Consider the following 115,343-nt stretch of genomic DNA (forward strand, 5'->3'; position numbering starts at 1 on the left):
CGCTGATGGTAGTGTGGGGTTTCCCATGTGAGAGTAAGTCATCGCCAGCTCATTATTCTAAACACCCTCAACTTTACAGTTGAGGGTGTTTTTTTATGTTTGGAAAAGGGGAGTAATGCTTTAGGAAGTAAAGAAAAAGTGAAATAAAAATATAGGAATATTATGAGAGAGCTGTGCTATAAATAATAAGAAAATTATCTATTTAAGCATAAATAATAAGAGAGAAGTACATATGAAAATCTATGGTGATATGGGTTCGGGTAATTGCTATAAAATCAAACTTTTACTTTCCTTATTAAATATTAATCATAGATGGATTCATATTGATATTTTAAAAAAAGATACTCAAACCCAAGAGTTTTTATCCCTAAACCCTAATGGAAAAATACCTGTATTAGTTCTGGAAGACGGTCGTGTTTTAAGTGAATCGAATGCTATTTTAGGTTACTTAGCTGAGGGAACAAAATTTATTTCTATAGATCTTTTTATTAAAGCAAAAATGTACCAATGGATGTTCTTTGAACAATATAGCCATGAACCTTTTATTGCAGTTGCACGTTTTATTAATAAATATTTAGGTTTACCAGAAGATAGAAGAAACGAATATTATAATTTACAGCCAAAAGGGCATAAAGCATTATCTATTATGGATAAAGTATTAGCAGAGCACGACTATCTTACAGGACCACAACTCACCATTGCTGATATTGCGCTATATGCTTATACACATGTGGCTGATGAAGGTGGCTTCGATTTAAAGTTATACCCAAATATTCAAGCATGGTGTCAGAGAATTCAAGAATATCCCAGATATGTGAGTATGATTGAATAAAAAAGAACTCTTATAGAGTTCTTTTTTATATATGGGGGAAATTTTGAGCTCATTCTGATTTAGAAATGTGCTTCTAAACCAACATACGGACCTTTAAATTCAAATTTAAGGTCATTGTTATCGTAGTCATCTAAATCGATATTGAGTATGCGATAGCCTGCTGTTAAACCAAGATCAATTAGTAGGTTATCTGCAAACTTATATTTTACTTCTGCTAGCGCATCTGTAATTCGTGCATCGTCAAAGTTTGTATAGGTTGCTTCACCTTTAGCACTTAAACCTGTAAATGGAAGTTTTACTTCGCCTGATAAATAAGCAATAGGGTACGTTTTATCAATATCCAAGCGCTTACCTGTATACGCAGTGATATCACCATTTAGTACAGTTGCACCAAGTCCAGCATCTACACTCACAATATTATCTAGTAATTCGTAATAGAGAATAAAATCGCTATGATCTAAATCAACTTTATAGTTAGCTTGACCTAGAGTTTCTGATTTAGTTTGAGTATCTAAATTTACATAACGAATTTTTGCATTTGGAATAAATGGGATTGGGTGTTCTACTGACAATGAGAGTTGAGCACTACCTTTTTGATCTAGATCCTGATCCTCAGGGAATTGAGAAGACATATTAGCTTTACCGTCATAAAACCAGTAGCCTACTTCTCCTTTGACTCCAACAAAGTCTGCTTGAGCAAAGCCACTTAAGCCCATCCCGAGCGCTAATAAAGACATTTTTAATATTTTCATTTTAACATCCGAATAAAAGAAATCTTCGAGCGCATGATATAGACATCTTGCTACAGATGCATTGATAAAAAATAAGCCTATCGAGTATATATCTATAAGATTTTTTGAGACTGAATAAAAATTCATGTATTTCAAACAACTAATATTTATTTATTAATTTTGATGACACTAAGCGTATAAAAATTTTAGTATAAATTTTGTCATCTAACAGTACTGTGACATTTAAATCTTAATTGAAAACTGAAGAGTTAAGAATAAATTACTGGATAAGTCGAGTAATTGAAGAGCTCTTTCAATGAATTGGAATAAAATATCATTGAACAATAATGTCTGAACCTAAGCTTTAGGGCGTAAAGATAAGCTGAAAAATAACCAATTGTGAAAAAAACTCAGAAAATTCGTAAAATTTCTGACGGAAATTACAGTAAAAAGAAATAAAAACAGGTATTGTTCAGCTATATAGGAGCAAAAAATGGACAAAAATCTTTAAGGAAGAATTTTCTATTTTTGCTTGTTTGTTAAGGGAATAAAAATACTCAAAAGGTTCTTTTTATTTTCTACAAACACAAAAGTATTTTTTGGTTCTTTTTTTGCATGCGGAATAACAATCAACAATAGCAGTAAAAATAAGTAATCTTTTAACATTAGGTGTTTTATGGCAGATTCTCGTGAAAACTGGACGTCACGATCTGGTTTTATTATTGCAGCCGTTGGCTCGGCTGTAGGTTTAGGTAATATTTGGCGCTTTCCATACGTTGCTTATGAAAATGGTGGTGGTGCGTTTCTTATTCCTTATCTATTAGCACTCATTACTGCTGGTTTACCGTTACTATTTTTAGATTATGCGGTAGGCCATCGTAGTACTGGTTCGCCTCCAAAAGCATATCGTGCTTTATTTAAAGGCGGAGAAACTTTAGGGTGGTGGCAGGTTTGTGTCTGCATTATCATCGGTTTGTATTATGCAAGCGTCCTGACTTGGGCAGGTAGTTACGTTTACTTCTCTATTGGTCAAATGTGGGGAAGTGATCCAGAAGGTTTCTTCTTTAATACTTACCTACAAACCTCAAAAGCGACTGGTTTTGATCTACAGTTTGTAAGTCATTTATTCTGGCCGATTGTTGGAATTTGGGCACTTACTTTAATCATTCTTTATGGTGGCGTGAAAAAGGGTGTGGAATTATCTAATAAGATTTTCATGCCATTATTATTCGTTCTATTCACTATTTTGGTGATTCAGTCATTGCGTTTGCCGGGTGCAGTTCAAGGTTTGAATGCATTCTTTACGCCAAACTGGTCAGCAATGATGGATTATAAAGTTTGGTTAGCCGCTTATGGTCATACCTTCTTCTCTCTCTCTGTTGGCTTCGGGATCATGGTGACGTATGCATCATATTTGAAACCAAAAACTAATTTAACTGGTTCTGGCTTAATCGTTGGTTTTGCAAATGCATCAACAGAGATTTTAGCGGGTATTGGTATTTTTGCAGCGCTAGGTTTTATGGCACATGCTGCTGGTACAGAAGTTAAAGATGTGGTGAGTGGCGGGATTGGATTGGCATTTATTGCATTCCCTAAAATTATTTCAAGTTTAGGTACAGGTGCCGATTTATTTGGTCTCTTATTCTTCTCTTCACTTTTCGTCGCAGGTATTTCTTCGATGGTCAGTATTTTGGAAGTGCCTATTGCAGCAATGCAAGATAAATTGAAATGGGGCCGTAAAAAAGCTGTAACCATTATTGGTGGTGGTAGTGCGCTCGTATCAATTATTCTATTCTCAAGTGTAAATGCAATTAAACTGGTTGATATTGTCGATCACTTTATTAATAACATCGGGATTATTGGTGGCGCATTAATATCAATTATTAGCGTAGCTTGGTTTAAACGTTCAGCTCTTAAAGAACTTAGTGACCATATAAATCGTATCTCAACCATCCAAGTTGGTAAGGGGTGGGATTTCACTTTAACGGTTATTACATCTTTAATCTTGTTAACTACACTCTGTTTGACTGTTTTTAATTTGATCAAAAATGGCTATGATACTTATAGTATGAGCTTACAAGGTGTATTCGGCTGGGGCAGTGTGATTTTCTGTGCGGTCGTTGCAATCGTGTTAAGCAAAATGAAAGATCGCTAGGAGGATAAAATAATGAATACTTCGGCAATCGTGATGATGGTGATTTCGATGGTGTTTTTATGGGGTGGATTGATTTTATCCATTCTACATTTGTCGAAACATCCTGAAGAGTTAGATGATGTTTTAGAAGATGTAAAAGATCAACATACGCTTTGAAGCTGATCTAGTAAAAAGCAGGCTCGAAGCCTGCTTTTTTTATGCAATTTTTTGAATTTTACAATAATAAAATCCATCGCCAGATTGTGCTTCTGGCAGCAATTGTCGGCCATGAATTTGCTCAATACCCCAATCCGCTTCAATTTTAATTTCTTTCGCATCATTATGTTCTGCAAAGAAATCTACCATTTGCTGTTCATTCTCAGCTTTTAAAACTGAACATGTGATGTAGAGCAGTGTGCCGCCAGCTTTGAGCTGTTGCCACATGTGCTGCAAGATCTGCTTTTGTAGCTCAATCGTTTGGCCTATATCGCTAGATTGGCGTAATAAACGTATGTCAGGATGACGTCGAATAACCCCTGTTGCAGAGCAAGGCGCATCTAGCACAATACAATCTACAGGCTGCGCTGGAACCCATTGGGTTGCATCAGCTGCCAAAATTTCTGTATGAGTTTGATCGAGTGCTAAACGGTTTAAATTTTCAGTCACACGGACTAAACGGTTAGAATCTTGGTCAATGGCAATGAGCTTAGCCGGTTTAAACTTTTCGAGTAAATGAGCCGTTTTTCCACCGGGTGCTGCACAGGCATCAATCACTGTTTTATTATTTAAATCTGGTAATAATGTTGCACAAAGCTGAGCGTGTTCGTCTTGTACAGAAAACCATCCCTCTTCAAAACCAGGTAGCTGGGTAATTTGAACAGATTGCTCAAGGACGATGCCTGCTTCAGATAAAATACACGCACGTGCTTTAATTTCTAAACTTTGTAATTTTGCTAAATAAGCGTCTCGGCCAATGTGGCGTTGATTAACCCTTAAGGTTAAAGGTGCGACTTGCTTTAATGATTGGCATAGAGATTCGGTTTGTTCACCCCAATCTTTTTTCACACGCTTATAAAGCCAACTTGGTAAGCCATGCGCCTGTTGTAAACCTTGTTGAAATTCATCAGTTTCACGCGTCGCTCGGCGCAAAATAGCATTCACAATGCCGCTGAGTGCTGGGAACCCAAGTTGTTTAGTGGCATCTACTGTTTCAGAGATCGCAGCATGTGCGGCAATACGCGTGCATAAAACTTGATAAAGACCGACGTAAAGACAGGTTTCAACAGTTTCATTATTTAAGGGTTTGCTGAGCAAAGGTAAGCTAATTGATTTAAGTGCAAACCATTGACGCAATGTACCCAGAACAAGTTCATGAAATAGTGCACGGTCACGTTCTGCAACTTGATTCAGCTGTGTATTTAAAATACTAGCGAGTGATTGGCCTTGCTGAACTTTTAATAACGTCTGGACGACTTGAGCACGTAAGTTAAATCGTGACGAATTTGATGAAACCTGACTCATGGCAGAATTTGTCCTACGTGAAGTTTTTGAGTTTGGGCAATTTGTTGGGCATTCATTGCTTTGCCGCCCGGCCATTGCACACTGGTCAAACAAATAAAGGAAACTTGCCCACAAGCAACATGTACGCCTTGCTTATCAATCGCGATAATTTCACCAGCTTGGGCATTCGCTTTGTTTTGACTAGAAATTATTGAGCTCCAAACACGCAGCGCATTATTTTCATCTAACTGAACGAAGGCAACTGGCCAAGGGTTGAAGGCACGAATATTTCGGTCAAGTTGAATAGCATCAGTTGACCAGTCAATTCGAGCTTCTGATTTCACGAGCTTGTGTGCATAGACAGTTAGGCTTTCATCTTGAACTTCACGTTCTGCCAAATATTTTTGTAATGTTGTTTCTGACTCGAGTACGGTACAAATCGCTTCTGCACCTTGAACAGCTAATTTGTCATGCAAGCTGGCAGAGGTCTCTTCGGCGGTGATTGGGCAGTAGGTTTTATACATCATATCGCCTGTATCTAAACCAGCAGCCATCTGCATAATCGTAATGCCTGTTTCATCATCACCTGTTGCGATTGCGCGCTGAATTGGTGCTGCACCGCGCCATCGTGGTAATAATGAGCCATGAATATTTAAACAGCCATATTTAGGTGTATCGAGTACAGCTTGTGGAAGAATCAAACCATAGGCAGCAACCACCATCACATCAGCACCTAAAGCAGCGAGTTCTTGTTGCGCGGCCAAGCCTTCTTCAGTTGAAGCTTTAAAGTGAAGCGGTTGATAAACAGGGATATTATGTTCAAGGGCAAGCTGTTTTACAGGAGATGGCGTTAATTTTTGTCCGCGACCAGCTTTACGATCTGGTTGAGTATAAACTGCGATAATTTCATGGGAAGTTTTTAATAAAGCCGCCAATGCTGTTGCAGCAAATTCGGGGGTGCCAGCAAAAATAATTTTCACAAATGCAATCCAAAAAGAGTTTGTGGATAGTATACGTGAAAAACGTTTGAAGCCCTAAACTCATGGCTATTGAGAGATTTGGTTTTTAAATAGTGAACAAAAAATTATTGAAAAAAATTTTATTGATAAAAAAAGGTTATGAAAAAATAAAAAATTATTCATGTAAGTTTTGCTAAATATTGACTGACTATTACTGTTCTTGGCTTTCCGAATATTATTTGCTTCTATAGAATGGAGAATGATCAAATTATGATGATGAGTCAATATTCCGACTGATCTAACGCTATATCAGTATCATTCAGCCAGAGTGGGAGAAATTTCGCTCAAGCACAACTTGTTGGAAACACTAATGCCTGACTATCGTTCAAAAACATCGACACACGGAAGAAATATGGCTGGCGCACGTGGCTTATGGCGTGCAACAGGAATGAAAGATGAGGATTTCGGCAAACCGATTATTGCGGTGGTCAATTCATTTACTCAATTTGTTCCGGGCCATGTACATCTTAAAGATCTAGGGCAGCTTGTTGCAGCAGAAATTCAGGCATCAGGTGGTGTTGCTAAAGAGTTCAATACAATCGCAGTAGACGACGGGATCGCAATGGGGCATGACGGCATGCTTTATTCTTTACCATCACGTGATTTGATTGCTGACTCAGTAGAGTACATGGTGAATGCGCATTGTGCTGATGCTATGGTCTGTATTTCTAACTGTGACAAGATTACTCCGGGAATGCTCATGGCTGCGATGCGCCTGAATATTCCTGTGGTTTTTGTGTCTGGTGGACCAATGGAAGCAGGTAAGGTCAAATTCCGCGGTAATGAAAAAGCGATTGATCTTGTTGATGCAATGGTTGTTGCAGCTGATGAAAGTTATACAGACGAAGAAGTTGAAGAATTTGAACGTTCAGCATGTCCAACCTGTGGTTCATGTTCAGGTATGTTCACTGCAAACTCAATGAACTGTTTAACCGAAGCGTTAGGTTTATCTTTACCGGGTAATGGTTCGATTGTCGCGACACATGCTAATCGTAAAAAATTATTCTTAAAAGCAGGTCAGCTTATTGTTGAATTGGCTAAGCGCTATTACGAACAAGAAGATGCAAGCATTTTACCTCGTTCAATTGCAACTAAGGCTGCATTTAAAAATGCCATGACGCTTGATATTGCAATGGGTGGTTCAACCAATACCGTTCTACACTTATTGGCTGCGGCAAGTGAAGCGGAAGTTGACTTTACCATGGACGATATTGACGAACTATCACGTCGAGTGCCTGTATTATCTAAAGTAGCGCCTGCAAAACAAGATGTTCATATGGAAGATGTACACCGTGCAGGTGGCATCATGGCCATTTTAGGTGAACTTGATCGTGCGAATTTACTTGATGTATCACTACCAACCGTACATGAGAAAACTTTAAAAGATGCATTGGATAAGTGGGATATTATTCGCACTGAAGATGCAGACGTATATGAGTTCTATCGCTCATCTCCGGGTGGTGTACCAACACAAGTTGCATTCTCTCAAAATCGTTACTATGCAACTTTAGATGGCGATCGTGAAAAAGGCGTTATCCGCAATGCAGAACATGCATTTTCTAAAGATGGTGGTTTAGCTGTGCTATACGGCAACATCGCTCTTGACGGCTGTATTGTAAAAACTGCGGGTGTAGATGAATCTATCCTAAAATTTACTGGCACAGCGCGCGTGTTTGAGAGTCAAGATGCTGCTGTAGATGCAATCTTGGGTCATGATATTAAAGCTGGTGATGTCGTTGTTATTCGTTACGAAGGTCCACGTGGTGGTCCGGGTATGCAAGAAATGCTTTACCCAACCAGCTATCTTAAATCAAAAGGTTTAGGAAAAGACTGTGCATTAGTTACAGATGGTCGTTTCTCTGGTGGTTCATCAGGTCTTTCGATTGGACATGTTTCACCAGAAGCTGCTGAAGGCGGTGCCATTGGTTTGGTCGAAGATGGTGATACCATTGAAATTGATATTCCAAACCGTACCATTCACTTGAACGTTGATGATGCGACTATGGCGCACCGTCGTACCGTTCAAGAAGCGAAAGGCTGGCATCCGAAAGAAGAACGTAAACGTAAAGTATCAAAAGCGTTAAAAGTTTATGCAATGCATACAACAAGTGCGGCGAAAGGAGCTGTACGCGTTCTATAAAATATTCAATTTTAATAATTGAGTAGAAATTATGCACTCTTCAATACGATGAATTATTATCTGTTGAGGGTGCATTTTTTTCGCCTGATGAAAAAAATAGACTTGTAGATGAGGGTGTTGCAAGTCATTCTATGGGTTTGTCATAAAATGATGATAAAATCTTCACCGATGCAGGAACACGTGCAATAACATGATATTTGTTCTGCATAAGCAGAGCCCGTCAGTGTTTTGTATATTAAACTTCTGCGGCACTTTGTACTGCGATCAAAGCAGTTTTTTGGTCTAGCTTAGGATTTTATTTTTTAGAGGCACTATTCATGTCACTGCTACGCCGTTGGTTTGACCCTATCCGATCGAGTTGGTTTTACCAAAAACCCTCTCGTCAAGCGGTGTTACCCACGGAAAATGGTTTAAGTATTTATTTACGACTTGATGATGTGTATAGCTATTTGGCTGTTCAGCAATTGTCTCAGCTCGATGAGATTTTAAGTGATGAACTTAAGCCTTTAAAAATTATTATTTCCCATACGGCTTCTGAGCCTCCGAATGGTATGTCACATGAAGAGTGGCAAAATTATTGTCTAAATGATGCCAAAATATTAGCCAAGCAACACCGTTTTGCTTTTGATGAATTTCCAGAAATCCCAAGCCAAGAATCTTTAAAACAAGCCGCTGTCATATTAAAAAGAACTCCATTACAAGGTCAGAATTTCTTACATTTACTAGAAGATATTTTTCACATGCTTTGGCAGCAGCAATATGGAAAGCTGCGTACTTTACATGCCATGGCAGTTAAACATCAGCTTCCTCAACATTTTTCAGAACGTATTTTTACGGATGAGCCTGTACCGGCGGCGTACTTTGAATTTGGTGGACGTAAGTATCATGCAGTAGATGATTTATTACGTTTAACCCGTCGTCTAAAACAGCAAAAGTTACTTACTGGTAATCCGATCTTTTTAATTAATCATATCGAATGGCGTGAACATTTGATTAATGATGCTGAGGCACTTACCGAAATTCAGACACTTCGTCCTGAACTCGATATATATATTGCCTTAGAAGATCCAATGAGTTGGCTGTTACTTGCTTATATTAAGGAAGAGCTGGCCGATTATTATGACATTCAATTAAAAGTTTACCCTTTAAGCTATCAAGGCCGAGATTGGTTTGACTGGAGTTTGGCAACCCGTGTTTCTAAACGAACAGATGTAGCTTTTACCCCTTTTTGCCGTCCTACAGAAGAAAGTACGCTTGAAATGGCAAAGCTTTTCTATAGTGTGCCTGAAAATCAGCAAATCGATACGGTTTTTACGATTTTGCAGGCTGTTTGGACAAAAGGCAAAGATTTATCTTTCAAAAAGCATTTCCAAGAATTACAGCAACAGTTGGGAATTGAGCAGTTAACCGAACAGGATGTGCCAGCTGTTCTGGCGCAAAATGACGCATTTTGCAGAGATAAGCATCAGCCTGATTTACCAGTTTTAGAGTTGCGTATTGATGGGCAAAGCTATGTATTTAATAGTTTGTATCGTGTTTGGATGATTGAAAGTATTTTTAGCAATGTATTAGAAGAAAAATATAAAACAGCCTCAACTTTTAATTGAGGCCTTCTCCTAAAAACAAGAATAGGGCAAAACCTGTTTTTTCCGTAGCATAACCATGTAGGGAATCGGAGATAAACAGTGACATTTCTAGCAATTATTATGATGGTGTTTGCCTTTGCTGGCATGATTAAAGGCATGATTGGTCTAGGGTTGCCCGCAGTATCGATGGGCTTACTCACCATCGCAATGAGTCCTTTTCAAGCAGCCTCTTTACTCATTGTTCCTTCAATGGTCACTAATGTTTGGCAGCTTTTCGCTGAAGGACATGTCTGGGCTTTTATTCGCCGTTTCTGGACTTTGCTTGTAGGCATTGTAGTGGGCTCAATATGGAGCTTTCTGCCCACCTTGAGCCAAAGTCATGGGCATAGTAGTGAAATTTTATTAGGCTGTATGCTGGCTTTATATGGACTCTACGGTCTATGTGTGAAGAAGCTTCCACACTTAGGCAAGCATGAACGTTGGTTATCGCCCATCATTGGTTATATTGGTGGGGCAGTGACGGTAGCAACAGGTGTGATTATTATTCCAGTAGTGCCTTACTTGCAGTCATTGCATTTAAAACGTGATGAGTTGGTACAGGCTTTGGGGCTGACTTTTACTGTCTCTACCATTTGCCTTGCAGTCTTTTTACACCACAACCCTATGTCAGGAATAACGCTAGACTATCGTTTATCTTTTGCGGCTTTATTCGCTGCATTAGTTGGAATGTGGTTAGGTAAAAAAATCCGTTATCGACTCAATGAACAAAAATTTCGTCGTATATTTTTTATTGGTTTGGTGTCATTAGGGATTTATATGATTTTGCACTAAGCCAAGTATTTAAGGGCGATGTTGCAGTAAAAAATCTGCAAATTGCTGATAATTGTTAGGAAGCTGACTGAAATCTTGTGTAGCTAAAAGCAATTTACGGTTTGCCCACGCACCGAGTAATTGAATCGAATGGAAATCATAGTCCGATTGCAAACGCTGTGCAGCGCGGGCGGGCATAATTGCAATTCCAACACCTTTCGCCACAACCTCAGCAATTGCGCCAAAATTAGGTAAACGTAAACGATACTGTATGTTAAAGCCTAGTAATTTAGCTTGAGTTTCGATGGACTGCTGCAAAGAGTGATGGGGTTTAAGGCCAATAAAGCCATAGCTTAAAGCATCTACCAAATTCAGCTCTTGGTATTGAGCTAAATTGTGGGTAGTAGGGCAAATCAGAACTAAAGGGTCGCGGGCAAATTCTTTTGTTTGCAAATGCCTTGTATCAAAAAAACTTGAGACGAGTCCTAAATTGGCAATTCCCTGCGTTAATGCATCTACAATTTCAGAGCTTTCGGCTTCATGTAAATCAATATTCATTTCGGGATGCAGTACAAGATATTGCGGTAAGAGAGGCGGTAGATATTCGCTTTGAGCAGAAGAGTTACACCAAAGGATCAAAGATTCTGTGGTCTTTTGCCTAAAACGCTGCATTTCTTGTTCGAGTTGATCTTTTTGTGCCAGAAGCTGACGAGCATGCTCAATAAAAGCATGTCCTGCCGTTGTTAGCTCTACTCCAGTGGTGTGGCGAATAAATAAAGGAGTTTCAAAATATTGTTCGAGTTTTTTTATACGTTCGCTGGCAGCCTGAAGTGAAATCGCGGAACGATCTGCACCTTTAGTTAGGCTACCTGTAGAAACAATATGGAGAACCAGTTGTAAATCAAAAAAATCAAAACGCATGACAGGGAACGTATTGAAGGGTAAGTGATCATCATACTAAAAAGTAATCAGGAAAGGGCGATGAAAAATAATAATAAAAAAGGCAGCTGATGCTGCCTTTTGGGACTTACGCTTTATCTTTTAAACTAAACAACCAGTTCAAAATAATGGCTGCAAACGTTGCGGTACCAATGCCGCCTAAATTGAAGTTACCAAACATCAATTCAAAGTTTCCGGCACCTAAAATAATCGTCACAGAAGCAACAATCAGGTTTTTATTGTTAGAAAAATCGACTTTATTTTCAATCCAGATTTTTGCACCAGCAATGGTAATTAAACCAAATACGACAATAGATGCACCTGTTAAAACAGCATTTGGGATGGTACTAATCACTGCACCAAATTTTGGAGATAAACCCAAGAAAATAGCGAAGACACCAGCAATAACAAAAACAATGGTTGAGTACACACGAGTTACCGCCATGACCCCAATGTTTTCACCATAGGTGGTCATACCTGGTGCGCCAACGCTACCAGACAGCGTTGTGGCCAAACCATCTGCGACAAATGCTTTACCTAATTGTGGAGTCAGGTTTTCACCAGTCATGGCGCCTACAGCTTTAATATGCCCTAGGTTTTCTGCTACTAAAATAAGCGCAACCGGAGCAATAATGAGCATAGCTCTGGTGTCAAAAGTAGGGTGTGAAAAACTTGGAATACCGAACCATGCGGCTTGAGAGATCTGGCTAAAATCGATTGGTTTTCCTAAACCTAGACCATTGGTGGTGATGGCATAAATCACATAAGCCAAGATTAAACCGACCAATAAAAGTAGACGTTGCAATAAGCCGCGAGTAAAGACCGCAATACTTCCCATACAAAGTACGGTAATGAGTGCCATCCACATTTCAAATGGTTGGCCTGCAACACCTTTAATCGTAACAGGTGCAAGGTTTAGACCAATAATCATTACAATCGCGCCAGTAACAACAGGCGGCATAAGTTTTTCAATCCAGCGTGTACCGGTGAGCATCACAATAAAACCGATGAGGGCATAAAACACACCACACGCAACGATTCCACCTAAAGCCATAGACAGATTTGGATTTGCACCTGAACCTGTAATATGCCCAGTTGCTGCTGCAACGACCCCAATAAAAGCAAAGCTTGAACCTAAATAACTTGGAACGCGACCACCTGTAATTAAGAAGAACAGGATGGTACAGATGCCAGACATTAAAATGGCAAGATTTGGATTAAAACCCATGAGTAATGGTGCTAAAACAGTTGCTCCAAACATGGCAAACGCATGTTGGATACCTAAAATAGCACTTTGAACAGGAGGGAGATATTCATTGGTAGAGACTGGCCGATGGTCAATATCACCTTGGTAAGGCTGCCATTTTGGAAACCAATTGGACATAAAATAAACTCGTTATTCTTTAATTGGTGCAATGATACTCTTTCTTGAGAATGCATTTAATCTCTAGAGAGAAGTATGTCAGTGAAAATTAATTATTTTTTAACGATTGGTATAATTTTTTAAATTCTAAATGTACGTATTTAGTTATTTTTTTCTTATAAAAATTAATTTTATGATTTTTAAAAAATATTTAAAAAAATAGAAAATCGGGGAAAATTTAAGAAAACTGGGGAACTTTGTAAGTAAAAAGCAGCGCATCGGTAATGCACTGCTTTGTTAAACAATCGGTAAAATCAGCTTAGCCAGTGTTACGTAAACCAGCAGCAATACCTGCAATACTCACCATTAGCGCATGATCAACAGGGGTGTTTTCTGCTTGACGCTCAGCGAGATAATCACGACGGCGTTTCATCAGTTCAGCCTGTAAAAGGTGTAAAGGCAGTAAATAAGGTTTGCGAACTTGCATAGACTGATCAAGAACTTCGTTATTACTCAAAAGTTTTGATTCATCTTTTAAAGCAAGTAGGGTTTCAACAGCGTCTTTTAATCGCTGACGTAATTGGTTGCCGAGTACTTTTAAATCTTCATCTTCAGTCAGATGTGATTCGTAATAGAGCGCAATGTTGGCATCGGCTTTTGATAATACCATTTCCAGCATATCGATGAGTGTCTGGAAATAAGGCCATTGCTGGAGCATTTCATCAAGGGTTGCTTTTTGCTGATCGGCAATCACTTCATTAATTGCTGCCCCAGTGCCTAACCATGCAGGCAACATCAAACGGATTTGTGTCCATGCAAACACCCATGGAATCGCACGTAAAGACTCGATACCGCCACTCACTTTACGTTTTGCCGGACGTGAGCCTAAAGGCAACATTTGTAACTCAAGCTCAGGGGTAACGGTACGTAGATATTTCACAAAATGTGGGTTTTCACGAACTGTTTGACGATAGACCTTCACCGAATGATCTGTCATACGGTTCATGAGTTCACGCCACTCAGCTTTAGGTTCTGGTGGTGGTAATAAGGTCGCTTCAAGTGTTGCTGCGGTATAGATTTCAAGGTTTTGCATGGCAATCCCTTCTAGACCGAATTTGAAGCGGATCATTTCACCTTGTTCAGTCACTCGGATTGCACCCGAGATCGAACCCGGTGGCTGTGAAAATAGAGCCTGTTGAGTTGGAGCACCGCCACGACTAATTGAACCACCACGACCGTGGAACAGAGTCAACTGTACGCCGTGTGTTTGAGCAATTGCAGTCAGCTCTTCTTGAGCACGATATTGCGCCCAGTTGGCAGACATAAATCCGGCATCTTTTGCAGAGTCGGAGTAACCGATCATAACTTCGTGTTTACCCTGAATGTGCTGTTTATACCAATGCATATTGAACAGCGTATTCATGGTAGTTGCAGCGCCATCTAAATCCTTTAAAGTTTCAAATAGAGGAACTACTCGTAAAGGATGCTGAATACCTGCTTCTTTTTGCAATAACAATACAGCTAAAACATCACTTGGATATTCAGCCATAGAAATAATATAAGCTCCTAAAGATTCAGGCGGTTGGTCTGCCAAAGTACGCATGGTTGCAAATACTTCTTGAACATCTGGGTGTCCAATCAAACTGCCTTCAGGTTCATTAATATATTTCGGTAAAAGTGGGCGTTTGCTTTGTAGTTCCTGAATCAGGAAGTTTTGGCGCGCTTGTTCAGTCCACGATTCAAAATTACCTAAACCTAAGTATTCGGTAATTGCTGAAATTGCTTGGCGGTGGCGACCTGATTCCTGACGAATGTCGAGTTTAAGTAGTTCAATACCAAAACAGTTCACTCGGTAGATAAAGTCGAGTAGTTGACCATTCGCAATCTCAGGCAGGTTACTGTCGATTAAAGAGCGATAGCACAGCAATAATGGTTGTAAGAGCTCATCTTTACTTTTAATCACATTCGTATCGTCTGCTTCGAGTCCTTGCAAACGTTGAGCTAACCAGTGACGAGTCGCTTTTAAGCGTTCTCGTGTTGCACGTAAATACTCACGATAAGGTTCTGCATGTTGGTTACCAATGGCCTGAATCATTTCTTCAGAACAGGTCTGGATTGAAAGTTCCCAACGCAAGTTTTCGATATCTCTTAAATAGAGATCGGCAGCTTGCCAGCGCGATAACCACAGAACTTCTTGTGTAATTTGATGGGTAACATTTGGGTTACCATCGCGGTCTCCACCCATCCAAGATGCAAAACGCACTGGTGCAATGTTGAGTGGTAAGTTTTGTTGGCAATTTTCTTGAACTAGCTCATTTAATTCACGAATAAATTTAGGGACAGCATTCCAAAGCGTTTGTTCAATCGTCGCAAAGCCCCATTTTGCTTCATCGACAGGAGTCGGACGATGTTGACGAATTTCATCGGTTTGCCATGCTGAACTAATTTGTTGCTTTAAGTTCGCAAGTGCACTTTGACGCTCTCGTGGAGTAAGTTTTTGCTGATCAAGCTGAGACAAGCACGCATTGATATCATCATATTTCTGAATGAGCGTACGACGGCTGACTTCGGTCGGATGTGCTGTAAGCACTAGCTCAATATCAAGATCACAAACTTGTTGGAATAGTTTTTCTGTTGAAATACTTTTATCTTTGAATTTTTCAAATAGGTGAACAAGTGGATTCGGAGAGTTGGCACCCGAATCGAATTCTGCCTGTCTGCGGCTACGGACCACATGATATTGCTCGGCAATATTGGCAAAATTTAGGAAATGAGAAAAAGCTCGGGTAAGGGGAAGTAGTTCATCGTCGGGTAGATTTAAAAATAATTGTTCTAGTTGCTTTTGGGCTTCAGCTTGGCCATCACGTGCACCTTTAGCAAGGGCACGAATTTGCTCGATCTGATTAAACAGCTCTTGTCCTGCATGTTGCTTTAGGGTTTCACCTAATAAATTACCAAGTAAGCGGACATCCTCGCGCAGTGGGGCATCGATTTGCTGAACCATGCTATTTTCTCCTGTTCTTATCCTTATCGAATATAGCGTGATTAACAAACATTCCAAGCTTTGAGCGTAAGAAAATGTGAATTTTTGCTTAAAAAATAACATTTAATTTGCATGCGATGCTGTTAACGATGACATGCACTCAGTACAACTTTTGGCAATGGTACTTTGGTTTAAGTCCGATATTTGAGCAGGAATAAAGCAATTGCATCTTGAATAATTTGCTCAAGCTCATGAGCATTTGGTACAGCAATGATCCCAAGTAAAACCTTCTGGTGGCGTACGCCAAGCAATAAGGACATAAGAAGCTCGGTTTGATAAGTAGGATTATCGGTTTGAATAAAACCTAATTGGGCCGCTTTTTGCAAAAACTCAGCTAATTGATTTTGCAGTCGGGTATGAGATGCATCAAAAAACTGTAGAGCGAGAGGACTTTGTTCTGCTGCAAGTTCAAATAAAACGTGCTCGAGTTTAAGCGCTTCAGGTGAGTAAATAATTTGCAAGGCGCGTGAACACACAATAAAGAGTGCTTGATAAAAGTCTGCCGATGCATCTAATTCAAATTGTTTAGTACAGAGAGACTCTTCACAGGTTTCTGTAATTGCGCAAATAAATAGATTGGCTTTGTCTTGAAAGTGATTATAAACCGTGAGCTTAGTGACACCTGCTTCCTGTGCAATCTGGTTCATGCTGGTACCGTGATAGCCAGATTTTAAAAAAATAGCTTTCGCGGCTTGTAAGATACGAGCACGTTTTTCTAGATCTTTGGGGCGCCCACTTTGATTAACTGTTTGCACAAAACCCTCTGTTAAAAATTTAAAAAATAGCGATTTATAAGTTTTTCTTTAATTAATGTACCCATGAGTATATTAATTAAAAAACAAACAATTTATGATGCAAGCATATTGTGCCTTAAAAAATCAGTTTGAATAAGAGCGATAAGATATGAATCTGTTAAAACCTCTCATCATGAGTATGGTGATTGTTTGTACGGTCACATTAATGGGGTGTAGTAAAGAAGCCCCAAAAACAGAAGAAATACCCTATGTGATGGTGGCTCAACCCTTGACCACACTCAATGAACAAAAAAGCTATGCAGGGGATGTGCAAGCCAGACAACAAACGGCTTTAGCGTTTCGAGTCGGTGGGCAAGTTACGGCACGTTACGTGGATGTCGGTGACCGAGTTAAGGTTGGACAAGTTTTAGCAAAGCTTGACGTGGCAGATGCTCAGCTACAGTTAAATGCTGCTAAAGCCCAACTGGACAATGCACAGGCAGCAGCAAAAACGGCATCAGATGAGTTGAAACGTTTTCAGCAATTACTGCCAATTAATGCGGTCAGTCGTTCGCAATATGACACAGTAAAAAATCAATATGACTCGGCACAAGCGGCTCTACAACAAGCTCGTTCTAACTATGAAGTTTCTGCTAATCAGACAGGTTATAACCAACTCATTTCTAATAAAAACGGAGTGATTACTGCGCGAAATATCGAAATTGGACAAGTGGTTGCAGCGGGTCAAGCCGCTTATCAACTGGCAATTGATGGAGAGCGTGAAGTTGTCATTGGCGTACCAGAACAAGCGGTTGCCGAGATCAAGGTTGGTCAGGCAGCTTGGGTCACTTTATGGTCTAAACCGAATGACCGATTTGCTGGTTACGTACGCGAAGTTTCCCCAGCAGCTGATCAGTCTCGTACCTTTACAGTCAAGGTTGCACTCAAAGAAGGTCAATCTGTTATTCAGCTTGGACAAAGTGCACGCGTATTTTTTAGCTCGACTCAAACCAATGTGATGAGTGTGCCACTTTCGAGTGTCTCAGCAACAGATAATCAACCTTACGTATGGGTCGTTAATGCGAATCAGACATTGCGTAAAGTACCTGTAACGATTGGTGTATATGGCAAAGACAGCGTACCTGTGTTATCAGGCTTGGCCCCAAATGATTGGGTTGTGATTGGCGGCGTACATTTGCTACGCGATAAACAGAAGATTCACCCGATTGACCGTGAAAACCGTGGGGTGAAAATTCAGGGAGCAACCCAGCCATGAAATTCAATCTCTCGGAATGGGCATTAAATAATAAAGGCATCGTCCTTTATTTTATGCTGTTGCTTGGCATTATCGGTGCGATTTCTTATTCAAAATTATCACAAAGTGAAGACCCACCCTTTACCTTTAAGGTAATGGTGGTACAGACCTACTGGCCTGGAGCGACTGCCAAAGAAGTTTCTACTTTAGTTACGGACCGTATCGAAAAGGAACTCATGACAACAGGGCAGTATGACAAGATTATGGCTTACTCCCGTCCAGGCGAGTCGTTGGTCACTTTTGTGGCCAAGGATTCACTTACTTCTGACAAGATTCCCGATGTTTGGTACAACGTTCGTAAGAAGGTCAATGACATTCGCCATGAACTGCCAAACGGTGTACAAGGTCCATTTTTCAATGACGAATTTGGAGACACTTACGGCAATATTTATGTACTGACAGGCAAAGACTTTGACTATGCACTTCTTAAGGAATATGCAGATCGTTTGCAATTACAGCTTCAACGCGTCAAGGATGTTAGTAAGGTTGAATTAATTGGTCTACAAGATCAAAAAATCTGGATTGAGATTTCTAACACTAAAGCGGTACAGCTTGGTATTCCAGTGACTGCGATTCAAGACGCCTTACAAAAGCAAAACAGTATGGCAAGTGCTGGCTTTTTTGAAACAGGTACAGACCGTATTCAGATTCGGGTAAGTGGTCACTTACAAAACATTGATGAAATTAAAAAAATGCCTTTACTGGTAGGTGATAAAACCATTCAGCTCGGAGATGTCGCTGATGTCTACCGTGGTTTTAGTCAACCTGCTCAGCCACGTATGCGTTTCATGGGTGAAAATGGGATTGGTATTGCTTTATCGATGCGTAAGGGCGGTGACATTATTGCCTTAGGTAAAAATCTAGACACAGAATTTGCCCAATTGCAAAAGACACTACCTTTAGGCATGAAACTCCAAAAAGTTTCTGACCAACCTGTAGCAGTGCAGCGCAGTATTCATGAGTTTATAAAGGTACTCGCTGAAGCAGTTATTATTGTCTTGTTAGTGAGTTTTTTCTCTTTAGGTTTCCGTACAGGATTGGTTGTCGCTTTTTCTATTCCTTTAGTTTTAGCAATGACCTTTGCGGGTATGAATTTATTCGATGTCGGCCTGCATAAGATTTCATTGGGTGCTTTGATTCTGGCGCTAGGTCTGTTAGTCGATGACGCCATTATTGCCGTTGAGATGATGGCAATTAAGATGGAGCAGGGTTATAGCCGGATTAAAGCCGCCGGATTTGCATGGAAAACAACAGCATTTCCGATGCTCACTGGAACACTGATTACCGCGGCTGGTTTCTTACCGATCGCGACAGCTCAGTCTGGTACTGGTGAATACACACGTTCTATCTTTCAGGTGGTGACGATTGCCTTATTGGTGTCTTGGGTTGCAGCAGTTTTATTCGTACCTTATTTAGGTGAAAAGCTATTACCCGATTTTACCAAAATAGGCCATCAGGCACCTTGGTATGTCCGTTTATGGGCAAGATTAACTAAAAAACCGCAACCGCAAACTGTGGTCATTTCACAGGACCATCACTACGATCCTTACCAATCTAGCTTCTATTTACGTTTTAGAAAGATGGTCGAGTTCTGTGTGACTTACCGTAAAACCGTAATTGCGACTACGGTGGGTATTTTTGTGCTATCTGTGCTGATGTTTAAGATCGTTCCTCAGCAGTTTTTCCCACCTTCGAATCGCGCAGAAATTTTAGTCGATTTAAAACTTGAAGAAGGCGCTTCTTTAACAGCGACAGAACAAGCTGTGAAAAAGGTTGAAAAGTTTCTGTCTAAACAAAAAGGTATTGATAACTATGTGGCCTATGTAGGTACAGGGTCACCACGTTTTTACTTACCTTTAGATCAGCAACTGCCACAAGCCAGCTTTGCGCAGTTTGTTGTACTCGCATCATCACTTGATGATCGTGATGAAATTCGTCGCTCGTTAGAAACACAAATTAAGCAATTACTTCCGCAAGTTCGTACTCGCGTGTCATTACTGGAAAATGGCCCACCTGTTGGTTATCCGTTGCAATATCGTGTGTCGGGCGAAGATCAAAATCTGGTACGTCAAGAGGCACAGAAAGTCGCTAAACTGATGAGCGAAAACCCGAATACGACCAATGTACATTTAGATTGGGGTGAGCCGAGTAAGATTATTTCAATTCAAATTGATCAAGATCGTGCTCGACAAATGGGTGTCTCTAGTCTGGATTTAGCGAACTTCATTAATGCATCAATTACAGGTAGTGCGATTGAGCAATATCGTGAAAAACGTGAACTCATTGAAATCCGTTTACGTGGTGATCAGGCAGAGCGAGTTGAAGTAGCTTCACTGGCAAGTTTAGCTGTCCCAACGACCAATGGAACGACTGTGCCTTTAGCCCAGATTGCTAAAATTGAGTATAAGTTTGAAGATGGTTTAATTTGGCATCGTAACCGCTTACCAACAATTACCGTACGTGCAGACGTTCGATCTCAACTACAGCCCGCTACAGTGGTGGGAGAGTTAGCAGAATCAATGGATAAGTTACGTGCTGAATTACCAAGTGGTTATCTTATTGAGGTGGGTGGAACCGTAGAAGAATCTGCGCGTGGACAAAATTCTGTGAATGCGGGTATGCCACTGTTTTTAGCGGTTGTCATGACATTACTGATGATTCAGCTCAAGAGCTTATCTCGAGCGACCATTGTGTTATTAACAGCTCCGCTGGGTTTAATTGGTGTGGTTTTATTTTTACTTCTATTTAACAAACCATTTGGTTTTGTAGCCATGTTGGGCACAATCGCACTCTCTGGCATGATCATGCGTAACTCGCTTATTTTGATTGATCAAATTGAACAAGACAGGCAGGCAGGGCATCCAACATGGGAAGCGATTATTGAGGCTACCGTACGTCGATTCCGTCCGATTATTTTGACTGCTTTGGCCGCGGTTCTGGCCATGATTCCACTTTCGCGGAGTATTTTCTTTGGTCCGATGGCAGTTGCGATCATGGGTGGATTGATTGTTGCCACTTTACTAACATTATTTTTCTTACCTGCGCTCTACGCAGCGTGGTTTAAGGTGAAAAAAACCGCATAAAATACATAAATTTTTTGTGAATAAAGGTGCGAAATATTGAAAACTCCAATATAGTAGCACCTGTCTTTACACAAAAAATACAGGAATATTTCGTTGCATAAAAAATAGGCAAAATGCAGCGAATTGAGGTGAAATACAGATGGGGCAAGACCATATCGAACAGCATCGCCGTTATATTGTAATTTCTTATACGTTTATGTTTCTTGCATTGTTTACGGTTATTTTTGCAGCCTTTGCTTATTTGGTTGCTCGTAAAGTAGCGGCTGTAGATAATGCAGAAGTTTGGATTCATGCGCATGCGCTATGGATTATGCGTAATGGAATTCTATTTCTTTTTATGGCAATTTTTGCTGTGGTCTGGTTTATTCCGCTATTCTTTTTTGCATGGGACAGTAACCTTTGGGTAACGGCCTCTACGGTTGCTGGTGTCGTTTTTAGCGCGATTGCGTGGTTATTTCTTTTAAATGCATGGTTAAAAGGCGTGTCTAAATATTTAAAAAATAAGGCAGTTTTTTAATATATCTATTTTTTGAACATTTCCCCCTTGTAAATTCGGCTAAAGCCCCCAATTTAGTCGGCAATAGAGTATTGATAAAATTCCGTGAGGAGCACCGCCAAAAATGGCTAAACGTGATTATTATGAGGTTTTAGGCGTTTCAAAAACCGCAAGTGATGATGAGATCAAAAAAGCCTACCGTAAATTGGCGATGAAATATCATCCTGACAGAAACCCTGACAATGCCGAAGCTGAAGAAAAATTTAAAGAAGCTTCAGAAGCTTATGAAGTTTTATCGGATAGCGAAAAGCGTAGCATGTACGATCGCATGGGTCATAATGCGTTCGAAGGTGGCTTTGGCGGCGGTGGTGGCGGCTTTGGCGGATTTAGTGCAGAAGATATTTTTAGCCAGTTCGGTGATATCTTCGGTGGTGCATTCGGTGGTGGTGGACGTCAACAGCGTCAACGTCGCGGATCAGATTTACGCTATGTAATGGAACTTACCCTTGAAGAAGCTGTAAAAGGGGTGAAAAAAACCATTACCTTTACTGCTCCGGCACCATGTGATGTGTGTGATGGTAAAGGTTCAAAAAATCCAAAAGATGTTGAAACTTGTAAAACTTGTCATGGTTCAGGACAAGTGCGTATGCAGCAAGGTTTCTTCTCTGTACAACAAACATGTGGTACTTGTCGTGGCCAAGGTAAAATTATTAAAAACCCTTGTCAGGCATGTCATGGTTCTGGTGTAGCTGATCGCCAGCAAACGTTGGAAGTTACAATTCCAGCGGGTGTGGATAATGGTGACCGCGTACGTTTGAGTGGCAAAGGCGAAGCAATTCGTGATGGCCAATCAGGTGATTTGTACGTTGAAGTCGTTGTTCGCGAACACGAAATTTTCCAACGTGATGGCGCCGACCTTTATATGGATGTACCTGTTAGCATTGCTGATGCTGCACTTGGTAAAGAAATTGAAATTCCAACTTTGGAAGGTCGTGTTAGCTTGAAGATTCCTGAGGGAACTCAAACAGGCAAATTATTCCGTTTACGTGGTAAAGGCGTTCGCCCAGTACGTAGCAGCATGGTGGGTGATTTACTCTGCCGTATTGTGATAGAAACACCGGTCAACTTAAATGCTCGTCAACGTGAATTACTTAAAGAATTGCAAGCTTCTTTTGATGGCGAAGACAGTGCTTCTTCACCAAAGAAAAAATCATTCTTTGATCGTTTGTTTGATTAATGCTTGATTAGATAAGAAATTAAAAAGAAGGCGGATATTGATAAAATATCCGCCTTTTTATTGCGCTGATTCATCTTATTATTTTTATTCTGCTTAAAAGAAAATTACTTCTGCTTACTCTGTAGGGTGAGCAACATCAATGTCGTCAACACTTACAGTCGGTTCGCTAGAAGCAAGAGTAGAAGCATTTTCGATAACTGGTGCGGCTACTGCTTCTGCCTGTACAGCTACTTTAGGCGTTTCTGTCGTTGTTTCGCCAATAATCGGGTCAATATCTTCAACTTTAACGGCGGTATTGGCATCGGTTACTACGCTAATTTGAGTTGTAGGCGTTGCTGTTTGAGTATTTACGTTAGTCGTAATGCGTGCTTTAGATAAGCTTTCTAATGTGTCTCCTGGCTGGATTGCAGGCTCTGCAAATGCCACTGAACTCATAATCCCCATCATCGCTGTGAAGCCAATAATTCTCGAATGCATGTTGAACTCCTTATAGTCATCTTTTTTTCATTCGTGGCTGAGTAGTGTGCAGATCAATTCTTTAACTTTTGTGAAAACAGATTAAATTTCAGCTGATCTTAAAAAATAATTTTTACTTTTTATCGTGAGCAAAGAGTTTTGATATAGTAGACAAATTACGTAAAACAGAAGATTGAGAAGGATTATGTCAGCAGCTCCACGCATTGGTATTTTAGGTGCAGGCGGTCGTATGGGCCGTACGCTTATTCAAGCAGTTCAACAGGCAGGCTATCAATTAGCTGCTGCGGTAGAGCGTCCGGAAAGTAGTTTGGTAGGCACTGACGCTGGTGAGCTTGCTGGAATTGGTTCAGTGGGTGTGAAGGTTTCAGGAAGTTTGGCAGATGTTCTGAAAGACTGCGATGTAATTATTGATTTTACCGCACCAGTTGCGACTGCTCAGCATTTGAAGCTTTGCCGTGAAGCTGGGGTTGCCATGGTCATTGGTACAACAGGTATGTCAGATGAGCAAAAAGCTGAGTTAGACGAAGTTGCCACTCATACACCTGTGGTTTACGCTGCGAACTATTCAGTTGGTGTAAATGTATCAATCAAGTTACTTGAGCTTGCAGCAAAAGTATTTGGCGATACAGTAGATATTGAAGTGATTGAAGCTCACCACCGTCATAAAGTAGATGCGCCGTCAGGTACAGCGTTAATGATGGGTGAAGCGATTGCAGATACTTTAGGCCGTAACTTAAAAGAAGTTGCTGTTTATGGACGTGAAGGACATACAGGCCCACGTGACCGTCAAACGATTGGTTTTGAAACTATCCGTGGTGGTGATATTGTTGGCGAACACACTGTTATGTTCATTGGTGAAGGTGAGCGCGTTGAAGTGACTCATAAAGCAACTAACCGTATGAACTTTGCTGCTGGTGCAGTGCGAGCTGCGGCATGGGTTGTGGGCCGTGAAGCGCGTAAATATGACATGAAAGATGTTTTAGGATTGAACGACGTACAGGTTTAAAACCCTGTACGTATTCCATGTGTAGCGAGAAAAAAAAGATAGAGCAGAACATGAATAAAAAACAAATTGCCCTGACCACTCTTCTTTGTTTAAGTAGCCTCTGGACGGGGGCTGCTTCTACAGAAAAAGCTAAACTAAGCTTAGACCGCAATAATATTAAAGTCTGGACCTATCAGAAGACTGATAATCCAGTCTTTCAATATAAAGCAGAAACGACATTTGATGTGCCACTCGAACGCGCTGTCGCCGTGATTTTAGATGTGAATCGTGCCGATCAGTGGGTGCCTTATATGGGCAAAGTTGAAATGTTGTCTCAAGATGAGAAAAAAGGTGAGTTCACACTGTATATGGTGTTGGATTTTCCATTTCCTTTGAAAGATCGTGATGTCGTTGTAAAAGGAAAAATGAGCAAGGCTGCAAATGGCGTTGTGACAATTAAAAATACTGCAATTAGCGGAAATTATCCGATACAACCCGATGTGGTGCGCTTAACACGCTATGAAGGGGACTGGACATTCCAGAAACTTGCAAATAATAAGGTGAAAGTAACCACCAGTGGTTATGCTGATCCTGCTGGTGCAATTCCATTAAGTTTTGTGAATATGTTTGTTCAACAGCAGCCTTACCAGATGTTGCTTAAAATGAAGCGCGAAGTGACCAGTCCGATTTATGAACAACCGAAATTACCAGATATTTTAAAATAAATAACTTAAAGAAAAGCGCCTGAAATCAGGCGCTTTTTTTATTAATCTGAACACTGCTGTAACGCTTGAGCTGGGCTGCTCTCGCGTTTGATTTGGAATAAAACCAATAACAACGCTAACCCAGCCAGTAATGCACCAGCAAATGATACTGCGCTATAACCCCAACCTAAATCGAGTACTAATGCGCCTGCTGCTGCTCCTACTGCGTTACCTAGGTTAAACGCACCGATATTTACTGAAGAGGCAAGGCCTGGTGCTTCGTGAGCGACGGACATTACACGCATTTGTAATGGAGGCACTAAAGCAAAGGTTGCTGCACCCCAGATCACTAAAGCAATGGCTGCACCAATCTGACTTTGTGCAAGAATCGGGAAAGTCACCATCATCACAATCAATAGAACCAAGAAACCAATCAGAGTTTTGTTGATGGACAAATCTGCAAAGCGACCGCCTAAATGGTTACCAATCGAGAAACCGACACCAATCAACATCAGCATAAATGTAATGAAGGTCGGTGAAGCATGGGTAAACTCAGTCAAACTTGGCGCAATATAGGTATAGAGCGTAAACATTGCACCCGCACCGAGTACGGTGGTGAGCAAGGCAAGTATTACAGGGGTGCGCGTTAACACTTTCAATTCAGCTTTCACATTTGGTTTTTTGGCAACCATACCTTGTGGGAGGGCTTTCCATAAAGCGAGCATGGTAATAACACCAAGCAATGAAATAGCAAGGAAAGACATACGCCAGCCAATGTTTTGCCCAACCCATGTTGCCAAAGGCACGCCACCGATATTGGCAATAGTTAGGCCCATAAACATGGTTGCTACAGCACTGGCCTGTTTATGTGCGGGCACAATACTTGCTGCTACAACTGAACCTATCCCGAAGAAAGCACCATGGTTAAGGCTGGTGATGAGACGCGCACCTAGTAAGCTCATATAGCTTGGTGAAAACGCTGCGATCAGGTTACCTACCGTAAAGATCGCCATGAGAAAAATAAGCGCATTACGTCGTGCAAAACCACCAAACCACAGGGTCATGAACGGGGCACCTAGCATGACGCCAAGTGCATAGCCCGTAATTAACATTCCGGCCGTTGGAATTGAAATCCCTAAATCATTAGCGATATTCGGCAATAATCCCATTGGTGAGAATTCAGTGGTGCCAATGGCAAAGGCACCAATAGCCAATGCCAATAACGAGAACGCCGTATTTGATTGAGTGTTCATGAGTTTAGTCCCAAACTGGTGCCCATGGCTCTGGGCTAACTTCACGACTGTTACGATCAAGTTCGGCAATCATTTGCATTTCAGCTGAAGTTAATTCGATATCCTGTGCTTTTAAATTGCTAATCAAGTTTTCACGTTTAGTCGAAGATGGAATAACCGCAAAACCACGTTGCAATGCCCATGCCAGTGCAATTTGCGCCGTTGTTGCTTGATGAGCTGCTGCAATTTTAGCTAGGACTGGGTCTTGAAGCACTTTGCCGTACGCAAGCGTCATATATGAAGTGACATCAATATTCTTCTCTTGTAAGAAGTTCACAAGTTTGTGGTTTTGAAGATAAGGGCTTAGCTCAATCTGATTAGTTGCAATATGCTCTGCACCAATTGTGTCAATTGCTTGTTGGGTAAGCTCAATATTGAAGTTTGAGATACCAATTTGTTTAGTAAGGCCTTGTTGCTTTGCCTCAAGTAAAAGCTGCATGATTTCAGGAATAGAAACGCCTAAGTCCGGTGCTGGCCAGTGAATCAGAGTTAAATCGACATAGTCAGTACGAAGCTTTTGTAAGCTCTCTTTTAAGCTTGGAATAAATTTATCTTGAGCAAAATTATCTACCCAGATTTTTGTGGTTAAGAATAAGTCCTGACGTGATATGCCGCTTTCGGCAATGGCTTGACCAATCGCTGCTTCATTGTCATAAATTTGAGCAGTATCAATTGCACGGTAACCTACATCTAAAGCATTTTTAACAGAATCAATCACCGCTTGTTCTTTTAGACGGAAAGTTCCTAGACCAAAACGTGGGATATTCATGTTTTCACCTGAATTTAAATAATTGTTTAACTTGAGGTGCATTTTGCTCGGATTATTGTTGCGAAAAAATAGATGAATAAGCAAAATATCTTTGATGATTAGTCAATAATAGAATAAGCCATGAAATCAACAATTGAAGAACTTGTTGCCTTTATCACAATTATTGATACAGGCTCATTTGTAGCCGCAGCAGAGCATTTAAAACAAACACCTTCAGGAGTAAGCCGCTCTTTAACACGCTTAGAGACTAAGTTAGATGTGACCTTGTTAGAGCGAACGACACGTAAGTTGAAACTGACTCAAGAAGGGCAACAGTTTCTGGTAAAGGCCCGTAAAATCTTAAATGAGCTGAATGCTGCTGAAGAAGAACTACAAAAATCCGATCAGGGTACGGCAGGACTCATTCGTATTGATTCGGCTACTCCGTTTGTTTTACACGTGATTGCACCATTAATGCATAAGTTTCGTGAGTGCTATCCAGATATTGAAATTGAGTTAAATAGTAATGATCAGGTGATTGACTTGCTGCAACATAAAACTGATGTGGCATTTCGATTTGGGGAGCTTAATGATTCGAGTCTTCATGCCAAACTAGTTTGTAAAAGTCGCTTATTTATTGTGGCGAGCCCGGAATATTTAGCGATTAAGGGCACTCCAACACAACCAGAAGAACTCGAACAACATGATCTGATTGGTTTTACCAGACCTGCCTATATTAATAGCTGGCCGATTAAAGTCGGCGATGAATATTTTTTCGCACAAGCAAAAATTAAAGCTTCCAGTGGAGAGACGGTACGTCAACTCGCCATTAGAGGTCATGGCATTGCACGGCTATCTGAATTTGAGGTTTGGAAAGATATTGAAGAAGGGCGATTGATTGCATTATTTGAAGATCAAATTGAACATCAATATCAAAGCATCCATGCTGTGTATTATCAACAAGAGCATCTACCAAAACGAATCCGTTTATTCATTGAGTTTTTGGCAGAACAGTTAAAAGATGGTTTTAAAAACGCTCTCTAAAAGTAGCATAGCCATCAGTTGGAAAATGAACTTCTAGAAGTGGAGTGGTTTGTCCTTCTGATGAATGCTGGGCCAGAAAATAGCTTTTTTGCTGTTGGCGGCAACTAAAATATAATTTGGAATAGGCCGAGTTCACCATCACAACTTCATTTGAGCTATTACGCTTATATTGATAATGAGAAATCGTACTGGCCTCATCATCAGTGCGCTGCTCCAATTTGTAGTCTTGTTGATTGGTCATTTTTAAATAACCCTCAATCAGACTTTGGCAAACTGTATGTCTGTACTGTTCATTTTTTGGTTGAGGTTGGCAACCTGCTAAAACAATAGTAAATAACCATATAGCTTTTAATTTCATGATCTTGCTACTCTTTGAGTTGATTTCTATAGCGTAAAGGTGTTCTATAAACCAGTACAGATACAGAAATTTTTAAAAAAGCAGCACAGAATGACTTTCCAATATCAGGTTCTTGCCAATCAATTAGCACATCGAATTTATCAAGATGAGCTTAAGCCTCATCAAAAGCTGATTTCTTTACGAGATTTTGCTCGTCAGCACACTATTAGCTTAAGCACGGCAAAAAGTTGTTATGAGTTACTTGAGGCAAGGGGACTCATTTATGTAAAGCCGAAATCGGGTTACTTTGTGGTTGCTCGTGCCCAATCTAGTCCTATTCCTGATAGCCCCGATTTTTTGTCTTTACCTCGGCAAGTCTCAAATCTGGAGTTGCATAACCAAATTCAAGAAGCCGCCTTACAAAGCCATCTGGTACCATTAGGCTCGATCCAGTTAACGCCACATTTTATTCCGGTGGAAGGCTTACGCCGTTCTATTCAACGTGCTTTAAAAAATTGTCAGCCACAAGACTTTCTCTACTGTAATAAACAAGGACATGAGCAATTAAGAAAAGCGCTTTCTGATCATTGGCGTGAAGACGGCATCTTCATCGCAGCAGAAGATATTTTCATTACCAATGGTTGTATACCTGCTTTGTCATTAGTCATTCAGCATCTAACAGATGTAGGCGATAGTATTTTGATCCCGACGCCTACTTTTAATGGGCAGCTACAGCTTTTAGCCAGTTTAAAACGGCAGATTATTGAAATTCCAGCGCATCATCGTGGCATTGATCTTGAGCGTTTAGAATCATTGATGCAGCAGGGTTTGGCTAAGGTTTGTCTCATGACTGCCAATTATCAAAACCCTTTAGGTTATTGTTTAAGTAATGCAGAAAAACAAAAGATTGCTGAATTAGCTGCAAAATATCAGTGCTTTATTATCGAAGACGATATTTTTGGTGAATGTGGTTACAGTAATGAACGCCCGCTACCGATTCGCTATTGGGACCGTGAGGGCTATGTCATTTGGTGTGGGTCGGTTTCTAAGTCACTGTCGAGCGCATATCGGGTAGGGTGGTTCTGTCTAAGTGCAAAGCTACAGCATTTAAGGCTTGAGCTGCTGGCAAGCAATATTGGCGTAAATACACCGCTACAATTAGGCTTAGCTGATTTTATTTATAGTCGTGGTTATCGAGAGCATTTAGAGCAGCTACGACCAAATCTAATGCGACAGGTCGAACAATATCGCAGTTGTATTTTAAGAGCCTTTGACGGCCTCTCCATTGCGTTAAGTCAGCCAGAAGGCGGCTATGCACTCTGGATACAGTTACCTAAGGGCGTCGATACCTTAGCGCTTTATTACACTGCGAAAGCCGAAGGAATTACTGTGGTACCGGGCCATGTTTTTGGTGAGGATGAACGTTATCGGCATTTCATTCGTTTAAATGCAGGTCACGAGTTAACAGCAGATGTCCGCCAAGCAATTAAAGACTTAGCGGACTGGTCACGGCAACAGATTAAAACAGCGAGTTAGTTTTATTCTGCAAAGTCTGCTTTAAGCACAATTCGATAACGGGCCTGACCTGAGTGTAAACGTTCAATTGCTTCATTAAGCTCTGACATTGGAAACAGCTCAATTTGAGGTGCAATTTTTTTGCGTGCAGCAAACTTTAAAAGTTGTCGCAGTGCAGCAGGTGAACCTGTAGGGGAGCCTGTTACTGACTTAGCACCACCAATAAGTGAACCTACAGAAACAGGAACGGGTTCAAGCGTAAGGCCTAAGAAATGTAAGGTTCCGTTTGGTGCCAGTGTTGCAATAAAAGCAGGCCAATTTAAGGTCACATTCACGGTACTCAGCAATAAATCAAATTTACCTTTTTGTGCTTTTACCGCGTCTGTGTCGCGGCTATTCACCACATGATCGGCGCCCATTGCTTTGAGCTCTTCCGTTTTGTCAGGATTGGAACTGAATGCCGTGATTTCACAGCCCCAAGCTTTAAGTAGCTTAATGGCTATATGGCCTAAACCGCCAATCCCAATCACACCTACATGGTGTGTTGCCTGAATTTTGTGTTTGAGTAGCGGATCAAAAACGGTAATCCCACCACATAGTAAAGGGCCTGCGCTTTCAGCATCTAAATCATCGGGAAGGGGAATAATCCACTGCCAACCTGCACGTACTTTATCGGCAAAACCACCAGCATGCCCGACGATGGTTGCAACATTTTCGCCGGTACAAAGGACTTGCTGACCACCAATACATTCATCACATGCTTGGCAGCTCTCAGCGGTCCAGCCAATGCCTACACGTTGCCCGATTTGTAAACCTTTGGCTTCTGAGCCTAAAGCAACAATTCGTCCAATAATTTCATGGCCTGCAACAACAGGGTACACAGTTGAACGCCATTCATTGTTTAGAACAGAAATATCAGAATGGCATAAACCACAGTATTCAACTTTTACTTCAACCTGATGCGGTTGTAACTCACCTGCATCAAATTGGTAAGGAACCAATTTTTCACCTGCCTGCATAGCGGCATAAGCTTGAATTGTATTATTGCTCATCGGAAACTCCTTAAGCGGGTTTGATCCGTTATGGTGGGTTATGAAGCTTTAAATTGACAACTGTTTTCATGATCATTGACCATGCCTACTGCTTGCATAAAAGCATAACAGGTGGTTGGGCCAACGAATTTGAAGCCATTCTTTTTAAGAGTTTTGGAAAGTTTTACGCTGAGTTCGGTTTGTGCTGGTGCCTGACGATAATCTACAACATCGTTTTGTTGTGGGGCCGCATCTACAAATTGCCAAAGCCATGTAGTGACATCACCGACTTGTGCTTTGAGTGCTTGCCAAGCAATTGCATTATCACGAATTGCTTTAAGTTTGCCTAAGTGGCGAATTAAACCCGCATCGGATAATTTTAGTTCTAAAAAGTCATCTGTGAATGAGGCAATATCTGCAATTGGGTGATTAAAGAAGTGCTCTCGGTAACTTTCTCTTTTTTTCAGTACGGTAATCCAAGATAAGCCAGCTTGCTGACCTTCCAGACAAAGCATTTCAAATAATCGTGCTTCATCATGTTCTGGTTTACCCCATTCTTCATCATGATAGGCAATATAGAGGGGATCATTGGAACACCATCCGCAGCGTTGAGTTTTCATGATGATGCTCCTTATATTTGTCTTAGAATTTTAAAGTTTAAATAACACCCATTCATTTGGGCGCGTATCCCAATAATACAGTTCAGCTTGAGTTAAGTCTTCAAACTTTAGCCAAAAGTCTTTGCCCACTTTATCTGAAAAACCAGTACTGATTAGCAGGGCATCGTCGCTGATTTCCATGATCCAGCCTTGATAGCTATTGCCATTTAAAATGATCTTTTGCTGATTGCCTGACTCGGCAAACTCTACTAAGCGATTGATCAGCGCTTCCGACATACAATGTTCCTAGCGTAAATAAGAATAAGGGTTAATAGCACCACGTCCTTTACCATCTAGATAAAGACCATAATGCAAATGAGGTGAAGTATAACGTGCATTGCCCGTGTTGCCGACATAGCCGATCAGATCCCCTTTTTTGACATAGTCACCGACATTTAGTCCACGTTTGTGACCATCAAGGTGAGCATAATAATGCCATGTTCCTGCTGGACCTAAAATCCAGATGACTTTACCACCGAGATTATTATTGCGCAGATCTGCAACAAGCCCTTCGGTTGCACTGTACACTTTGGTTCCACGTGGAGCCAAAATATCAATTCCTTCATGACTACGGCCCTGACTGCGTGCAGCTCCCCACGTATCTTTTAACTCATCTCGGTCGACACCTTTCACAGGCACAGGAAGTCGATTTGCGAGTTGCATACTTTTAAGCTTGCTGACTTGAGCTGGTGGGAGTGGGGCTGGTTTTTTAGGTGCACTGGCACAGGCAGCCAATAGAAGAATTAAAAAACCAAGTGAGAAATGAGAAACAAAACGTCGCACAAAATACTCCCTGTCACTGCCATATCAAAATTATTTTACTCAATATGTCATGAACGGCTTGTCGAGATCAATTTTTTCATCGCTGTTGGAACGCCCTTGGCAACAGCTTGTTCTGGACTGAGCCATTGTCCTTCGAGTTCAATCGCCAGATGTTCTTTTTGATCAGGTTCCACGTGGAACGTGTGAGCATTAAGTAACCATGTAAAATGAGTGAAACTATGACTGATCTGAAAGGTTTGCGTCTGAGGTTGCAATTTAAATTGCTGACTTAAGCTAAGACGTTCGTGTTCAATTTCTAAAATGGGTAAACAGAATAAACCACCCCATAAACCATGAGATTGTCGTTGTTGCCAGAACCATTCATCTTCACACTGGATGATAAGAACATCTGCTGTTCTAACGGGTGGTGTTTTTTTAGGTTTTTTAAATGGGAGTTCTTGTTCTAGGCCTTGTTGGTAAGCTTGGCAGTGGGCTTGCATTGGACAATATAAACAGAGTGGTTTTTTAGGCGTACAAATGGTCGCACCTAGGTCCATAATTGCTTGAGTGTAATCATGGTTACGTTGGGTTGGGCAAAGCGCTTCAGCTAGTTTCCACATTTCACGTTCATGTTGGGGTTTACTTAAATCATCCTCAATAGCAAAGAAACGGGCTAAGACACGTTTTACGTTGCCATCCATAATCACGCCATACTGACGTAAACCCAAAGACATGAGCGCACCTGCGGTAGAGCGGCCAATGCCGGGTAATGCAATCCATTCTTCTAGCGTTTCAGGAAATTTTCCCTGCTGAGTTACAAGACCTGCGGCCTTGTGCAAATTACGAGCACGAGCGTAATAACCCAGACCTGCCCAATAAGGTGCTACTTCATCCCAAGTTGCATGACCTAAAGCTTCTACAGTCGGGAAGCGCTCCATAAAGCGGTCGAAATATTGCAGAACTGTTTTAACTTGAGTCTGCTGCAACATAATTTCAGAAACCCAAACTTTGTATGGATCATCTGCGACTTGCCACGGCAAATCATGACGACCATGTTGATCGAACCAGTTTAAGAGGGCATCAGAAAAAGAAAAGTCGGGCATGAACAGCTAAAGAAGAAAAGTAAGAGTTAAATTATAGCTGAAATTTGTGGGGAGATTTTGTTTAAAGCAGGTGAAGTACAAGTACCAGTTAAAACAGAGATGACCTTAAAAAGCGTGATCTCTGTTTCAATAATAAAAAAGGATTAATCCTTTTGTACACCCCAACGCTGATCAAGTTTCAACGGCTGGTTTTTATAGTACGGAATGACATGAATGTGGAAATGATCTGAATTTTGTCCGAACACTTCACCATCATTGAAGCTAATATGGAAACCGTCTGGTTGATGGCGAAGCTGCGTTTCGTGGCGTGCAATTTCAAGAAGTGTAAGCAGGCCTTGATGCTCTTTAGACGTAATGTCAAAAAAAGAACGAACATGGCGTAGTGGTGTTACCACACAGTGGCCTTTAGATAGCGGATTAGAATCAGGTAAAATTACAGCAAATTCATTCTTATCAATGATGTCATATTCATCAAATTCGCAATACGGACATTTCTTGTCAGTCATTGTTGTATCCTCTCATGTTATTCCATTAAACCCGGAGTGCGGGAAATAAGACTAGGCTTTGCTCTAGCTCAACGGGAGTATAGTTATTGAAGTATGGTTTAAAAAATACAGTAAAAATATTGCAAAGTCATAAACATTTAAGGGAGCAAATGCAAATAAACAATTTGCTCCAAATTCGCTTCTTTTATTTTAAAGTACGTTCTAATAAAGCGTACATTTTAGCAAGGCCTTGTTTTTCCGCTTCGCTATTGTAGCCAAGGTCTACACCGTTCGCTTTAGCTCTTTCATCTGCAAGCGGGTTACTAAAGCCATGTTTAGCACCTTCTAAAACCACTACCTCGTGTTTCACCTCAGCAGCTTGCATCTCTTTTTCAAAATTAGCAACATCTTCTAAGGTGACCATACTGTCTAATTCACCATGAAGAACTAAAATTTCACCTTGAATGTTGCCTTTTTGAGCAGGTGCCTTAGGTGTTAGCGTGCCATGGAAGGTTGCAACTGCTTTTAGGGGAGCACCTGAGCGAGCAAGGTCTAATACCACTTTCCCGCCATAACAAAAGCCAACAGCTGCAAGTTTTTCACCGTTTACTTCTGGTTGGGCTGCAAGAGTTTGAAGTCCAGCATTTGCGCGAGTAGTGACAGTGTCTAATTCTTCAAATGTCTGCATCATCCATTCATAAGCTTGAGCTGCAGTAGTTGTGACTTTTTTATCACCATACATATCAATTGCAAGCGCAGCATAACCATGTTCAGCAAGCTCACGCGCACGTTGTTCGGTATATTCGTTACGACCCCACCACTCAGGACCAACAATCACACCCGCAACAGGTGTTTCACTATCTGGAGCAGCGAAGTAACCAATTAAATGGCTGCCATCTGGTGCAGTATATTGAATTTCACGGGTTTTAATTGCTGTACTCATAACCTTAATCCTGAAATTTAAAGAGATTTAAACACGCTTGATTAAAGCATAAAAAAATAAAGTAATATAAATAACTATGTAAGAATCTACATCAAAAGAAAAAGTTAGAAAATTTTTTGCAATAAAAAAAGAAGGAAACTGGTTCCTTCTTTTTTATATATGGTCATGATTAAATTAAGTCCTGCCTCGCGAAATGAACCCAATTACAGCAAGAATTACAGCTATAACTAATAAAATCACGGCAAAGTCTTTAGATAACCCTGCAACACCACCAAACCCTAATAGACTGGCAATGAGTGCAATCACTGCAAAAATTATTGCCCAACGGAACATATGCTGTCCTCCTACTTATTTTTCATTGTCCTTTAACTATATAGGGTGTTTTTTGCACCGAATGTGTCGTTTATGTGGTTGAAATGTATATTAAACAATCATTTTGTGATGTTAGGAATACAGCTTCTTTTTTCGTACAGATCACTTCAATGCTATACTTAGATACTGTTTTATCTCATCTGCTGCTAAAAAATTATGTCTATCGAGACCTCACTTCGTCCATTGTTTTGGAAAAATTACACGCTTGAGCAACTGACTCAAATTGAGTGGGAGGCTTTATGTGACGGGTGTGGTTTATGTTGTCTGGTAAAGCTAGAAGATGAAGATACCCATGAGGTGGCTTATACCAAAGTGGCTTGTAAGTTACTTGATTGCAGTACTGGTCGTTGCTCGGACTATTCTAATCGTCAGCAACAAGTACCTGACTGTTTGCAATTAACCCCAGAGTCTTTAAAAACAATTCATTGGCTACCATCGAGCTGTGCTTATAAACGTTTGAATGAAGGAAAAAATTTACCTTCTTGGCACTATTTAAATACGGGTTCTCGACAAAGCGTGATGAATGCGAAAAAGTCGGTTGCAGGACGTTGTATTTCTGAAGTTGATGTCCATGAAGATGATCTTGAAGATTACGTTGTACGTTGGGTACGTTAAGCAGATCTGCATAAGCATTTCTAATTACAGCGTATAATAAAGTAACACTTTTATCGTAAATTTTTTGCTCATCTCCGTTATATAACAATAAAAACAAAAGGAGATAAAAATGATGAGACGACTAGCAGCCCCCTTATTATGTAGTAGCTTTTTTTTATTAATGGCTTGTGGTTCTAATAATACCAATTCAAAAAATCTTGAACAAAAAACCTCTGCTAAAACAGAACAGTCCAATTCAGTCAAACAATCTTATCAGGTTGAAACTGTTGCACATTTTGATGAGCCTTGGGCAATAACAAGTTTGCCAGATCAGCGTTTATTAGTGACGGAGCGCCAAGGTAAATTAAAAATTTTTAATCCTAAAAATAAACAGATGTTGAATGTTTCAGGAATACCTCCAGTGAGTTATGGCGGACAAGGTGGTTTGGGTGATGTAGCTTTACATCCCAACTTTGCGAAGAACCACTGGATTTATCTGAGCTATGCAACCAAAGGACAAGGTGGGTATGGAGCAGTGATTTCACGTGCAAAATTAGATTTGTCCAACCCTAATCAACCTAAACTTACAGATGTGAAGCAGATTTGGCAGCAAGTACCCAAAGTTTCAGGTCAAGGCCATTACGGACATCGCATGGTTTTTGGGGCAGATGGGAAACTTTGGGTGAGTTCAGGTGAACGACAAAAGTTTGATCCTGCTCAAAACATGAAAAGTAACTTGGGTAAAATCTTGCGTCTAAATGATGACGGTTCAGCATCGATAGGCAATCCTTTTTATCAGCAAGGCGGAGTCACTGCTGAAATATGGTCGCTTGGACACCGTAATCCGTTAGGCATGGCGTTTGACCCTCAAGGTCAACTATGGGTCGTTGAAATGGGCCCTAAAGGTGGTGATGAGCTTAATATTATTACCAAAGGTGAAAATTATGGTTATCCAATCGTTTCAAATGGAGACCATTATTCGGGCCAACCTATTCCAGATCATCACACTCGCCCAGAATTTAAAGCACCTGAAATTGACTGGACTCCTGTAATTTCTCCGTCGAGTTTGATTATTTATCGCGGACAACAATTTCCTGCATGGCAAAACAAGGCTTTAATTGGAGGCTTATCTTCCGAAGCGATTATTGTTGTCGATTTACAGCATAAACCTGTGAAAGAAGTGCAAAGACTAGATATGAAGCAACGTATTCGTGGTTTGCATGAAGCACAAGATGGTTCGATTTGGGTCATTGAAGATGGTCCAAAGGCACGCTTACTTAAGCTGAGTAAGAAAGCATCTTAAGGCGATAAAACCGCCTGTAAATAAAGGCCGTGTCTCATAGATTCAAATTGTAGATTTCTGTGAGACACAATAGACTATAGATAAAAGACGATAAAGCTATTTGAAATGTCAGACACCCATATTCCACTTCCCGAACGCCTACGCCCGAGAGACTTGTCTGAAATTATAGGGCAAGATCATTTATTAGGTGAGAATGCACCACTGCGTCAAATGATTGATCAGGGTCATTTACCTTCTATTATTTTTTGGGGGCCACCGGGAGTTGGTAAAACCACAATTGCTTTGCTGTTAGCTCAGGCGATAGACCGCCCATTTGTGAGCTTATCTGCGCTGAATACGGGTGTAAAAGAATTACGTGAAGTCATTGCAGAAAGTGGTGATTTACTGACACCTGTGGTTTTTATTGATGAAATTCATCGTTTTAATAAATCGCAGCAAGATGCTTTATTGGGTGCAGTTGAAAAAGGTAAAATTACCTTAGTTGGAGCAACCACCGAAAACCCGTCTTTTGAGGTGAATAGTGCGCTTTTATCACGCTGTCAGGTTTATACCTTAAACAGTTTAGACAGTGAAGCGATCCAGACTCTCATTAATAATGCACTTCAAGCCGATAAATTCTTAAAAGAACGCTATATTCATATTGAAGAATATGATGCTCTCATTCAATTCGCTGCTGGTGATGCCCGTAAAGCGCTTAATTTACTTGATCTGATTGCCAGTACATTTGAAACAGAGATTGAAAATACCATTACTAATGCAGTTGTGGTGAAAGTAGCACAGCAAAATATTGCACGTTATGACAAATCTGGGGAACAGCATTACGATTTAGTTTCTGCCTTCATTAAATCGATTCGGGGCAGTGATCCAGATGCAACCCTGTATTGGATGGCACGTATGCTCAAAGGCGGAGAAGATCCTGTTTTTATTGCAAGACGTATGTTGATTGCAGCCTCGGAAGACATCGGAAACTCTAACCCAAATGCATTATTACTTGCTGGTGAGTGCTTTCGTTCTGTACAAGCGGTGGGTATGCCTGAGGCTCGAATTATTCTGGGCCAAACGGCGGTTTATTTAGCCACGAGTGCAAAAAGTAATAGTACCTATTTAGCGATTAATAAGGCCTTGGAACTTGCTGATAAGACTGCAAATTTACCTGTGCCTTTACACTTAAGAAATGCACCAACCAAGCTTATGAAACAGCAGGGTTATGGAATTAATTATCTCTATCCTCACGATTACCCTGAGCACTTTGTGCTGCAAGACTATTTGCCGCCTGAGTTAAAGGGAACCAAACTCTACGAGTCTGCGAGAAACAAGCGTGAAGTTGAAGGTGAGCGCTTGCAACAACGTAGATGGCAGCAAGAACAGTAATAACCTATTCGTTTTATCAAGCTGCACCTAACGATGATCATGCTGTTCCAGTTCTTCAGTCACCTGACCATAAATCAGTAGCGTAAACACGCCTGTACCACCAATAATATTGCCAATGGTGGTTGGGACTAGGAAAGTAAACAGATATTCATTAATGGAAGCCTCTCCTTGCCAGACGAGATAGGACATTTCGGTAGAGCCAACCACTACATGGGTAAAGTCACCTAGTCCTATCAGATAAGTCATGAAAAAGATGAGCAGGAATTTATTACTGACTGAAGGCAACATCCAGACCAATGCTGCAATTAACAGCCCTGACATAATACCTTTGAGCATATTCTGGGTCGCAGTAAAGGAAGCAACATGATGGGCTAGCTCATCGAGTGCTTGGTCAATACCGGGAGTAAACAGGTGAGTAGTTAGGAAAAATAAACTCGCTAAACCTGTTCCAATCACATTGCATAGAATCACAATCCCCCATAAGCGGCCTACTGCTCGTAATTTATCGAAGGTAAAGGGCTTGAATAAAGGTACAACTGTGGTGATGGTATTCTCGGTAAAGAGCTGCATGTGACCCAAAATTGCGATCAGGAACCCAATGGTATAACCGATATTGGTGATTAAATCGGTCCAGATCGCATCAGTCGGGAGATAAGAAGCAATAATCGCTTTAAATACAAATGAAAAACTGATGACCAAACCTGCGGCAATTCCTGAAAAGATCAGCGCAGCCGTCGGGCGATCCAGTTCCTCGGCGCCATCACGACGGATAATTTCATAGACCAGACGGGGTGACAGCTTCTCATGTTCTTCAACCGCTATTTTTTCACGCCAACTTAAGGTTTGATCGACTTTTTCTTCCTCTATTTTATGATCCATCAGGTTTACTCCTCACTGAATAAATATTTTATATTTCTAATTTTTATTTATTGTTAAGGCAGTGTTCAGGATAAATCCAGTCTATTCCTAACAGCTTTGTGTGTTTTTTTATAAATCGAATGATGCGGCGGTAGCAAAGAAGCAAAAATAATGCATGAACAAGAGCAATCAGCCCAGATACAAATGAAGATTGAGAGCACTTTGTGCTACAAGACGATTTGCCGTCTGAATTAAAGGGAAGCTATGAGTTTGCAAGAAATAAGCATGAGGTGGAAGGTGGGCGCTTGCAGCAAATTATGCAGCCATACTAGTTAGAATAAGGTGTAGGTTCTTAAGGTACGAATAAGCGCCATATAATCGCCTTGAGAAGCCTTGGAAATTACTGATTCAACTTCTGCCTGAGTCCAGCCTTGTTTTAAGGCTGAGCTGCTAAAGTTCGTTAATAACACCAACGGATTTTCACCAAAGTGGATTGGATGATTCATTAATCTCTTTTCAAGCTTAGATATTTCCATAGGTCTACCCTAGTTTTAAATTTAATTATTGTGAAGTACTTAATGTTTTTTTAGATTTTAGTGTTTAAATTTAGGTTTGTGCAAGTGCTAATTTATTTTAATAGACAAATCTGTCTACATTATTTATTTTCTAAAGTACCTAATGTAAAAAACCGGGCTAAGACCCGGTTTTTCATGAATTTTGAACGATTAGAGAGCAGATAAATCTACGCCTAAACGAGCAGCAACTTCTTCATAAGCTTCAACAACACCGCCTAAACCTTGACGGAAACGGTCTTTGTCGAGTTTCTTCTTAGAGTCTTTATCCCATAGACGGCAACCGTCTGGAGAGAACTCATCGCCAAGCACGATACGGTCATGGAAAACACCGAATTCAAGCTTGAAGTCCACCAAAATCATGTTGCCTTCAGCAAATAATGCTTTTAATACATCGTTTACTTGGTAAGTTAACACTTTCATTTGCTCTAATTGTTCAGCAGTCGCCCAACCTAAAGCAATTGCTTGAGATTCGTTAACCATTGGGTCGCCTAGACCGTCATCTTTATAGAACAATTCAAATGTAGGAGGAGTTAACTCTTTACCTTCTTCTACACCTAAACGACGGCATAGAGAACCAGCTGCGTAGTTACGAATTACACATTCAACAGGAATCATTTGAAGTTTTTTAACAAGCACTTCAGTTGGAGAAAGCAATTTTTCAAAATGCGTTTCAATACCCGCAGCAGCAAGTTTTTCCATGATGAAGGCGTTAAAAAGGTTGTTCACCTTGCCTTTACGATCTAGCTGTTCGATTTTTTCGCCGTTGAACGCAGAGGCATCATCACGAAAGACTAAAATCAGATGGTCGGCATTGTCTGTTTCATATACAGATTTTGCTTTACCAGTATAGAGCAAGGTTTGTTTTAACATGAGGGAACCTTTTTAAAAAAAATGCCTAGTAAACGACTAGGCTGGCCAATTTTGGTAAATCTGGTTTAACACTTCAGCAGCCACATCTGGGCTTGCAAAAGTGTTGTCTACATTAAATAGAGCAAGAGTATGACTTGAACCAACACCAGTGAGTTTAAGCACATAAGTATTGTCATTTACTTTAATCGTCGCCTGATTACTGCCTTGGGCGATGATGTTGTAATTTAAAGTGCTTAACGTTGCTTTGGCGTATTGCCAGATCTCGGTCGTATTCCCATCAATTTTTAACAATGGGTTTTTATTACCATCGGTCACAAGCTGAGGGCGTCCAAGCGCGCTACCAGTTTGAGCAGATGCATCTGCTGTTGCGTTGCCGCCCTGCGTTTCTTCAGGACGCGGCAATGCAAAACGGTTACCACGCTTGTTTTCAAATTTAGGCGCATGCTCAATAGCGAGCTGGTCTACAGTTGGGGCAGGATACAAAGGTGTCGCTGGTCGTACAGTTGCATCGGCAGGATACTCAAGCGGGGCAAGTTGCTTGGCATTTTTATAATCTAAAGAGTGATTATTAATTGCGAAGCGACCACAACCAACTAAACTTAAGGCTGAAACTGCAAGGACTAAACCAAGACGTAATTGCATCATAAATTGCTCTTATTAAATAATTCCCGCATCGTTTAGGGCATTGCGGAGAGGTTCGCGATATTGCTCAGCGAGAGGAGTGAGTGGTAAACGAATACCAGTATCAATCAGTCCCATCTCATGTAGTGCCCATTTCACAGGAATTGGGTTTGATTCGCAAAATAGAATATTGTGTAAATTTGCAATCTTATTGTTAATCGTCTTCGCTTGTTGTTCATCTTTGGCAATCGCAACAGCACATACTTCGCTCATGGCTTTAGGTGCAACATTTGCTGTAACAGAGATATTGCCGTCTGCACCAAGAAGCATAAGTTCCCATGCAGTTTCGTCGTCACCTGAATACACAGCCATCTTGCCGTCTAAAGCGTCAATTAAAGCTTTACCACGAGGTACGTCACCTGTTGCGTCTTTAATACCGACAATATTAGGGATCTCTGCTAAACGTACAGCTGTATCGTTTGCAAGATCTACACCCGTACGGCCAGGTACGTTATAAAGAATAAGTGGTAATTCTACGGCTTCAGCAATCGCTTTATAGTGTTGGTAGAGGCCTTCTTGAGTTGGCTTATTATAATATGGCGTAACAAGTAAGGCTGCATCTGCGCCAAGATCTTTAGCAGCTTTAGTTAATTCGATTGCTTCACGGGTTGAGTTTGCACCAGTACCGGCAATAATTGGAATACGTTTATTGGCTACACGAATAATTTCTTTAATAACCTGTGTGTGCTCTTCCATGCTCAATGTTGAGGCTTCGCCGGTAGTACCGACGGCTACAATACTGTTTGTACCTTGTTCTATGTGCCACTCAACCAGCTTCTCAAGACCCTTCCAATCTACACCACCATCTTTCAACATTGGTGTGACGATTGCGACGATTGAGCCTTGAATGGTCTGTGCTTGCTGAGTCATTTTTAAAAATATCCTATTTATCCATCCGAATCTGAGGTAAGAAAAACAAAATGTGGGATGGTTGCAGTATTTTGATTGTCCAGTTCTAACAATAACAGATTGTTGAATGACAATTATGCAAATTATGACTGATCAGACGCATAAGAACAATACGCCTAACGGATAATCGCTATGTAAACTTGAGGAAAAGATAGGATGTATTCGTATTGCAGGGGTGAGAAGGGTTCGTAAATATAACAATACAGCTTGATTCAACTGAGCCTTACTTAATATTGGCTTTTTTTATGGCAAGATAGAATGCAATTTTCCCTGTTGGGATTGAAGATGACATGAAAATGAATAAACAACCACAAAATGCGGCTTTAATCGTAGTTGATGTACAAAATGGTTTTACACCGGGTGGAAATTTAGCAGTTGCTGACGCCGACACAATTATTCCAACGATTAACCAACTTGCTGATTGTTTTGAAAATGTTGTTCTGACACAAGACTGGCACCCAGATAATCATATATCTTTTGCACAAAATCATTCGGGCAAGCAGCCATTTGAAACTATTGAACTCGCCTATGGACCTCAGGTACTTTGGCCTAAACATTGTGTACAAGGCACCAAAGATGCCGATTTCCATCCTGATTTAAATATTCCGAAAGCTCAACTCATTATTCGAAAAGGCTTTCATGCTCATATTGATAGTTATTCGGCTTTTATGGAAGCAGATCAGTCCACAATGACTGGTTTAACGGGTTACTTAAAAGAGCGTGGCATTGATACGGTGTATGTGGTTGGAATTGCGACCGACTTTTGTGTGGCATGGACTGCTTTAGATGCAATCAAACAAGGTTTTAAAACTTTAGTGGTTGAAGATGCTTGTAAAGGTATTGATTTAAATGGTTCTTTAGAACAGGCATGGCAAACCATGCAGCAACAAGGGGTTGTCCGTATTCAATCTAAGGATCTGTTGAGTGAGCGCTAAGTCTATTGCTCTAGTATTTTAATTTTTAGGGAACGAAAGTATGTCAGCATTACTGCGCTTTACCCAATTTATTCAAAAAACTTTTGCCTTATGGGTGATTGTTTTTGCAGCATTGGCGCTATGGCAGCCTGAATTTTTTGTCTGGCTAAAAGCTTATATTCCATGGATTCTGGGCATTATTATGCTTGGCATGGGAATGACCATGACCGTAGACGACTTTAAAGGAGTATTACAAAGTCCTAAAGCGGTGTTGATTGGGGTGGTTGCGCAGTTTGTGGTCATGCCGGGTTTAGCATTTGTCTTATGTAAATTATTTCAACTACCCCCTGAAATCGCGGTTGGAGTCATTTTAGTGGGGTGTTGCCCCGGTGGAACGGCTTCGAATGTCATTACCTATATGGCTAAAGGCAATGTGGCTTTATCGGTGGCCTGCACTTCAGTTTCAACGCTTTTAGCTCCCGTATTAACACCTGCGATTTTCTATTTACTTGCTAGTCAGTGGTTAAAAATTGATGCGGGCTCTATGTTCGTTTCAATTTTACAGGTGGTACTACTTCCTATTGTCGTTGGTCTAATTTTAAGAACATGGCTAAAACGTCAGGTCGAGTCCTATATTCAAGTCATGCCTTTAGTTTCAGTGATTGCAATTGTGGCCATTGTGGCAGCCATTATCGGTGGGAGCAAAGCGGCTATTCTACAGTCGGGTTTGCTTATTTTGGCTGTGGTGATATTACATAATGGGCTTGGATATTTATTAGGTTTTGCAGCAGCACGATTCTTTAAATTACCTTATGCCGATAGCAAAGCGATTGCTGTTGAAGTGGGAATGCAAAACTCAGGCTTAGGTGTTGCGCTCGCAGCAGTACATTTTGCTGCGTCTCCAATTACAGCTGTACCAAGTGCGATTTTCAGCCTTTGGCACAATATTTCTGGTCCTGCACTTGCGACTTATTGGGCAAGTAAACACAAACAAGAATAACTGTATAAACAGCATACATTACAAAAAAAGGCCAAACGAATAGTTTGGCCTTTTCATTTAAAGCATATTTTACGGGAGCTAAAGGTAGAGCTGGTATGTCTTTTGCTTTGGATTGATGCACTAAAAATAACGTGAATATGAGTATAAATCGCAAAGAAAAATAAGGTATTTCCTAGATGAATCAGATTTTTAAATTATTTATTCCCATGCTCTCAAGCAATTTAATTCTAGTTTTAAGTGGATTGATTGATCTTGCTTATGTAGGGCATTTTAGTAACGATCATGTGGCCGCATTATCGGTGACCTTATCTTTATATACAGTGATTTATGTCATTGGTATGGGGATTCTGCAAGGTGTGATCCTCAAGCTCTCGGAAGCTTATGGTTGCCACGACATACCACGCATTCGTCAGATTTTTATTCAAGGCATCTGGCTGATGTTATGTTCAGCATTGATTAGTATTGGCCTGCTTTACTTGTTCCGTGATTTACCAAAATTGTTTGGTGCATCTGAACATGTCATTTCAATTACTAAAAACTGTATTTGGGCTTTGGTATTTATTTTACCTGCGCATTTACTGATGCGTTTATTTACCGCTTTGTCTCAGGTCACTGAAAATGCGCATAAGGTTTTACTATCAGATAGCATTTTCTTCATTCTTAAAATTATTTTGTCCTATCTTTTAATTTATGGTGTCGCTTTATTTTCAATTCCGCCACTTGGTGCGATAGGGGCTTTGTTAGCCACTCTCATTGTACGATGGTTTATGTTGGCTGTTTATTACTTATTTTTTCTAGAGAAAAGCTACATCTTTATTGAGCATCCCGAACGTTCGGTTGAAGATAGCCGACAGAGTCTGCGGATGATTTTAAAAATAGGGATACCGACCGCGATCTTAGCGTTGATGGATGTCGTTGCATTTTGTTCGGTTGCTATTCTGATTTTGCCTTTTGGAAGCGTGGTGTCAGCAGCCCATCAAATTGTCGCAAGCACCAGCGGATTCATGTTTATTATCCCTTCATCAATTGCCTCGGCTTATAGCATTTTGGTATCGCGATCTATGGGCAGCGGGAACATGGAAGAAGCAAATAAAATTGCCACACAAAGTATATGGGTGATTATGGTAGTGAGTGGCAGTCTGTCTCTATGTTTATGGTTGGAGCGGGACTTAATTGTTACGTTGTATTCAGATGATTTGGCCGTGCAGATTTTGGCTGCATCCTTGTTGTTGATTGTCTGTATGTTTCATTTTCTAGATGGCTTAATGGCGTTATTGACCTCTTTGTTACGCTGTTGGGATGTGTCGATTTTACCGATGCTAATTTTCTTGGTCGTGGTGTTATTTTTTGGATTAGGCGGTGGTTGGTGGATGGCCTATAAAGGACTGCATTGGCAGAATATCTCGATTTCTGCGATGGGAGTTTATGGTTTTTGGTGGATGGCAGCTATAAGTTATTTAGTGGCTTGCCTATTGAGTGCCACCTGTTTCCGTTTTAGAAAACAATTAAGAGGATTTTGATTGAGTAGACCAACACAACCTTAAAGCGGATGTTCTGCTAACCAATCCTCAATCTCGTTTTCAGAAATCACCTCAAAACCATGGCGCTGCAATAGGGCTGTGGTGATCCCGACACCTGTAATTTTTTCGCCTTGAAAAGTCCCGTTATAAATTTTTTGACTACCACAAGAAGGGCTATTTTCTTTTAAAACCACACAGCTTGCTTTTATTTGCTGTGCAATTTCTAAAGTGCGGTAAGCGCCTTTTAAATATAAGTCTGTTACATCTAAACCAGATGAATCGGTAATTTTTGCCTTGCCATCAAGTACATCTTGACCTGTTCCGCCCACAATTTCTGCGGGTAAGCGCGGAGTGGTAAAACCACCTAATAATTCTGGACAAAGTGCATGAGCTTTTTGATTGAGTAACAGCTGCTTAAGTAAAATATTTAGGCAAGATTTACCGTCATAACGAACAGGTTCGCCAATTAAACATGCGCTGACTAAAAGCATAGGTTTCCAAACACAAAACAGGTGAGATTTTTGAAGATTAAGAATCATAAACAGAATATGGAATATGATAATTCATTTTAAAAACAGACAAATTAAAAGATTACCAAAATTATGCAATTCATAATTAAGTTATGTATTGCATAATTTAATTGTTTTTAGTAGCATCTGTTTTAAGGTAAATGGCCATTGGAGATCCAACAAGGATGTTGGTCTCCATAAATCTATAAATGATTTTAGGAAAAGACGATTTTTAAGGGTTTAGTGAAAAATCTCAATCGTACTTTTAGATAAGAAAGGACAGTGTGTATGGAAAACAAACACCAAATGGAACGGGAATTAATCATCAAAAGCTTCACGCTCATCATATCTTCGTTTTAGTGATTCGTTTTTTTCTCATAGGATGCGTTGGGTTAAGGCATTTTGACGGTTCAAAGACCTTGCCAATAAATACGTATTCTATAGAGAAAGGAGCTGAATTGATCAGCAATAGAGATAAACGGAACAGGTAATCACCAGAGGGAAACTAGATGGATATTTTAGAGAACCCATTAGAATTATGCGGTTTTGCATTTATTGAGTTTGTTTCAAAAGAAAATGAATTAGATCCAGTTTTTGAAACAATCGGCTTTTCAAAAGTAGCCAAGCATAAATCGAAAGAAGCGTACTTATGGCGTCAAGGAAATATCAATATTATCCTGAATTATCAGCCAGAATCTTATGCTTCATTCTTCTTTAATGAACATGGTCCATCTGCTTGTGCGATGGGCTTTAAAACACGTGATGCAGCAAAAGCTTTCCAGAAAGCAGTAGAGCTTGGTGCTGAACCGATGTATTCAAAAGTTGGGCCAATGGAGCTTAACATTCCTGCAATTAAAGGTATTGGTGGCATGCCAATCTTTTTAGTTGACCGCGATATTTATGAAAATGACTTTGTTTTCTTTGATGATGCTCAAAGACATCCAGTGGGTGCAGGCTTAAATGAAATTGACCATTTAACTCATAACGTCTACAAAGGCCGTATGGAGTATTGGGCAAACTTCTATGAAAAAATCTTTAACTTCCAAGAAATTCGTTACTTTGATATTAAAGGCGAATATACAGGCTTAACGTCTAAAGCATTAACAGCGCCAGACGGCATGATCCGTATTCCATTAAACGAAGATTCGGACAAAGGAAACGGCCAAATTGCAGAGTTCCTGTCTGACTTTAATGGCGAAGGTATTCAACATATCGCGTTTATTTGTGATGACTTAATTTCGACTTGGGATAAGTTAAAAGGCCTTGGTCTGAAATTTATGACACCACCGCCAAATACTTATTATGAAATGCTACCAGAGCGTTTACCTGAGCATGGTGAGCCGACTGACGAGTTAAAACAGCGTGGTATTTTGCTAGACGGCAATACCAAAGATGGTCAGAAGAAACTGTTATTGCAAATTTTCTCTGAAAATATGATTGGTCCAGTTTTCTTTGAATTTATTCAACGTAAAGATGATGATGGTTTTGGTGAAGGTAACTTCAAGGCATTATTTGAGTCAATTGAACGTGACCAGATTCGCCGTGGTGTTCTAGAAACTAAATAAGCTGAGCTTTGTTTCTGATCTAAAAAAACCAAGAGTTTGATCTCTTGGTTTTTTTATTGCTGTTGATTAGCGGCTTTTAATATATTGATTGATGAGCTTCACTTCATTTTTTAAGATTTCAATCGTTTTACTTTGAGGGTCGACTGGTAAAAACATTTCGCTATCCAGTGCGACAATACAAAACTCGATGCTTTGATTTGAGTTAAATACAGGTAAACCCACTGCATTAATTCCTGTTAGTAAATCACCTTTCGCTGCCGACATTTCTTGCTGGCGAATCGTTTCTTTAAGCTCTGTAAACGCTTGCCAGTTTTGTGGGGCGATGTGCAGACCAAGTTCTTGATGCTTTTGCCATTCTGCTTCCATTAATGGGCGAACAAAATGCTCAGGAAGATAAGAAGCAAATAAACGTCCCGCAGCAGAATTGACTAAAGGCATAATCGAGCCGACTTTAGTGACAATCGAAATAGGGTGGTTTGATTCAATCGATTGAACAACTACAGGGCCTTTAGGCGACCATTTACTAATTTGTATGCCGCAACCAATTTTGTTTTGTAGGTCGTAAATTAAATGCTGTACCAGTTGTAGGGTGTCGCTATGCTGAACACAGTTGAGACCTAAGCGCCATGCCTGATCGCCTAAAGCATATTGACCATCATCAAGCTGTTTTGCATATTCCATGCGAATAAGGCTGACCAGATAGCGGTGTACTTTGGCAGGATGCATTTCTAGCTTGCTAGACAGATCTTTGAGAATAATAGGTTGATTGTGCTCTAAAAGGGCATTTAGTACAGATAAACCGACTTCAAGTGATTGAACCCCCCCAGATACTTTTTCTTCAATCATTTAAATACCCTTAATAAAGTTACTTCAGTTGTTAAACAGTGATGTTCAAAACATAAATTGAAATTGCTGCGTTTTACATCATGCCTGAGCCTAGTGAGAAATAGAAATCACCTTTTTCTATTAGCGAAATTGGCATGTTTAATAATCAACAATTTTCTAAAATCACCATGCTCTCATTTATAGCGCGATTTTCTAGAAATTTAGCAGTTTTAAATAATATAAATCGGCATTGATATAGAGCTGTTTTTAACAATTCTAATCAATGCCGACTTTTTAGATCGATCTTTTAAAATTAGGTTCCTAACTCTTCTTCATGCAAGAAATGTGTGTGGTGAGGAGCACGTTTAGTTTTGCTCCATTCCTCCAGCATTTCTGCTTTCATTTCTTCAGTAATTTTTGCAATTTTTTCTTCAGCGCGCACATCGTTATAGGTAAGTTCTAAACGGTGGCCATTTGGGTCAAAGAAATAAATTGAGTGGAAAATACCATGATTGGTTACGCCCAAAACTTTCACATCATTTTCTTCTAAATGTTGCTTGGCAGCCATCAGGGCATTTACATCTTCAACTTCAAAAGCAATATGCTGTACCCATTGAGGCGTATTTTCGTCTCGGCCCATTTCTGGTTGAGTCGGCAATTCAAAAAATGCCAAAACGTTGCCTTGACCTGCATCTAAGAATAAATGCATATATGGGTCAAAAGCTTTAGTTGAAGGCACATGGTCTTCAGCAAAAGCTAAAATGAAGTCCATGTTGAGCATTTTTTTATACCACTCAACAGTCTCTTTCGCATCCTTACAACGATATGCAACGTGATGTATTTTTTTAATGGAAAATGTCATATTAAAACTCCTTTTTACTATTCCCAATCTGGTTGTTGTTCTGGCGCCGCGTTATAGAAGGCTGGGATAGACAAACAATGGTGATAAATCGATTCAATTTTTGGAAACGCAGATAAATCAATCTTGAAGCGTTTCGCGTTGTAAACCTGTGGAATCAGACAGCAATCGGCAATTGTTGCTTCGTGTCCAAAGCAAAATTGGCCATTCGAATTTTGTAGTTGCTGTTCCAGATTTTGAAAACCTTCAAGAATCCAGTGCTGATACCAATAATTTTTTTGCTCATCTGAAACATTTAACTCATTTTTTAAATATTTCAGAATGCGCAGGTTATTTAATGGGTGCATATCACAGGCAATAGCTTGTGCAAAAGCACGGACTTTGGCACGTTCTTGCACATCTCTTGGGAGTAATTTGGTTTCTGGATATTGTTCATCCAGATATTCCAAAATGCTTAAAGATTGTGACAAGGTTAAATCGCCGTCAATTAAAGTCGGGACCAGAGCACTAGGGTTTAACTTTAAATAGTCTTCGCTTTGCTGTTCATTTTTTACCAGATGAACTGGAACAGTCTCATAAGCTAAACCTTTAATGTTTAGACCAATCCGTACTCTATAGGCTGCAGAGCTACGAAAGTAACTATACAGCTTCATAGTCAGGCTCCGAAGTTTCTGCAAAATCGAACGTTAATGCAGGAAGAACTGTATTTTTCACTTCACCAAAGCCGACACGGATTCCATTTTTCTCACAGTGACCTTTCATGATGAGTGTATCGCCATCTTGTAAAAAACCACGAGTTTCACCGTTGGCAAGTGTTAACGGCTTGGTTGTATTCCAGGTAAGCTCAAGCAAACTGCCATACGAATCTGGTGTAGAACCAGAAATGGTACCTGAACCCATTAGGTCACCAACCTGAACATTACAACCAGCAATGGTGTGGTGGGTGAGCTGCTGAGACATAGACCAATACATATATTTGAAATTGGTTTTACAGATCACGTCAGTTTGTGTCGATTTGGGCGTTTGAATTTCAACACTCAAATTAATGTCGTAACTATTAGCGACATTTTCTTGTAAATAGCCCATTGGCTTCGGGTCTTGTTTCGGGCCTTCAACTTTAAATGGTTCAAGTGCTTCAAGCGTCACGACCCAAGGTGAAATCGAACTGGCAAAAGTTTTAGCGTTAAAAGGGCCGAGTGGAACATATTCCCATTGCTGGATATCGCGTGCTGACCAGTCATTCAGCAATACCATTCCAAAAATATGATCCCAAGCATCTTCAATAGCGATAGGCTGACCGAGCTGCGTTGGTTTACCCACAATAAACGCTGTTTCAAGTTCAAAATCGAGTTTACGCGTTGCAGAAAAAACTGGGCGCTCTTCATTTGGAAGTTTAATTTGACCAGATGGACGTACAACTTGAGTGCCACTGACTACAACAGAGCTAGCACGGCCATTATAACCAACAGGTAATTCGGTCCAGTTTGGAAGCAAGGCATTTTTTGGGTCGCGGAACATACAACCCACATTAGTCGCATGTTCTTTAGAAGAATAGAAATCGGTGTAACCAGGTACTTGAACAGGTAAATGCAAAGTAACGCTGTCTTGCTTAACCAGAACTTCCTGACGCAATGCTTCATTTTGTTGAAGCGTTAAATTATCAGCCGAGAGAAGAGACTGTAGTGTCTTACGCACTTTTGACCAGTTTGCTTTGCCAGACTCAATAAATTTATTCAGGGTCGGTTGATTAAAATAGGTGTCTTGTTCTGAAAGTTTTAAAAGACCATGCTTTTCAAGAGCAGCGAGATCAATCACCCAATCACCAATAGCGACACCCACCTGACGCTCGCTTTCGGCAGTTCTGCTAAAAATCCCATAAGGCAAATTATGAATAGTGAAATCTGATTGAGGTGAAACTTCAATAAAAGAATTTAGGTTTTGTTCCATTTTCGCGTCCTTGTCTTTATCTCGGGTCATATACAAATAAAAGTTCGGTCTAGGACTGAGCTACTCAATAAGTTTTTAACCTTTGCTGAGAGCATCTTTTGTCTTATGAGTTTGATATAGACCGAGCACAACCAATTGCTTCATGTCTCTATAATACTGAATTCATCAAATTACGCAATACATAATTTAATTACACATTTCATAATAATTGTCATTTCTTGTATTTTCTGTTTTCATTCGCGGTCATGAGAAAAGTCACGCAATTATTTTTTCATGAATCTCTATGAAAGTTTGATTAATTTATGATATACGTAATTTATTGGAAAAAAATTACGTGACAAGGATGAGAATAATCATATGTCAGCACAAGAGCAAGGAAACCTGAAACACGGTTTGAGTAATCGGCACATCCAACTTATTGCATTGGGTGGGGCGATTGGCACAGGGCTTTTTCTTGGTATATCACAATCGATTAAATTAGCAGGTCCATCAGTCATCCTTGGCTATGCAATTGCAGGATTTATTGCTTTTTTAATGATGCGTCAGCTTGGTGAGATGGTGGTCGAAGAGCCAGTAAGTGGGTCTTTTAGTCATTTTGCCTACAAATACTGGGGACCATTTGCTGGGTTCATGTCTGGGTGGAATTACTGGGTACTGAATGTCCTCGTCTGTATGGCAGAACTAAGCGCAATTGGTCTTTATATTCAATATTGGTGGCCGCAAATTCCAACGTGGGCATCTGCTTTAACCTTCTTTGTCTTAATCAACGGCATTAATTTGCTGCATGTTAAGTTTTTTGGCGAAATGGAATTCTGGTTTTCTATTGTCAAAATCTTGGCAATTCTGGCAATGATTGGTTTTGGTTCATATTTACTAGCAACTGGTACAGCTGGTCCGCAAGCCAGTATCAGCAACCTTTGGGCACTCGGTGGCTTTTTCCCATTTGGTGTTGAAGGCTTAGTGATGGCAATGGCGGTCATTATTTTTGCTTTTGGTGGTATCGAACTTTTTGGTATTACTGCGGCTGAAGCACGTGATCCGGATAAAACCTTACCTAAAGCTGTAAATCAAATTATCTACCGTATTTTGATTTTCTATATTGCAACACTTTTGGTTTTATTCTCGCTATTCCCATGGAATCAGATGGCTGAAGGCGGTAGTCCATTTGTGATGGTCTTTGCTTCTTTAGATAGCCAAGGCATTGCAACGTTGCTGAACTTTGTGATTTTGACTGCTGCGGTTTCAGTTTATAACGGTACGAGTTATTGCAGTAGCCGTATGCTATTGGGTCTTGCACAACAAGGAAATGCACCAAAAGCATTTGCACATATTAATAAACGCGGTATTCCAACCAATGCAGTGATTCTTTCTGCTGCGGTGACTATTTTATGTGTGTTGTTAAATTACATTTTCCCTGAAAAAGCATTTGGTTTGCTCATGATGTTGGTTGTAGCAGCCATTGTAATTAACTGGGTTGTGATTTCATGGACACATTTAAAATTCCGTAAATACACGCAAAGCCAAGGTCAAACTACAAAGTTCCCAAGCTTTATGTATCCATTTAGCAACTATCTTTGCATCGTGTTTATGTTGGGCATTTTAGTTGTAATGTCTTTAACACCAGACATGCGTATTGCAGTCATGATGATTCCCGGCTGGATTCTATGTTTAATGGTGGCTTATCAATTTAAACGTCGTAAGCTGAAAGCAGAGCAACCTGTGCCTGCACTTGAAGCTGATTTGTAAGATTGATTCAACCATAAAAGGACGTACCTCATACGTCCTTTTTTTATTTTTAAAATTTAGCAACAGAAAGTAAAAGATTTTATTATTGTTATAATATAACATTTCTTGAATTTAATGATGAGCATCTTTCCCTTTTTTGGTGAAGATAGAGCATATTTATGAAGCGTTATTTAGGTTTACTTTTATTATCTCTCACAGCGTGTAGTACTCAAACACCCAAGCCAACGATTCCTTTGCAACCGCAGTCCAAGTTGCCTCAACCTTCAAAGATAGTCGGCAAAATAAAGCCACAACCTGAGGATTATATTGCATGGTTAGCAACAGGGGAGCATCGACAATCTGTACAGGCTTACAAGCAATTTCTGCAAAAAAATGGCCTTGCTACTTTAATTCCAGACCATGAATTATTACGTTCAGCCCGAGATTGGCAAAAATGTGGAGTTGAACCCTATGCAGTGCCTCCACGCGAGATTTGGTCCAATATCGTTCCGACACTCAGCATCTTAAAAGCATTGGTTAACGATGGGGTAATAAACGATTTTGAAGTGACATCGGTTTATCGAGCTTTATCTCTAAACCGCTGTGCTGGTGGTGCGGATGCTTCTCGACATGTCTTTAATGCAGCGCTGGATTTTCGAATTGGGCCAGAACAGCCGAGTGACTTAGACCAGTTCAATATTCAACAAAGCAAAACCAAAATTTGTCAGTTCTGGGCAACCAAAGGGCAAGCACTCAAGATGGGATTGGGGGTGTATGCCTCGGGACAAATTCATATTGATAGCCAAGGTTTTAGAGCGTGGGGGCCTGATCACCACTATAAAACGTCAATGTGTCAGGGCTTTTAAAAGCCAATTTTTCAAAGACTAAGTGAATTGGTTTAAATAAAATTGGAATAAAAACTTGATCAATAGTTATGTTATAACATAACATTAATGTGGTTTAGAGTAGAAACACCTGCCATCTGACCATATTTAATGGTTAGTCATGATTAGTTTTAAATATTATTCAAAGAGAACAAGCCATGCACACTGCAATCGCCAACTCATTTGCCAAGCTTCCCGTCACTGTTTTATCGGGCTTTTTGGGTGCAGGAAAGACCACGTTACTTAACCATATTTTAAATAATCGCGAAGGTCGCCGTATTGCCGTGATTGTGAATGATATGTCTGAGGTGAATATTGATGCGGCATTAGTACGCGAAGGTGGGGCGGAGCTTTCAAGAACAGATGAAAAGCTGGTTGAAATGAGTAATGGCTGTATTTGTTGTACGCTACGAGAAGATTTACTGGTTGAGGTGAGACGTTTAGCCGACGAAGGCCGTTTTGACCAATTGGTGATTGAGTCAACAGGTATTTCAGAACCTTTACCTGTTGCAGAAACCTTTACTTTTGAAGACGAAAATGGAAATTCTTTAAATGAGTTTGCTCGACTCGACACCATGGTTACTGTAGTTGACGCTTTTAACTTCCTTAAAGATTACAGCTCTCTGGACTCACTACAGCAACGTGGAGAGTCGCTAGGCGAACAAGATGAACGAACTGTGGTTGACTTACTTATCGATCAGATCGAGTTTTGTGATGTGATTGTGCTGAATAAAATTGACCTGATTGATCAGGCTCAGCAAGAGCAGCTCACCGCAATTCTAAAGACATTAAACCCACGTGCCCGAATTGAAATTGCTCAATTTGGAAAAATTGCTTTAGATAAAATTTTAAATACACAGCTATTCGATTTTGATGAAGCAGCACAAGCGCCAGGATGGTTAAAAGAATTGCGTGGTGAGCATACACCAGAGACTGAAGAGTATGGAATCAGTAGCTTTGTTTACCGTGCGCGTCGACCTTTTCATCCAGAGCGTTTTTATGATTTGGTACAGGCTGAATGGCCGGGAGTCGTCCGTTCCAAAGGCTTTTTCTGGTTGGCTGCCGAACCAACATTGGCTTATTCATGGTCGCAAGCGGGTGCTATGGCACGACATGGCTTAGCAGGTTATTGGTGGGCCGCCGTTGCAGAAGAAGAATGGCCGAGTGACTTAGACAGCATCGAACAAATTAAAAAGGTTTGGGATGCAAAAACAGGTGATGCAAGGCAAGAGCTGGTTCTCATTGGTATGCAAATGAATGAGCAAGCCTTAATAGAACGCTTAGACCGTTGTTTATTAAGTGATGAAGAAATGGCTTTAGGACCACAAGCTTGGCAGAACTGGTCGAATCCTTTTAAACAAGAAGATGAAACTATGTTAATTGCTTAATTAAATAAGCCCCTATTTTAAAGGGGCTTATTTTTATGATTTGTCTTTAATGAAAACCTTTCGAATGTAGCTGTTAAGCGGGGTGGAATAATATTTTTCAATCGCTGCGCTAATGATGAAAGTTAGAATCAGATAGCCAATTAAAAGCATAATTTTGATGCTAGAGTCAGTTTGAGCTGGAATAAAAGCAACTTTCATGAGGCCCAGTACAACCAGATGAAACAAATAAGTTTCATAACTTCTCTGCCCCAACCAAACCATAACTTTTGTAAACAGATTATGTGCTTGCGTTGCGGAAGGGTGTTGGAAACACAAAATCAGTAAGCCTGTGGCTAAAGCAAATAAGCTGATACCCCAAGTACTAACTTCTTTAATTGGCGCATATAAATAAAGGGCTGTCATACTCAAAATAATTAACCACGAAAGAGGTTTTTTATAGGCCCAATCTGGCTGATATTTATGAGAGAAAATAGCAGTTAAACAACCAATGGCTATACCATCAAAACTTGAAAAATAATGATATAAATAGGCACCGCTTTCTTCTCCAAAATGTAGAGATCTAAAATAAGGTCCGTATAAAATTACCCCAACAAGTACAGCAATAAAGACTTTATTACTACGCGTGAGCAGGCACAATAATGGAAACACAAAGTAAAAAACTTCTTCTACAGAGAGTGACCACAACACGCCCAAAGCGTAGTTTACCCAACCAAATTTGATAATCAGGATATTCATCCAGAAGGTTAAAGCTGCAAATATGGTTAAGGGGTATGAGACCTCAATGCCATTGGGAGCTTGGTTTACAAAAGGTTTTAAGTCAAATGACCCAAGTAAACTTACGCCTAAAATGAGTAAAACCAGACATGGTAAAATGCGGGCTGCTCGTCGGATATAAAAATGTTTGAGGTTAATTGCGGAGAATTGTTTGTCTCTTTTTAAAGTGTGATGGGTAATTAAAAAACCCGAAATCACAAAAAACATGGTCACGCCATAATTTCCGTTTCTTGCGATGACTGTGCTAAATGCTTCACCTAAGAAATCAAAACCTAACCATGTATCTTTAAGTTTATAAGGAATATTAAAATGGTGTAAAAGAACCAAAAGGATAGAGATTCCTCGAAGAATATCTATTTTATAATTACGCATTCGATGTGCTTCCAGTTTTATTAATATACTGTGTGGCAGAAGAATACTATCGATCAGTTATTTTAAATAAAATTTTTAAGCATCATTTCGTAAACCCGAAAAGGCCACACTTTGAAGCCCTTGGATGGGGCAAAGGCATAGCAGAAATAATTATTAAATAAATATTGATAAAACCTTTATATATTTGAATTTATCTACATAAAACTTTAAATTAGCTCTTGTTGATCTATGTTTATTTTTTAAACTTTTTAAAATCTATTTAATTCATAAATTAACATATTGTATGTGGTTGTATATACATAGCATGTCAACTAAAATATGATTTTGCCTGCTGCCTTTTTGAGTATTTGTTATGCCCAGAACATCAAAACAAGAACATGCTGAGCTTTCGATTGAAGCTGATAGTCCAGTTCCTTTATATCAACGCGTAAAACAGCTGATTTCACAAAAGATTTATGAAGGATCTTGGGCTGTAAATAAAAAAATTCCTTCTGAAAGCGAGTTGGTCAATCAACTTGGTTGCAGTCGCATGACGGTAAACCGTGCGCTACGAGAGTTAACGACAGAAGGTCTATTGGTACGTATACAGGGGGTTGGTTCTTTCGTTGCTGAAGGGCAAGGCCGAACTGCGCTTTTTCAAATTAATAATATTGCCGAAGAAATTGTTGCACGAAACCATAAGCACCATGCTGAAGTTTTAATTTTAGAACAAATTTATGCAAATGCAGAGCAAAGTGTATTAATGCAGACTCGTGAAGGGCAAAAGCTGTTTCATTCAATTATTGTGCATTATGAAAATGATGTGCCAGTTCAAGTCGAAGATCGTTTGGTTGATGCAGCACTCATTCCAGATTATCTACAACAAGACTTTAAAACCATTACTCCAAATGCATACTTAATGGCAAAAGCACCTGTGACAGAAGGCGAGCATATTGTTGAAGCCGTTTTAGCATCTCCGCAAGAGTGTAAGTGGTTAAAAATCACTAAAACTGAACCATGTTTACTGATCCGTCGCCGTACGTGGTCAAACAAACAACTCATTTCTAGTGCCCGTCTGACTTATCCCGGCAGTCGTTATTATCTCGAAGGCAAATTTACGCAATGATTGAAGTACTCAAGGCAGACCAATATACAAAAATGCTTTGGAAAAATGGTGCGGGTTACACTTTGGAAATTGCGCGAAGCCAAGGTGAAATCGAGTTTGATTGGCGAATTTCGATGGCAAATGTGACAACTTCTGGACCATTTTCCTTGTTCCCAAATAAGCAGCGAATTATTACTGTACTTGATGGGCAAGGCATCGTATTACATGTCGATGATCTGCCTGCTAGGTCATTAAAGCTGGGCGAGATTTTTGCTTTCCATGGTGAAAGTCAGGTGCATAGTGAGTTAGTTGACGGTGCAATTCGAGATCTAAATTTAATTTATGATTCTGCAAAATTTCATGCCCGCTTTCAAAGAGTAGATGGTACAGAAGCACAGACTTTTTTAAGCTCGGCAGACCTGATTTTTATTTTTAATAGTGGTTCTGACATTGAAGTAGCGATTGAAGAAAAAGCCTTTTTACTTGCTGCCCACGAGACTCTAAAAATTGAGAAAACCACTGCGATTACATCAGTTCATTTCCCTCAAAATTGGGCAAAAAATTGTTATGTTATTGAGTTAATTCAACGTTAAAAGTCAATAAGTTATTTTTTAAAAGCACATATCTAGTGAAAGGATATGTGCTTTTTTTATGCAATTCATAAAAATAAATTATTTTAATTCATATGCTTATTAAGTCTTTGCAAAAAAATATGAGCAAGCCTCTTCACGCCGTAAAATATTTGTGTAGTATATGGATGTATATACAAGTTAATACATTACTATACAAATGCAGAAACAAGAGATGTTCTGCTGATGTAAGCTCAAAGGAAGGAGTCCGCCTGTGACAACAACAACGACAACAAAATTTCGTGATGTAGAAATTCGTGCGCCACGCGGCACTGAATTGACAGCTAAAAGTTGGTTAACTGAAGCGCCATTACGTATGTTGATGAATAACCTTGATCCGGACGTTGCAGAAAACCCGAAAGAGTTGGTTGTATACGGTGGTATTGGCCGTGCAGCACGAAACTGGGAATGTTTCGACAAAATTGTAGATACTTTAAAAAATCTTGAAACTGATGAAACTTTATTAGTTCAATCAGGCAAACCAGTAGGTGTGTTTAAAACTCATAAAGATGCACCACGCGTTTTAATTGCAAACTCAAACCTTGTGCCGCACTGGGCAAACTGGGAACACTTTAACGAGTTAGATGCAAAAGCTTTAGCAATGTACGGTCAAATGACAGCGGGTTCTTGGATCTACATTGGTAGCCAAGGCATTGTGCAAGGCACTTACGAAACTTTCGTTGAAGCAGGCCGCCAACACTACAACGGTGATTTAAACGGTCGTTGGGTACTAACTGCTGGTTTAGGTGGCATGGGTGGTGCTCAGCCTTTAGCTGCAACACTTGCAGGGGCTTGTTCTTTAAACATTGAATGCCAACAAGCAAGTATCGATTTCCGTTTACGTACGCGTTATGTAGATGAACAAGCAACTGATTTAGATGATGCTTTAGCGCGTATCGATCGTTACACGAAAGAAGGCAAGGTTATTTCAATTGCACTTCATGGTAACGCTGCTGAAATTTTACCTGAGCTTGTTCGCCGTGGTGTGCGTCCAGACATGGTGACAGACCAAACAAGTGCACATGATCCACTGAATGGTTACTTACCAGTAGGTTGGACTTGGGATGAATACCGTGAACGTGCGAAAACAGAACCAGAAGCTGTTGTAAAAGCTGCAAAACAGTCGATGGCGAAGCATGTACAAGCCATGCTCGATTTCCAAAAAATGGGTGTTCCAACATTTGACTATGGAAATAACATCCGTCAAATGGCGAAAGAAGAAGGCGTAGAAAACGCTTTTGATTTCCCTGGCTTCGTTCCTGCATATATTCGTCCATTGTTCTGCCGTGGTATTGGTCCATTCCGTTGGGCAGCGCTTTCTGGTGACCCAGAAGACATTTATAAAACAGATGCCAAAGTTAAAGAGTTAATTCCTGATGATGAACATTTACATCACTGGTTAGACATGGCACGTGAACGCATTAGCTTCCAAGGTTTACCAGCTCGTATTTGCTGGGTGGGTTTAGGCTTACGTGCAAAACTTGGTTTAGCTTTTAACGAAATGGTTCGTAGTGGTGAATTATCTGCACCAGTCGTAATTGGTCGTGACCACTTAGACTCAGGCTCAGTTGCGAGTCCAAACCGTGAAACTGAAGCAATGCAAGACGGATCAGACGCAGTATCAGACTGGCCTTTATTAAATGCATTGTTAAATACAGCAGGCGGGGCAACTTGGGTGTCTCTACACCATGGTGGCGGTGTAGGTATGGGCTTCTCTCAACATTCAGGCGTTGTGATTGTGTGTGATGGTACAGATGACGCTGCTGCACGTATTGCTCGCGTACTGACCAATGACCCTGCAACAGGTGTTATGCGTCATGCCGATGCAGGTTATGAAATTGCAATTAACTGTGCGAAAGAGCAAGGCTTAAACTTGCCAATGATCACTCAATAAAAACACATGGAAAAACTAGCGGTGCTTTTTGCAATTGTGAAAAGCACCGTCTCAGCAGAATATAGTGCCAAAAATTAGGAAGCCAACATGGAATTATTGATCCAACCGGGAAAATTAACCTTAGCTAATTTACGTCAAGCTTACCTCAACCCGATTAAAGTTAAATTAGATGACAGTGCTTCAGCTGCAATTAACGCAAGCGTGGCTTGTGTAGAACAGATTGTAAATGAAGGGCGTACAGCTTATGGCATTAACACAGGTTTTGGTTTACTTGCTTCAACCAAGATTGCTCCTGAAGATTTAGAACAATTACAGCGTTCATTAGTTCTTTCGCATGCAGCAGGTGTAGGTGAGCCACTTGATGATGCAATGGTTCGTTTAATTATTCTATTGAAAGCAAATAGCTTGGCACGTGGTTTCTCAGGTATTCGCCGTAAAGTCATTGATGCGTTGTTGGCTTTAATTAATGCAGAAGTTTATCCGCATATTCCTCTTAAAGGCTCAGTAGGTGCTTCGGGTGACTTGGCACCACTTGCACATATGTCATTGATTTTGTTGGGTGAAAGTAAGGCGCGTTATAAAGGTGAATGGATACCAGCAGTTGAAGCTTTAAAAATTGCAGGCTTAGAGCCAATTTCTTTAGCAGCTAAAGAAGGCTTGGCACTTCTAAACGGGACACAAGTTTCGACCGCTTATGCTTTACGTGGTTTGTTTGAAGCTGAAGATTTATTTGCTGCTGCAACTGTATGCGGTGGTTTAAGTGTTGAAGCAATGCTTGGTTCACGTTCACCGTTCGATGCACGTATTCATGAAGTACGTGGTCAACGTGGTCAAATTGATGTGGCTGCGGCTTATCGTGACCTCTTAACAGAATCAAGTGAAATTGCACATTCACACGAAGACTGTAGCAAAGTTCAAGATCCGTATTCTTTACGTTGTCAGCCACAGGTGATGGGTGCATGTCTAACTCAAATCCGTCAGGCTGCTGAAGTTTTAGCAATTGAAGCAAATGCAGTGTCTGATAACCCTCTCGTTTTTGCAGCAGAAGGTGATGTGATTTCTGGTGGTAACTTCCACGCAGAACCTGTTGCTATGGCAGCAGATAATTTAGCATTGGCAATTGCAGAAATTGGTTCACTTTCAGAACGTCGTATTTCAATGATGATGGACCGCCACATGTCACAGCTTCCACCGTTCTTGGTCGCAAATGGTGGCGTTAACTCAGGTTTCATGATTGCTCAAGTTACAGCAGCAGCGCTTGCGAGTGATAACAAAGCGCTTGCACATCCGGCGAGTGTTGATAGCTTACCGACTTCAGCGAATCAGGAAGACCATGTTTCGATGGCCCCGAATGCTGGTAAACGACTTTGGCCAATGGCTGATAACGTGCGCGGCATTCTAGCTGTTGAATGGTTAGGCGCTTGTCAGGGTTTAGATTTCCGTGAAGGCCTAAAAAGCTCGCCTAAACTTGAACAAGCCCGTAAAATCTTGCGCGCTCAAGTGCCGTACTACAGCGAAGACCGTTTCTTTGCTCCTGATATTGAACAGGCAAGTGAATTACTTTCGAGTGGTTGTCTAAACGAGTTAATTATTCCAAACCTACTCCCTAGTCTATCTGAAGTGTGATTAATAAAACGGTCACATGGAGTGGCCGAATCTAACTAAATATCCTCAAGGATTGGAGATTATAATGTCACAAAACTCCACACTACAGCGGGGGTTGAACACCCGTCACATTCGTTTCTTGGCATTGGGCTCAGCAATTGGAACTGGGCTTTTCTATGGTTCGGCAACTGCCATTAAAATGGCTGGGCCTTCAGTATTACTAGCGTATATCGTTGCAGGGATTGCAATTTATATTGTTATGCGCGCACTGGGTGAAATGGCTGTCCATAACCCTGTATCTGGTTCATTTAGCCACTATGCATCACAGTACATTAGTCCACTGGCAGGTTTTACCACAGGTTGGACATATGTATTTGAAATGGTGATTGTTGCACTTGCCGATGTCACTGCTTTTGGTATTTATATGGGATTCTGGTATCCCGATGTACCGAGGTGGATCTGGATTTTATCGTTAATTATGTTTTTAGGCGCTATTAACTTAATTCACGTTAAAGTTTTTGGCGAGCTCGAATTTTGGTTATCCATTATCAAAGTTACTGCCATTGTTGCCATGATTCTAGGTGGTTTAGGGCTTATGTTCTATGGCTTCCAGGCTGATCATAGCAATTTCGTACCAGGTATTTCAAACCTATGGATTTATGACGGTTTTATGCCGCATGGTATTGCAGGTTTGGTGGCATGTTTATCTGTAGTTGTATTTGCCTTTGGTGGTATTGAGATTATTGGCATTACAGCGGGTGAGTCTCAAGATCCGAAAACGACTTTGCCAAAAGCAATTAATGCTGTTCCAGTTCGTATTTTACTTTTTTATGTACTCACGATTTTTGTTTTGATGTCGATTTTCCCATGGAACCAAATTGGTAGCCAAGGTAGTCCATTTGTCCAGATTTTTGAAAATTTAGGCATTAAATCAGCAGCAAATATTTTAAATATTGTCGTGATTACAGCGGCTGTTTCAGCAATTAACAGTGATGTATTTGGCGCAGGCCGTATGCTTTATGGTATGGCAAACCGTGGTCAAGCACCTCGAGTTTTCCAAAAATTGTCACGTAATGGTGTGCCATGGATGACTGTTGTGGTGATGGCTGGTGTGCTATTGACGGGTGTGGTACTGAACTACCTTATTCCTGAAAATGTGTTCATGATCATTGCATCAATTGCGACTTTTGCAACCGTCTGGGTTTGGCTCATGATTTTGCTTTCGCAAGTGGCAATGCGCCGTAAATTATCTACTGCTGAAATTAAGGCGCTTGATTTCCCTGTATGGGGCTGGCCATATGCACCTGCATTCGCGATTGGTTTTATGGTGTTCATTTTAGTCATGATGGGTTATTTCCCTGATTCACGTCCTGCAATTTATGTAGGTATAACATGGCTTGTACTCTTAACTATTGCTTATCGTATATGGGTAAAACCAGAGCAAAATCTGGGAAAGGAAAGTAATCCTATCCAGCAAAATGTTGAGATAGAAAGCTAACAAATGAACTGCCCAATGGTTTAACTATTGGGCAGTTTTGAGGAAAGGCTCATGAAAAAACTTTGGCAAAATTGCCACATTGCGACCATGCAAAATGGGCAATACTCCTACATTGAAGATGCTGCAATTGTCACAGAAGGGCATCTCATTCAGTGGATTGGAAAACAACAACAACTTCCTACCGATACATATTCCGAAACAGTTGACTTAAAAGGCGCTTGGGTAACCCCAGGGTTTATTGACTGTCATACGCATAGTGTATTTGGTGGCAACCGTAGTGTTGAGTTTGAAAAACGCTTGCAAGGTGTAAGTTATGCTGAAATTGCAGCAAGCGGTGGTGGTATTGCTAGTACAGTACGTGCAACCCGTGAAGCCAGCGAAGAACAACTATTAAATTCAGCCCTTAAGCGTATTCGCTGTATGCAACAAGATGGTGTAACCACCATCGAGATTAAGTCTGGTTACGGACTCAATTACGAAAATGAGCGCAAAATGCTGCGTGTCATCCGTCAAATTGGTGAAGCTTTACCGATGACGGTAAAAAGCACCTGTCTGGCTGCGCATGCTTTACCACCAGAATACAAAGATCAAAGCGATGCTTATATCGAGCATATCTGTACAGAAATGTTACCGAAACTGCATGCTGAAGGTTTAGTCGATGCGGTTGATGCTTTTTGTGAGCATCTGGCATTTTCACCTGCTCAGGTTGAACGTGTTTTTAAAACAGCACAATCTTTGAATTTACCCGTTAAGCTTCACGCGGAACAGCTTTCATCACTAGGTGGTTCAAGCTTGGCAGCACGTTATCATGCTTTGTCAGCTGACCATTTAGAGTACATGACCGAAGATGATGTTAAAGCAATGGCAGAGTCGGGTACGGTTGCTGTGTTATTGCCGGGTGCTTTTTATTTGCTGCGTGAAACACAATATCCACCAGTTGAAAGCCTCATTAAACATGGTGTGCGTATTGCGCTATCGAGTGATTTAAACCCGGGCACATCTCCGGCACTTTCTTTACGTTTAATGCTGAATATGGGCAGTACATTATTCCGTTTAACGCCTGAGCAAGCATTAGCGGGTGTCACCATTCATGCTGCACAAGCACTCGGTTTAGAGCAAACGCACGGTAGTTTAGAGCAGGGTAAAGTCGCTGACTTTGTGGCTTGGGATATTGAGCATCCATCTGAAATTGTTTACTGGCTTGGCGGAGATTTGCCTAAGCGAGTCGTTCAGCATGGACAAGAAGTTATTTTTTAAACGGTGTCACATGAATCACACATTTAAATGGCAAGGCCGCCATGATGGCGAAGGTGAAGCACACCAACGCATTCATCATATTATCAACAAGACCCAACATGCCGAATTTGCGCTGATTGGTTTTAGCTCTGATGAAGGCGTGAAACGTAACAAAGGTCGAGTCGGTGCTGCTGATGCGCCAGACGCAATCCGTAATCAGCTTGCCAATTTACCTATTCATCGTCCAGTCAGTATTGTCGATTTGGGTACAGTGACCTGCGAATATGACAATTTAGAGCAAGCCCAAACTGAGTTGGCTGAGCAAGTCGCAAATAGCTTACAAAATGGTTTAAAACCGATTGTTCTTGGTGGTGGACATGAGGTTGCATTTGGCAGCTTTAGTGGTCTGTTCCAATATGTACAAGCCCACGCGCCAGATAAAAAAATAGGAATTATTAACTTCGATGCCCATTTTGATTTGCGTGAAGCAGAGCATGCAACCTCTGGTACACCTTTCTTACAGGCAGCTCGACTTTCAGAACAACATCAAAAACAATTTAATTATTTATGTATTGGGGTCGCTAACCATGCCAATACTAAAGTTTTGTTTGATACAGCCGATGCGTTGAATTGTTCATATTTACGCGACCATGAAGTTAATATTTTTAACCTGAATAACGTGCTTGCTGCGGTTGATGCTTTTATTGAAAAAGTAGACTGTTTGTACGTTACGATTGATTTAGATGTCTTCGCAGCTGCGGTTGCACCGGGAGTCAGTGCGCCTGCTGTAAAAGGAATTGATTTAGCCACTTTTGAAGCGATTTTTAAGCATATTCAAGAGACTGGAAAAATCAAACTTTTAGATATTGCTGAGTGCAATCCAAAATTTGATTTAGACAATAGAACAGCAAAACTGGCTGCCTATATTGTTTATCAATATTTGTTTTCTTGAGAAACAATTTTTAATGTAGAAATTAAAAAGTGCACTGAGATCGTTCATGTGCACTTTTTTAAGTTCTTAGTCTATTAAAGTCAGATGTGGAATATAGATAGCAACTATAAATAATATAATTAAAAAGAAAATTAATTTATAAAATCATTGAGTTAAAAAAATACTCGATTTTTACACCATTTTATATGCTGCTTGGCACGTAATTTGTTTTGTCTTTATTTTAACCTTTGTTAAATATTTCTGGATAATTAAATGAAAAACAGAACCTTACATTTTGCTTGTATCAGTGTTTTATTTTGGATGTCTCATTCTTCTGATGCTGCAACCCCTGAAATTAATACAAATACCATCGAAAAATTACAATCTAAACAAAACAGTAATGTCTCTGTTCTTGTGAAAGCTTTAAACCAGCTTTTACAAGAACAGTGGGAATACACTTTGAAAAATAGTCCTGAAACTGCAACTACTTTAGGAGATTTACGCTACAACAATCGATGGACTGAGCTTTCAAAAAATCAGATCGAGAAAGATAAAAAAAGTACGCAAAATTTTTTAAATCGTTTTGAAGCAATTGATAGCACAGGGTTTTCAGCAACTGATCAATTAAATAAAGATCTAATGATTTATCAGTTGAAAGAGACTCTTAAAAGTTATGATTTGAAATTGTATGAGATGCCTTTCAATCAAATGTGGGGACTGCATTTACAATTTCCGGGGTTTATTAGTTCGATTCCCTTTGATAATGCGAAGCAATATGAAGACTATATTGCTCGTTTAAAACAAATCCCTCTTATTCTTGATCAAGGTATTCAGTTAGCGAAACAAGGACAAAAAGATGGCTTGATGCCACCCAAATATTTAATTGAAAAGGTGGCAAAGCAGATTAATAGCATTGCAGCTCCCGTAGGGAAGGACAGTGTTTTTGCTTCTCCATTAAAGCAATTTCCAAAAAATATTTCGAAAGCAGAACAAGAGCGTTTAAGCCGTGAAATGCTACAGGCCATAGATCAGAATGTTCGGCCTGCCTATCAAAAACTCGGTACGTTTATTCAGAAAGATTACTTACCCTATGGACGACAACACGAGGGTATATGGAGCTTGCCAAAAGGTGACGAGCTCTATCGCTTTTATGTAGAAAATAATACGACCACGTTGGAAAGCCCTGAAACTATTCATCAGCTCGGATTAAAAGAAGTTGCTCGTATAGAAGCGGAAATGCTTAAAATTGCGAAAGCACAAGGTTTCAATGACTTAAAAAGTTTCCAACAATCCTTAAAAACAAATCCCGCTATTTTCCCAAAATCTCGTGAAGAAATTTTAGAGATTTATCGGGGGTATATTGCCCAAATGCAACCAGAGTTGCCGAAGCTCTTTGGTTTATTACCTAAAAATAAGGTCGAAGTTTTACCTGTAGAGCAATATCGAGAAAAAGAAGCGGCAGGTGCGGAGTATCACCAAGGCACGCCTGATGGTTCACGACCTGGGCAAGTGTATGTGAATACAGGGGACTTCTCTGAACGTTCAAAAATATCAATGGAAGCGACCGCTTACCATGAAGCAATTCCCGGCCACCATATGCAAATTGATATTGCCCAAAACCTGCCAAATTTGCCGATGTTCCGAAAGCAGCCGAATCACACTGCCTATATTGAAGGATGGGCACTTTACGCAGAGCAATTGGGTAAAGATGTGGGTTTTTATAAAGACCCGCTTTCAGACTATGGAAGACTATCGAGTGAGTTATTTCGTGCTTGTCGGTTAGTGGTTGACACTGGTGTGCATTATAAGAAGTGGACCCGTCAGCAAATGATTGATTTTATGCGAGAACATTCTGCTTTAGATGAACCTGATATTCAGGCAGAGACAGATCGATATATTGCTATTCCTGCACAAGCATTGGCATACAAGATGGGCCAATTAAAAATCTTAGAATTAAGAGAGTTAGCGAAACATGAGCTTGGAGATCGTTTTGATATAAAAGCATTCCATGACATGATCTTAAATGCAGGAACATTGCCTTTAAATATATTGGATGTCCGTATTAAAAATTGGATTAAGGAACAAAAAGCGGCAGCTTAAAATAAAATTCGAAATTTAGGTCAGGTCCTCGTTGGGCCTGATGTAAAAACCGATAGAAAACAGAATATAATAATGAAAAATATAGTTTCTTTTAGAATTTTAAATTGGAAAAATAATGAACCAGAAGAATAACCCGATTGGAATGATTGATTCTGGTTTAGGCGGGCTGTCTCTATTTAAGTACATTCGGCAGGCCCTTCCGAATGAAGATATTATCTATTTCGCTGACTCGAAATATGTCCCGTATGGAGATAAAGAAAGCGACTGGATTGTTTCAAGAACCACGCATCTAATTTCAAATCTAGTTGCACAGGGTAAATGTAAGGCGATCGTGATTGCTTGTAACACCATGACGGCTGTAGCGATTGAAACAATTAGAGCGCAAATTAGTGTTCCACTAATTGCCATAGAACCCGCGGTAAAACCTGCTGTAGCAATCACACAAAGTAAGCATATTGCTGTCTTGGCAACTGCAACGACGGTTAAGGGAAAAAATCTCAAGAATTTAATCGAAACTTACGCACAAAATATCAAAGTGTCTTTAGTACCTTGTATTGGCTTAGCCGAAAAAATTGAAACGGGCAAAGCGCATACAGCGGAAGTTAAAGATTATTTAAAAAATATCTTGGCGCCGCTGGTCGAGCAAAAAGTAGATACGATTATTTTAGGATGCACACACTATCCGTTTGTCTCAGATACGATTCAGGAAATTGTAGGCCGTGATATCCAAATTATTGAGCCTTCGGAAGCTGTAACAGCGCAATTAATTCGGCAGCTCAATCAATATGATTTAAGTTCTGAAAGTCCAAATGATGGAAATCATATTATTTGGACCAGTTCAGACCCGTTGGAAGTTGCGGATGTTACTTTTTCATTGTTAGGCACGCATTTACCCGTAAAAGCTATGGAAAAGTAAACTCTAGAAAAGATGATGAGAGGTGTATGCTTATCATCTTATATATTTATATAAACTATTAAATTAGAGTTAACGATCAATCTATTTTATTAACCAAATATATATAACTAAAGTTTATATTTTAAATTTAATTGAAAACCATAGGTATAATAAAGAGGATAATATTATTTAAATATTAATAAAATTATTATATTTAAACTTTTTTATTAAAATAAATTGACGTTCTTTATTATACCGATTATTATCTCGTTGCTGGCCTACATTGCCAGACGGTTTTGACAGACCGTAAGTCCCCATAGCGGATTATAGTTCTACTATAAGTCGTTAGACCCTTGCGTCCCCTTTCTTTGCGGTAGGACGGAAGGGGGACGCCCCGTGCGTGCTGGTCTCTATGGGCACCAGTCTGTCAACCCTCTTTCGTTCTACCACCATAAATTAATTCGCGGTGATCTGGTGGTAGGACTCCATTTTTAAGGAGTTGGCTATGCCACTATTCAAACTCATTTTCTCTCTTATTTAATTATTTTATTTATTTAAAATTTGGGTTTTTTGCGACCTGATTTTTTAAATTTATAAATTATTTTTATTTTAAAATTTTAATTATTTTATTTTCCTATATTTGTGGGAGGGTTAATTATTATTTAAAAAATTATTTTAATATTTAGGATAATCATATTTTTATTTTATTTAAAGATATAAATAATCATGAGAATAATATGAAACTTCATAAATTTATATTAGTTTTAAACCTTATGTTCGGTGCTTACAGTATTACAAATGATGATGCCAATGCTCAGCAGGAATTTAAAAGAATTTGTTCGTCAGGTGAACACAGGCAAGCCAGTTGCAATTGTATTTGCCAACAGCTTGCACAGGTGTATTCATCTCAAACCGTACAACGTTTAAAACACACCAGTTTGCAAAGTCCTGATCTCCCACAGGACTTTGCCCCTAACTTGTTCGGCATCATTCGACGCTGCGACAAAACTGAAATGGGCTAAGTTCGCTTAGCTCCTTTATCTCTGTGTCGCAATGATCTCTCAAACTTTAAATCAGCGCAAAAGTAAAAAGTCCGTTGTGACACAGGGTCCTAGGGGACTTCTCTATTATTAAACTCGATTTTCTTTCACGGGAAAGGGGCTGTGAGGCGTTATGAACGCAATAAAAAAGCCCGATATGCACTTACACATATCGGGCTTAATCAATCAGTTATTAAAGCAGGTGATACCTTAATAATGATCTCTTTTGAATTACTCTACAGTTACTGACTTCGCCAAGTTACGTGGCTGGTCAACATCTGTACCACGTAATACAGCAACGTGATAAGACAATAACTGTACTGGCACGCTATAAATAATTGGAGCTAACCATTCGTTTACCGCTGGAATTTGTACAACGTGCTGACGGTCTTTTTCACTGATTCCGCTATTTTCGTCAGCGAAAACAAATAATTCACCACCACGTGCTTGAACTTCTTCCATATTTGATTTGAGCTTATCAAGCATTTCATCATTTGGCGCAAGAATGACGATCGGCATTTCATTATCAACGAGTGCTAATGGACCGTGTTTTAACTCACCAGCTGCATAGCCTTCTGCATGAATATATGAAATTTCTTTGAGCTTTAATGCGCCTTCCAATGCGATTGGATAATTCGTACCACGGCCTAAGAATAAGCAGTGATTTTTTTCAACGAATAATTCAGACAAACGCAAAATTTCTGGGTCATTTTTGAGGGTATCAAGAATAACTTTCGGGCTGTGCCATAACTCACGTGTAATTTCTTCAAGAATAGCAGGGCTAATACGTTGTTTAACTTGTCCAATTTTAAGGATCAACAACATAAGCGCAGCGAGCTGAGTCGTGAACGCTTTAGTTGATGCAACACCAATTTCAGGACCAGCAAGCGTCAATAGGTGATGATCAGTTTCACGAACCATTGAAGACGTAGCAACGTTACAGATAGTCAAAGTCTGAATATCGATATTGTTTGCTTTCGCACGCTTTTGAGTTTCACGTAGTGCAGCTAAAGTATCAGCAGTTTCACCTGACTGTGAAATACAAATATAAAGTGTATTTTCAACAATTACAGGGGTGCGATAGCGGAATTCACTTGCAATTTCAACTTGGCAAGGCACACCAATCAGTTGTTCAAACCAATATTTCGCAATCATTCCTGAATGGTAACTTGTACCACAAGCGATGATTTGTACGCTTTGAATTTTATTGAAATCTGCTTCAGCATTTTTCAAGAAATCATCACGTAAGCTATTGCCATCAAGTGCTTGAGAAATTGTTTGCTTGATTGCTTCTGGCTGCTCATAAATTTCTTTGAGCATGTAGTGTTTGTATTCACCTTTTGATGCACTGCTTACGGTTGCATCAAGCTCTCTTACCGGACGTTCAACGCGTTCGCCATTTGCAAATACTTCAATTGAAGTACGTGTAAGACGGGCAATATCGCCTTCTTCTAGGTACATAAAGCGGTTTGTTACTGGTAAAAGGGCAAGTTGGTCTGAACTAATAAAGTTTTCACCAATACCTACACCAATGACTAAAGGTGAACCTTCACGTACAGTAATGAGTTCATCTGGATAATCGCTGTGGATAATACCTAGCGCGTAAGCACCTTTAAGCTGAGGTACAACAGTTTCAACAGCATCTAAAAGGCTATCTGTGCTTTTTAGAGCTTCAGCAACTAAGTGTGCAACAACTTCAGTATCTGTTTGAGAAGTAAAAACGTAACCTAAAGCTTGTAGGTCGTCTTTTAACTCTTGATAGTTCTCAATGATACCGTTATGTACAACAGCAACCTTACCAGACATATGCGGGTGAGCATTGTTTTCAGTTGGCTTACCATGGGTCGCCCAACGTGTATGCGCAATGCCGATAGCCCCTGTAAGTTGGTGTTCAGCAACTGCATCTGCAAGATTGATGACTTTACCTACACGGCGCTCACGTAAAATTTGTTGATTATTCAGTAAAGCAACACCCGCAGAATCATAACCACGGTATTCAAGACGTTTTAAACCTTCAATTAAAATCTCGGTTACACAACGCTCTGCAACGCCTCCGACGATACCACACATACTTCAATCCTCTTATTTTTTAACCTTTTGGGGACGTTGATAATTTGCTTTTGAAATTTGTTGCGCACGTTCAAAGGAGAGACTTTGTTCGGCTACATCTTTCGTAATCACAGAACCCGCACCAACTGTTGCGCCATTCCCAATGGTCACCGGAGCAACCAGCGAGCTATTAGAACCGATAAAAACGGCATCGCCAATAGTGGTTTTGTGTTTATTTGCACCGTCATAATTGCAAGTAATTGTACCTGCCCCAATATTTGATTCCGCACCGATTTCTGCATCACCTAAGTATGTGAAATGGTTAGCTTTACTACCTAGTCCAATCGATGTGTTTTTAACTTCAACAAAGTTGCCAATATGCACTTCATTTGCCAATTTAGCCCCTGGGCGTAAGCGTGCAAATGGTCCAATCTGAGCATTTTCGCCTACAACTGCGCCATCAAAAACGCTATAGGCCTGAACTTTAGTGCCTGCTGCAATTTTGGTGTTCTTTAAAATACAGCCAGCGCCGATTTCTACAAAATCACCAAGCTCACATTCACCTTCAATAATAACATTGATGTCAATACGAACGTCTTGTCCAACTTTTACAGAGCCACGTAAATCAAAACGTGCAGGGTCAAAGAACATTACACCTTGCTGCATTAACTTTTTGACTTGTTCTTGCTGGAACTGGCGTTCTAAAGCGGCAAGTTGTAAGCGGTCATTAACACCTTCAACTTCAAAAGCAAGCTCTGGTTCAACAGAGGCAACTTCTAAGCCATCTGCAATTGCCATTGCAACGATGTCAGTTAAGTAATATTCGCCCTGTGCATTTTCATTTGAAAGTTTAGGCAACCACTCATGAAGTTTTGCGTTGCTAACACAGTAAATGCCTGTATTAAATTCTTTAATTTGGCGTTGTTCTTCGTTTGCATCTTTATGTTCAACAATGGCTTGGATTTTGCCATTTTGGCGCACAATACGGCCATAACCTGTTGCATCATCTACAGTAAGCGTAACTAAGCCAATTCCTGTCTGAGTCGATGCATCTAATAATTTTTGCAACGTATTTGCATTAATGCATGGTACATCGCCTGATAAAATCAGTGAAACACCCTCTTTAGGGAGTACGGGTAAAGTCATTTGTACGGCATGACCTGTACCAAGTTGTTCAGCTTGCTCAACCCATTGAACATTTTCTTGGGCAAATGTTTGTTGTACGCGGTCACCACCATGACCATAAATAGTAATAATATTTTTAGCTTGTAATTGTTTTGCCGTTTGAATGACATGCCCTAATAGTGGGCGACCCGCTAAAGGTTGTAATACTTTAGGAAGCTGAGAACGCATACGCGTTCCTTTACCAGCAGCAAGAATAATGACGGTAGTTGACATGTATAACTCTAATGATTAAGTCAAATGGATAATAATTAGTGTACAAAGAGCAGCCCATACACCGGCAATAATATCGTCAAGCATAATACCAAAACCACCATGCACTTGACGATCAATAACACGGATAGGCCAAGGTTTCCAAACATCGAAAATTCGAAATAATATGAAGCCGACGATCACCCACATCCAGTTCATTTGTTGTAAATAAATGAGAGGAAGAAAGGTAATAGATTGCCCTGCAAATTCATCCCACACAATTCGACCATCATCGTGTACATTTATGACTTTTGCTGTTTGACCACAAATATAAATCCCGACCAAGGACATGATAATCATCGCGATTAAGCTTAAGTTAAATCCAAGCGATAACCAGATCGGAACGAAGAGTAGGGCAAAGGCAGAGCCAAAAGTACCAGGGGCTTTAGGTGCGAGACCAGATCCGAAACCAACTCCACAGAAAACGATGCAGCGGTTGAACCAAGACATGTCTTTAAAATGAATCGGCGGCTTATGCAAAGTGTTGGTATCCATGAATTTGCAATGGGTAATCTGAACCCAAATGCTCAAAAGTTAGTTGTGTTTGCTCAACGATCTGTCCGATCATTGTAATCTTAATGTCTAGTTGTTTTTGCAAAAGTTTTTCATAATTTTGCGGTGTTATTGTAAAACATAATTCGTAGTCATCACCACCAGCTAGCGCATATTGCCAGCGCTGCTGTTCTGGTAGTTTTTCTAGCGTTGAATCAATCGGTAACTTTTCTAAAAGTAATCGAGCACCGACCTTTGAAGCTTTTAAAATATGGCCTAAATCTTGGGCTAATCCATCAGAAATATCAATCATGCTAGAAGCAAGACCCTTTAACTGTTGTCCAAGCTGACAACGTGGTGTTGGGTAGTCTAGTCGTTGTTGTAAGGGATGACCTAGGTGTTGTAAACCATAGGCTGCATCTCCAACTTGACCACTCACACAAACATAGTCACCGACTTTTGCGCCTGAACGTAACACAGCTTGTCCAGTTTCAATCCAACCCATTGCCGTGACAGTAATGGTGAGATGTGGACCTTGGGTCGTATCTCCACCAATGAGAGCAACACCAAATTGATTACAGCAGTCATAGATTCCCTGACTGAATCCTTCAAGCCATTCATGGTCAATGGTAGGTAAGCTTAACGCAAGTAAAATACTATGAGGTTTAGCACCCATGGCAGCAATATCTGAAAGATTGACAGCCACACTTTTCCAGCCAATTGCATGGGGAGAGGTATCAAGAGGGAAGTGACGACCAGCAACTAGCGTATCTGCACAGATCACCAATTGTTGATTTTGGGGAGGGGTGATTAAGGCTGAGTCATCTCCAATACCTAAGGTGACATCTGTGTAAGATTGTCTGTTAAAGTATTGGTCAATAATAGAAAACTCAGCCATATCAACTTCAAACCTATTAGTTTGCTTGTTGTTTTTCAGCACTACGTAGTGTTGAACTTAAACGATCTAAAACGCCATTAATGTATTTATGGCTATCTGCTCCACCAAAGTGTTTGGCGAGTTCAATGGCTTCATCAAGAACTACACGATAAGGTACTTCTAAATGATCACGTAACTCGTAAGCACCTAAACGTAAGGTTGCGAGCTCTACACCATCAAGTGCACTAAGTTCACGGTCAAGTACCGGAATTAACAATGCATCAAGATCTTCGCGCTGTGCAATCACTTGCGTTAACAGTTCGTGATAGTAATTTAAGTCTACCTTGTGCATCGCATTTTCAGCACGTGTACGTGCTTCGATTTCATGTACAGGATTGTGACTCATTTGCCACTCATAAATACCTTGTACAGCAAAACGACGTGCTTTGCGTTTTGCTGCATAAGCGGCTTGCAGTGTTTGAGACATGCTTTAAATTGCCTTTAATAAATTAACCATTTCAATTGCAGTTAAAGCAGCTTCGCTACCTTTATTACCTGCTTTTGTACCTGAACGTTCGATGGCTTGCTCGATGCTATCAGTAGTTAATACACCATTGATGACAGGCAAGCTGCTTTCTAACGCGACTACACCTAAACCTTTTGCACATTCACCAGCAACGAAGTCAAAGTGTGGTGTGCTACCACGAATAACTGCGCCAAGTGCGATGATTGCATCAAACTGGTTTGATGTAGCTAATTTTTTAGCAACAATCGGGAGTTCCCATGCGCCAGGAGCATGAATAACAGTAATGTTATCTTCATTTACACCATGACGTTTTAATGTGTCGATTGCACCATCCAATAAGTGTTCAACAACAAAACTGTTGAAACGACCCACTAAAATCGCATAACGACCTTCGCTTGCGAGATGTAATAAACCTTCAATACGGCGAATTGCCATAGCAACCTCGATTATTTCGTTGTGATTTGATCAGCAGTGACATATTCCACTACTTCTAAATTAAAGCCAGATAAAGCATTGAAACGTAATGGTGAGCTAAGAAGCTTCATTTTTTCAACACCTAAGTCACGCAAAATTTGAGCGCCTACACCAATGGTTTGATATTGATGTGAAAGTGCTGCATTGGATTTCACCGGTTTTGGCTTATTTAAATCATCCAACGCTGGTCCCAAGTCTTGCAAATGATCTTGCCCGATCCAGACTAAAACACCGCGATCACTCGCTGCAATTGTCTGTAGTGCACGGTCTAGATTCCACGCAGGTTCACCGTCAGCTTTATTCAGCTTAAGTAAATCGCGAATTGGACTGAAACCATGTACACGTACTGTTGTAACACCTTCTTTTGGCTCGCCTTTGACTAAAGCCAAATGGATGTCCGGGTTACCAATCTCACGATAACGATAGAGTTCAAATGAACCATATTCTGTTTGAATGGTTTTTTGATCCAGACGTTCAACCGTTTGCTCATTGGTCATGCGGTAATGAATCAAGTCCGCAATTGTACCAATTTTTAAGCCATGCTTCTCGGCAAAAATTTCTAAATCTGCACGGCGTGCCATTGTGCCATCTTCATTGATGATTTCACAAATGACAGAAGCTGGTTCAAGACCTGCTAAGCGTGTTAAATCACAGCCCGCTTCAGTATGACCTGCACGATGTAGAACACCGCCTGGTTGTGCCATTAATGGGAAAATATGGCCCGGTTGTACAATATCACTTGGCTTTGCATGCGCTGCGACAGCAGCTTGAATTGTATGTGCACGCTCTGCTGCTGAAATACCAGTCGTAATACCTTCAGCGGCTTCGATTGATAGTGTAAAGTTTGTACTATGCTGAGCACCGTTTTGGTCAACCATCAAGGGAAGGTTTAACTGCTTACAGCGCTCACGGCTTAACGTTAGGCAAACTAGACCACGTGCATGGGTAATCATGAAGTTAATATCTTCAGGACGAACATGCGTTGCTGCAATGACAAGATCACCTTCATTTTCGCGATCTTCGTCATCCATCAAGATAACCATTTTGCCTGCACGAATATCGGCGACAAGATCTTCAACACGACTCAGCGGCATTCGCTTTCACCTTTTTTTGTCGTTAGACAATTTCTATTTAATAAATTTTGCATAGTTTACGCTGTTTAGAGAATTTTGCCTATGATTCTGATTTATCCAAATTTGCAACGAGATAGAATAGATCCAGCTTTATTTATACAAATAAATCATAAGAAAATGGAATAATTTAAAATAAAAACGATGAATTTAAATAAAAAAAACCTAGCCAAAAGGCTAGGTTCTGATATGCGCACTTATTTTTTATGAAGCTGCACTGCTTGGACTATCATTTTGTGGGATTGATTTTTTCCCCATCAAAATCTCAGTTCGGATATTTTGAGCAAGTTCAGCACATTCTGCATTCATGCCATTGATCATAAAGGCATGACGAGTCATGACATTACTTGGGTTTGGCATTGCAACAAGTTGATAGCTGTCTTGAATTGCCTTGAGTTGATCATTCTCAAGATATAAAGCAGATTCTTTCGCATGGAGATGCTGTGCTAAACGTTGAGCAGCTTCTTTCGCATCAATTTGCATCGCTTCCACAGCATTACAAGTTGCACTACGCGTTTGCAAAGCAAAGCGTTTATCTTCGCGGTAACGTTTATATAAAACGTCAGAGAGTAATTGGAATACGGTTCCAACCATAAGCAGACACTCTACAGCGTGAGTATGCGAAGTTGAAATCGCAAGTGTAGCGCCGTCAGCATTAAACTCATTTACGACTTCAATGTCCGCTAACTTTAACTGGTAATGCTTAACGCATAACTCAATACTCTTGTTTAAAAAGAGCTGACAGAGTTTAAAGTACGGCACAGATACCGATTGGTTGACACTGCTTAATAACTGTTTAGGGTCATAAAACTGAATATTGAGTGCCAACATATGTTGGTCAGCTGAATCTGTAGTTTTCTCTGGTTGTGGACGAACCGCCGGTTTACCTTTCGCTTGCTGTTGAGCTTGAGCAACTAACGTTACTGTATTTTGTTTTTCTAGAGCCAATGCCTGAGTTAACTGCTGAATTTCATGTTTTAAGCGGTTCTCTTCATTAATGCGTGCCAAATATTCGCTACGGGTCGGACGAGCAATGGCGCGATAGGCAAGCCATAATAAAACATGCAAAAACAGAGAAGCTAAGATTGCCAGCCATTGAGTGCGGAGAATTTCCCCAATACTTGGCTGAATAAGCGTAATCTCGATAGAACCCACTTTCTTTTCATTTTGCAGCGCATCGCGAGCAAAAATCTCACCTTGGCGAGTTTTCGAAATTCCGCTCGTTGCCAACACTTGTTTATTGGCATCAAGAATGCGAATAGACGCAACGCTTGGATTGGTCGCATAGCGATTGGCAATTAGAGCTAAAGATACCGTATTTGCCGGTTCAAGCTCAGATAAGCTGTCTGCAACGAGCTGACTGGTCATGAGCTGACCTTGACTCGCACGGTTTTCATTGAGCTGGTGTGTCGTTGCAATCACCAATAAAAAGGTATGCAATGCAAAACTAACGATCAGTAGGCTAGCAAATAGCCCTTGTCTAGGCGCAATCAAGTTAAACTTCCAAGGCAATTATATTGAAATTCGATTATGATTCTTACAATAGTTGTCACTCAGACTAGAGTCAATTCATGCGAGAAATCATTCTTATATCCTTTTTAGGACCAGACCAACCAAACCAGTTTACCCGATTAATGCAAGTACTATCCGTACATTCATTGCAAATACTGGATGTAGGTCAGGCTGTTATTCATAATCAACTCACATTGGGCATTGTAGTCGCGTCAGATAATGAAACTGCGACCGCATTGGCAATGAAAGAAATTCTGATTTTAGCACATGATATTGGCTTAACAGTGCGCTTTAAACCAATCACAGGCGCAGAATACGATCAATGGGTAAGTGAAGGTGGTCGTACTCGTTATATCGTCACGGCTTTAGCACCTGAACTCACTGCTGCCCACTTACAAGCAGTTACACAAATTGTGTCTAGCCAAGGCTTTAACATTGAAACTGTTACCCGTTTATCAGGCCGTGTCGACTTTGAAAAGGATAGCGCATTTCCACGTCGTGCATGTGTACAGTTTGGTTTAAGTAGTGGTCCAACTTTAGATGCACAAGCCATGCGTGCAGCATGTTTACGTCTTTCAAGTGAATTAAACATTGATGTGGCTGTTCAAGAAGACAATGCTTATCGACGCAATCGCCGTTTAGTGTGTTTCGATATGGACTCAACATTAATTGAACAAGAAGTTATTGATGAGTTGGCGATTGAAGCAGGGGTAGGCGCACAAGTTGCTGAAATCACTGAAAGAGCGATGCAAGGCGAACTTGATTTCCAGCAAAGCTTCCGTGCTCGTGTTGCATTATTAAAAGGGCTAGATGCTGCTGTTTTACCTAAAATTGCAGAGCGCTTAACCATTACTGAAGGTGCAGAACGTCTCATTTCAACATTGAAGGCGCTTGGCTACAAAACAGCAATTTTATCTGGTGGATTCCAGTATTTTGCTGAATATCTACAAGGCAAACTTGGTATTGATGAAGTTCATGCCAACATTTTAGATGTGCAAGACGGTTTCGTAACAGGTGAAGTGAAAGGCGCAATTGTTGATGGCGCACGTAAAGCTGAGCTATTACGCGAACTTGCAAATAAAATGGGTATTTCTCTAGAGCAAGCGATGGCAGTAGGCGATGGCGCAAACGATCTACCTATGCTTGCGATTGCGGGCCTAGGTGTTGCTTACCGTGCTAAACCTTTAGTTCGTCAAAATGCAAATCAGGCTATTTCAAGTGTTGGCTTGGATGGTGTGCTGTATTTGCTGGGCATGCATGACAAAGATTTAAACCGTGCTTAACCTATAAGGCTAAGCTTTAAGCGCTACTTCAGAGTAGCGCTTTTTTTATGCAGAATCGTCATAAAAACAAGCATGTTATGCTCAAATCGTGCACAGAAAAAAGGCAATAAAAAAATCTGAAAAAAACTTATTTTGGTCCTTAAAAACAGCATATTTTTTTGTAATGACACGCCAGAATTGATGCCATATAGGGAATCGAACTTTTTGAATTTTACAAAAATGTAATGACAAAAGAATGTTGCGACAAAGTGTGTCGCATTAAGAAATAACGGGTCTTTTTTTCTAAAAAAAAACATCCATAATGCATCCTAAGCTTCAACACAAATTATGAATTAAAGTTGTTTTTGGAATGAGGTCGGGTTTTTAAGACCGAATCTTTTTAGACGTTTTCATTAAGACGGAGGTTTCTATGGTAACAGCGAATTTTGCCGCTATCGCCGGATTCAGCTTGATCGCTGTCGCGCTTGTTGCTGTTTTCTTTTCTCCTTACCGTCGTTGGCTTGGTTTTATGCTTGCAGGGATGTTCTTTTGGGGGCTATTGGAAGTGGTCCGTTTTGGAGTTCAAGTCACTTTTGAAATGCCAGTCACATATAGTTATTTAACTGCACTAAGTCTAGCGATGGTAATGGTTACATTTATTTTGTTACGTGAGGATAAACAGGCACAAAAGGCTTTGGCAAATCGCCAATATATAGAACACACGCCAGTATATGAAGATGATCAGCAGCAATGTTCTAGCCGATAATTAAATTGTTATCTAACGGTAAAGAGGTATGCACAGCATGCCTTTTTTATTTACGAAACGTGATTTTTATTATACAAAGCATTTATTAAAAAATAGCCAGTTATGCTACGATACATGGGTCTGTTGACGTTTCATCTAGATTGCGTTGCCAGCTAAAAATTATCAGTTAATGCACAAAACACAGGCAATGGTATGTCCTTACTGAGTTTTGCTCTAAAGTTTTCATAAAAATACAATAGGCGTGAATGTTCATGAAACTTTCTTCTATACCTGTAGTCAAATTACCTCTCGTTGATGTCAGTACAGACCCGTTAGATTTATTGGTAGCAGGTTTAGTGCTGCGTATGAAGCAATTGGCACGTACTAGCCCTAAGTTTATTGAATTGATTCATGACCGCGCATTCCGTATTCAGATCGGTACGGATTTAGGTGTTGCACGTCAGATCATTATTAATAATGGACAGATTGACACTGTTGCAGGCGCACCTGAAAAAGCTGATTTTATCTTGCAGTTTGCAGATAGCGAACAGGGTGTAAAAACTTTGATTAAAGGTGACCCAACAGCATTCATGACAGGTATGCAAAACGGCAGCATTAAAATGGAAGGTGACTTCAGCCTATTGGTTTGGTTTAACCAAGTGGCTAGACTCATTCCACCTAAATTGCCAAAACCAGTTAAAGATAAAGTACGTCAGGCACGTGCTTTTATTAAAGAGAAAACTGGTCGTTAATCGCCAGATATAAAAAAACTCCCAAATGGGAGTTTTTTTATATCTATGCTTCGACTTCCAAGTTAAACGTCACCGGACCATCATTAATTAAATGAACTTTCATATCGGCTGCAAAAATGCCAGTTTGAACTTTTTCAAATTGTGAATGGGCATATTCAACCAGCTGTTCATATAACGCTTTGGCATCTGCTGGCGGCATGGCTGGACCAAAATCTGGACGTAAACCTTTTTGCGTTTGAGCCATCAGGGTAAATTGCGAAACAAGCAGGATTCCACCATTTGCTTGAGAGACATTCCAGCCCATCTTGCCCTGTTCGTCATCAAAGATACGATATTTCAAAATCTTATCAATAAGCTTTTGGCCAATCGCTAAAGTGTCATCACGGCCGATGCCTAAAAAAACCAATAAGCCTTGTTGGATTTCACCGGTAGTCTCACCGTCAACCACCACTTTAGCTTCAAGAACTCGTTGTATTAAAGCACGCATAGTTAAAGCAAATTTCTGCAATTGATTGAATTGGCGTAGTTTAGCAGAAATTAAATTAAATGATTTTTAAAAGGAAATTTCACGGAGCTGCAACAATGGTCTAAAAGCTCGCAATTCATTTATAAAAATATGCTTTAATGCTAAGAAGCAAGCGAATAATCACTGACTATGTCTCCAATTATCCATTCTTTACTAGATACAGACTTGTACAAATTTACGATGTTACAGGTGGTTTTGCATAAATTTCCGCAAACTCATAGCGTCTATCATTTCCGCTGTAGAAATTTAGAAGATACTGTCTATCCACTAGTAGATATTTTGGATGATTTAAACGAGCAACTCGACTATTTATGTAGCCTTAAATATAAAGAAGATGAGCTTCAATATTTGCGTAAATTACGCTTTATCAAAAGTGACTTTGTTGATTATTTGGAACTATTTCAACTGAAAAGGCGCTTTATTCAGGCCAGCATTGATGCGGAAGGTCGTTTGGATATTCGTATTGAAGGTCCGATGGTCCAAGCCATGATGTTTGAAATTTTTGTATTGGCAATTGTAAATGAACTCTATTTTAGCCGTATTAAAAACGATGAAGTATGGGCTGAGGGTGAACGCCGTTTACAAGCCAAGCTTGAATTGGTTCAGCAATATGAAAAAACTCAAAAACCGAATGACCCACCATTTTTAGTCTCTGATTTTGGTACACGTCGCCGTTATAGCTTCGTATGGCAAAAACATGTTGTGGCAGCTTTTCATAAAACCGTGCCAAATGTATTCCGTGGTACAAGTAATGTGTTACTTGCTAAAGAGTTAAACATTACGCCAATTGGAACCATGGCCCATGAATTCCTACAGGCTTTTCAGGCACTTGATGTCCGTCTACGTGATTTTCAGAAAGCTGCTTTAGAAACGTGGGTTCAAGAATATCGTGGCGATTTAGGAATTGCCCTAACTGACGTTGTTGGTATGGATGCGTTCCTCCGAGATTTTGACTTGTATTTTGCGAAACTATTTGATGGCTTACGCCATGACAGTGGTGACCCATATGAGTGGGGCGATAAGGCTTATGCGCATTATCGTAAATTAAAAATTGATACCAAAACCAAAATGCTGACTTTTAGCGATGGTCTTAATTTGCCAAAAGCATGGGAATTACATCAATACTTTAAAGATCGTTTTCAGGTGAGTTTTGGTATTGGAACTAATTTGACTAATGATATGGGGCAAAAGCCGCTCAATATTGTGTTGAAACTAGTTGAATGTAATGGTCAGTCGGTTGCGAAAATTTCTGATAGTCCCGGTAAAACCATGACTGATAACGATACTTTCTTGGCTTATTTACGTCAGGTTTTTGAAATTGAAGAACTTGAAGAAGTGGTTTAATTAAAAATTAGTCTCGCTATTTTGTATTTTTAAAAGTAAGAATGCTGATATCTGATTTTCTGCTAAAGAGTTGCAGAAAATCAGAGTTTGTTAGATATAAGCTTGTGCTAATATGAAATTAAGCTGGTATAAAAAGAAACCATGACGATGACACTCCCGGATTTTAAACTCGATTTATTAATAGAAGCAGAAGAATTAGTGCCTTATTTAGGCAATGAATATATTCGCATTATAGATTTGAGCCGTGCTTCTGTTTATGAGCAACTTCATATTCCGCATGCTATTCACTTACAACCTAAATGGTTAGTGTCTCAACACGAAGAAGCCACTGGCATTTTGCCAGATGAAGCAGGTTTACAAGCACTGATTGAGAAATTGAATATTTCACCTAATCATCATGTTGTGGTCTATGACGATGAAGGCGGAGCATGGGCGGGGCGTTTAATCTGGAATTTGCATTGCTTAGGATTCACTCGTACCAGTTTAATTAATGGTGGTATCCATGCATGGTTAGGAGCAGGGTTACCAACTACAGCAGAAGTCGAAGAAGTTTCTCCTGTTACTGACTTAATTCAGATTGATTTATCGCATGCCGCTCAGTTCCGTGTGAACTATGAAGAGCTACGCAAACAAGTAGAACAAGAAAATGTCCAATTGTGGGATTGCCGAACAAGTGATGAATATAGTGGGATCCGTTTAGCAGCGCGACGCGGCGGTCACATTCCAAATGCACTCCATTTTGAATGGAGTACTGCACTTAATCGTCAAAATCATCTAAAATTGCACCCGCTTGAACGCACGCGGCAGCGCCTTGAACAACTTGGGTTTGATTTACAGCAACCCGTAGTTGTGTACTGCCAGTCACATCACCGTTCCGGTTTGGCCTATATTTTGGCTAGGCTCTTGGGCTGGGAAGCAAAAGCCTATGATGGTGCGTGGAGTGAATGGGGCAATCGCCTCGATAGTCCTATTATTACTGGAGAATCACCGTCGTGAGTTTCACATCTCGATTAAAAAAAGAATTATTTATTAAGGCACAAAACCTTGTACCACAGCACCAATTGAGCCGTGTGGTAGGTAAAGTTGCTGCGAGTGAAAATCCAGTTGTGAAAACTGCTGTTATTCATGCATTTAAAACCAAATATGGGATTGATTTATCGATTGCTGAACAAGGCAATGCACTGAAATATAAATCTTTTAATGACTTTTTTACTCGTGCTTTGAAAGATGGCGTACGTTTAATCGATGACAAAGCAGATAGCATTGTGTCACCGGCAGATGGTGCGATTTCTCAAATCGGTAAAATTACTGCGGGTGAAGTATTTCAAGCAAAAGGACAAAGTTTTTCTGTAGAGAAACTCATTGGCGATCCGCAACTTGCTCAGCCTTTTCAAGATGGCGAATTTGCGACAGTTTATTTATCGCCACGCGATTACCATCGTGTACATATGCCATTTGCAGGCACATTAACTGAAACGTTGTATGTACCGGGTGAGCTATTTTCAGTAAATCAGGTGACTGCTGAAAATGTACCAGGACTATTTGCCCGTAATGAACGTATGGTGTGTTTGTTTGATACTGAACTTGGCCGTATGGCTGTTGTGTTAGTGGGTGCTATGATTGTTGCAGGTATTGAAACTGTGGCAACAGGCAAGGTAAAACCTTCAGGTCGTATCGAATTACAACATCATCAGTTGAAACTAGAAAAAGGTGCCGAGCTTGGACGTTTTTATTTAGGTTCTACTGCCGTTATTTTATTTGAAAAAGATAAGATCGAATGGGAACAACGTTTTAAAGCTGAGTCTGTAGTTGTAATGGGCGAGCGTATGGGACATACGGTTTAATTCGTAAATAAGATTTAAAAAAAGGGAGCTTATGCTCTCTTTTTTATTTAAAGATTTTATATATTAACTATATTATGATTTGATCACAGATGATTCCATAAATAACTTTTTGTCTAATAATAACCATTCAATAGGAAATAAAATGTATTCAAGTTCTATTATTCCCTTATATTTTGCCTCAGCTCTAACATTTCTTGCTGCATTACTTCATTTTGTTTGTGTATTCTGGGGAGCAAATGGTTTTAGGTTTTTAGGGGCGGGGAAAACTATTGTTAAAATGGTAGAAAGAGGACATTGGTATCCTAATTTTACAGCTATAGCTGTGGGGTTAATTCTAACTGTATGTGCTACATATGCCTTCTTTGCAGCAAAGGGAATACAGGTATTACCTTTTACCAAAATTATTTTGTCGCTTGTCGCACTTATATTTCTTATCCGTGGTTTTGCTTTTCCATGGTTAAAGTCAAAATTTGTTGGAAATAGTGATTTATTTTGGTATGCCAGCTCAGCTTTTTGTTTAATTCTGGGGGCTTTATATGCCGCAGGAGTATATTTAATTTGAAATGAATATATTTTAGGTTAAGTAGAATTAATAATTTTAAAAAATAAAAAGGGAGCTTAGCTCCCTTTTAAATTATTTAGTCCAACCATATTTTTTGAAAATAGTATTGCCTTGCTGAGACGATAAGAATTCTACAAAACGTTTAGCTTCAGCATCTTTTAAACTATGTTTGGTTAAGGCAACACCTGTATCGCGATAGACAACTAGTTCTTTCTCTATAGGTATAATTTGTCCAATATCAGGGTTACTGATTCCCCAAATATTAAAGACTAACCAAGCATCGTAGCTACTATTTTCTTCCCAGTTTTTCTTGGCAATACCTGTGTTGGCTGCATACATGGCAATATTTTTTCGGAAAGATTTGGTTAATTCAATATTCCCAGTTCTACCCGCAATATCCTCCCACATACCTACCTGACCTGCGCCATGCGTAACTAAAACCTTAATGTTGGATTTAGCGAGGTCTTTAAAACCTTTAATATTTTTAGGATTTCCTTTGCGTACTAAAATGGCTGCGGGGCGTAAATATAAAGGTTCCACCGAGTCTTTTATAATTTGCTCAGAAAAAGTATTTTCAAAATCAGACATCATGGCCTCTGAACCACTATATATAACATCGGCATCTAGTTTTGCTTTGTCAGACCATTGAGAAGTAGGCCCAGACGTTACATGGACAGCTATGCCCGTTTTATTGGTGAATTGTTTGGCGGCTTCTTTCATTGCTGGTGCTGGCCCACCAGGACCATACACTTGCACGTCTGCAAAGCTATGGATGGGTAGAGAACCGAGAATAAGACAAATCAGATACGGTATAAATTTATATTGTTTTGACATTTTAATCGCTATAGTAATTAAGAAAATATCAGCATATATTTTTTATTATTTAAATGGGATTAATTTTTGCAACCATATTTATAATACATTTTTTTAAAATATATTTTAATTAGATTTTAAGTGACTGTATAAATGTAAATTATTTTGAAGTAAATATAACTATAGAAGTTTTTATGGTAATTTATATTTTATAAATTGATTATTTGAATAGATATATTGTAAATAATAGAGGAGTAATCCCTTGATTAGAAAAAGTAATTCTTTTTTAAAAATTTTATTTAGCAGTGCTTGTTTGGTATCTGGTTCTGCTATAGCTGCTCCAATTGCAGATTTGAATAAGCAAATTGTGAGCGAAAAACCGGGTTCCATACTGTCTCTAGAACAGCAAGCTGTGACGGATTTATTTCCTCATGCAGATCAGCGCTTGTTGGTAAATTATCGTAGTCGAGGTATTCAGGGCGAACCTATTGTTGCGTCGGCTTTTATTTTATTACCGAAAGGCACCCCGCCAAAAAATGGCTGGCCTATACTCGCTTGGGCACATGGCACGACTGGAGTCGCCGATACTTGTGCACCTTCGGGTGATTATGAGGGTGGACCAGTTCATTCATATCAAGAAGTTGCTTCCAAAGCTTTAGATAATTGGCTTGCACGTGGCTATGCAGTTGTCGCACCTGATTATCAGGGTTTAGGTACATTAGGCGCGCATCCCTATATGAATGCAAAGAGCCAACTGCATACGGTGGTCGATGCAGTACGTGCATTACACGTGCTTAAGCCCAATAGCTTTAATAAACAGTGGTTGGTGATGGGGCATAGCCAAGGCGGGGCTGCGGCAATTGCAGTGTCTGCCTATGGTCAAAAAGATGCGCCCGAACTAGATTTAAAAGGGGCAATCGCTCTTGCTCCGGGTGGCTATCAATATGAAGGTATTGCAGAATATGTGCAGAGTCATCCAAACCCAGAACCTAGCGTAGCTGCTTTCTTCCCGATTGTGTTATTGGGTGCGCAAGCAGCAGAGCCGAGCATAGTTCCTGAGAATTTAGTCAGTCCAGAAATGAACGTGGTGCTGACTCAAGCGCGCAGCCGTTGTTTATCAGAACTTCAATCTGATTTAAAGAAATCTCCTTCTAGCATATTTCGATCTGATGCCGATTTAAAACCTCTCTTGGCTTATCTAAAACAACAGTCGATTGAAAATATGGTACCTACCGTACCATTAATGATTGTTCAGGGTTCTAAAGATCATTTAGTCGACCCGAGAGGGACATTTGCTTATTATCAGCAGCTATGTAAATTAAAAAAACCAACGGTATATCAAACGATTGATGGCGGAGATCATCGTGATGCACTACGCCAGAGCAATACTTTTGCTACTAACTTTTTAAATGTAATAGAGAAAAACCAAAGTAAAGCTTATTGCTCGACTTCTAAGTAAATTGGTTTAAATGCTAAAAAAGCCGACTTTTTATGAGCCGGCTTTTTATATTTAAAAGGAGGTGACTTTAGGTCAGGTTATACAGTCTTTCTTTAGGGAAAACTGCGGTAAAATCAGCCTTCATATTCACGTCCATTTTTGCGCCATTTTCCATCAGCACCTTTATACCAGTCTGGGGCTACAGCTGGGCCTCGTGCTCCTGAGCCTTCTCGTGACTCATCTATATAATCAATTTTATCAATGTACACGGTATCTTCTCGGCCTTCATAAACTCTGCTGCGCAACAGTATTGTGCGGTGCTTCCAATCAATACTTTTAAGTTCTCCCTGTTCACAAGTTTGATTTATTGAACCACCAAAATGTCCCCAAACCATCAAATACTTGCCCATAGGGATACGTTTTAATTGCTCATCAATAGTTTCTATATAAGGTTCTTCTTCAAGCGGTTCAAGCATCTCAATTTGATCAAAAGAGATTAACCGAGTTGATTCGTCTTCTATGGATACGTGAATGATTTTTTGAGTTTGATCAACCTGAAGAATTTCCACTTTTAATGCTTCTCCATCTTTCAAGACAAGAATAAAGAAATCACTTATTTCAGGGTTTTCCAATATTATTTCTACTGGATTAATAGTCATTTAAGCCTCGCTTAATTATTATGTTAGCTGTTCTTATGGATTAAGTTTTTTGTAGCGAGTTAATAATACTAATTTTATTTAAAAATGAAAGTGATTTTTAAAACTGTTAAATAATTAGTTTAACTGGTGTTTTTTATTTTCATCATTTTTTAAATTATCAATGACATTGGTTATATATATTGTATAAATTGAGTGGTTTTATTTTTTTAAAGTACAGTTAGTATATCTATTTCATAAATTCTAAACTATGAAATAGATATGAGAGAAAAAGAAGATTTATTAAATAACTTATATAGGCTGACTATAGATTGTATTTGATATTATCAATGACAAAAAATTAAAATCATGTCCATAATAACTTATATATACAAAATGGCTAAGTATCTTTCACTGCGTCTATTTAATATCCACCCTTTGTATGAAATGAATACTTTTTAAGCCATGTTATATAGTCTTTCTTTAGGAAAAACCACTGTAAAAGTTGAACCTTCATTTTCTTTAGACTGGACATCTAAATAAGCGCCATGTTGCATTAATACATGCTTCACAATGGCCAAACCTAAACCTGTACCGCCTGTTTGACGACTACGGTCGCTGTCAACACGATAGAAGCGTTCAGTCAGACGTGGTAAATGTTTCGGATTAATTCCAATGCCTGTGTCTTGTACACTAAAGTAGGCATGTTCACCGTCGTCATGCCAGCCAATGGTAATCGTTCCACCTTTTGGCGTGTATTTGATGGCATTGGTAATTAAGTTACTAAACGCGCTGGCGATTTCCATGTCAGAACCAATCAGGTCACAGTGACTATCAATATGTAAATTGAGTGTATGTCCATAATCGGCATTGTAGGCCTGAGCATCATCAAAGAGTTGATTCATTAAACTCGGCATTTCAATAATCTGATTTTTTGCAATTTTCTTATTATTTTCTAAATTCGATAACAGTAGTAAATCATTCACCAAAGCATTCATACGTTTGGTTTGTGACTGCATTTGATCAAACGCACGTTTCCAGCGTGGACTAATATCTTCTTGATCGGTAAATGTCTCGATATAACCACTCAGTACAGTTAATGGTGTACGAAGTTCATGAGAGATATTATCTACAAAGTCTTTACGCATTTGCTCAAGGTTGTGCATACGAGTAACGTCGTAAGCCACCAATAAACGACTTTCTCCACCAAATCGTGTGAGCTTGACCTGTACATATCGGTCATCGTCAAAACTCGACTGTAGTTTAATACCGTCGGGTGCTTGATCAATATTGTTAAAATATTCAATAAAGGTCGGCTGGCGTAAAATCGTTAATAAATTTCGACCACGGTCGAGAGGGCTGATACCCAACAAACGTTCAGCAGCAGGGTTCCACCATTCAATTTTATGTTGGTCATCAATTAAAACAACAGCTTCGGCAAGCGCCACTAAAGAAGACTGAGCGCGATCAATTAAACCGACCATTTCTGCTTGAACGATTCGTTCCTGACGCTGGGCACGGTAAACATTAAATAATAACGCTCCCCAAATCCCATTTAGGTTTGGAGGAACGTCATAAGGTTTATTTGCAATCCAGTCATTGACCAGATAAAGCGAACGCAACTGGAGTGTAAAAAATACCACAAAGGCAATAAAAATACAGCTCCAGAAATACCCAAGGCCTAAACCGACTAAACCGGCAATAATTATAAAAAATAATAAAAGCCGTAAATCTTGTTTGGCAAACGTCCATAAACTACTGTAGCGGGAAAGCTTTTGTTCACGTACCTGTTCGGGGACGGGGTAGGGTTCATACATAAATCTTGGTTAACCTGCGGCTAAATCTGCACGTGTTGAGAAGCGGTAGCCAGTTCCACGCACGGTCTGAACAAATCGGTCAACACCAAAAGGTTCTAAAACTTTACGCAAACGACGGATGTGCACATCGATAGTTCGATCTTCGATATATACATTACCGCCCCAGACCTGATCGAGCAACTGGGCACGTGTATATGCACGCTCTGGATGGGTCATAAAAAACGCAAGTAAGCGATATTCAGTTGGGCCCATATCTAAAATGCTGTCACCAAAGCTGACACGTTGGCTAACAGGATCAAGAATCAAGCCATTGGCGTCAATCATTTTTTCGCCACTTAATGCATTTGCACGACGCAGAACCGCTTTAATACGTGAAACCAGTTCACGTGTTGAGAAAGGCTTCGTCATGTAATCATCTGCGCCAGCATCCAGACCTTGTACTTTGTGGTCTTCTTCTCCGCGAGCGGTAAGCATAATTACTGGAATTTCTGCTAAGTTCTCATCACGTTTTAAGCGGCGACATAAATCGACACCACTTACGCCTCCAGGTAACATCCAATCGAGCAAGATAAGCGCCGGACGTTGGTCGACGATAATTTGATGAGCTTGTTTGGCATCTTCTGCCTGCAAACATTGAAAGCCTGCCATGTCCAAAGAAGTATGGATCATTTCACGAATAGGAAGCTCATCATCGACAATTAAAATATAGTCATCTTTCACAGCGCAATATCCTATAGATTTAACGGTGAACCGTTTTGTAGTTATGACAGGCTTATTACAAAGATTAATTATGACAATTTCATTGCAGAAAAGTCTATAAAATTGAATTTAGCAATAATTTGTGACAAAAGTAAGGCAAAGGTGTGACCGAATGATGACATGAAAGCTTAAATATTCTTAAAATCATTCAATAAGTTATCACCTTCAAAGCTGAACTGGTTTTGCACATTTTAGAGTGTCAAAAAACTTTAATATTATTTTGAAACCTTAGCCAATAAAGATAAGAAAACAATGCGGCATGCGGTTAAAACCTGTTCAAGAGACTGCTCAAAGCCTCCCATGACCCATCGAATTGCAATTTGAGTGACATATCCATTTAATCCAGTTGCGATTAAAGAGAGCTCATTTTCGTTGTGTTGGATTTGCGGCATGGTCAACATAACAAAGGCCTGAATCATTCGATCAAACTGTGCAAGAGTTTCTTGAATGGTGGCCTGATTATGTAATTCTTGTACCAAAACTGCGTCAACATAGACAATGCGAGCTAATCTCGGGTCGTCTTTTAATGTCGTCAGCAGTGCCCTTAAACCAGCATCGACCATTTTTTCTGGATCTGGTGTCGCTTTAATCACGGCTTGCATCAGGTTTTGCTGCAATTCTTCAATCATTTTTAAAAAGATGGTTTGAAATAAATCTTCACTCTTCTTAAATGATTCATAAAAATAACGTTCTGTGAGTTTTGCCTCTTGGCAGACATCCTTAACCGTCACGGAAAAAAAGCCGAGTGTTCCATAAGTCGCAATGCCAGCTTCAATCAGTTTTTCTCGGCGTGCCTCTTTACGTTCAGATAGAGATAACCCTTTGAACTGACGTTCTTTACTCACAGTTTTTGTTTTCTTTTTACTGGTTGAGTCGTTTGTCGCCATAAATAAGTCGTTTCCTAAAGAATGGTTTCCTAATTTATAGGTTTTAGCCAAATATGCTCACTATGATAAAGCTCTCAGCAGAATTGTGCCATTCTATCTGAAATTACAGTGTACTATATTGACAATGGATATTGTCAAAATTATATTAAAGATGTCTAAGCTGCACATGCAATGAACCGATTGTGCAAATATCGAAAAACAAAGGATGGACAATGAAAAATTTTAAAAACAAAGTCGCTGCAATTACGGGCGCAGGTTCTGGCATTGGGCAACAACTCGCAATTCTTTTGGCAAAACAAGGCTGCCATCTTTCGTTGAGTGATATTAATGAAAAAGGATTACAGCAAACCGTTGAGCTTTTAAAACCGTATAGCACGATTACTGTGACGACCAAAAAGCTTGATGTTTCTGACCGTGAAGCGGTAAAGCAGTGGGCCCAAGAAACTGTTCAAGATCACGGGTCAGTTAACCTGATTTTCAACAACGCTGGCGTCGCTCTAGGTTCAACTGTTGAAGGTGCGACCTACGAAGATTTAGAGTGGATTGTTGGGATTAACTTCTGGGGTGTAGTGTACGGAACGAAAGAGTTCTTACCGTTCATTAAGCAAACGCAAGATGGCCATATTATTAATATTTCAAGCCTATTTGGTTTAACCGCTCAACCGACCCAATCTGCTTATAACGCGACTAAATTTGCTGTTCGTGGTTTTACCGAGTCATTGCGTCAAGAGTTAGATATTGAAAAAAGTGGCGTAAGCTCTTTGTGTGTACATCCGGGTGGAATCCGCACCAATATTGCTAAATCTGCAAAAATGAGTGATAGCTTGAATAGTTTGGGTATGGATCCGACTAAATCGATTCAAAATTTTGACAAGTTATTACGTACTCCACCTGAAGAGGCGGCTCGTCAAATTTTACAAGCAGTATTAAAAAATAAACGTCGTTTATTGATTGGTAGTGATGCAAAAATTCTTGATGCATTCCAGCGTGTATTCCCAACTGGATATCAACGTGCTTCTACCATTGTGACCAAGTTAATGAAATAATTTTAAAGTTAAAAAAAGCCATCAAATGATGGCTTTTTTTATAAGAATTGATTGGTTCTAAATAAGAACTTTGATCTTCTTTTTCTTCCAGATAAATTGGTAATAGAGCCCTTGAATAATACATAAACTCACAAATGCCAAGGCATAGGCAACCCAGATTCCTTTAAGTCCCCACATTGAGCTAAACCAGTAAGCACATGGAATTTCAATAAACAAAATAGCGGAAATATTAAGTAGCATCGGGACGGTCACAGTTCCACTGGCACGCATGATCGATGCAAAAATGGCACCCGCACCAAAGAATAAAATTGCCCAAAGCACAATAAATAAAAGTTGTTGGCCCAGTACCACCACGGTTGGGTCGGTAATGAATAAAGCCATTAAATATTTTGAAAATAGATAGCCAAGTGCAATTAAGGTACCCGTAAATAAAAAGTTCATTCCCAAAGCTGTGCGGGTTACTCGTGCTAACAGATCTGATTTGCCAGCACCAATCGCTTGTGCTGCAAAAATTGAAGCTGCAATTGAGATTGATAAGGCAGGGAACTGGATGTAATTGAGCACCTGATTTACCGCACCATACGCTGCTGTTGCATGCGATCCGTAATGGTTAACCAACCCAACAATAACCAAGCCAGCCATTGAGGTGGTAATCATTTGAATACCAGTTGGGACACCTAAGCGTAAAATGATTTTGCTTAGTTCTGGATTGTGACGGATATGTTGCAGAAGCTGACGATTCGGTCTAAGCGGATGCTTTTTCTTGTTCAGATAAATCGCAAGAAAAATTAAGATAGCTACATATCCTGTTATGGTGGCAATTGCCGGAGCAATAATCCCTAGAGCGGGTAAGCCAAAATAACCTTTAAGCAATATCGGGGTAATTACCAAACCAATGACGCTAGTTAAAGCAAGGGCAAGTAAAGGCGTGGTACTGTCGCCTACACCACGTAAAATTGAAGTATAGATAATATAAACAAACAGAAGCGGGCTGCCTGCCAGCATCCATTGCACATAAGGCAAAGCAAGGTGCATCACCTTGGGGTCAGTCCCCAATAACTCTAAAATATCATGGGCAAAAAACACACCAATAATCGCGGTAATTACTCCACCAATCAGTGTCATAAAGAGGGTAGAACCCACCACACTTTGGACTTTTTCAATATTTTGCGCACCCCATGCTTGCCCTACTAAAACAGTCGTACCCGTTGAAATCCCGATAATAAAAGCGAGTAGCAAAAATAAAATAGGGAAAAAAACAGAGACGGCAGCAATTGCATCAACTCCCATCATTTGACCAACAAAGATGGTGTTAATAGTTCCGGACAAGTTCTGCAAAATATTGGTTGCAATTAAGGGCAGCAAGAAAACAAAAAATGTTTTCCATAGATTTTGCTGATGAATTAAAGACTGTCTTGGTGGCATGCATTCTCCATCGCCCATCTCTTTGATGAGCGGGGCAGATATCCAACTTAGCATAGTTAGAGCAAATGGCTTGTAGTGTTTTTACTATGCTAAGTGGCTAAATTTATTAACATTGATTCAGAATTTCTCCTGCTTTTTGCAATGTCTCATCATTTTTAGCAAAGCAGAAACGAATCAAACGCAAAGACTCCGGCGCTTGCTTGTAGAAAACCGAAACCGGAATAGCCACAATCTTATGTTGTTCTGCTAGAAACTGGCACATTTCAACATCGTTTAAGTCGGGTCTAATTTGACTGTAATCGAGATTTTGGAAATAAGTACCTTGAGACGGTTTTAGCAAGAAACGGCTATTATGGATCGCCTGATTAAAACGATCTCGCTTAGTTTGGTAGAACTGTGGCAGCTCTTGAATATGTTCTGGATGTTGCTCCATATAGTGCGCTAGGGCAATCTGACAAGGTGTCGTGCCACAGAAATTCGCATATTGGTAAATTTGGCGGAATAAACGCATTAACTCAGCTGAAGCGACGCAATAACCTGTTTTCCAGCCTGTTACATGAAAGGTTTTTCCAAAAGAACCGATCACAAAACTACGCTCTCTGAGCTCTGGAAAATGCAATGCACTAAAGTGTTGTTGACCGTCAAAGACCAGATGTTCATAGACTTCATCGGATAAAATCACAATGTTTTTATCTTGAATCAATTCAATGAGTTCTAACCAATCCTGTTTATCCCAGATTGTACCTGTTGGATTATGGGGAGTATTCACCACAATCATACGGGTTTTGTCGTTAATCAGATCTTTAACCTGTTGCCAGTTCACCTTAAAATCGGGTGCTTCAAGAGCGATGTGAATGGCTTTACCACCTGCTAACTGCACGGAAGGACCATAACTGTCGTAACTTGGGTCAAAAATAATGACTTCATCGCCCGCATTAATGCATGCCTGTATGGCACAAAAAATTGCAATGGTTGCGCCGGGCGTAATGGTAATTTGCGTTACAGGATCTAGTTGAAGTTGGTCACGTTGCTTAAATTGTAAAGCAAGCTGTTCACGTAAACCGAGAATACCATCGCCAGGTGGGTATTGATTATGCCCAGCCAAAGTCGCCTGAGATAAGGCTTCCAGTAAGGCTGGTGGGGCCGGAAAATCTGGAAAACCTTGTGACAGGTTAAGTGCACCTAGTCGATGTGCCATTGCCGTCATCGTACTGAAAATCGTCACGCCTTGAGTGGCCAATTTTGACTGAAGCTGTAGCATATTGTTCTCTTATAAAAATATTTAAAGTTATAAAATTGATTCAATCACTGCCCGAATTACACCGAGTGTTAAACCAATAAATGCCCCGACTACAACGCCGTTCACACGGATCATATGTAAGTCGCCACCGACTTCGTTTTCAATTTTTCCAATCATTTCGCGCGAATCCCATTCATGAATGCGTTCGCTGACATAGCGGATGATTTTATGGCTATATTGATCTGTAAAAGTCAGCGCAAGGCCTGTCATTTCTTTGTTCAACACTTCACGTACTTTGGCATTTTGAACAAGATTTTCACCCAGTTGCTGAATAGCAGCCCGAAGGTTCATTGCAATACCTGAGTCTTTTTTCATTAAATCTTCTTTAATGGCATCACATAAAATGGTCACGGCACCACTGATGAAATTTAGGACTTGAGGGCTGTCTAAAAGGGCATCTTTACCGCTGTTTAGGCGTTGGCTGGCAGCACTGTCTGGTTTTGCTAGCTCAAGCATGAGCGAATGGGCAATGGTTTCAATTTCCTGTCGCCATGGGTGTTCATGGTCTGCCAGCATCGATTCTACTTTTTCAACGAGTGAGTCGATGGTGCGTTGTTGAACATCAATACCAATCCAGCTTGCACCTTTTGCAAGTGACCATACACCCAGTGCTTTAAACATCTTTCGGGTCAATTCACGGGTTTTATCTGGGTTTTGTACCACCCACTCATGGGCGATATCGAGACCACGCTGTAAAACGTCTTGGTGGAAATCATTTTCCAATACCGCGCGGAGCATTTCACTTGCAAGTTTATTGACTTCGGTATTACGCACCCATTGCACACTATTGTTTTGCACAAAGTTGGCAATTTGATCTTGGCTAACAAACTCAAAAATTTTCGGAACAGTTTGCTGAATAAGCTGTACCACTTGTGTATTGTTTTGTGGACTTGCTAGCCATTGACCAATTGCGAGGCTTAAGTCAGTTTTTTCTAAGCTACGTTCGACCACTTGAGGCGAAAGAAAATTTTCCTGTACAAAACGGCCCATTGACTCTGCAATGCGTGCTTTGTTGCGTGGAATAATCTCGGTATGGTCGCGTAAAAACTTCGGAATTGGTAACTTACCAAATGGGTTCCGAAACAGAACTGTAATCGCGTACCAGTCGGCTAAACCACCGACTACACCGGCTTCTGCCCCTAACATCAAAATATGAATAAAACCTGTGTACTCTGGCAGAAAACGGTCGGCTACCATCAATGCAACCCACAGCACAACGACAATAATAAGCGCTAGAGTGGCAAAATATTTGCTACGTTTAAGACTGGGCACGTGGTGGACTTCTTCTGCCATGTTCATAAATTTATCCTATTCATTTTTGTTTTACTGGAGGCTCAGGCGGTGGCAACAGCTCTCCTGTCGGACTCAATCCATATTTTTGTCCGATTGATTTCAAGATCAAGGTTGCATCAAAAGCATCCTGAGGAGACTGCTTCTGATCCCGATAACATTCAATAGTATACGACACTTGAACAGGATCGATATTGACCACTTGTGGGTAATCATAGAACGGATCATGCCAGAAACCAGGGTAACGACGACCGTAACCATATGGGTAAAAACTTGGAGCAGATGGGTAAACCACGGCTTGACGTGGCGGTTTATGACTTTGATTACTTGGGTCATTTTGCACTTTAAAAAAGCGGAAGCCTTTTTGTACCGTCGTTTGTGCTGATTTTACCAAAGTGATTTCTTCAGCTGCGCCATAGCTCATATTCGGGTCGGCTTGAAAACTAATCCGAAAAGTTTGGGCATTTAAAGGATATGCTGAAAACTGACCAAGCTGATCAAAGGTTCTTGGTTTACTTGGCGTCGTTGCACAAGCAGTTAAAGTTAAGGCAGTGCCTAAGGCTAAACAAAGAGAGAGATATTTCATGATGAACTCCCAGCTGAGTATTAGAAAATAGATGACTCAGCGTTAAAAATTAAGAAGTTTTAAAAACTACTGTTCGGTTCTAATAAAAATTCAGTTTCCTCTGGAGTGGAGGCACGTCCAAGAATCGCATTGCGATGAGGATAACGACCAAAGCGATCAATAATGACTTTATGCTTTTTCTCAAAGCTTAAGTTAATTTCATTGCCGAGGCGTTGAAATAGTTTTAACGCAAACTCATGGATCAATTTTGATTCACTATGCATAAACGGCATATATAAAAAAGAGCGTTGCTCTGGATTAAGCTGTGCATCTAATTGCAAGCTAATGGCTTCTTGTGCCAAAGCTAAAGCAAGGCTGTCGTAAGCAAAAGATTGTGGTTGATCACGATAAATGTTGCGAGAAAACTGGTCTAGTACAATAATCTCTGCCAGACGGCCTTCAGCCGTTTTTCGCCAAGACCAGAGTTCTGCTTGAGTTGCCTGTCGATGAACATCAGAAAAATTTTCACGAATTTTTTGGTCAAAATCATCACTTTTTGCAAACCAAAGTGAACGGTGTTCAGGTGAAAACCAGAAGTTTAAAATGTCTTGATCGTTCATGATATTGACAACTCTTTAGCAATTATTCTTCAATAAAATCACAATTCTTTCGTGTCTTAAATAACAAGATTGTGATAAAAATTGCCAAACTGGAATGATGTGATTATATAAGTAACCGTATCATCTCACGATTTTGTATATAGTGATCTTTAATAAGCGAGCAAATGCATGAGTCAACCCACTACACCATCTCAATCAGTTATTCCTGCTTGGGTGGATTCGTCGCTACTACAAGGCATGTTACGTGGAATAGAGCGTGAAAGCCTACGTATGCAAAGTAATGGGTTCTTATCGCAAGAGTTACATCCAAAAGCATTAGGTTCAGCTTTAACACATCCGCAAATTACGACTGATTATTCAGAAGCATTGATGGAGTTTATTACTTCTCCAAAGCCAACGATTGGCGAAGCTTTACATGAGCTCACCGATATTCATGCGGTTGTGCATCGTCATTTAGAAAATGGTGAAAAACTTTGGCCGCTGTCTATGCCATGTATGTTAGATGACAATGAAGAACGAATTCGTCTAGCGCAGTATGGCACTTCTAATATTGGTCGCTTTAAAACACTATACCGTCGTGGGTTAGGAATTCGTTATGGTCGTCGTATGCAGACGATTTCAGGTGTGCATTACAATTTATCTTTTCCAGATACGCTTTTTGCAGAGTTGCAGGCTCATGAAACTGATGAGCAATTAAAATCATTAAGTTTGCAGGATTATCGTAGCCATCGTTATTTTGGTCTTATTCGTAATTTTATCCGTTTAACACCATTGGTTATGTTTTTGGTCGGTGCAAGCCCAACGGTATGTCGTTGTTTCTTAACTGGACATAAACATCAGTTGTTGCCTTTAATCAAAGGTTCATACTATTTACCGTATGCTACAGCTTTACGTATGGGGCGATTGGGCTATCAAAACTCAGCCCAAAAAAGCTTAGGTATTCATTATAACAATTTGACTGGCTATTTGGATGGTTTACAAAAAGCCGTTCATTCTCCTTACCCACCATTTAGCCGTTTAGGGTTAAATGATGCCGCTGGTGAGCCGTTGCAAATTAATGATCATGTTTTGCAGATCGAGAATGAATATTACAGTCTCGTACGTCCAAAACAGGTGCCTCAAGCGGGTGAAACGCCATCTCAAGCCTTGAAAAATCGAGGAGTGGGTTATGTTGAACTACGTGCTGTTGATGTAAACCCATATTCGTCAATTGGCGTTGATGAAACGACAGCTGGCTTCCTTGAAGTGTTAGCACTTTATTGCTTGTTAAGTGATAGCCCAGAGTTGTTAGGCCCTGAGCAAGATTTGATTGAAAAGAACCAGACTGAAGTGGTGAATCGTGGCCGAGCGCCGAATGCAACCATTACAGATTTAAACGGGTCTTATCACATCGAAGATTGGGCACGTTTGTATATTGCTCAAATGCAAGGTTGTGCGCAGTTACTCGATCAGACCTATGCAACAGAGCTGTATGGTTCTGCATTAGCGATCATGCAAGCACGAATTGATGAAGTTGATGATACTTTATCTGCCCATGTCATTGACGATACGTTAAAGCATGGTGGAACTTGGAGTTTTGGTAGCCACATGGCCCAGTTACATGCTGAAAGTTATGAGGAGCATGAGCTTAGTGTGGAAACCTTGAAACATTTTGAGCAATTGGCTGCACAATCTTTACAGCAGCAAGAACAACTTGAGCAAGATACTCAGGTCAGTTTTGACCAATATCTTGAACAATATCGATAATAAAATGAGGTTTTACATGCGATTAAGTTACCGTTTGGTGAGTGGACTACTTGTTTTAGCAAGTATTGTCGGCATGTCTTTTGCGTTGTATCTGGAACATGTAAAAGGTTTGGAGCCATGTCCGCTCTGTATTTTTCAACGTGTTGGCTTAATGGCAATGGGCCTTGTGGCACTGATTGCATTTTTGCATAACCCTGTTTCCAATGCAGTTAAACGCTTTTACGCATTTTTGGCTGGCATCGCAATTTTATGGTCAGTGGGTGTAGCAGGGCGTCATGTCTGGCTACAACATTTACCACCTGATCAAGTGCCAAGCTGTGGTCCAGGTTTAAACTATTTAGTTGATGCCTTACCAATGAAAACAGTTTTGCAAGAAGTATTGTCAGGTTCAGGTGAATGTGCAGCAATTGACTGGACCTTTTTAGGCCAGTCTTTACCAGTCTGGTCATTGGTTTATTTCATTTTGCTATTACTCGTATGTTTGTGGCAATTGTTCCGTTTTTATCCAGTGTTTAAGACTGCTAAAAAAAGAATTTAAACAGATTAAAAAAAGCCCAACATGAAGTTGGGCTTTTTTTATTGTTTTAGAATTAATCAAAATATAAAAAAACGAATTGAAAAAAAGCATAATATTGTAGACAGATAGTTCTGTTTTTTATAAAGTGCAGCCGTTTATATATCCTTATGATTATAAAAAAATGCTTTTTAATATCTTTAATGTTTTGGAAAAAATAGGATTAAGCGCACAGAAACGTGCGATCCACGTGCAATTTTCTAATGAATTGCTCAATCACCAAGTTTTTTTACAACGTATAGAAGGCCAACATCAGTTAAATGGGGGAATTGAAGCTGAGTTAATTTGCCTTTCGACGAGTGCCCAAATTGCATTAAAGCAGTTTATAGGCGTTCAGGTTGCTGTTGATCAGGTTACAGATTCTGGACAATTATTTCGAACTACAGGAATTGTGACTGAAGCCAGTTATGGCCAAAGTGATGGTGCTTTAACGCTTTATAAATTGACCTTAAAAGACGCGACAAATTTATGGCACAAACGCCGTAATAGTCGTGTTTTTATGAATAAAAGTATCGTAGAAATTACCGAAGTTCTATTCAAAGAGTGGCAAGAAAAAAGTCAGCTTTTTGCGACAAGTTTAAGTCTCGATCTTAGTGGGTTAAGCCAGAGTTATGATACTCGCCCATTTATCATGCAGCATAATGAATCCGACTATGACTTTCTTACGCGTTTATGGCGAAGTGAAGGTGTTAGTTGGCTAATTGATGAATCAGAGCTTTTTGTTCCTCATTTTACTGCCCCAGTACAAGCCCAAAAGCTTAGATTAATTGATGATAATAACCAGTACCAAGCTTTAGCACGCCGTAGCATTCGCTATCATCGAAGTAGCGCGACAGAATATCAAGATAGTATTACGGGTTTTGTTGCGGTGCGGAGTCTGCAACCGACTGCTGTGCATGTGCAACGCTGGCAGCCCGATGCCTTAGCACAAGAAGAAGGCGCTGGTTCCGTCATCACGACCCATACACATTCAGATAACTTTGATTCAGCGAGTTTAAGCCTTGAGCAAGCATGGCACATGAGTCCTGCTTGGATGCAAGATTTAAAAGGTGAGGATCAGGCTACTGCTTCAACCAGTAATCAGCTAGAGAAACTTAATCAGCAATTTAATGACATGTATGCAAGTCAGGCCAAATACTTTAAGGCTTATAGCAGTGTCAGAGATAGCCAAGTCGGCTATTGGTTTAATCTCCGAGAGCATCCTGAAGTTGATCAACATGAAGGGGTTGATCAAGAGTTCCTGATTATCGCTAAAAATTTCTACAATCAAAACAATTTACCAAAAGATCTACATCAGCAAGTTAGTCAGTTACTAACCCAAAGTCGTTGGGATAAACATGGTTATGACGATATTGAGCGTCAAGGTAATGAGCTGACTTTAATTCGCCGTCAAATCAAAACGACACCTGAATATAATCCAGAACAGCATCGTCCGATTGCCTACCCACAAAGAGCGAAAGTTGTTGGGCCAGAGGGAGAAACCATTCATGTCGATGAATGGGGGCGCATCAAGGTGCGTTTTCTGTTTACCCGCAGTGATGATCATGGCCATGATGGTGGCGCAGGCAGCAATGACAATGATACAGATTCAGCTTGGGTTGATGTACTGACTCCTTGGGCGGGTGAAGGCTATGGAGCACGATTCTTACCGCGTATTGGTGAAGTAGTGGTCATTGACTTCTTTGATGGCAATATTGACCGTCCATTTGTGACTGGGCGTATTCATGAAGCGCAGCGTTCACCAACCAAGTTTGATGTGAAAGGACAGCTTCCTGATACTAAAAAACTCAGCGGTATTCGTAGTCAGGAAGTTAGTGGCAGTGGGTTTAATCAATTGCGATTTGACGATACGACAGGGCAAATCAGTACCCAACTACAAAGTAGTCATGCAGCAACACAGCTGAATTTAGGTAATTTAAGCCATCCTAAAGAACAAGCAACCAGTCAGGGTCGTGGTGAAGGCTTTGAGTTGAGAACAGACGCTTGGGGAGCTGTGCGTGCAGGTAAAGGCATGCTCATTAGTACCTATGCGCAAGAGCAGGCAATTGCAGATCATTTAGAAGCTGCACAAGCACAATCCTTACTTTCACAAGGCTATGAAAGCATGAAAATGCTCAGTGAAGTTGCAGCCAAGCAACAAACTGATGCTTTGAACGTGATTAACAGGTTACCCAAATTCATCCAGTCACTTGAGCTAAAAACCACAGGGCAGGCTTTAAATAGCACGGTAAATCTATTTAAAGAAGGGATTAATAACGATCCTATTCATGCGTTAAAAGATTGTGGTGGTTTTATTGAAGATATTGGTGCACTAGGTGGCGATGCAAAAGGAGTTGTAGATGAATTTAATACTTTCTTTAACGATGCTAAAGATTCGGTGGAAAATTTAAAAGCGTTCATCGAAAACGTTGAAGAGCATGGTGCTGACATTGTTAAAGGCAAACTCGCAAGCATTAAAGATCGAATTCATCAAAATCCATTTGAAAGTCTTAAAGAGGTCAGCAAAGTCTTAGCCAATGTCGAGACTAAAGACTTTGACCTGATGAGTGTATGCGGAACTTTTAGTAAAGGTAGCAAATTGGAAGTGACACCTTCTAAAGCATTGGGTTCTTTACAAGGCTTTATGGAGGGTTATACCCAAGGTTTAGAAAGTAGTTCAGATGCTAAGCAGCAAGAACAAGGCAAAATCTTTAGACAAGCCCTTATGTTATTAGCATCGCCAAATGGTATTGCCTTGACTACACCTGAAAATATTATCTTACAGGCCTCACAAGATATTGCTGAAAGTGCCAGTGGGTCAATTAATTTGAGTGCACAGAAAAATATTATTGGGCATGCACAAGACAAAATCAGTTTGTTTGCCGCGCAAAAGGGTTTAAGTGCGTTTGCCGCTAAAGGACCAATCAAAGTACAAGCGCAAACAGAGGGTATTGAAATGCTCTCAAGAAAAAATATTAAAATTCTCTCTGTTGAAGATAAGATTGAAATAATTGGACAGAAAGAAATTGTATTAAATGCTGGTGGTAGTCAATTAACAATTTCAGATAAAGGAGTTTTTATTAATACACCTAGATTATTTCATGCTAAAGCAGGTCAGCATAAATTTGATGCAGGTGCTATTGTAAATTATTCTTTTCCAAATTTACCAAGTATGTATTATGGTAATTTTAATGTTAAGGATAAAAATAATAATCCTATAAGCGGTCAAAAATATAAGATGACTCTACCAAGTGGAAAAGAAATTCTAGGATTTACAGATGAAAATGGTAGTACAGTTACTGGATATTCTGGCGAAGATAATCAAAAATTAAAATTAGAAATTATTGAGGATCTACATCAAGATATCTGGTATCAACCGAAATCTACATATGAATATGAAACAATTGATGATTTAGAAATACCAGTAAATTTTGATAAAGAGGTTGATGAAAATGAATAAAATATATATTAGTTTATCGATGGTTTTTATTTTTAATATAAGTGGTTGTGCTACAGTAGCTCAAAGTGCTCCTATATATGAGAAATATGAATCTCAAAATTTAAAATGTGGTGAAGCTAATATTAAAGTAATCTCTTATTGTTATGATCCTGAAAAAGGGCTTGAAGATAGAGGTAGTGGTGGTATTGTCAGAGAGTGTAAAAGTAGTGTAATTAATATAAATAATAAAAAAGAAATAAATATACCAGTAATGGCAGAAAGCCAAAAACAATTATTAAAAAAACAAGGGTATGATTTTTCAGGAAATCTTGAAGAAGGAAAATGGAGCTTGGTTAGTTTTGCATGTATTGAAAATAATCAAAGTTCTTTTCTTTTATTAAATCAAGCAACTTCTAATAATATAAATATGATGGATCATAGTAAAGGATCATTGTGGGATAACCCAGTGCTATTAGATCTTAAAGGTAATATAATTAAAAATGGAAATAAGGAAATACTAAAAAATAGTAAAAAAGGAAAAGTAATTTCAGCTAATGCAGTTTATGGGAATGAATAATGGGCGATATTTATCAATTACTAAAGCCAAAAAAGGGATATGCATATACTAAGGAGCAAATAATTGACGCCTCATTAGTAAATTTACCTATACCTACAGGGAAAAAGTTAAAAGGTAATTCTAGAATCATTGGTGATGTAGATGAGGAAACCTTCAAAGTTATCGTTGATACAATTATTTCTTTATGTTCTAGATTCAATTTAGAATACCAAGAAATAGCTTATACACTATTAATTTGTTTAGCTGAATCTGGTTTCAATCCAGATGCGGCCGCTGGAACCACAAGTGCATCGGGTCTTGCTCAATATACAAGATCAACAGCAGATGCTTTTAAATCAAGATCAAAATCAATACTAGGTTTTGAAATAGACATGAGCGGAACAAATGTCTTTGATGCAAATATAGGTTGTCATGGTGTTTTAGTCGCTTTTATATTTAATAAAAATTTGGCCCTAAAATGGGGTTTTAAACCGGATGATGATAAATATTGGCAATTGATTTATATGCTTCATCATGATGGTCCTGGTTATTATGAAGATGACCGAGGAAAAGAACGAGCATTGAGATTTAAATGGCGAAAAGATGCTGTAGATACTTATGAGCGGGTTTTTAAGAAAAATTTACTTTTATTAACGACTTTATTAAAACAAAAAGTTGAAACAAAGTTAAAACTTACTGATCATGAGGGTAAAGCAATTGAAAATAAAAATTATGTTATAGCTACAGTTAAAAGCTCTGATAGAAAAAAACCTACTCATTTGTCAATGAATAGAAATGAAAAGAAAGAGGTAAATGTAGTATTTGGAAAAACCAATTCCAATGGTGAGTCATCCCCAGTTCATTCGAGAATTGGAGATGAGATTATTACTCTTTTATTACCAGATAATTTTAAGAATTTAATTAATACAAAATCAGCTGGCAATTATGTAGTTAAAAAGGGAGATACTTTAGAAAAGATTGCAAAAAGAAATGGTACTAGTGTCGAGCAGCTTGCCAAGGATAATAATTTAAAAGATAAAAATAAAATATCTATTGGGCAACAACTTAAAGTAAACTCTGATGTAAAATATATAGTAAAGCAAGGAGATACTTTAGAAAGTATTGCAAAAAGAAATGGTACTACTGTTGAGCAGCTTGCCAAAGATAATAATTTAAAAAATATTAATAGAATAGCCATTGGACAAGAACTTAGAGTACATAAATTCCTAAGACATAAACCATCTAATAGTGCTTTAAAGGATATTTTTGGTTCTTTAGGATTAGATAATATAAATTTAGATTTAATAACATTTTCCAAAAATCATACAGCTAAGCCTAAAGGTAGTTCTAGTAATACAACTAGTAAAAGTAAATCAAATTTAATAGAGTTGAGAACACCAGTAAGTGCTGAAGCGGTAAAGCCAAAAAAACAAACTAAACCTGTTATAGAACAAAATAAAACGCAATCAAGCGGGAATAATAAGACTGTAAAAGTAGATGTAACAGATGGCATGGCTGTTATTTATACATTTCAAGATACTGAATATGGACCACATGATGCACCGAAGGTCGGTTATACAGTTTTTTATGATCACTTAGGTAATAAATTATACAGTTTTAAAACTGGTAGTAGAGTATCAAGTAAATCTAAAAAAAATGCAGATGGCCCTTTTAGTGGTTTCTATACATATATTGCTGGAGGAAAGCGAAATAGTAAGTTGGGAGCTGCCTATGGAACTACAAAAATTATGACCACAGATAGCCGTGCAAGATGGGTACATGGCGGGGGAAGCGGTTTAAGTGATCCATATGCTGAGAAACAAGGTTGGAGAGTCACTATGGGTTGCACAAGAGCACAAAATATAGATGTTGAAAATTTGGCAAAAAAAATTACAGAATTTAAAAAGCAATATCCTAAAATAAAGATCAAATATATTCGAGATAGTAAAGGAACTTATCCTAAATGAAGAAACAACTTAAGTTTATAATTTTTACTTTTCTAATGATTGGTCCTATAGTATCTTCATACGCTGACTTTGGTTTTATTCAAGATAAGGATGGGTACGTTAATGTACGAGAAAATTCAAGTTTAAATTCTAAAGTTACGTCCAAATTAAATAATAATGAAATTGTTTCTTGTGTGATGGATGAAGGGACAAATAATTTTTGTTTAGTTAATGCAAGCAATGGTGTAACTGGATTTATCTATAAAAATAGAATAAATAATTTTAGTGGTTACACTTCTATTAAGCTATCTCAATATTCTAGAGAAAAAGCTGTTTATAATGATAAAAACATAATAGTAGAAGTGTATGCAAAAAAAGCCATTTTAGATCCTAAACTTTATAAAACTTTTAAAGGTGAATATAAGTATTTTAATAATAAACAATTCTTTGGTACTGATGGTACTTTACCTAATAATGATTTTTTACAACTTGATAAAATCATAATTAAGAATAAAGATAAGAAAATAGAAATTGGTAAAAATGATATAGAGCAATACTTTTTTCCTAAAAATGGTATAGATGGTGACAAGAATGAGCTTGCTGATTTTAAAATATATTATTTAAATAATAATATTTATATTTTAAATACTTTTAATAATGGTGGTGCAGCAGCTTACAATATTGTTTTAAATATAAAAAATGGAAAAGTAATTGCCAATAAAGCTTGGAAGGTTGAAATTTAAAATATTTTCTTTCTTCTACAAAAGCTAATTAATTAAAAAAGCCCAACAAAAGTTGGGCTTTTTTACGCCTCTAGAATCCCTTCCAAATCTTTGAGTGTATAGTTCCATTCATTAATTATGAGTTTGAATACGTTCTTGCACATAATCATGTACATGGGGAAACAACTAACAAGTATTTTTTTAGAAAAATTGAATGGTGCTGAATTTAAGAATACTTTAAACTAAAAAACATTGCTTTATATGAGTTCGTAACTATAAGCATAAATAAATAATTGTTTTAAATTCAATAATGTTGTGTTAATAAATTGAGTGTATTAGATGTATAGAATTAAATTGTTTTTGATATTAGCTTTATTAATACCAAACCTTTCGCAGGCAAAAAATATTATTTTATATGATGATTCAAATAGTTTTATTTCTCAAGGGTATAAAAGTATTAATAAACTTGGCCAATCTGTAAGAATAGATAAAGATTACGAAATTCTAACTAAAGAAAACTATTTGAATTCTAGTGATAAAGATACTCATTCTTATAGTATTCTTCTGAAGGAAGGAAATAGTTTATATACTTTGGATAATAATAAAATATATAGTTTGAATAAATATATTATTTCACCATATTTTTCAGATAATAATTTTATTGGTTTTGTGGAATATACGGAAAATGTATTAAGAGGTGATTTTTATATCATAAAGAAATTTTATATTTTTAATAAAAAAGCAAAAGAAATTGCTGTTGTTAAACTAATCAATACAAGTGTTTTACCAAATAAAAAAGGTCAATATAATTATAATTTTCTTGATCAAAACTATATAAAGAAAATTACTGTGGATGATTCTTTAAATATTTATGCTATAAATTCTATATATGTTCAAAACAATCCTGCTGTCTGGGTGGTGATGTCAAAAGAATTTAAATTAGGCTATAAAGTTAATGATGGTTTTAAATTTAGATTAACAAAAGATAATAAAATTAAATGTGAGAATTTAAAAGGTTCAACTTTAGAATGCAATGAAGGTTTTATGCAAATTCATCAAATAAAATAGAGCTTTAGTTTTTTGTTTAATTTTTAAACGTGTAATTATATTTAATTAAGAGTCAAATTAACCGGTAAAGATCACTTTTATAGGCACTTTTATTACTGAAAGTGCCTGTATAAGCTAATTTAATTGATCCTATAGCCTCTTTGGTTAATTAGTTGTTAGGTGGCTTCTAAAAATAATATTAATGTTCTAACTTTAAAACCCAATTTAATAATTTTAAATTGTTGATTTTAATATTTTTAATTTTGTTGTTGTCACCATTAATTAAATAGGGGAGTTTTGCGCCCATCAAAATAGGAAAGTCATCTTCAATATCATCACTGTATGTCGCGAACCAAGGTTGATTGACATTAAGTTTATTCAATCTTCTTACTTTTTCTTCAGATCTACAATGTATTCCACCTACCCATCCACCTAGCCTCTTTTGCAAAGGAGTACCAATAATTTGTACATCTAGATTGATAGACCCGAGTAAAATATTTGCTAACTTTTCTGGTGCAGCTGTGGCAATAAACACAATTCTTCCACTTGCTAAATGATCTTTAACTTCTGTTATACCTTGCTCAAACCAATATAATGAATCAGAAGTAGTATCTTTTATATTATTGGAAAAAATTTTAAAGCTGTATTCTAATTCTTCTTCATTCAGACCGCAGGTTGCAATCCACAAATACAATGAAGCACCTCTAGATTTATATTTCTTGAATTTCATAAGAGGTAAAGCAATGGGAGTAACAATAAGTGCACCGATGAATCTAAGAAGATTAGATTTCAATTTATCCGTTAACCATGCCTTTGTAGAGTCACCCGAAAGTAATGTCCCGTCCAAGTCAAAAACAACGATTTCCTTCATATATTTCTCTAAATTTGGTAATAGTGATAAGAATTAATTTTCAAAAAGAATATTTTTAATAGTTATTTTATAAATTAATAAAATATTTTATTGTATTGTAATTTGGTTATAATACCTTGATCTGATTATTTATAAATTAATTAAATGAAATTTTTATTATTATTGCTGGCTCTTTCTGCTACCACACTTGCAAATGCTGATAAGTGGAATGGTACTTATCATTATTATAGTTCAGAAGAACTACCAGATGGAAATGTTGCGACGATAGAATCAGTTTTAACATTAACACCAAAAAAGTGTGTGTACTCTATTGCTGGCTTTCAGGTTGATAAATCTTATATATGCAAAGTGACAGAGAAAAATAACGAACTATATTTCTTTAAAGTTCAAAGTGGTGAAAAGTTAGGAAAAGTAGTCTTTAAGAAAGGAAAATATTATCTTTATTCCGATGAAGTTTTAGATATCAAAGATAATCTATTTTATAAAGATTAATAATTGATATAGGCTTTTTATAACCTTTTCTATTTCTAATATTTGAAATAGAAAAGATTTAAAATTTTATAAAGAAGCTCAACATAAGTTCTCTTTTTCTATCTCTTTACAGCTCATTCTTAACATTCTAGCACATGGTTCGATATATCTAAGATGAAGATTTTAATCCCTAAGTGATGAAGATATTGATGGAAGCAGTTGTATGATAGAAAATGAACATGATTGAAATATTTAAACGGAAGATAACGGAAGTTACAGGATTTAATATGAAAAAGACTTTTATATCAATTTTATTATTAAGCGGAATTATTTTTAGTTTTAATATATATGCAAATGACGATAATTTTGTGGTTTCTGCAAAATGTAAGGATGAATATAGTTCTAATTGTGACATTGTGAGAACTATAAATAATAAGAATGAAATAGTTATAAAAGATGTCAAACTTTTAAATATTTCAAAAATAAATAAAAACTTATATAAAGTAAAAACATCTTGTGGGTCTCCATGTTTAGTTACGCTTTTCTATAGTCAAAATAAAGAGGATTCCACAGACGAATTTATTGCTATTGATAATAAAAATAATTGTTTAATTGAAAGTGATAGTCAGAAAAAAGTCATTTATGCAAGAAAATTATTTACAAATAACCCTAGAAAAATTGTCGATTTAAAAACTAAAGAGTTTAATGGTTTGTTACAAAGATTTGATTATTATAGTTATTTTAAGGAGAAAAGTTTTTTTTCACCTGATGGTAGTTTAAATTTAATTGCAAATGATTATGGCGAAATATTGGTTAAAAAGAAAATAAAAAATCCTTGTAGTGGTGATGGAAAATAATTTATTTAGTGCCTTTAATTGATAGAAATACTAATTTTCTTATTAAGTCTAGTATAAGTGTTAAAAAATTAGTATCAGAATTAATTTCTGGATGGAAAGTTGAGTCTTTTGATGATTAAGAGATTAGTGTTCATGGTTGTAGAGAAAAGTATAAACGTGCTTAAAGATTTAAAAAATAAAATTATAAAATTTTACCTTTTTAATATTAAGAAGCTAACTATATTGGCTCTTACATTTTTGGGATTTATTATTGCTTCGACTGTTTATGCAAAAGATACATTTAATGTTGAATTGAAATGTAAAGGGCATGATCAAGAGTATTGTGACATTGTAAAGAATGCTGATAATAAAACTAATTTTATTTTAAGAGACATGAGATACCCTGAGGTTGATCAAGTAAATGAAAATATTTTTCATGCTTATGGTAGTTGTGGCTCACCATGCCAATATCACTTTTTTATAAGTAAAACAAAGGAAGATCAGACAAAAGAGTTTATTGCTTTAGATAAAAATAATAATTGTCTAATTGAAAGTGACTCTAAACAGAATTTTATTTATGCTAGAAAATTGTTTAATAAAAATAAAAAAATGATCGTTGATTTGAAAAATAAAGAATTTAATAATGTTCCAATAGATGTTGCTATATATAACTCATTTCAAGAAAAATCATATTTTGATGATCAAGGATAATTACATTTAGTAGGCATTTTGGCAGATGTTGATAAAAATGGTGATAGCTTATACTTTAATAAAATAGTTAAGAAAGCTTGTGAATAATAAAATGAATGATTGCGGTGGTAAATATTTTTTAGTTAATTTGAGTGCAATCAAAAAAATATTATTGGATTTATAAAAGATAAGCTTGAATGTAAGATAGCGGTAGATTTTTTGAAAATTTTAGAATAAAGGTCTAAGTTAGTAATGAAACTATTAAAGATAGCAGTAGTGATATATCTTTTATTAAATAGCATAAATTTATATGCAGAAAGCGCTAAAGAATGTATGAAGTATTGGAGTAAACCTGCAGTACAAGTGAGTGTACTGCCAGATATTCAATGCCCTGATGTCTGGGATGATAGTTTTAGGACAGAAAATAAAAAATTAGTAAAACGAATAGGATTTAATCTAAAAGATAAAAATTGGATTTCTACTGGATCTTGTAGCCATGTCCAGTATAGAACTAAAGACTATTATATTTATTGGGCTGATATGAAAAATAATAAAACTGATCTTATTGTGATTTATAGTCCTAATAATTCATTTGCTTACTCAAGAGCATTAGATCAAACAAAAATTCAAGAAGGATTCAAAATAGAGGATTATGTCGACGTAAATTTGTCTTGCGGTAAAATAGGGGAAGATATAAATATTATATCTGTTTTAAATGGATATTTACTTAAGGAAACATCGATTAAGAATATTTCTAAATATAAACTTTATGACAGATTTAAATGATTGAAAACTAAAAAATCTAAAAAAGCCCAACATAAGTTGGGCTTTTTTTACGTCTCTACAATCCCTTCTAAATCTTCGAGGGTATAGTTCGGCATATCAATAATATGAGTTTGAATACCTTCTTGCACATAATCATTCGCATGAGGATATAACCAACGAGTGATCTGTTCGGCAACGCTCGAATGATACTGAATTTCAAAGTGGTTTAAGCCATAAAACACGGCTTTATGTGAATCAGGAACTTTGAGCTGAAAACGTGGATTAGGATGTTCACCCAGCGCGCTTTTCACACTCACCAAGTAATCACCAATCACAGTAAGCGCTTTATTGCGTACTTTTTCAAACTCGAGTGTTCCTGCCACTAAAAAAGTATTGATATGGGAAGGCAAAGGAGCAGGGGCACGATTATCATCCATCATACCAATTCGGGCATCCATATATTCCCAGTCATCATCACGAACGCTACCGTGGCGTAAGTCTAAAATACCGTTACTGCGAATATTAACCAATTGACCAAGTAAACCTACAAAAGGGAACGCGCCAAGTTTATCTTGTAGGGTAAAACCAAAGCGCTCCAAGACCGCACCATGATGTGGGGAACCAATACACACTAGGTTCTCGACCATATGAATCCATTGGTACATATTTTGTTTACCGTAGAACAATGCACTACGAGAAACCAGTCCACCCATACTGTGGCCAATCACATCAATGCTGGTAATTCTTGGATTATTTTTTACGAGATCTTCTAATAAGTTTGAGAAACTGCGTCCATTTGCTGAAATACGTCGACCTGTATTGTAATTTAAATACAGCATGGTGTTATGGTCACGCTGGGCTAATAGACGCTCTCCAATTCCACCGTAATGGGCGTTTGACCAAGTCAGATGATTCATACACAAACCGTGAACCATAATTACAATACGGCCCGCAAGCTCACCTTGCTGTATAGCTCCGTAGTGATCGTATAACACTATTGGTAGGGCGAGAGGACTATGTTGCTTGAGTAGGTAATCCCCAAAAACACCATTCAAAATTCCCACCAAAAAATGTAGGCTTGGGGTGAGTGGTTTTTCATGAAGTGTTGGATATTTTTCAATAATGCGACGCAAACCAGGTGCTAAAAAATAACGACCATATTTTTGTAAAGCGCCATAAGAAAATTGATATGCCTTTTGCACAAATGGTCGTTTTTGAAAGTTTTTAGCGTTTTGTGTACTAATACCAAAAGCATTTTTTAAGACTTCAATATTAATAACTTGTATTAATTCATGTACACCATTTAAGCTGGTGCTGAACAGTTGAGCTAAACCTTCTAGTACGTCTGCCTGACTAGGTGGCGTACGATCCCATTTACAATAAGTTTCATGTAGTGGTGTTAAGCTCGGCATATCTTTTCCCCATATACGTTATAACCGACGTTTTAAGCTGTACTTTTTATCAACGGCAGTAAACGTTTCCATCTTAGTAGTTTAAATAACACATTTTTTTAAAATACTGATGAATGGTTAGTTGAGTGGTTTTTCTTGTCTAACAATTGTGCTTTTCTATACAAACTGAGAACAAAATTGTGAAATTAGTCTCAATTTAGAGGGAAATATATGAATATTATCTACCTCCATGGTTTTAATAGTAGCTCTCTTTCGATTAAAGGATTGAGCTTAAGGCAGTATTGTAGCGAATTAGGGATTAATGTGCATTTGCCAAACCTCAATAGATCTCCAGATCAGGTGGTTGAGCAAGTTTCAGAGCTTATTGAAAGTTTGGATGATGTTGCACTTGTAGGTAGCAGTTTAGGTGGTTTTTTTGCGACATACTTTGTCGCGAAATATAATATTCCGGCTGTACTGATTAACCCTGCTATGCAACCATGGAAGTTGTTTGATGAGTTATTTCAGGTTGAAAGCATGCCCTATGTGGTGAATGATCAATGGTCGATTGATCATGTTCAGCTACGACAGTTGCAGCAACTGGAACTGAAACAGCCTGAAAATGCCGACAAAATACTCGTCTTGTTGCAACAAGGCGATGAAATTTTGGATTATCGTCAAGCACAACGCTATTATAGTGCTGCAACGCCATCCTCATTGATTTTGACGGATGCTCATGGCAATCATGCTATGGAAGATTTTGAAGAAAAATTACCGTTAGTGATCGAATTCTTTGCGCACACCATCAAATAAGGAAAACGTACAACGTGACACAATATACGGCTCAATCGCTTGAAGTCCTTTCCGGTTTAGACCCCGTTCGTCGTCGTCCAGGGATGTATACCGATACGACTCGACCTAACCATTTAGCTCAGGAAGTTATTGATAATGCTGTTGATGAAGCATTAGCGGGTCATGCCGACAAAATATGTGTCACAGTTTATAAAGATGGTTCATTGTCGGTTGAAGATAACGGCCGTGGTATGCCAGTCGATATTCACCCTGAATATGGCCAATCTGGTATCGAAATCATTCTGACCAAGTTACATGCTGGCGGTAAATTCAGTACCGAGAACTACCAGTTTTCTGGTGGTTTGCACGGCGTGGGAATTTCAGTTGTAAACGCTTTATCAACGCGTGTTGAGGTCGAAGTACAACGTCAGGGCAACCTCTACCAAATGGCATTTGAGCAAGGGGAGCCTGTTGCGCCTTTAGCCGTGCTAGAGGGTAAGGCACCAAAACGTGCGACAGGTACGACAGTACATTTTTGGCCTGAAACTAAATATTTTGATAGTCCGAAATTCGCTTTAAAAGCCCTTAAACATAATTTAAAAGCCAAAGCTGTTTTAGCCGCAGGCTTAAAAATTATCTATATCGATCAAATTAACGATGAAAAAATTGAATGGCAATTTGAAAATGGCCTTGTCGATTATTTGATGGATGAATTGCAAGACCGTGAAATCTTGCCAAATCCAGCTTTTGTGAGTAGTGGACAAGCCGATCGTGCGGCATGTGAATTTGCAATTTGTTGGAATGTAGAAGGCGGTGAGCAGGTTCAAGAAAGTTATGTAAACCTAATTCCAACTGCACAAGGCGGAACTCATGTGAACGGTTTACGCTCAGGTGTAACCGAAGCATTACGTGAGTTCTGTGAGCTACGTAACTTGTTGCCACGTAATCTCAAACTATCCGCAGAAGATGTTTGGGATGGTGTGAACTATATTTTATCACTCAAGTTCCAAGAACCACAGTTTTCAGGTCAAACCAAAGAGCGCCTTTCTAGTCGAGAGGCATCTAATATTGTTTTAAATATTGCCAAAGATGCTTTTTCACTTTGGCTAAACCAACATGCTGAAATTGCCATGCAATTGGCAGAAATGGCGATTTCTAAAGCGGGTCGTCGTTTAAAAGCCGCGAAAAAGGTTGAGCGTAAAAAGATTGTTTCTGGTCCTGCTTTACCGGGTAAATTGGCTGACTGTGTGGGGCAAACTCGCGAAGACAGTGAACTCTTTATTGTCGAGGGTGACTCGGCAGGTGGTAGTGCCAAGCAAGCACGCGATAAAAACTTTCAGGCCATCATGCCAATTCGTGGAAAAATCTTAAATACTTGGGAAGTTTCTTCAGATGAAGTTTTGGCTTCTCAAGAGGTTCACGATATTGCGATCGCAATTGGGGTAGACCCAGGTAGCGATGATTTATCCGAACTTCGTTATGGCAAAGTTTGTATTTTGGCCGATGCGGACTCCGATGGTTTACATATTGCCACTTTGTTATGTGCGCTATTCGTTAAACACTTTCCGACACTGGTGGAAGAAGGCCATTTGTATGTGGCGATGCCACCATTGTTCCGTA

The 115,343-nt window shown here is 39.2% G+C and carries 105 protein-coding genes and 3 pseudogenes (1 of these 108 running past the window's edge); 57 read left to right on the top strand and 51 right to left on the bottom strand.

Translation table 11 applies throughout. From position 1 onward, the window contains the following. Window positions 1-232: 232 nt before the first annotated feature. Window positions 233-832: a glutathione S-transferase family protein gene (locus ASF86_RS10570; protein ID WP_056481899.1), complete on the top strand. Its 600-nt coding sequence runs from the start codon at window positions 233-235 to the stop codon at window positions 830-832. A 59-nt stretch (window positions 833-891) separates the two neighbouring features. On the opposite strand, the gene ASF86_RS10575 is transcribed toward ASF86_RS10570, so the two are convergent. Further along, window positions 892-1,584, bottom strand: coding sequence for a TIGR04219 family outer membrane beta-barrel protein (locus ASF86_RS10575; protein ID WP_056481902.1), 693 nt, complete (start codon window positions 1,582-1,584; stop codon window positions 892-894). Between the two features lie 655 nt (window positions 1,585-2,239). Between ASF86_RS10575 and ASF86_RS10580 the strand changes: the two genes are divergently transcribed. Both ASF86_RS10580 and ASF86_RS19280 read left to right on the top strand, forming a co-directional pair. Beyond that, a complete protein-coding gene (locus tag ASF86_RS10580) occupies window positions 2,240-3,718 on the top strand; it encodes a sodium-dependent transporter (RefSeq protein ID WP_005037781.1) in 1,479 nt (492 codons plus the stop codon). A 12-nt stretch (window positions 3,719-3,730) separates the two neighbouring features. Further along, window positions 3,731-3,874, top strand: coding sequence for a methionine/alanine import family NSS transporter small subunit (locus ASF86_RS19280; protein ID WP_004640212.1), 144 nt, complete (start codon window positions 3,731-3,733; stop codon window positions 3,872-3,874). 39 nt (window positions 3,875-3,913) lie between these two features. On the opposite strand, the gene rsmB is transcribed toward ASF86_RS19280, so the two are convergent. Then, window positions 3,914-5,218 carry a 16S rRNA (cytosine(967)-C(5))-methyltransferase RsmB gene (rsmB, locus tag ASF86_RS10585; protein WP_056481905.1) on the bottom strand — a complete coding sequence of 435 codons (1,305 nt, stop codon included), beginning with the start codon at window positions 5,216-5,218 and terminating at the stop codon, window positions 3,914-3,916. Continuing rightward, the gene (gene fmt, locus ASF86_RS10590) at window positions 5,215-6,177 is read right to left on the bottom strand and encodes a methionyl-tRNA formyltransferase (RefSeq protein WP_056481908.1); all 963 of its coding nucleotides are present in this window, start codon (window positions 6,175-6,177) and stop codon (window positions 5,215-5,217) included. Before fmt ends, rsmB begins: the two co-directional genes overlap by 4 nt. A 349-nt stretch (window positions 6,178-6,526) precedes the next feature. Here fmt and ilvD point away from each other — a divergent pair, with 349 nt between their 5' ends. The 3 genes from ilvD (at window position 6,527) to ASF86_RS10605 (ending at window position 10,773) form a co-directional block, all read left to right on the top strand. Continuing rightward, the gene (ilvD, locus tag ASF86_RS10595) at window positions 6,527-8,356 is read left to right on the top strand and encodes a dihydroxy-acid dehydratase (protein ID WP_003654323.1); all 1,830 of its coding nucleotides are present in this window, start codon (window positions 6,527-6,529) and stop codon (window positions 8,354-8,356) included. 317 nt (window positions 8,357-8,673) lie between these two features. Next, window positions 8,674-9,963 carry a hypothetical protein gene (locus tag ASF86_RS10600; RefSeq protein WP_005037789.1) on the top strand — a complete coding sequence of 430 codons (1,290 nt, stop codon included), beginning with the start codon at window positions 8,674-8,676 and terminating at the stop codon, window positions 9,961-9,963. Between the two features lie 78 nt (window positions 9,964-10,041). Beyond that, window positions 10,042-10,773 carry a sulfite exporter TauE/SafE family protein gene (locus ASF86_RS10605; RefSeq protein WP_045434088.1) on the top strand — a complete coding sequence of 244 codons (732 nt, stop codon included), beginning with the start codon at window positions 10,042-10,044 and terminating at the stop codon, window positions 10,771-10,773. A gap of 9 nt (window positions 10,774-10,782) precedes the next feature. On the opposite strand, the gene ASF86_RS10610 is transcribed toward ASF86_RS10605, so the two are convergent. The 4 genes from ASF86_RS10610 to ASF86_RS10625 all read right to left on the bottom strand — a co-directional run bounded on the left by ASF86_RS10610 (window position 10,783) and on the right by ASF86_RS10625 (window position 16,852). Next, window positions 10,783-11,673, bottom strand: a complete 891-nt coding sequence (locus ASF86_RS10610) for a LysR family transcriptional regulator (protein WP_056481911.1) — start codon at window positions 11,671-11,673, stop codon at window positions 10,783-10,785. A gap of 106 nt (window positions 11,674-11,779) precedes the next feature. After that, window positions 11,780-13,075: a solute carrier family 23 protein gene (locus ASF86_RS10615; RefSeq protein WP_045434079.1), complete on the bottom strand. Its 1,296-nt coding sequence runs from the start codon at window positions 13,073-13,075 to the stop codon at window positions 11,780-11,782. A 298-nt stretch (window positions 13,076-13,373) separates the two neighbouring features. Beyond that, window positions 13,374-16,058 (bottom strand): phosphoenolpyruvate carboxylase, encoded by a 2,685-nt coding sequence (gene ppc, locus ASF86_RS10620; RefSeq protein WP_056481913.1) that lies wholly within the window; start codon window positions 16,056-16,058, stop codon window positions 13,374-13,376. A 170-nt stretch (window positions 16,059-16,228) separates the two neighbouring features. Further along, a complete protein-coding gene (locus ASF86_RS10625) occupies window positions 16,229-16,852 on the bottom strand; it encodes a TetR/AcrR family transcriptional regulator (protein ID WP_056481916.1) in 624 nt (207 codons plus the stop codon). Window positions 16,853-17,000: 148 nt separating this feature from the next. Here ASF86_RS10625 and ASF86_RS10630 point away from each other — a divergent pair, with 148 nt between their 5' ends. The 4 genes from ASF86_RS10630 (at window position 17,001) to dnaJ (ending at window position 22,962) form a co-directional block, all read left to right on the top strand. Continuing rightward, window positions 17,001-18,107, top strand: coding sequence for an efflux RND transporter periplasmic adaptor subunit (locus ASF86_RS10630; protein WP_056481919.1), 1,107 nt, complete (start codon window positions 17,001-17,003; stop codon window positions 18,105-18,107). Then, window positions 18,104-21,229, top strand: coding sequence for an efflux RND transporter permease subunit (locus ASF86_RS10635; protein WP_056481922.1), 3,126 nt, complete (start codon window positions 18,104-18,106; stop codon window positions 21,227-21,229). Before ASF86_RS10630 ends, ASF86_RS10635 begins: the two co-directional genes overlap by 4 nt. A gap of 139 nt (window positions 21,230-21,368) precedes the next feature. Then, entirely contained in the window at window positions 21,369-21,746 is a 378-nt protein-coding gene (locus ASF86_RS10640) for a hypothetical protein (protein WP_005037803.1), read from the top strand. Between the two features lie 103 nt (window positions 21,747-21,849). Next, entirely contained in the window at window positions 21,850-22,962 is a 1,113-nt protein-coding gene (dnaJ, locus tag ASF86_RS10645) for a molecular chaperone DnaJ (protein ID WP_056481925.1), read from the top strand. Window positions 22,963-23,076: 114 nt separating this feature from the next. On the opposite strand, the gene ASF86_RS10650 is transcribed toward dnaJ, so the two are convergent. Beyond that, complete coding sequence (locus tag ASF86_RS10650) at window positions 23,077-23,439, bottom strand: hypothetical protein (RefSeq protein ID WP_056481929.1); 363 nt, start codon at window positions 23,437-23,439, stop codon at window positions 23,077-23,079. A gap of 184 nt (window positions 23,440-23,623) precedes the next feature. Here ASF86_RS10650 and dapB point away from each other — a divergent pair, with 184 nt between their 5' ends. Both dapB and ASF86_RS10660 read left to right on the top strand, forming a co-directional pair. Next, a complete protein-coding gene (dapB, locus tag ASF86_RS10655; RefSeq protein WP_056481932.1) occupies window positions 23,624-24,445 on the top strand; it encodes a 4-hydroxy-tetrahydrodipicolinate reductase in 822 nt (273 codons plus the stop codon). A 50-nt stretch (window positions 24,446-24,495) separates the two neighbouring features. Next, window positions 24,496-25,149 (top strand): START domain-containing protein, encoded by a 654-nt coding sequence (locus ASF86_RS10660; protein WP_005037811.1) that lies wholly within the window; start codon window positions 24,496-24,498, stop codon window positions 25,147-25,149. 41 nt (window positions 25,150-25,190) lie between these two features. Here the strand turns inward: ASF86_RS10660 and ASF86_RS10665 are convergent, their stop codons facing one another. Further along, window positions 25,191-26,381 carry an MFS transporter gene (locus tag ASF86_RS10665; RefSeq protein ID WP_056481935.1) on the bottom strand — a complete coding sequence of 397 codons (1,191 nt, stop codon included), beginning with the start codon at window positions 26,379-26,381 and terminating at the stop codon, window positions 25,191-25,193. Window positions 26,382-26,385: 4 nt separating this feature from the next. Next, window positions 26,386-27,189, bottom strand: a complete 804-nt coding sequence (gene dkgB / locus ASF86_RS10670; protein WP_056481938.1) for a 2,5-didehydrogluconate reductase DkgB — start codon at window positions 27,187-27,189, stop codon at window positions 26,386-26,388. A gap of 120 nt (window positions 27,190-27,309) precedes the next feature. Between dkgB and ASF86_RS10675 the strand changes: the two genes are divergently transcribed. After that, window positions 27,310-28,212, top strand: coding sequence for a LysR family transcriptional regulator (locus tag ASF86_RS10675; protein ID WP_005044429.1), 903 nt, complete (start codon window positions 27,310-27,312; stop codon window positions 28,210-28,212). On the opposite strand, the gene ASF86_RS10680 is transcribed toward ASF86_RS10675, so the two are convergent. Continuing rightward, a complete protein-coding gene (locus tag ASF86_RS10680) occupies window positions 28,196-28,570 on the bottom strand; it encodes a hypothetical protein (protein WP_056481941.1) in 375 nt (124 codons plus the stop codon). The genes ASF86_RS10675 and ASF86_RS10680 overlap by 17 nt on opposite strands. Before the next feature lie 90 nt (window positions 28,571-28,660). On the opposite strand from ASF86_RS10680, the gene ASF86_RS10685 reads away from it, so the two are divergent. After that, window positions 28,661-30,085, top strand: coding sequence for a PLP-dependent aminotransferase family protein (locus tag ASF86_RS10685; protein WP_056481943.1), 1,425 nt, complete (start codon window positions 28,661-28,663; stop codon window positions 30,083-30,085). Between the two features lie 2 nt (window positions 30,086-30,087). Here the strand turns inward: ASF86_RS10685 and ahr are convergent, their stop codons facing one another. From ahr to ASF86_RS19290, 8 genes are all read right to left on the bottom strand, one after another. After that, the gene (gene ahr / locus ASF86_RS10690) at window positions 30,088-31,116 is read right to left on the bottom strand and encodes an NADPH-dependent aldehyde reductase Ahr (RefSeq protein WP_056481946.1); all 1,029 of its coding nucleotides are present in this window, start codon (window positions 31,114-31,116) and stop codon (window positions 30,088-30,090) included. 38 nt (window positions 31,117-31,154) lie between these two features. Beyond that, window positions 31,155-31,715: a DNA-3-methyladenine glycosylase I gene (locus ASF86_RS10695; protein ID WP_056481949.1), complete on the bottom strand. Its 561-nt coding sequence runs from the start codon at window positions 31,713-31,715 to the stop codon at window positions 31,155-31,157. Between the two features lie 30 nt (window positions 31,716-31,745). Continuing rightward, window positions 31,746-31,991, bottom strand: a complete 246-nt coding sequence (locus tag ASF86_RS10700) for a hypothetical protein (RefSeq protein WP_001287364.1) — start codon at window positions 31,989-31,991, stop codon at window positions 31,746-31,748. A gap of 9 nt (window positions 31,992-32,000) precedes the next feature. Next, window positions 32,001-32,537 (bottom strand): M23 family metallopeptidase, encoded by a 537-nt coding sequence (locus tag ASF86_RS10705; protein ID WP_004640170.1) that lies wholly within the window; start codon window positions 32,535-32,537, stop codon window positions 32,001-32,003. Window positions 32,538-32,584: 47 nt separating this feature from the next. Then, on the bottom strand, window positions 32,585-33,619 hold the full coding sequence (gene mutY / locus ASF86_RS10710) for an A/G-specific adenine glycosylase (RefSeq protein ID WP_005044417.1): 1,035 nt from the start codon (window positions 33,617-33,619) through the stop codon (window positions 32,585-32,587). A gap of 143 nt (window positions 33,620-33,762) precedes the next feature. Next, a complete protein-coding gene (locus tag ASF86_RS10715) occupies window positions 33,763-34,125 on the bottom strand; it encodes an HIT family protein (RefSeq protein ID WP_005037836.1) in 363 nt (120 codons plus the stop codon). A 184-nt stretch (window positions 34,126-34,309) separates the two neighbouring features. Continuing rightward, entirely contained in the window at window positions 34,310-35,047 is a 738-nt protein-coding gene (locus ASF86_RS10720; RefSeq protein ID WP_056481952.1) for a dienelactone hydrolase family protein, read from the bottom strand. A gap of 174 nt (window positions 35,048-35,221) precedes the next feature. Beyond that, window positions 35,222-35,380: a DUF1328 domain-containing protein gene (locus ASF86_RS19290; RefSeq protein ID WP_000490267.1), complete on the bottom strand. Its 159-nt coding sequence runs from the start codon at window positions 35,378-35,380 to the stop codon at window positions 35,222-35,224. A gap of 195 nt (window positions 35,381-35,575) precedes the next feature. Here ASF86_RS19290 and ASF86_RS10725 point away from each other — a divergent pair, with 195 nt between their 5' ends. The 3 genes from ASF86_RS10725 (at window position 35,576) to ASF86_RS10735 (ending at window position 38,687) form a co-directional block, all read left to right on the top strand. Further along, on the top strand, window positions 35,576-36,034 hold the full coding sequence (locus tag ASF86_RS10725; protein WP_056481955.1) for a YcgN family cysteine cluster protein: 459 nt from the start codon (window positions 35,576-35,578) through the stop codon (window positions 36,032-36,034). Window positions 36,035-36,143: 109 nt separating this feature from the next. Continuing rightward, window positions 36,144-37,316, top strand: a complete 1,173-nt coding sequence (locus ASF86_RS10730) for a PQQ-dependent sugar dehydrogenase (protein ID WP_201784116.1) — start codon at window positions 36,144-36,146, stop codon at window positions 37,314-37,316. A 105-nt stretch (window positions 37,317-37,421) separates the two neighbouring features. Beyond that, window positions 37,422-38,687: a replication-associated recombination protein A gene (locus ASF86_RS10735; RefSeq protein ID WP_056481958.1), complete on the top strand. Its 1,266-nt coding sequence runs from the start codon at window positions 37,422-37,424 to the stop codon at window positions 38,685-38,687. 27 nt (window positions 38,688-38,714) lie between these two features. Here ASF86_RS10735 and ASF86_RS10740 read toward each other — a convergent pair whose 3' ends face one another. Next, window positions 38,715-39,566: a formate/nitrite transporter family protein gene (locus ASF86_RS10740; protein ID WP_056481961.1), complete on the bottom strand. Its 852-nt coding sequence runs from the start codon at window positions 39,564-39,566 to the stop codon at window positions 38,715-38,717. 194 nt (window positions 39,567-39,760) lie between these two features. On the opposite strand from ASF86_RS10740, the pseudogene ASF86_RS20260 reads away from it, so the two are divergent. Further along, window positions 39,761-39,877: pseudogene (locus ASF86_RS20260) on the top strand (hypothetical protein); the annotation flags it as partial. On the opposite strand, the gene ASF86_RS10745 reads toward ASF86_RS20260, so the two are convergent. The 4 genes from ASF86_RS10745 to dapA form a co-directional block, all read right to left on the bottom strand. Further along, window positions 39,878-40,081: a hypothetical protein gene (locus ASF86_RS10745; RefSeq protein ID WP_056481964.1), complete on the bottom strand. Its 204-nt coding sequence runs from the start codon at window positions 40,079-40,081 to the stop codon at window positions 39,878-39,880. A gap of 189 nt (window positions 40,082-40,270) precedes the next feature. After that, window positions 40,271-40,990 (bottom strand): phosphoribosylaminoimidazolesuccinocarboxamide synthase, encoded by a 720-nt coding sequence (gene purC / locus ASF86_RS10750; RefSeq protein ID WP_004790203.1) that lies wholly within the window; start codon window positions 40,988-40,990, stop codon window positions 40,271-40,273. Between the two features lie 36 nt (window positions 40,991-41,026). Then, complete coding sequence (locus ASF86_RS10755; protein WP_081407691.1) at window positions 41,027-41,632, bottom strand: lipoprotein-34 precursor (NlpB); 606 nt, start codon at window positions 41,630-41,632, stop codon at window positions 41,027-41,029. Between the two features lie 15 nt (window positions 41,633-41,647). Further along, window positions 41,648-42,541 (bottom strand): 4-hydroxy-tetrahydrodipicolinate synthase, encoded by an 894-nt coding sequence (gene dapA / locus ASF86_RS10760; protein WP_005037855.1) that lies wholly within the window; start codon window positions 42,539-42,541, stop codon window positions 41,648-41,650. A 329-nt stretch (window positions 42,542-42,870) separates the two neighbouring features. Between dapA and pncA the strand changes: the two genes are divergently transcribed. The 3 genes from pncA (at window position 42,871) to ASF86_RS10775 (ending at window position 46,014) form a co-directional block, all read left to right on the top strand. Next, entirely contained in the window at window positions 42,871-43,515 is a 645-nt protein-coding gene (gene pncA, locus ASF86_RS10765; RefSeq protein ID WP_056481970.1) for a bifunctional nicotinamidase/pyrazinamidase, read from the top strand. Window positions 43,516-43,555: 40 nt separating this feature from the next. Continuing rightward, entirely contained in the window at window positions 43,556-44,494 is a 939-nt protein-coding gene (locus tag ASF86_RS10770; RefSeq protein WP_056481972.1) for a bile acid:sodium symporter family protein, read from the top strand. Window positions 44,495-44,670: 176 nt separating this feature from the next. Further along, complete coding sequence (locus tag ASF86_RS10775; RefSeq protein ID WP_056481975.1) at window positions 44,671-46,014, top strand: MATE family efflux transporter; 1,344 nt, start codon at window positions 44,671-44,673, stop codon at window positions 46,012-46,014. Between the two features lie 20 nt (window positions 46,015-46,034). Here the strand turns inward: ASF86_RS10775 and ASF86_RS10780 are convergent, their stop codons facing one another. Beyond that, the gene (locus ASF86_RS10780) at window positions 46,035-46,505 is read right to left on the bottom strand and encodes a DUF523 domain-containing protein (RefSeq protein ID WP_056481978.1); all 471 of its coding nucleotides are present in this window, start codon (window positions 46,503-46,505) and stop codon (window positions 46,035-46,037) included. Window positions 46,506-47,032: 527 nt separating this feature from the next. Between ASF86_RS10780 and hppD the strand changes: the two genes are divergently transcribed. Continuing rightward, complete coding sequence (gene hppD / locus ASF86_RS10785) at window positions 47,033-48,088, top strand: 4-hydroxyphenylpyruvate dioxygenase (RefSeq protein WP_005037867.1); 1,056 nt, start codon at window positions 47,033-47,035, stop codon at window positions 48,086-48,088. Window positions 48,089-48,154: 66 nt separating this feature from the next. On the opposite strand, the gene ASF86_RS10790 is transcribed toward hppD, so the two are convergent. The 4 genes from ASF86_RS10790 to fahA all read right to left on the bottom strand — a co-directional run bounded on the left by ASF86_RS10790 (window position 48,155) and on the right by fahA (window position 51,719). Further along, window positions 48,155-48,934, bottom strand: a complete 780-nt coding sequence (locus ASF86_RS10790) for an IclR family transcriptional regulator (protein WP_056481981.1) — start codon at window positions 48,932-48,934, stop codon at window positions 48,155-48,157. A 292-nt stretch (window positions 48,935-49,226) separates the two neighbouring features. Then, complete coding sequence (locus tag ASF86_RS10795) at window positions 49,227-49,775, bottom strand: VOC family protein (RefSeq protein ID WP_056481984.1); 549 nt, start codon at window positions 49,773-49,775, stop codon at window positions 49,227-49,229. Between the two features lie 17 nt (window positions 49,776-49,792). Then, window positions 49,793-50,425 (bottom strand): maleylacetoacetate isomerase, encoded by a 633-nt coding sequence (gene maiA, locus ASF86_RS10800; RefSeq protein WP_005044391.1) that lies wholly within the window; start codon window positions 50,423-50,425, stop codon window positions 49,793-49,795. Then, on the bottom strand, window positions 50,412-51,719 hold the full coding sequence (gene fahA / locus ASF86_RS10805; RefSeq protein WP_056481987.1) for a fumarylacetoacetase: 1,308 nt from the start codon (window positions 51,717-51,719) through the stop codon (window positions 50,412-50,414). The genes maiA and fahA overlap by 14 nt, the downstream gene beginning before the upstream one ends. A gap of 357 nt (window positions 51,720-52,076) precedes the next feature. On the opposite strand from fahA, the gene ASF86_RS10810 reads away from it, so the two are divergent. From ASF86_RS10810 to zigA, 3 genes are all read left to right on the top strand, one after another. Continuing rightward, a complete protein-coding gene (locus tag ASF86_RS10810) occupies window positions 52,077-53,465 on the top strand; it encodes an amino acid permease (RefSeq protein WP_004640132.1) in 1,389 nt (462 codons plus the stop codon). A 158-nt stretch (window positions 53,466-53,623) separates the two neighbouring features. Further along, the gene (locus ASF86_RS10815; protein ID WP_005037877.1) at window positions 53,624-54,310 is read left to right on the top strand and encodes a YcbK family protein; all 687 of its coding nucleotides are present in this window, start codon (window positions 53,624-53,626) and stop codon (window positions 54,308-54,310) included. A 176-nt stretch (window positions 54,311-54,486) separates the two neighbouring features. Continuing rightward, window positions 54,487-55,716, top strand: coding sequence for a zinc metallochaperone GTPase ZigA (zigA, locus tag ASF86_RS10820; RefSeq protein ID WP_056481990.1), 1,230 nt, complete (start codon window positions 54,487-54,489; stop codon window positions 55,714-55,716). Between the two features lie 33 nt (window positions 55,717-55,749). Here the strand turns inward: zigA and ASF86_RS10825 are convergent, their stop codons facing one another. Beyond that, the gene (locus ASF86_RS10825; RefSeq protein WP_056481994.1) at window positions 55,750-56,862 is read right to left on the bottom strand and encodes an acyltransferase family protein; all 1,113 of its coding nucleotides are present in this window, start codon (window positions 56,860-56,862) and stop codon (window positions 55,750-55,752) included. A gap of 352 nt (window positions 56,863-57,214) precedes the next feature. On the opposite strand from ASF86_RS10825, the gene hutC reads away from it, so the two are divergent. The 10 genes and pseudogenes from hutC (at window position 57,215) to ASF86_RS10875 (ending at window position 69,766) form a co-directional block, all read left to right on the top strand. Then, entirely contained in the window at window positions 57,215-57,967 is a 753-nt protein-coding gene (gene hutC / locus ASF86_RS10830; protein ID WP_005037883.1) for a histidine utilization repressor, read from the top strand. Further along, window positions 57,964-58,539: a HutD family protein gene (locus tag ASF86_RS10835; protein ID WP_056481997.1), complete on the top strand. Its 576-nt coding sequence runs from the start codon at window positions 57,964-57,966 to the stop codon at window positions 58,537-58,539. Before hutC ends, ASF86_RS10835 begins: the two co-directional genes overlap by 4 nt. Before the next feature lie 250 nt (window positions 58,540-58,789). After that, window positions 58,790-60,469 (top strand): urocanate hydratase, encoded by a 1,680-nt coding sequence (gene hutU / locus ASF86_RS10840; protein ID WP_004640122.1) that lies wholly within the window; start codon window positions 58,790-58,792, stop codon window positions 60,467-60,469. Between the two features lie 87 nt (window positions 60,470-60,556). Further along, complete coding sequence (gene hutH / locus ASF86_RS10845) at window positions 60,557-62,095, top strand: histidine ammonia-lyase (RefSeq protein WP_056482000.1); 1,539 nt, start codon at window positions 60,557-60,559, stop codon at window positions 62,093-62,095. 64 nt (window positions 62,096-62,159) lie between these two features. Continuing rightward, window positions 62,160-63,572 (top strand): amino acid permease, encoded by a 1,413-nt coding sequence (locus ASF86_RS10850; protein WP_003654212.1) that lies wholly within the window; start codon window positions 62,160-62,162, stop codon window positions 63,570-63,572. A 51-nt stretch (window positions 63,573-63,623) separates the two neighbouring features. Then, the gene (hutI, locus tag ASF86_RS10855) at window positions 63,624-64,829 is read left to right on the top strand and encodes an imidazolonepropionase (protein ID WP_056482003.1); all 1,206 of its coding nucleotides are present in this window, start codon (window positions 63,624-63,626) and stop codon (window positions 64,827-64,829) included. A 10-nt stretch (window positions 64,830-64,839) separates the two neighbouring features. Then, window positions 64,840-65,760: a formimidoylglutamase gene (hutG, locus tag ASF86_RS10860; RefSeq protein ID WP_056482006.1), complete on the top strand. Its 921-nt coding sequence runs from the start codon at window positions 64,840-64,842 to the stop codon at window positions 65,758-65,760. 252 nt (window positions 65,761-66,012) lie between these two features. Further along, window positions 66,013-67,839, top strand: a complete 1,827-nt coding sequence (locus ASF86_RS10865; protein WP_056482009.1) for a DUF885 domain-containing protein — start codon at window positions 66,013-66,015, stop codon at window positions 67,837-67,839. A 115-nt stretch (window positions 67,840-67,954) separates the two neighbouring features. Beyond that, window positions 67,955-68,755 carry a glutamate racemase gene (murI, locus tag ASF86_RS10870; RefSeq protein WP_056482012.1) on the top strand — a complete coding sequence of 267 codons (801 nt, stop codon included), beginning with the start codon at window positions 67,955-67,957 and terminating at the stop codon, window positions 68,753-68,755. Between the two features lie 716 nt (window positions 68,756-69,471). Next, window positions 69,472-69,766: pseudogene (locus tag ASF86_RS10875) on the top strand (hypothetical protein). Between the two features lie 239 nt (window positions 69,767-70,005). Here the strand turns inward: ASF86_RS10875 and glmS are convergent. From glmS to ASF86_RS10915, 8 genes are all read right to left on the bottom strand, one after another. After that, complete coding sequence (glmS, locus tag ASF86_RS10880; protein ID WP_056482018.1) at window positions 70,006-71,844, bottom strand: glutamine--fructose-6-phosphate transaminase (isomerizing); 1,839 nt, start codon at window positions 71,842-71,844, stop codon at window positions 70,006-70,008. 12 nt (window positions 71,845-71,856) lie between these two features. Then, complete coding sequence (gene glmU, locus ASF86_RS10885) at window positions 71,857-73,221, bottom strand: bifunctional UDP-N-acetylglucosamine diphosphorylase/glucosamine-1-phosphate N-acetyltransferase GlmU (protein WP_056482022.1); 1,365 nt, start codon at window positions 73,219-73,221, stop codon at window positions 71,857-71,859. Window positions 73,222-73,236: 15 nt separating this feature from the next. Beyond that, window positions 73,237-73,752: a phosphatidylglycerophosphatase A gene (locus ASF86_RS10890; RefSeq protein ID WP_005044357.1), complete on the bottom strand. Its 516-nt coding sequence runs from the start codon at window positions 73,750-73,752 to the stop codon at window positions 73,237-73,239. Further along, window positions 73,730-74,647: a thiamine-phosphate kinase gene (thiL, locus tag ASF86_RS10895; RefSeq protein ID WP_056482025.1), complete on the bottom strand. Its 918-nt coding sequence runs from the start codon at window positions 74,645-74,647 to the stop codon at window positions 73,730-73,732. The genes ASF86_RS10890 and thiL overlap by 23 nt, the downstream gene beginning before the upstream one ends. Before the next feature lie 16 nt (window positions 74,648-74,663). Beyond that, window positions 74,664-75,113: a transcription antitermination factor NusB gene (gene nusB / locus ASF86_RS10900; RefSeq protein ID WP_005037915.1), complete on the bottom strand. Its 450-nt coding sequence runs from the start codon at window positions 75,111-75,113 to the stop codon at window positions 74,664-74,666. Window positions 75,114-75,116: 3 nt separating this feature from the next. Then, window positions 75,117-75,587, bottom strand: a complete 471-nt coding sequence (ribE, locus tag ASF86_RS10905; protein WP_002119264.1) for a 6,7-dimethyl-8-ribityllumazine synthase — start codon at window positions 75,585-75,587, stop codon at window positions 75,117-75,119. Between the two features lie 11 nt (window positions 75,588-75,598). Further along, window positions 75,599-76,720, bottom strand: coding sequence for a bifunctional 3,4-dihydroxy-2-butanone-4-phosphate synthase/GTP cyclohydrolase II (gene ribBA / locus ASF86_RS10910; RefSeq protein WP_003654193.1), 1,122 nt, complete (start codon window positions 76,718-76,720; stop codon window positions 75,599-75,601). 240 nt (window positions 76,721-76,960) lie between these two features. Continuing rightward, on the bottom strand, window positions 76,961-78,268 hold the full coding sequence (locus ASF86_RS10915) for a hypothetical protein (protein WP_081407676.1): 1,308 nt from the start codon (window positions 78,266-78,268) through the stop codon (window positions 76,961-76,963). A gap of 59 nt (window positions 78,269-78,327) precedes the next feature. Here ASF86_RS10915 and serB point away from each other — a divergent pair, with 59 nt between their 5' ends. From serB to ASF86_RS10935, 3 genes are all read left to right on the top strand, one after another. Beyond that, window positions 78,328-79,551, top strand: coding sequence for a phosphoserine phosphatase SerB (gene serB, locus ASF86_RS10920; RefSeq protein WP_017391083.1), 1,224 nt, complete (start codon window positions 78,328-78,330; stop codon window positions 79,549-79,551). Between the two features lie 409 nt (window positions 79,552-79,960). After that, on the top strand, window positions 79,961-80,296 hold the full coding sequence (gene aciT / locus ASF86_RS10930) for a ciprofloxacin tolerance protein AciT (RefSeq protein WP_002119105.1): 336 nt from the start codon (window positions 79,961-79,963) through the stop codon (window positions 80,294-80,296). A 251-nt stretch (window positions 80,297-80,547) separates the two neighbouring features. Continuing rightward, window positions 80,548-81,027: a hypothetical protein gene (locus ASF86_RS10935; protein ID WP_003654185.1), complete on the top strand. Its 480-nt coding sequence runs from the start codon at window positions 80,548-80,550 to the stop codon at window positions 81,025-81,027. A gap of 43 nt (window positions 81,028-81,070) precedes the next feature. On the opposite strand, the gene dtd is transcribed toward ASF86_RS10935, so the two are convergent. Beyond that, window positions 81,071-81,514: a D-aminoacyl-tRNA deacylase gene (gene dtd, locus ASF86_RS10940; RefSeq protein WP_004640087.1), complete on the bottom strand. Its 444-nt coding sequence runs from the start codon at window positions 81,512-81,514 to the stop codon at window positions 81,071-81,073. Between the two features lie 168 nt (window positions 81,515-81,682). Here dtd and pncB point away from each other — a divergent pair, with 168 nt between their 5' ends. The 4 genes from pncB (at window position 81,683) to ASF86_RS10960 (ending at window position 85,303) form a co-directional block, all read left to right on the top strand. Next, window positions 81,683-82,897 carry a nicotinate phosphoribosyltransferase gene (gene pncB / locus ASF86_RS10945; protein WP_045126113.1) on the top strand — a complete coding sequence of 405 codons (1,215 nt, stop codon included), beginning with the start codon at window positions 81,683-81,685 and terminating at the stop codon, window positions 82,895-82,897. 147 nt (window positions 82,898-83,044) lie between these two features. Beyond that, complete coding sequence (locus ASF86_RS10950; protein ID WP_056482031.1) at window positions 83,045-83,893, top strand: sulfurtransferase; 849 nt, start codon at window positions 83,045-83,047, stop codon at window positions 83,891-83,893. Next, window positions 83,890-84,741: an archaetidylserine decarboxylase gene (gene asd / locus ASF86_RS10955; protein WP_056482034.1), complete on the top strand. Its 852-nt coding sequence runs from the start codon at window positions 83,890-83,892 to the stop codon at window positions 84,739-84,741. Before ASF86_RS10950 ends, asd begins: the two co-directional genes overlap by 4 nt. 142 nt (window positions 84,742-84,883) lie before the next feature. After that, window positions 84,884-85,303, top strand: a complete 420-nt coding sequence (locus ASF86_RS10960) for a hypothetical protein (RefSeq protein ID WP_056482037.1) — start codon at window positions 84,884-84,886, stop codon at window positions 85,301-85,303. Window positions 85,304-85,375: 72 nt separating this feature from the next. On the opposite strand, the gene ASF86_RS10965 is transcribed toward ASF86_RS10960, so the two are convergent. Continuing rightward, window positions 85,376-86,137, bottom strand: a complete 762-nt coding sequence (locus ASF86_RS10965; RefSeq protein WP_056482040.1) for an AcfC family putative adhesin — start codon at window positions 86,135-86,137, stop codon at window positions 85,376-85,378. Window positions 86,138-86,378: 241 nt separating this feature from the next. Here ASF86_RS10965 and ASF86_RS10970 point away from each other — a divergent pair, with 241 nt between their 5' ends. After that, entirely contained in the window at window positions 86,379-87,575 is a 1,197-nt protein-coding gene (locus ASF86_RS10970; protein ID WP_056482043.1) for an alpha/beta fold hydrolase, read from the top strand. A gap of 67 nt (window positions 87,576-87,642) precedes the next feature. On the opposite strand, the pseudogene ASF86_RS20265 reads toward ASF86_RS10970, so the two are convergent. The 4 genes and pseudogenes from ASF86_RS20265 to ASF86_RS10990 all read right to left on the bottom strand — a co-directional run. Further along, window positions 87,643-87,735 (bottom strand): annotated as a pseudogene (locus ASF86_RS20265) (hypothetical protein); the annotation flags it as partial. 912 nt (window positions 87,736-88,647) lie between these two features. Beyond that, window positions 88,648-90,006: a phosphate regulon sensor histidine kinase PhoR gene (gene phoR, locus ASF86_RS10980; RefSeq protein ID WP_003654168.1), complete on the bottom strand. Its 1,359-nt coding sequence runs from the start codon at window positions 90,004-90,006 to the stop codon at window positions 88,648-88,650. A gap of 9 nt (window positions 90,007-90,015) precedes the next feature. Next, on the bottom strand, window positions 90,016-90,726 hold the full coding sequence (phoB, locus tag ASF86_RS10985; protein WP_003654166.1) for a phosphate regulon transcriptional regulator PhoB: 711 nt from the start codon (window positions 90,724-90,726) through the stop codon (window positions 90,016-90,018). A gap of 254 nt (window positions 90,727-90,980) precedes the next feature. Beyond that, the gene (locus ASF86_RS10990) at window positions 90,981-91,652 is read right to left on the bottom strand and encodes a TetR/AcrR family transcriptional regulator (RefSeq protein ID WP_003654165.1); all 672 of its coding nucleotides are present in this window, start codon (window positions 91,650-91,652) and stop codon (window positions 90,981-90,983) included. 212 nt (window positions 91,653-91,864) lie between these two features. On the opposite strand from ASF86_RS10990, the gene ASF86_RS10995 reads away from it, so the two are divergent. Then, window positions 91,865-92,698 carry an SDR family NAD(P)-dependent oxidoreductase gene (locus tag ASF86_RS10995; RefSeq protein WP_005044336.1) on the top strand — a complete coding sequence of 278 codons (834 nt, stop codon included), beginning with the start codon at window positions 91,865-91,867 and terminating at the stop codon, window positions 92,696-92,698. A 57-nt stretch (window positions 92,699-92,755) separates the two neighbouring features. On the opposite strand, the gene ASF86_RS11000 is transcribed toward ASF86_RS10995, so the two are convergent. The 5 genes from ASF86_RS11000 to ASF86_RS11020 form a co-directional block, all read right to left on the bottom strand. Continuing rightward, a complete protein-coding gene (locus ASF86_RS11000; protein ID WP_056482049.1) occupies window positions 92,756-94,123 on the bottom strand; it encodes an MATE family efflux transporter in 1,368 nt (455 codons plus the stop codon). Window positions 94,124-94,229: 106 nt separating this feature from the next. Beyond that, window positions 94,230-95,384, bottom strand: coding sequence for a pyridoxal phosphate-dependent aminotransferase (locus tag ASF86_RS11005; protein ID WP_005037943.1), 1,155 nt, complete (start codon window positions 95,382-95,384; stop codon window positions 94,230-94,232). A gap of 27 nt (window positions 95,385-95,411) precedes the next feature. Continuing rightward, complete coding sequence (locus tag ASF86_RS11010) at window positions 95,412-96,722, bottom strand: DUF445 domain-containing protein (RefSeq protein ID WP_003654158.1); 1,311 nt, start codon at window positions 96,720-96,722, stop codon at window positions 95,412-95,414. Between the two features lie 13 nt (window positions 96,723-96,735). After that, window positions 96,736-97,299, bottom strand: coding sequence for a CC0125/CC1285 family lipoprotein (locus ASF86_RS11015; protein ID WP_056482051.1), 564 nt, complete (start codon window positions 97,297-97,299; stop codon window positions 96,736-96,738). Window positions 97,300-97,358: 59 nt separating this feature from the next. Continuing rightward, a complete protein-coding gene (locus ASF86_RS11020) occupies window positions 97,359-97,898 on the bottom strand; it encodes a DUF924 family protein (RefSeq protein ID WP_056482054.1) in 540 nt (179 codons plus the stop codon). 168 nt (window positions 97,899-98,066) lie between these two features. Here ASF86_RS11020 and gshA point away from each other — a divergent pair, with 168 nt between their 5' ends. The 7 genes from gshA (at window position 98,067) to ASF86_RS11055 (ending at window position 107,928) form a co-directional block, all read left to right on the top strand. Then, the gene (gene gshA, locus ASF86_RS11025; RefSeq protein WP_056482059.1) at window positions 98,067-99,644 is read left to right on the top strand and encodes a glutamate--cysteine ligase; all 1,578 of its coding nucleotides are present in this window, start codon (window positions 98,067-98,069) and stop codon (window positions 99,642-99,644) included. 16 nt (window positions 99,645-99,660) lie between these two features. Then, the gene (locus ASF86_RS11030) at window positions 99,661-100,182 is read left to right on the top strand and encodes a disulfide bond formation protein B (RefSeq protein ID WP_056482062.1); all 522 of its coding nucleotides are present in this window, start codon (window positions 99,661-99,663) and stop codon (window positions 100,180-100,182) included. A 160-nt stretch (window positions 100,183-100,342) separates the two neighbouring features. Beyond that, window positions 100,343-103,657: a type VI secretion system Vgr family protein gene (locus ASF86_RS11035; RefSeq protein WP_056482065.1), complete on the top strand. Its 3,315-nt coding sequence runs from the start codon at window positions 100,343-100,345 to the stop codon at window positions 103,655-103,657. After that, window positions 103,650-104,213 carry a hypothetical protein gene (locus tag ASF86_RS11040; protein WP_056482686.1) on the top strand — a complete coding sequence of 188 codons (564 nt, stop codon included), beginning with the start codon at window positions 103,650-103,652 and terminating at the stop codon, window positions 104,211-104,213. The genes ASF86_RS11035 and ASF86_RS11040 overlap by 8 nt, the downstream gene beginning before the upstream one ends. Next, the gene (locus ASF86_RS11045; protein ID WP_056482068.1) at window positions 104,213-106,159 is read left to right on the top strand and encodes a LysM peptidoglycan-binding domain-containing protein; all 1,947 of its coding nucleotides are present in this window, start codon (window positions 104,213-104,215) and stop codon (window positions 106,157-106,159) included. The genes ASF86_RS11040 and ASF86_RS11045 overlap by 1 nt, the downstream gene beginning before the upstream one ends. After that, window positions 106,156-106,881: an SH3 domain-containing protein gene (locus ASF86_RS11050; RefSeq protein ID WP_056482072.1), complete on the top strand. Its 726-nt coding sequence runs from the start codon at window positions 106,156-106,158 to the stop codon at window positions 106,879-106,881. The genes ASF86_RS11045 and ASF86_RS11050 overlap by 4 nt, the downstream gene beginning before the upstream one ends. Window positions 106,882-107,199: 318 nt before the next feature. Further along, on the top strand, window positions 107,200-107,928 hold the full coding sequence (locus ASF86_RS11055; RefSeq protein ID WP_056482075.1) for a hypothetical protein: 729 nt from the start codon (window positions 107,200-107,202) through the stop codon (window positions 107,926-107,928). Window positions 107,929-108,106: 178 nt separating this feature from the next. Here ASF86_RS11055 and ASF86_RS11060 read toward each other — a convergent pair whose 3' ends face one another. Then, the gene (locus ASF86_RS11060; protein WP_056482078.1) at window positions 108,107-108,778 is read right to left on the bottom strand and encodes a haloacid dehalogenase-like hydrolase; all 672 of its coding nucleotides are present in this window, start codon (window positions 108,776-108,778) and stop codon (window positions 108,107-108,109) included. 144 nt (window positions 108,779-108,922) lie between these two features. Here ASF86_RS11060 and ASF86_RS11065 point away from each other — a divergent pair, with 144 nt between their 5' ends. The 4 genes from ASF86_RS11065 to ASF86_RS11080 all read left to right on the top strand — a co-directional run bounded on the left by ASF86_RS11065 (window position 108,923) and on the right by ASF86_RS11080 (window position 111,561). After that, window positions 108,923-109,270, top strand: coding sequence for a DUF5991 domain-containing protein (locus ASF86_RS11065; protein ID WP_056482081.1), 348 nt, complete (start codon window positions 108,923-108,925; stop codon window positions 109,268-109,270). A gap of 266 nt (window positions 109,271-109,536) precedes the next feature. After that, window positions 109,537-110,106, top strand: a complete 570-nt coding sequence (locus ASF86_RS11070) for a hypothetical protein (protein WP_227508794.1) — start codon at window positions 109,537-109,539, stop codon at window positions 110,104-110,106. Window positions 110,107-110,238: 132 nt separating this feature from the next. Next, window positions 110,239-110,796 carry a hypothetical protein gene (locus tag ASF86_RS11075; RefSeq protein WP_227508795.1) on the top strand — a complete coding sequence of 186 codons (558 nt, stop codon included), beginning with the start codon at window positions 110,239-110,241 and terminating at the stop codon, window positions 110,794-110,796. A 231-nt stretch (window positions 110,797-111,027) separates the two neighbouring features. Further along, window positions 111,028-111,561 carry a hypothetical protein gene (locus ASF86_RS11080; protein WP_056482088.1) on the top strand — a complete coding sequence of 178 codons (534 nt, stop codon included), beginning with the start codon at window positions 111,028-111,030 and terminating at the stop codon, window positions 111,559-111,561. A 47-nt stretch (window positions 111,562-111,608) separates the two neighbouring features. On the opposite strand, the gene ASF86_RS11085 is transcribed toward ASF86_RS11080, so the two are convergent. After that, entirely contained in the window at window positions 111,609-112,952 is a 1,344-nt protein-coding gene (locus tag ASF86_RS11085) for an alpha/beta hydrolase (protein ID WP_005037971.1), read from the bottom strand. 210 nt (window positions 112,953-113,162) lie between these two features. Between ASF86_RS11085 and ASF86_RS11090 the strand changes: the two genes are divergently transcribed. After that, window positions 113,163-113,744, top strand: coding sequence for a YqiA/YcfP family alpha/beta fold hydrolase (locus ASF86_RS11090; protein WP_003654140.1), 582 nt, complete (start codon window positions 113,163-113,165; stop codon window positions 113,742-113,744). A gap of 14 nt (window positions 113,745-113,758) precedes the next feature. Continuing rightward, window positions 113,759-115,343: the 5' portion of a DNA topoisomerase IV subunit B gene (parE, locus tag ASF86_RS11095; RefSeq protein ID WP_056482091.1), read on the top strand. The gene runs 299 nt beyond the window's last position; only the first 1,585 of its 1,884 coding nucleotides appear in the window; its start codon is at window positions 113,759-113,761; its stop codon lies beyond the right edge, outside the window.

Origin of the sequence: Acinetobacter sp. Leaf130 (assembly GCF_001423205.1) — a bacterium.
Classification (GTDB): Bacteria; Pseudomonadota; Gammaproteobacteria; order Pseudomonadales; family Moraxellaceae; genus Acinetobacter; species Acinetobacter calcoaceticus.

Excerpts from the sequence above, each read along its gene's own strand:
- ASF86_RS10570 (WP_056481899.1), top strand. The coding sequence starts at position 233 with ATGAAAATCTATGGTGATATGGGTTCGGGTAATTGCTATAAAATCAAA.
- ASF86_RS10575 (WP_056481902.1), bottom strand. The coding sequence starts at position 1,584 with ATGAAAATATTAAAAATGTCTTTATTAGCGCTCGGGATGGGCTTAAGT.
- ASF86_RS10580 (WP_005037781.1), top strand. The coding sequence starts at position 2,240 with ATGGCAGATTCTCGTGAAAACTGGACGTCACGATCTGGTTTTATTATT.
- ASF86_RS19280 (WP_004640212.1), top strand. The coding sequence starts at position 3,731 with ATGAATACTTCGGCAATCGTGATGATGGTGATTTCGATGGTGTTTTTA.
- rsmB (WP_056481905.1), bottom strand. The coding sequence starts at position 5,218 with ATGAGTCAGGTTTCATCAAATTCGTCACGATTTAACTTACGTGCTCAA.
- ilvD (WP_003654323.1), top strand. The coding sequence starts at position 6,527 with ATGCCTGACTATCGTTCAAAAACATCGACACACGGAAGAAATATGGCT.
- ASF86_RS10600 (WP_005037789.1), top strand. The coding sequence starts at position 8,674 with ATGTCACTGCTACGCCGTTGGTTTGACCCTATCCGATCGAGTTGGTTT.
- ASF86_RS10610 (WP_056481911.1), bottom strand. The coding sequence starts at position 11,673 with ATGCGTTTTGATTTTTTTGATTTACAACTGGTTCTCCATATTGTTTCT.
- ASF86_RS10615 (WP_045434079.1), bottom strand. The coding sequence starts at position 13,075 with ATGTCCAATTGGTTTCCAAAATGGCAGCCTTACCAAGGTGATATTGAC.
- ppc (WP_056481913.1), bottom strand. The coding sequence starts at position 16,058 with ATGGTTCAGCAAATCGATGCCCCACTGCGCGAGGATGTCCGCTTACTT.
- ASF86_RS10630 (WP_056481919.1), top strand. The coding sequence starts at position 17,001 with ATGAATCTGTTAAAACCTCTCATCATGAGTATGGTGATTGTTTGTACG.
- ASF86_RS10635 (WP_056481922.1), top strand. The coding sequence starts at position 18,104 with ATGAAATTCAATCTCTCGGAATGGGCATTAAATAATAAAGGCATCGTC.
- ASF86_RS10640 (WP_005037803.1), top strand. The coding sequence starts at position 21,369 with ATGGGGCAAGACCATATCGAACAGCATCGCCGTTATATTGTAATTTCT.
- dnaJ (WP_056481925.1), top strand. The coding sequence starts at position 21,850 with ATGGCTAAACGTGATTATTATGAGGTTTTAGGCGTTTCAAAAACCGCA.
- ASF86_RS10650 (WP_056481929.1), bottom strand. The coding sequence starts at position 23,439 with ATGCATTCGAGAATTATTGGCTTCACAGCGATGATGGGGATTATGAGT.
- dapB (WP_056481932.1), top strand. The coding sequence starts at position 23,624 with ATGTCAGCAGCTCCACGCATTGGTATTTTAGGTGCAGGCGGTCGTATG.
- ASF86_RS10660 (WP_005037811.1), top strand. The coding sequence starts at position 24,496 with ATGAATAAAAAACAAATTGCCCTGACCACTCTTCTTTGTTTAAGTAGC.
- ASF86_RS10665 (WP_056481935.1), bottom strand. The coding sequence starts at position 26,381 with ATGAACACTCAATCAAATACGGCGTTCTCGTTATTGGCATTGGCTATT.
- dkgB (WP_056481938.1), bottom strand. The coding sequence starts at position 27,189 with ATGAATATCCCACGTTTTGGTCTAGGAACTTTCCGTCTAAAAGAACAA.
- ASF86_RS10675 (WP_005044429.1), top strand. The coding sequence starts at position 27,310 with ATGAAATCAACAATTGAAGAACTTGTTGCCTTTATCACAATTATTGAT.
- ASF86_RS10680 (WP_056481941.1), bottom strand. The coding sequence starts at position 28,570 with ATGAAATTAAAAGCTATATGGTTATTTACTATTGTTTTAGCAGGTTGC.
- ASF86_RS10685 (WP_056481943.1), top strand. The coding sequence starts at position 28,661 with ATGACTTTCCAATATCAGGTTCTTGCCAATCAATTAGCACATCGAATT.
- ahr (WP_056481946.1), bottom strand. The coding sequence starts at position 31,116 with ATGAGCAATAATACAATTCAAGCTTATGCCGCTATGCAGGCAGGTGAA.
- ASF86_RS10695 (WP_056481949.1), bottom strand. The coding sequence starts at position 31,715 with ATGAAAACTCAACGCTGCGGATGGTGTTCCAATGATCCCCTCTATATT.
- ASF86_RS10700 (WP_001287364.1), bottom strand. The coding sequence starts at position 31,991 with ATGTCGGAAGCGCTGATCAATCGCTTAGTAGAGTTTGCCGAGTCAGGC.
- mutY (WP_005044417.1), bottom strand. The coding sequence starts at position 33,619 with ATGCCCGACTTTTCTTTTTCTGATGCCCTCTTAAACTGGTTCGATCAA.
- ASF86_RS10715 (WP_005037836.1), bottom strand. The coding sequence starts at position 34,125 with ATGACTGACAAGAAATGTCCGTATTGCGAATTTGATGAATATGACATC.
- ASF86_RS10720 (WP_056481952.1), bottom strand. The coding sequence starts at position 35,047 with ATGAGTACAGCAATTAAAACCCGTGAAATTCAATATACTGCACCAGAT.
- ASF86_RS19290 (WP_000490267.1), bottom strand. The coding sequence starts at position 35,380 with ATGTTCCGTTGGGCAATAATTTTTGCAGTGATTGCACTCATTGCCAGT.
- ASF86_RS10725 (WP_056481955.1), top strand. The coding sequence starts at position 35,576 with ATGTCTATCGAGACCTCACTTCGTCCATTGTTTTGGAAAAATTACACG.
- ASF86_RS10730 (WP_201784116.1), top strand. The coding sequence starts at position 36,144 with ATGATGAGACGACTAGCAGCCCCCTTATTATGTAGTAGCTTTTTTTTA.
- ASF86_RS10735 (WP_056481958.1), top strand. The coding sequence starts at position 37,422 with ATGTCAGACACCCATATTCCACTTCCCGAACGCCTACGCCCGAGAGAC.
- ASF86_RS10740 (WP_056481961.1), bottom strand. The coding sequence starts at position 39,566 with ATGGATCATAAAATAGAGGAAGAAAAAGTCGATCAAACCTTAAGTTGG.
- ASF86_RS10745 (WP_056481964.1), bottom strand. The coding sequence starts at position 40,081 with ATGGAAATATCTAAGCTTGAAAAGAGATTAATGAATCATCCAATCCAC.
- purC (WP_004790203.1), bottom strand. The coding sequence starts at position 40,990 with ATGTTAAAACAAACCTTGCTCTATACTGGTAAAGCAAAATCTGTATAT.
- ASF86_RS10755 (WP_081407691.1), bottom strand. The coding sequence starts at position 41,632 with ATGCAATTACGTCTTGGTTTAGTCCTTGCAGTTTCAGCCTTAAGTTTA.
- dapA (WP_005037855.1), bottom strand. The coding sequence starts at position 42,541 with ATGACTCAGCAAGCACAGACCATTCAAGGCTCAATCGTCGCAATCGTC.
- pncA (WP_056481970.1), top strand. The coding sequence starts at position 42,871 with ATGAAAATGAATAAACAACCACAAAATGCGGCTTTAATCGTAGTTGAT.
- ASF86_RS10770 (WP_056481972.1), top strand. The coding sequence starts at position 43,556 with ATGTCAGCATTACTGCGCTTTACCCAATTTATTCAAAAAACTTTTGCC.
- ASF86_RS10775 (WP_056481975.1), top strand. The coding sequence starts at position 44,671 with ATGAATCAGATTTTTAAATTATTTATTCCCATGCTCTCAAGCAATTTA.
- ASF86_RS10780 (WP_056481978.1), bottom strand. The coding sequence starts at position 46,505 with ATGCTTTTAGTCAGCGCATGTTTAATTGGCGAACCTGTTCGTTATGAC.
- hppD (WP_005037867.1), top strand. The coding sequence starts at position 47,033 with ATGGATATTTTAGAGAACCCATTAGAATTATGCGGTTTTGCATTTATT.
- ASF86_RS10790 (WP_056481981.1), bottom strand. The coding sequence starts at position 48,934 with ATGATTGAAGAAAAAGTATCTGGGGGGGTTCAATCACTTGAAGTCGGT.
- ASF86_RS10795 (WP_056481984.1), bottom strand. The coding sequence starts at position 49,775 with ATGACATTTTCCATTAAAAAAATACATCACGTTGCATATCGTTGTAAG.
- maiA (WP_005044391.1), bottom strand. The coding sequence starts at position 50,425 with ATGAAGCTGTATAGTTACTTTCGTAGCTCTGCAGCCTATAGAGTACGG.
- fahA (WP_056481987.1), bottom strand. The coding sequence starts at position 51,719 with ATGGAACAAAACCTAAATTCTTTTATTGAAGTTTCACCTCAATCAGAT.
- ASF86_RS10810 (WP_004640132.1), top strand. The coding sequence starts at position 52,077 with ATGTCAGCACAAGAGCAAGGAAACCTGAAACACGGTTTGAGTAATCGG.
- ASF86_RS10815 (WP_005037877.1), top strand. The coding sequence starts at position 53,624 with ATGAAGCGTTATTTAGGTTTACTTTTATTATCTCTCACAGCGTGTAGT.
- zigA (WP_056481990.1), top strand. The coding sequence starts at position 54,487 with ATGCACACTGCAATCGCCAACTCATTTGCCAAGCTTCCCGTCACTGTT.
- ASF86_RS10825 (WP_056481994.1), bottom strand. The coding sequence starts at position 56,862 with ATGCGTAATTATAAAATAGATATTCTTCGAGGAATCTCTATCCTTTTG.
- hutC (WP_005037883.1), top strand. The coding sequence starts at position 57,215 with ATGCCCAGAACATCAAAACAAGAACATGCTGAGCTTTCGATTGAAGCT.
- ASF86_RS10835 (WP_056481997.1), top strand. The coding sequence starts at position 57,964 with ATGATTGAAGTACTCAAGGCAGACCAATATACAAAAATGCTTTGGAAA.
- hutH (WP_056482000.1), top strand. The coding sequence starts at position 60,557 with ATGGAATTATTGATCCAACCGGGAAAATTAACCTTAGCTAATTTACGT.
- ASF86_RS10850 (WP_003654212.1), top strand. The coding sequence starts at position 62,160 with ATGTCACAAAACTCCACACTACAGCGGGGGTTGAACACCCGTCACATT.
- hutI (WP_056482003.1), top strand. The coding sequence starts at position 63,624 with ATGAAAAAACTTTGGCAAAATTGCCACATTGCGACCATGCAAAATGGG.
- hutG (WP_056482006.1), top strand. The coding sequence starts at position 64,840 with ATGAATCACACATTTAAATGGCAAGGCCGCCATGATGGCGAAGGTGAA.
- ASF86_RS10865 (WP_056482009.1), top strand. The coding sequence starts at position 66,013 with ATGAAAAACAGAACCTTACATTTTGCTTGTATCAGTGTTTTATTTTGG.
- murI (WP_056482012.1), top strand. The coding sequence starts at position 67,955 with ATGAACCAGAAGAATAACCCGATTGGAATGATTGATTCTGGTTTAGGC.
- glmS (WP_056482018.1), bottom strand. The coding sequence starts at position 71,844 with ATGTGTGGTATCGTCGGAGGCGTTGCAGAGCGTTGTGTAACCGAGATT.
- glmU (WP_056482022.1), bottom strand. The coding sequence starts at position 73,221 with ATGTCAACTACCGTCATTATTCTTGCTGCTGGTAAAGGAACGCGTATG.
- ASF86_RS10890 (WP_005044357.1), bottom strand. The coding sequence starts at position 73,752 with ATGGATACCAACACTTTGCATAAGCCGCCGATTCATTTTAAAGACATG.
- thiL (WP_056482025.1), bottom strand. The coding sequence starts at position 74,647 with ATGGCTGAGTTTTCTATTATTGACCAATACTTTAACAGACAATCTTAC.
- nusB (WP_005037915.1), bottom strand. The coding sequence starts at position 75,113 with ATGTCTCAAACACTGCAAGCCGCTTATGCAGCAAAACGCAAAGCACGT.
- ribE (WP_002119264.1), bottom strand. The coding sequence starts at position 75,587 with ATGGCAATTCGCCGTATTGAAGGTTTATTACATCTCGCAAGCGAAGGT.
- ribBA (WP_003654193.1), bottom strand. The coding sequence starts at position 76,720 with ATGCCGCTGAGTCGTGTTGAAGATCTTGTCGCCGATATTCGTGCAGGC.
- serB (WP_017391083.1), top strand. The coding sequence starts at position 78,328 with ATGCGAGAAATCATTCTTATATCCTTTTTAGGACCAGACCAACCAAAC.
- aciT (WP_002119105.1), top strand. The coding sequence starts at position 79,961 with ATGGTAACAGCGAATTTTGCCGCTATCGCCGGATTCAGCTTGATCGCT.
- ASF86_RS10935 (WP_003654185.1), top strand. The coding sequence starts at position 80,548 with ATGAAACTTTCTTCTATACCTGTAGTCAAATTACCTCTCGTTGATGTC.
- dtd (WP_004640087.1), bottom strand. The coding sequence starts at position 81,514 with ATGCGTGCTTTAATACAACGAGTTCTTGAAGCTAAAGTGGTGGTTGAC.
- pncB (WP_045126113.1), top strand. The coding sequence starts at position 81,683 with ATGTCTCCAATTATCCATTCTTTACTAGATACAGACTTGTACAAATTT.
- ASF86_RS10950 (WP_056482031.1), top strand. The coding sequence starts at position 83,045 with ATGACACTCCCGGATTTTAAACTCGATTTATTAATAGAAGCAGAAGAA.
- ASF86_RS10960 (WP_056482037.1), top strand. The coding sequence starts at position 84,884 with ATGTATTCAAGTTCTATTATTCCCTTATATTTTGCCTCAGCTCTAACA.
- ASF86_RS10965 (WP_056482040.1), bottom strand. The coding sequence starts at position 86,137 with ATGTCAAAACAATATAAATTTATACCGTATCTGATTTGTCTTATTCTC.
- phoR (WP_003654168.1), bottom strand. The coding sequence starts at position 90,006 with ATGTATGAACCCTACCCCGTCCCCGAACAGGTACGTGAACAAAAGCTT.
- ASF86_RS10990 (WP_003654165.1), bottom strand. The coding sequence starts at position 91,652 with ATGGCGACAAACGACTCAACCAGTAAAAAGAAAACAAAAACTGTGAGT.
- ASF86_RS10995 (WP_005044336.1), top strand. The coding sequence starts at position 91,865 with ATGAAAAATTTTAAAAACAAAGTCGCTGCAATTACGGGCGCAGGTTCT.
- ASF86_RS11000 (WP_056482049.1), bottom strand. The coding sequence starts at position 94,123 with ATGCCACCAAGACAGTCTTTAATTCATCAGCAAAATCTATGGAAAACA.
- ASF86_RS11005 (WP_005037943.1), bottom strand. The coding sequence starts at position 95,384 with ATGCTACAGCTTCAGTCAAAATTGGCCACTCAAGGCGTGACGATTTTC.
- ASF86_RS11010 (WP_003654158.1), bottom strand. The coding sequence starts at position 96,722 with ATGAACATGGCAGAAGAAGTCCACCACGTGCCCAGTCTTAAACGTAGC.
- ASF86_RS11015 (WP_056482051.1), bottom strand. The coding sequence starts at position 97,299 with ATGAAATATCTCTCTCTTTGTTTAGCCTTAGGCACTGCCTTAACTTTA.
- ASF86_RS11020 (WP_056482054.1), bottom strand. The coding sequence starts at position 97,898 with ATGAACGATCAAGACATTTTAAACTTCTGGTTTTCACCTGAACACCGT.
- gshA (WP_056482059.1), top strand. The coding sequence starts at position 98,067 with ATGAGTCAACCCACTACACCATCTCAATCAGTTATTCCTGCTTGGGTG.
- ASF86_RS11030 (WP_056482062.1), top strand. The coding sequence starts at position 99,661 with ATGCGATTAAGTTACCGTTTGGTGAGTGGACTACTTGTTTTAGCAAGT.
- ASF86_RS11035 (WP_056482065.1), top strand. The coding sequence starts at position 100,343 with ATGCTTTTTAATATCTTTAATGTTTTGGAAAAAATAGGATTAAGCGCA.
- ASF86_RS11040 (WP_056482686.1), top strand. The coding sequence starts at position 103,650 with ATGAATAAAATATATATTAGTTTATCGATGGTTTTTATTTTTAATATA.
- ASF86_RS11045 (WP_056482068.1), top strand. The coding sequence starts at position 104,213 with ATGGGCGATATTTATCAATTACTAAAGCCAAAAAAGGGATATGCATAT.
- ASF86_RS11050 (WP_056482072.1), top strand. The coding sequence starts at position 106,156 with ATGAAGAAACAACTTAAGTTTATAATTTTTACTTTTCTAATGATTGGT.
- ASF86_RS11055 (WP_056482075.1), top strand. The coding sequence starts at position 107,200 with ATGTATAGAATTAAATTGTTTTTGATATTAGCTTTATTAATACCAAAC.
- ASF86_RS11060 (WP_056482078.1), bottom strand. The coding sequence starts at position 108,778 with ATGAAGGAAATCGTTGTTTTTGACTTGGACGGGACATTACTTTCGGGT.
- ASF86_RS11065 (WP_056482081.1), top strand. The coding sequence starts at position 108,923 with ATGAAATTTTTATTATTATTGCTGGCTCTTTCTGCTACCACACTTGCA.
- ASF86_RS11070 (WP_227508794.1), top strand. The coding sequence starts at position 109,537 with ATGAAAAAGACTTTTATATCAATTTTATTATTAAGCGGAATTATTTTT.
- ASF86_RS11075 (WP_227508795.1), top strand. The coding sequence starts at position 110,239 with ATGGTTGTAGAGAAAAGTATAAACGTGCTTAAAGATTTAAAAAATAAA.
- ASF86_RS11080 (WP_056482088.1), top strand. The coding sequence starts at position 111,028 with ATGAAACTATTAAAGATAGCAGTAGTGATATATCTTTTATTAAATAGC.
- ASF86_RS11085 (WP_005037971.1), bottom strand. The coding sequence starts at position 112,952 with ATGCCGAGCTTAACACCACTACATGAAACTTATTGTAAATGGGATCGT.
- ASF86_RS11090 (WP_003654140.1), top strand. The coding sequence starts at position 113,163 with ATGAATATTATCTACCTCCATGGTTTTAATAGTAGCTCTCTTTCGATT.